Genomic DNA, 114,504 nt, shown 5'->3' with positions numbered 1-114,504 from the left:
CGGTCGACGCCGACGGGATGGCGCCGGACGAGGCCGACTGGCGCGTACACCCGCCGCGCCTGGTGATGGTCACGCCCTCGCACCAGTACCCCACCGGCCACGTCATGTCGCTCTCCCGCCGCCTCGCGCTGATCGAGCGTGCGCGCGCCGGCCGGGCATGGATCATCGAGGACGACTACGACAGCGAATTCCGCCGCGGTCCTGCCCTGCCCGCCCTCTATGGCCTGCAGGCCGGCGCTCCGGTGGTCTATGCCGGCACCTTCAGCAAGACGCTATATCCCGGCCTGCGCATCGGCTACCTGGTGCTGCCGGCGGCGGTGGCCGCGGACTTCGTGCGCGCCGCCGGGCAGGCCACGCGTCCGGGTCAGGGCATCGAGCAGGCTGCGCTGGCCGATTTCATCCGCCGCGGCCACTACACCGCCCACCTGCGGCGCATGCGCAAGCGCTACGCATCGCGCCAGGCTGCGCTACGCGCCGCCCTGGTGCGCGACCCCGGGGTGGAGCTCGCGATCAGCGGCGGCGCGGCCGGTCTGCATCTGGTGCTGTGGCTGCCGGCGGAGCTTCCCGACGTCGAGGTGGTGCAGCGTGCCAACGCGCTCGGGCTGGGCGCACGCGCGCTGTCGCACTACGCGCAGCCACCGGTGGCATGCAACGGCCTGGTGCTGGGCTACGGCAGTGTCGACGAGGCGAGTGTCGCCGGGGCGGTGCGGCGCTTGCGGATGGCGATGGCGCCCTAGGCGTGCGTTATGTACGTTATCGAACTGAAATGCCGCGGCGATGCGAACACCATCTGTGCGCACGGCGGTCGGCAACACGCCGGCGCTTCCAGCCACAACCCTCAGGAGAACACGATGAAACGCTCCGCATCAGCCGCCTGGCACGGTGGACTCAAGGAAGGCAAGGGCAGCATCTCGACCCAGAGCGGCATCCTCAACAATGCGCAATATGGCTTCAACACGCGCTTTGAAGACGGGCCGGGAACCAATCCCGAAGAGCTGATCGCGGCGGCCCATGCGGGTTGCTTCACGATGGCGCTGTCGGCGCAACTGGGCGAGGCCGGCATCACCCCCGAGCGCCTCGAGACCACGGCCACCGTGACGCTGGACAAGACCGGCGACGATTTCACCATCACCGCCGTCCATCTGGTGCTGGCCGCGACGATCTCCGGGACCGATCGTCAGACGTTCGAGGCGATTGCCGAAAAGGCCAAGACGGGTTGTCCGGTATCGAAGCTGCTCAATGCCCGGATCACGCTCGAGTCGACGCTGGACGGCTGAGTCATGGACGCCCGTTCACGCCTGGCCCGTGCCCGCCGGCGCGCGGACGAACTCGGCGGAAGCGTGCGCAGGCCGTGGCTGCTCGCCGGATTGGTCATGCTCGGCATCGCGGGCTGCGGCGAAATGGCGACCCTGCCCGAGGGCGCCGACTTCGGTTCGCAGCCGAAGCTGGCGGCGCCGAACCCGACCCTGATCCCGACCGTAAACGTCGCGCCGGCAACGGGATGGCCCGCCGGGCAGACGCCGGTGGCAGCGGCGGGGCTGGCGGTGCGCGCCCATGCGACCGGCCTCGACCACCCGCGCTGGCTGTATGTGCTACCCAATGGCGACGTGCTGGTCGCCGAGAGCAATGCGCCCGCGAACCGCGAAGCCCCGGGCGGGATCCGGCGCTGGATCATGAAGCGGCTGATGAAGACGGCCGGCGCCGCGGTGCCCAGCGCCGACCGCATCACGCTGTTGCGCGGCATCGATGCCAACGGGGTGGCCAGCACGCGGACGGTGTTTCTCCAGGGGCTGCACTCACCCTTCGGCATGGCCCTGGTCGGCAACGATCTCTATGTCGCCAATACCGATGCGATCGTCCGCTTTCCCTACAACACGGGCGACACGCAGATTACCGCGCCGGGGGAGGAGGTCGTCGCCCTGCCGGCGGGCAAGATCAACCACCACTGGACCAAGAGCCTGATTGCCAGTCGCGACGGCGCGCGTCTCTATGTGACCGTCGGCTCGAACAGCAACGTCGGCGAGAACGGCATGAACAACGAGACTGGCCGCGCCGCCATCCATGAGGTCGACATCGCCACCCGCCGCACCCGGGTGTTCGCCTCCGGCCTGCGCAATCCCAACGGACTTGGCTGGGAGCCGCACAGCGGTGCCCTGTGGACCACGGTCATGGAGCGCGACGAGATCGGCAGCGACCTCGTTCCGGACTACATGACCTCGGTGCGCGACGGCGGCTTCTACGGCTGGCCCTACAGCTACTTCGGCCAGCATGTCGACACCCGGGTCCGCCCGCCGCGACCCGATCTGGTGGCCGGCGCGATCGTCCCCGACTACGCGCTGGGTGCCCACACCGCTTCGATGGGACTGGCCTTCTATGAGGCGAAGTTGCTGCCGCAGCGCTACGCCGGAGGCGCATTCATCGCCCAGCACGGGTCATGGAACCGGAAGCCGCACAGCGGCTACAAGGTGGTCTTCGTTCAGTTTGCCGGGGGACGCCCCGCAGGCCCGCCGCAAGACGTGCTGACCGGTTTCCTCAGCGCAGAGGGCGAAGCGATGGGCCGGCCGGTGGGGGTGGCGGTGGACCGTGCCGGCGCCCTGCTGGTGGCGGACGACGTCGGCAACACGGTGTGGCGGGTCACGCCTGCGCCGCGCTGACGCAGCGGACCGGGTGCACGAGGCCGGTAGCGGACGGGGTGCGGCCTGCTGCCGCCATTTGCGCCTGTCGTCGATCGGCACGATCCGGGCGACCTGGCGTGAGTCGAACCCGGTAGCTGCGTGCCCAAAGCCGCGAGCTCGCGTGCCCGGGGCTTGTGACGCTCACCGTGTCAGGGCGCTGGCGGCGGTCGGTCCCGGAGCGCGTGCCCTGCTTCGGCACTGGTCGCGGGCATCACGTTTACTCTAAGCTCGGGCCTGGCGCGATCCGAATCGCAGTGTGCAACGCCCCCAACCTCGTCAGGACCTCCAGTTCATGATCACCCCCTTCCAGGCGCTGGCCTGCCCCCTGGACGGTGCCCCCTTGCACCGCACGGGGAGCGCATGGTGCTGCACCGCCGGTCACAGTTTCGACGTTGCCAGCCAGGGCTACACCCACTTGCTGCCGGTCCAGCAAAAGCGCTCGCGCGACCCGGGCGACAGCAAGGAGATGGTCGCGGCCCGCAGGCGCTTTCTCGATAGCGGTGCCTACCAGCCGATCGCCGCGGCGCTGAGCCGGGCGGTGCTGGCCGATCTGTCCCCCGGCGCAAGCGCCGCGTGCCTCGATGCCGGTTGCGGCGAGGGCTATTACCTGCGCCAGCTGGCGGCGGCGACCGGTGAGCGGCGAACGCTGGCACTGCTCGGGCTGGACATTTCCAAATGGGCGGTGCTCGCGGCCGCAAAACAGGACAAGCGGCCCAACTGGGTGGTGGGCAGCAACGCCAACCTGCCGGTGCTGGCGGGCACGCTCGATCGGGTGCTGTGCATGTTCGGCTTCCCGGTCTATGCCGAGTTCGCCCGTGTGCTCAGGACCGGTGGCCAGTTGCTGCAGGTCGACGCCGGGCCGGACCATCTGCGGGAATTGCGGGCGATCATCTATCCCGCGCTGAAGCCGGACCGGGTGGCCGACGTCCGGGCCCCGGCGGGATTCACCGAGCGGGTGACCGAGACCGTCCGCTACCGCCTGGAGCTCGCCGGCAGCGCGCAGATTGCCGATCTGCTGGCGATGACCCCGCATCTGTACCGCGCCAGCGCCGAGGGCCGGGCGAAGGCCGCGGCGCTGACCGCGCTGGCGGTCACTGTGGACGTGCGCCTGGCCCGGTTCGAGCGCAACGCCGGTCGCTGAGCATGCGGCCCTTGTCTGCCGACGACGGGGGTCGAGGCCACCGGATCGACACCGTCGACGCGGCGTGGCGCGCCGGCCGCGCTGCGCGCGGGGCCGGCGACGACTTACTTGCCCTTCACTTCCAGCAGTTCGACCTCGAATACCAGGGTCGCACCGGGCGGGATGACGTTGCCGGCGCCGCGCTCGCCGTAGGCGGTCTCGGGCGGGCAGGTCAGGCGCGCCTTGCCACCCACGTTCATCATCGCCACGCCATCGGTCCAGCACTTGATGACGCCGTCGAGCGGGAACTCGGCGGGTTCGTTGCGGCTGTAGGAACTGTCGAATTCGGTGCCGTCGGGCAGGGTGCCGCGGTAATGGACCTTGACCACGTCGCTCGCGACCGGACGCGCGCCGGTGCCTTCGGTGAGCGCACGATAGACGAAGCCGCCGGGAGTCTTGACGGCGCCCTTCTCGGCGGCGGCCGCGGCGAGCACTTCCTTGCCCTTGGCCATGCTCAGCTGGGTGGCGGCGGCCTGGCGCGCCTGGCCGAGTTCATTGACCTTGGGGCCGTACACGTCGAGGTCGACGGCGGTCTTTGCGCCCAGCGTGCCGTCACGCCAGCCTTGCTGGACGGCATCGAGTTCGGCGGGGGTGAGCTGGAAGACGGCGGTCTGGCGGGCTACGAGCTGGCCGAGGGCGTACAGCGTCTTCTGCTCTTCGGTCAGCTCGGCGGCGTGGGCGGCGGCGGTGGCGAGGGTGAGCGCGAGGCTCAGGGCGATCAGGGTCGGTCGGGTCATGTGAGGTGCTTGCGAGGTGAATGTGGGTGGCGGGGGCGCCCGATGGTTGCGGCGGCATCGGCTTGACGGGGCGCGAATGGACGGCAGCCGGGTGACCGCCGGTTCGCAGCGTACTGCTGTCCTCACCCGGTTGGCAATGGAGGCGGCGATGCGGGCCCGTGGTGCGCCCGGTCATGGGCAGGTCCGTGCGCCGGAGCGTAACGCATCTGCGGCTTCGCTTCGCGGTGGGCGGGGGCGTCTGCGGCCAGCCGGGAGCGCCTGCACGGGGGCACGGGATGCGATCGAGGCGCGCAGCTTGGCACGCAGATGAACGATAATTGCGGATGCCTCCCGCCACCCCGCTCCCGGCTCCGAACCCCCGACGCCTTTCCGCGCTGCGCGGCCTGCTACCCTTTGTGCGCCCCTACCGGGCGCGGCTGGCGCTCGCGTTCGCGCTGCTCTGCCTCGGCTCGGCGACCATCCTGGTGGTGCCGCTGGCGTTTCGCGACCTGATCGATTTCGGCTTCGGCTTCGGCGAACCCGCACGGACCCGTGACGGCCTGCTCGGCGCGCTCGGCCTGGACGGGCATTTCATCGCGCTGTTCGGCCTCGCCGCGTTGTGGGCGCTGGCGGTGGCGGCGCGCTATTACACGGTGTCGTGGGTGGGCGAACGGGTGACCGCTGATCTGCGCAGCGCGGTGTATGCGCGCGTCGTGGGGCAGTCGCCGCAGTTCTTCGAGACCCTGCAGACCGGCGAGGTGCTGTCGCGCCTGACCGGCGACACCACGCTGATCCAGACCGTGGTCGGCAGTTCGGTGTCGATGGGCCTGCGCAGCCTGTTCCAGTTCGTCGGCGGCATGGTGATGCTGGCGGTGACCAGCTTCCACCTGTTCGCGCTGAACCTGGGCCTGATGGCGGTGCTCACGCTGCCGATCATCGCCATCGGGCGCAAGGTGCGCAAACTGTCGCGCGAATCGCAGGACCGCATCGCCGACGCCTCGGCGCTCGCCGCCGAAATCCTCAACGCGATGCCCACGGTGCAGGCCTACACCCAGGAGCGACAGGAGGCGCGGCGTTTCGCCGATCGCACCGAGACCAGCTTCGTCACCGCGATCCGGCGCACCCGGGTGCGCGCCGCGCTGACCGCGCTGATCATCACTGCGGTGATGGGCACGATCATCTTCGTGCTGTGGATCGGCGCTCACCAGGTGCATGCCGGCACCCTGACCGGCGGCCAGCTCGCGTCCTTCGTGCTGTACGCGGCGCTGGTGGCGGGCGGGGTCGGGACCATGGCCGAAGTGTGGGGCGACGTGATGCGCGCCGGGGGTGCCACCGAGCGCCTGCTCGAGTTGCTGCATGCCGAGTCCGCGATTCGCGAGGCCGACCGCCCGCAGCCCCCGGTGCGCTCGGCACAGGCCGCGGTGCGCTTTGATCATGTCGGCTTTTCTTACCCTGCACGGCCGCAGACGCGGGCGCTGGACGACATCTGCCTGGAGATCGCGGCGGGCGAGAGCGTGGCCCTGGTGGGCCCGTCGGGCGCGGGCAAGACCAGCCTGTTCCAGGTCCTGCTGCGTTACTACGACGTGCCCGAAGGCTGCATTCGGATCAACGGCCAGGACATCCGCGAACTGAGCCTGCACGACCTGCGCAAGGACATCGCCATCGTGTCGCAGGACCCGGTGATCTTCTCCGCCAACGCGCTCGAGAACATCCGCTACGGCCGCATCGAGGCGAGCGACGAGGAGGTGGTGCAGGCGGCGCGGGCGGCGGTCGCCGATGAGTTCATCGACCGCCTGCCCGACGGCTACCAGACCTTTCTCGGCGAACGCGGCACGCGCTTGTCGGGCGGCCAGCGCCAGCGCATCGCGATCGCGCGTGCCATCCTCAAGGGTGCCCGCCTGCTGCTGCTCGACGAAGCCACCAGCGCGCTCGACGCGGAGTCCGAGATCCTGGTGCAGAAGGGCCTGAGCGCGGCGATGCGGGGGCGTACCACGCTGATCATCGCCCATCGCCTGGCCACGGTGCAGAAGGCCGACCGTATCGTGGTCATGGACCATGGGCGCATTGTCGAAACCGGCACTCCGGCCGACCTGCGCCAGCAAGGCGGACTCTACGCGCGCCTGGCCGCGCTGCAGCTAGACCTTTGAATCCCCGGGGGCGTGCCGATGCGCGTTCCCCCTTATGTGTCACCTACCGGAATCGATCATGAAACCTGTCATCAGAACCTTCTTCAGAACCCTGCGCCTCGTCCTCGGCCCGGTGCTGCTGGCGCGCGAGCGCTTCACCCGGCCGCAGGGCGTGGTGCGCGCGCCGGCCTTGCAGGCGCAGGTGGACAAGCAGTGCCGCGATCTCGTGCTGTACGAGTACCGGACCTGTCCGTTCTGCATCAAGGTCCGCCACGAGATGCATCGCCTGGCGCTGCCGATCGAGGGCCGCGATGCGCAACAGGAGGGCGCCAACCGTGCGGCACTGGTGCGCGGCGGCGGGCGCGCCAAGGTGCCCTGCCTGAAGGTCACCGATCGCTCGGGCAACAGCCGGTGGATGTACGAATCCGACGAGATCGTGGCCTTTCTGCGCGCACGTTTTGCCGGCGCGTGATTCCGTGCGGGCGCTGAGCCGGCGTCGGGCGCGGCCGCGAACGGCGCCGCCCGATCTTCGACTGGAGGGTGCCCGATGAGCGGACCACAGCCCAACAACCCCCTCCACGGCCTCACCCTGGAGGCCGTCGTCAACGCGCTGGTCAGCTACTACGGCTGGGACGAACTGGGGCGGCAGATCGACATCCGCTGCTTCACCCACGACCCGAGCGTGGCCTCGAGCCTGAAGTTTCTGCGCCGCACGCCGTGGGCGCGGGAGCGGGTGGAATCGCTATATCTGTCGACGCCGGCGATCCGCCGCGCCCGGGCTAGCCCTCCGCGCTGAGGCCCTTCGCGCGCAGCCATTCGGGATTGAACAGGCGCTTGAAGTACAGTCCGCCGCGGTCGCACAGCAGGGTGACGACCGTGTGTCCGGGTCCGAGTTGGCGGGCGACCGCGACCGCGGCCGCCACATTGATCCCGCTCGAACTGCCGACGAACAGGCCTTCTTCGCGCAGCAGGCGGTAGACCATGGCGACGCAGGTCTGATCGTCGACCCGTACCGCGTCGTCGATCGGCGTGCCTTCCAGGTTCGCCGTGACCCGGGTGGTGCCGATGCCTTCGGTGATCGAGCTGCCGTCGGCCTTCAATTCGCCGGTTTTCACCCAGTTGTAGAGCGCACTGCCCTGCGGGTCGGCGAGCACGATGCGCACCCCGGGTGCGCGCTCCTTGAGAAAGCGCGCGACCCCGGCCAGCGTACCGCCGGTCCCGGTGGCACAGACGAAGGCGTCGATCCGGCCGTCGGTATCGCGCCAGATTTCCGGCCCGGTGGTCGCAAAGTGCGCCTGGCGGTTGACGATGTTGTCGAACTGATTGGCCCAGATCGCATTGGGCAGGCTGGCGGCCAGCCGCCCCGCGATCTTCTGGTAGTTGTCGGGATCGACGTAGGGCTTGGGCGGCACCGGCCGCACTTCGGCACCGAGCACGCGCAGCAGGTCCATCTTTTCCGGCGACTGGTTGTCGGGAATGACGATGATGCAGCGATAGCCGCGTGCCGCGCAGATGTGGGCCAGCCCGATGCCGGTGTTGCCGGCGGTACCCTCGACCACGGTACCGCCGGCGGCAAGCAGGCCGCGCTGTTCGGCGTCGCGGATGATGAACAGCGCGGCCCTGTCCTTCACCGACCCGCCGGGGTTGAGGAACTCGGCCTTGGCGAGGAGCTCGCAGCCGGTCTCGGCGCTCAGCTTGTCCAGACGAATGAGCGGCGTGTTGCCGATCGTGCCGATGAAGCCCGTGCGAATGTCCATCGTGGTGGCCTCCGCCTCACCCAGGCAGCAATGCCGCGGCGGCCTACTTGGGTTGCGGCACGATGCGCAGATACGGCCGCGGCGCTTGCCAGCCCTGCGGATACTTCGCCCTCGCCTCGTCGTCGGACACCGACGGCACGATGATCACGTCCTCGCCCTGCTTCCAGTTCACCGGCGTCGCCACCTTGTGGCTGGCGGTCAGCTGGATCGAGTCGAGTACGCGCAACACCTCGTCGAAGTTGCGGCCGGTGCTCATCGGATAGGTGAGCATCAGCTTGATCTTCTTGTCCGGTCCGATCACGAACACCGAGCGGATGGTCGCATTGTCCTGCGCGCTGCGGCCCTTCGCCTCGCCGCTCGCGTTGGGATGGATCATGTCGTAGAGCTTGGCGACGGTGAGTTCGGGATCGCCGATCAGCGGGTAGTCGATCTTGCAGTTCTGGGTCTCCTCGATGTCGTTCATCCAGCGCTCGTGATCGCTCACCGGGTCGATCGATAGGCCGATGATCTTGGTGTTGCGTTTGTCGAACTCCGGTTTGAGCCTGGCCATGTACCCGAGCTCGGTGGTGCATACCGGCGTGAAGTCCTTGGGATGCGAAAACAGGATGGCCCAGCCGTCGCCGATCCACTGGTGGAAATTGATCTTTCCCTGAGTCGTCTCGGCCGTGAAGTCGGGCGCCTCGTCGCCTAAGCGTAGAGTCATGGCACACCTCGAACAATGTCTCGTCGATCAAAGTTCCGAGCCGAGACGCCTCCAGAATCATCTCTCTGGAGATGCGCACCGCCCGGGGGAATACTGCGCGGCGCTGCCGCCTGCAGTGTCAGTTAGAACGGTGACCCGGGGCTTGGTTCATGGATCGAAGCAGCTGCCATCCGCATGATGCCGTCGGCGATGCATTCTTCCTATCGCCACGGCCGGCCGGAGCGGCCGCGGGGTGCACACCGCGACATAAAGAAAACAGGGGCGACCGCTTGCGCCGTCGCCCCTGTCTTGTCGTCCGGACGGACGAAGGGAGAATCCGGTCAGAACTTGTAGCCGACACCCACCATGAACACCCACGGATCGACCTCGACGTCCACCTTGACCTTGTTCACGCCGCCGAGGCGCGCGCTGGCGGTGGTGTCGATGTCGATGTACCAGAGGGCGGCGTTGAGCATCAGCCTGTCCGTGATCATAACGTCCGAGCCCAGTTGCAGCGCGACCCCCCAGGAGTCGCTCAGGCTCAGGTCGGAGAAGCCGTTTGCCTTCTGTGCGCTGGTGAGGTCTTCGTCGAAGAAGGTCGTGTAATTGACCCCGACGCCGACGTAGGGCTGCCATTTCGACGTGGGTGCCAGGGGAAAATACTGGACGGTCACGGTGGGCGGCAGCTGCTTGACGTCGGCAAACTTGCCGTCGATGCCCGCGCCGACCCCCTTGATCCCGATCCGGTGCGAGAACGGCGTGGCCGCCAGCAGCTCGATGCCGACGTGGTCGGTCAGCATGTAGCTCAGGGTCAGGCCGAGCTGGGTGTTGTCATTGACTGTGGCTTCGGTGCCAGCCAGCTTGGTGCCATTGAGCTTGATCTCGGCGCTGTCGGTCTGCGCGTTGACGCTTGCGGCGCCGGCGCGGATCACGACGTCACCTGCCTTGTGGGCGAATGCCAGCGGGCTGGCGAGGGCGAGGGCGATTGCGGATGCAAGTATGGTGGTTGCTTTCATTGCTGTTCCCTGAGCGTGTCGTTATTAAAAAGTGCGCGCTCATCCTATGTCATATCAAATGGCCGAATTTGACCGAGATCAAGGACTTGCACCGGTCGGACTTGATCAGGATCAAGTCCGGATCAATATCACCGAAGTGGTATGGCCCGGCGTTCGCCCCGAGGCAGGACCGTGCACGCGGATCCGGGCACGGTGCGCGACCGTCGTCACGCGTCGTGGACGGTGAGCGCCGCATCATCGGCGCACCCGTGCGCAACCCTGGCACGGGTCGCGTTGTCGAAGTTGCGGTCGGCGGACCTGGCGTTCGCCCCCTCGATCGGCTTTTCCGACGCGGAGGAGTGTAATGAAACGCCCTGCCTTACTGCTGTTGAGCGCCGTTCTACCGTGGCTCGCCCACGGTGGCGGATCGAACTACGGCATCACCCCGGGTGCGCTGCCGGATCCGGCCGGTACCGTGCGCGAATGGCCGGTTCCCACCCCGCGCTTCGCGCGCGACCCGGCGATCGGACCGGACGGCAGCGTGTTCGTCGCGGTGATGAACGGCAACAAGGTCGCCCGCTTCGATCCACAGACCGAAACCTTCCGCGAGTGGGACTTGCCGCCGGGCCATCGGCCGCATGGCCTGCTCGTCGATCGCAAGGGCATCGTGTGGACCACCGGCAACGGCAACGGCACCATCGGCCGGCTCGATCCGGCCACCGGCGCGGTCGTCGAGCATCGCACGCCGTCCGGCGGGGGCGGGCCGCACACCCTGGTGATCAGCGACGATCAGCGCACGATCTGGTTCACCATGCAGGCGGGCAACAAGGTCGCCAGCCTCGACACTGGCAGCGGTGCGATCACCGAGTATCCGGTGCCGGGCGGACCCTACGGGCTGGCGCTCGACAAGGATGGCAACGTCTGGATCTGCCGCATGCGCGATCACAAGCTCGGCCGGCTCGATCCGCGCAGCGGCGAACTGAGTGAGGTCGACACCGGTCAGGGTTCACTGCCGCGCCGTATCGCCAGCAGCCCCGACGGCATGTTGTGGGTCACCTATTACGGCACCGGCAAGCTGGCCAAGCTCGACCCGGCGCAGCGCCGGATCGTCGGTGTGTATCCGCTGCCGGGCGGCGATGCCGGCCCTTACGCGGTCACCGTCGATGGCGGCGGCATCGTGTGGGCCAACGAGATCGAGCTGGACACCGTGGTGCGCTTCGATCCGCGCACCGAAGCGATGCGCGTGGTCAAGCTGCCTTCGAGCAATGTCGGGATCCGCAAGATGGTGACCGACCAGCGCGGCCGGCTGTGGTATATGGGCAGCCACAACGGCCGCCTCGGCGTGGTGGAGTGAGGCGCCGCCCGCGTGCGGCGGGGCGCCGGTGCGGTCACGACACTTGCGGCAATGCAGTCGTCAGCGGAAAAAGCGGCTGAACCAGCCGGTTCCCTGCTTCTTTTCCTTTTCCGCGATGATGCCGACCATGTTGGACTTTACCGCGGCGACATAGTCGGCGTCGTCGCGCCTGATGTGGTTGATGAGCCAGGTGCTCAGCAATTTGTGAAGCTCGGCGGTGATGTCCTCGCCCTGCCGGTAGCGCTCGACGTACTCGTTGATGCGGCGGATGAAGAGTTCGTGAACCTTCTTGTGCGGCTTGCAGTACGGGTAGGCCGCTTCCTCCTGCAGACTCTCCTCGAAGGCGAAGTGCGACAGGGTGTAGTCGACCAGTTCGTCTAGCGTGCGGCCCACGGCCGGGAGGTCGCGCCGGATGTTCGCTCCCTTGAGGTCGTTGATATAGTCCACGATGCGCCGGTGTTGCTGGTCGATCACATCGATTCCGGTGTCGAGGTCAGGTGTCCATGCGATGGGCAAGGGCGTGCTCCAGGAGGTGTGCGGAGAATGCGGTGCAGTGCCCGGGACACGGAGGGTTGCCGCGCATCGATCGGGCAGCGTACCTACCGCCGGAGGATGTTCGGCAGCCCGCTGCGAATGCGGGGTGCAGGGTCAGGCGCCGATGCCGCCGGAGACCCGGGCGCGATTCTACTTTTCCGTCATGACCGCCGATTTGCGCAATGTCAACCGGCGGGCACAAACGCGCGGCGGAATGTGGGGTGTCGATCGCATTCGTAGCGCACAAGAGTTGGCCGGGGTGGTCCTGGGAGTCCCCCGGCAACGGATGCAGGAGGCGGCTGGGGCGGTCTCAGGCCGCCTTCCGCACCCCGCCACTCGCGACTGCCGGCAGGCGGTTCACCCCGCTGACGATCGCGCGGATCGAGGCGGTGACGATGTTGCCGTCGATCCCGACCCCATACACGTCGCCGCTACCGCCGTCAGCCGGCATGAGTTCGAGGAAGGCGCAGGCGCGGGCGTTGCCGCCGTCTTCGCTGGGCGCGATCGAGCGCTCCTCGAAACTGCGCACCTGGACGTCGATGCCGGCCGTGCGCAGGGCATGCACCGCGGCGTCGATCGGGCCGTTACCCTCGCCGACGAGCAGGTGGCGGGTGCCGCCGAGCTCGACCACGAGACGGATGCCCTGCGCGGCGCCGTGCTCGAACAGGTGGTGCTCGCAGTAGCGCACCGGTTCGACGGTATCGAGATAGGTGCGGCCGAACAGCGCCCAGATCGCGGCCGCGCTCATCTCGCCGCCGGTGGCGTCGGTGACCTGCTGCACCTCGCGTGAGAACTCCACCTGCAGACGGCGCGGCATCACCACGCCGTACTCGGTCTCGAGCAGGTAGGCGATGCCGCCCTTGCCCGACTGGCTGTTGACCCGGATCACCGAATCGTAGCTGCGGCCGACGTCGGCGGGGTCGATCGGGAGATAGGGTACGTTCCACGGGGCGCCTGCCTCTTGAGCGGCGAATCCCTTCTTGATGGCGTCCTGGTGGGAGCCGGAGAAGGCCGTGAACACGAGATCTCCCACGTAGGGGTGGCGTGGGTGGATGGGGAGCTGGTTGCAGTACTCGACGGTGCGCGCGACCGCGTTGATGTCGGAGAAGTCGAGCCCGGGATTGACGCCCTGGGTGTAGAGGTTGAGCGCGAGGGTGACGATATCGACGTTGCCGGTGCGCTCGCCGTTGCCGAACAGACAGCCCTCGACCCGGTCGGCGCCGGCCATGATGCCGAGCTCTGCGGCGGCCACGCCGGTGCCGCGGTCGTTGTGCGGATGCAGGCTGAGGATCACGCTGTCGCGGCGGGCGACATGGCGGTGCACCCACTCGATCTGGTCGGCATAGATGTTGGGGGTGGCAACTTCCACCGTGGCCGGGAGGTTGAGGATGACCTTGTTGTCCGGCGTCGCTCCCCATTCGGCGGTGACCGCGTCGCACACCTCGACCGCGAACTCGACCTCGGTGGCGGAGAAGGTCTCGGGGCTGTACTGGAGCACGAACTCGGTGTCTGGCTGTTCGGCGGCAAGCTCCTTGATCAGACGCACCGCCGACACCGCGAGCGCGATCACCTCGGGCTTGCTCATGCCGAACACCACTTCGCGAAAGGTCGGCGAGGTCGCGTTATAGACGTGGATGATGGCCCGGCGCGCACCGCGCACCGATTCCATGGTGCGCCGGATCAGGTCCGGGCGCGCCTGGGTGAGTACCTCGATGGTGACGCCCTGCGGCACGTGGCCGCCCTCGACGAGCTGGCGCACGAAGTCGAAATCGGTCTGCGAGGCCGACGGGAATCCGACCTCGATCTCCTTGAAACCGATCTCGCACACGGTGCGGAACATGCGCATCTTGCGCTCGACGTTCATCGGCTCGAACAGTGCCTGGTTGCCGTCGCGCAGGTCGGTGCTCATCCAGATCGGCGCCTTGGCGATGACCCGGTTCGGCCACTGGCGGTCGGCGAGGGCGATCGGGGCGAAGGGTCGGTATTTGGCGGCAGGATTGGGCGACATCATGGTGCGGTCCTCGACAATGGCGTGTTCGGTGTATGGATTGAATCTTACCGAGTGCGATGCCGCAGACGATTGCAAGTTCGGGAGGGTGGAGCGTCGGATTCGGCAGGAGCGTGCATTGATTCATCAATTGATGCAATATTTCGTCAATCCATCGCTATGAAGGCACAGGCCATGCACCTCGACCGCTACGATCGCCAGATTCTCGTCCTGCTGCAGGCGGAGGGCCGGATCAGCAACCAGGATCTGGCCGACCGCATCAGCCTGTCGCCCTCCTCCTGCCTGCGCCGGGTGCGCACGCTGGAGGAGGCCGGCCTGATCACCGGCTACCGGGCCTTGCTCGACGCGAAAAAGCTCGGTCTGGCGCTGATGGCGTTGATCCACATCTCGATGGACCGCCATACGCCCGAGCGCTTCGCCCACTTCGACGCCGAAGTCGCCGGCATCCCCGAGGTGCTGGAGTGCCTGCTGATCACCGGCCAGGATGCCGACTACCAGCTCAAGGTGGTGGTGGCCGACATGGACGCCTACCAGGAGCTGCTGCTCAACCGGGTCACCCGGATCGCGGGCGTCACCGGGGTGCGATCGAGTTTCGTGTTGAGGCGGGTGATCGACAACACCGCGCTGCCGCTCCCGGGCTAGCCGCGGATCATGTGGATCGGAACCCTCTACGCCCTTGCCGCCGGGCTGATGTGGGGCCTGGTTTTCGTCGGCCCGCTGCTGCTGCCGGATTATCCGGCGACCCTGCAGTCGGTCGGACGCTACCTCGCCTTCGGCCTGATCGCACTGCCGCTCGCGTGGGCCGATCGCCGCGGCCTCGCGCGCCTCGCCCGCGCCGACTGGATCGAGGCGCTCAAGCTCGCCGCGATCGGCAACCTGCTGTACTACCTGTTCCTCGCCGGCGCCATCCAGCGCGCCGGGGGGCCGCTGCCGACGATGATCATCGGCACCCTGCCGGTGGTGATCGCGCTCTGCGCCAACGTGCGCGACGGCAATCGCGACGGGCGGCTGCCGTGGCGCCGGCTCGCGCCGTCGCTGGTCCTGATCGTCGCCGGCATCGCTTGTGTCAACCATGTCGAACTCGCCGCCCTGCGCGCCGACGCGGATGCCGACGGTGAACGCTATGCCATCGGCGCAGTGCTCGCGGTCGGGGCGGTGTTGTGCTGGACCTGGTACCCGCTGCGCAATGCCGACTGGCTGCGCGCGCATCCCGGACGCAGCCCGCGCGTGTGGGCGACGGCGCAGGGCGTGGCCACGCTGCCGCTGGCGCTGGCCGGATATGGATTGCTGTGGGGCGGCGTGGCACTCGGCGGCGATGGACCGGCGATGCCGTTCGGACCGCGGCCGGCGTTCTTCATCGGGCTGATGCTTGCCATCGGCCTCCTTGCCTCGTGGCTCGGTACCCTGTGCTGGAACCAGGCTAGCCAGCGCCTGCCGACCGCCGTGGCCGGTCAGCTCATCGTGTTCGAAACCCTGTCGGCGCTGGCCTACGCCTTCATCCTGCGCGGCACGGCGCCGCCTGCGCTGACCCTGGGCGGCATTGCCTTGCTGGTCGTCGGCGTGATCGCCGCCCTCCGGGTGCCGCGTCGGGCTGAGGCCGACACGAACTAGCGCGATCGTGCGCCGAGATCTCTCCGGTCGGCCCGGCCCGAGCGCGCCGTCCACGGGGTAGGGCGATTCCCAGTCCGGTGAGCGATCGCCCTACCGGCGATTCAGGTCTGCCTGATAGTGACCATAATGACAGGAGGGGGATACTTCGCCAGCCTGCCCGGTTTGCATGCGCGTTGGCTGTCGACCGTGGACCGCAGGCTGTCTTCTCGGGGAGGAAGAGCATGCGTAGCAATCAACCGGTGACCACAGTCGAAACCGTAGTGCCGGACGGGCGGTTCATCTACAGCCGGACCGACACCACGGGACGCATCGTTTCGGCCAATGATCTGTTCGTCGAGCTGTCCGGGTTCTCCCGCGACGAACTGATCGGCGAGCCGCACAACATCGTCCGTCATCCGGACATGCCGCCGGAGGCCTTCCACGATATGTGGCGGGCGCTCAAGGGGGAGCGCCCGTGGACCGGATACGTCAAGAACCGGCGCAAGGATGGAGGGTTCTACTGGGTCCATGCGTTCGCCTCGCCGGTGCGTGAGAACGGACGCATCGTCGGCTATGAATCGGTGCGCCGGAAGGCCGATCCGCACACGGTGGCGAAGGTGGCGAAGGCCTATGCCGGGCTGCGCAGCGGGGGCGGACGAACGGTGAAGGACGGCCGGGTGGTCCGCAAGGGGCTGCCAGGGGCGCTGTCGCAGTGGTCGCTCGGCGCGCGTTTCGGGGCCGGGCTGGGGGCCCTGGTCGCGATCATCCTGTTCCTCGGCACCACCCTGCTGGGGCGCGGGCTCGATGCCTCGCCCGCCGTCGTCGCCGCGCTGGCGGGGGCCGCGGGGCTTGCCGGGTGGCTCCAGTTCGGGCTCGTGCGCGCCTTGGTACGCGACCTTGGCCGGCTCGAACAGACGATCTCGGCCACCCAGCAGGATGGCGACCTGCGCCGCATCGCCCGTCTCGACCGCCACGACGAGCTGGGGCAGATCGGTGCGGCGTTCAACTCGATGATGGCCAATCTGCAGGCGATCCTGATCAACGTCGGCGTTGCCGCGCAGGACATCGTCGTCCAGTCCGACGCACTGGCCGGTTCCAGTCATGGGGTCGCGCGCGGGGCAACGGCCTCGAGTGAGGCCGCATCGTCGACCGCGGCCGCGGTTCAGGAGCTAACCGTGGCGATCAACGAAGTTGCCGAGAACGCCGGCGCTGCAGCCGGTGCCGCGCGCAAGACCCGGACCGATGCGGAGCAGGGGATGGTGACGGCAGACCGCGCGGTGCGCGAGATTGCCGAACTCGCGCGCGCGGTGAGCGCGACCACCGGAAACATGGAGCGGCTGGCGCGTTCCTCCAACGAGATCGGACGGATTGCAACGGTGATCAAGGAGATCGCCGACCAGACCAATCTGCTGGCGCTCAATGCCGCCATCGAAGCCGCCCGCGCCGGCGAGTCCGGACGGGGCTTCGCGGTCGTGGCCGACGAGGTCAGGAAGCTGGCGGAGCGGACGACCACCGCCACCGGCGAGATCTCGACGATCATCGGCGCGCTGTCCGAGGAAACCCGTCAGGCGGTGGCCAGCGTGGCCGCGGGCGACGTCCAGGCCCGTGCCAGCGTCGGTCTGATCGAGGATGCACAGGCGGCGCTCGGCGCCATCCAGGTTTCCGCCGAACACAACCTGCAACTGGTCGATGGCATCGAGATCGCAACCAGCGAGCAATCGGCCGCAGCCAATGCGATCGCCTCCAATGTCGAGCATATCGCTCAACAGGCCGAGAACGCGTCGACGGAAGTCGGGAGCATCGCCAGTGCGTCGAAGGGACTGGCCGGCGTTTCGGCGGCGCTCGGGGCGGCATTGGCCCGCGTGCAGGTCTAGGCCCACAGGGCACGCAATAGCAGTCGTTGCCCGCCCTTAGCCGGCCTCGCCTTCGAAAAGGCACAGGTCGGACGCGGGGGCGTGGAGGAGATCGTCAAAGTCGGCGTGCGGCATCGGACGCCCGAAGAGGTAACCCTGAACCAGACGGCAGCCGATGTCCCGCAGGAAGTCGGCCTGTTCCGGCTCTTCGACGCCCTCTGCGACCACGGTCATGCGCAGGCTCTGGGCCATCGACGCGATCGCCTTGACCAGCGCGGCACTCTCGGTCCTGGTCACCACGCCGGAGATGAACGAGCGGTCGATCTTCAGCGTGCGGATGGGGAAGCGGGTGAGGTAGGAGAGGGCCGAATAGCCGGTGCCGAAGTCGTCGATGGCAAGCGAGATGCCGAGCTTGTCCAGGGTGTCGAGGGTCGCGTGGATCTCCGGGTGGTCGTCGAGCAGCAGGCTTTCGGTGATCTCGAGTTCGATCCATTCCGGTCGGCAACCCGTCTCGGCAAGCACCGTGCGCACCTCGTCGGCGAGGCGGCCGCCGACGAACTGGCGGGCCGACAGGTTCACCGCGATTGGACAGGGGTGGGCGGAATACTCGTTCCAGCGCCGCGCCGCGCGACAGGCGGTGCGCAGTACCCACTCCCCGATCTCGGAGATCAGCCCGCTTTCCTCGGCGAGACGCATGAAGCTGCCCGGCGCGAGCATGCCGCGCTTCGGATGGCGCCAGCGCAACAAGGCCTCGGCACCCACCACCGTACCGGTGGCGAGGTCGACCTTGGGCTGATAATGGAGCGTGAAGGCGTCTTCGCTCAGCGCCTTGCGCAGATCGGCTTCCAGTCCCAGGCGTTGCAGCGCGGCATGGGTGAGGTCGGGGGTATAGCGACGGGCCTGGTTGCGGCCCTCGAGCTTGGCATGATGGAGCGCCATGGCGGCGCAGCGCAGGAGCTCCTCGGCGTCCACGCCATGTTCCGGGGCGCACGCGATGCCCAGGCTGGCGGTGAGGCGGATCTCCATGTTGCCGACCTGGAACGGCGCGGCCAGGGTTTCGAGAATCCGCGGGCCCGCATCATTGTCGGGGTGGGTGTCGCTGGTCCGCACCAGAACGGCAAACTCGTCGCCTTCGAGGCGGGCGAGGACGCACGAGTCGCCCAGCGATCGGTGCAGGCGCTCGCCGGTCGCCCGCAGCAGGGCGTCGCCGCAGAGCCGGCCGAAGGTGTCATTGACCGCCTTGAAACGGTCCAGGCCGAGCATGATCAGGGTCGCGGCCGGCCCCTTGCGGGCCTGCGCGAATGCCTCCTCGACGTGGTTCTTGAGCAATGCGCGATTGGGCAGACCGGTCAGGGCGTCGCTGTAGGCAAGGTCATGGAGCTTCTGCCGGTAGCCGACGACCCGGGTCATGTCGCGTCCGACCGCCAGCACCCGAAAGGGCCGGCCATGGCAGTCGTGTTCGGGCTCCATCCGCACATGGGTGTGGCGCGCCGCGCCCACGGCGTCGATCCACTCCAGTTCGAGTTCCTCGGTGCGGCCGCTGGCGAGGACCCTGAGCAGGGCGGCGTGGTAGCGTCGGGCCGCTTCGTCGCCCGGGAATTCGGTCGGGGTGAAGCCGAGCAGGCCGGCCTGGGCGATTCCGGCCGTGTGCGCGGCCTGAGGATTGGCGTAGATCAGCCGGCAGGCGGCGTCGTAGCGCGAGATCGCATCCGGCGACTGCTCCACCAGTGTGCGATATTCCCGCTCTCTTGCCTGCAGCAGCTCGGCCGCATGACGATGCTCGATCGCGACCGCGGCGAGGTGGCTCGCCTCCCGAATCAGGACCCGGTGAGCACGATCCGGCAGACCGGGCGTATCGCCGTAGCAGATGAAGCTGCCGCGCATTTTGCCGGTGGCGTCGCAGATCGGCACCGACCAGCAGCTGCGCAGGCCGTCGGCACGCGCCAGCGGACGGAACGCCACCCACTCCGGGTCGGCGAGCATGTCGGCGATCATGACCATTTCGCCACAACGGGCCGTGGACCCCAGGCAGGCGAGTCTGTCGCCCATCTCGAGGCCATCGATTGCGGCATGGTAGGCGGGCGGCAGGCTGGGCGCTGCGCCGATATGCAGATGGTGGCCGTCGGTATCGAGGAGCAGCACGCTGCAGCGCAGGGAGGGCGCGGTGGTCTCGACGTATTCGACCACCAGTTCAAGCAATTCACGCAGTGGCGACTCGCCCAGCAGCTGCTCGAACACGCACAGCCTGATGTCCTCGCGCTGCTCACGCGCGGCCCGTGCCCCGATGATGAAGCGATGAATGTAACGGCTTGCGACCAGCATGACGATCAGGTAAAGCCCGATCGCCGCCGCGAGCAGCACACTGAAGCGGTCGCCGAACTGCAGCAGCCGGATACAGTACGGCAGCAGCGCGGTCGCCAGGAAGGCCGCCGATGCACGCGGCACCGTCGCCTGCAGTGCGAAGGCGGCAGCGGTGACGCCGCCGACGATGGCGCACAGGAACAGCAGCGCCGGCTGATCGGGCGAGGAAATGAACAGGAAGGCGGTCGCCCCCCACAGTGCGCCGCTGGCCGCGCTGCCGATCGCGAAGCGGTTGCCATGACGGCCCTCACGGGCGAGGTTCGGAGCGGCGCGGAAGTAGCTCCATACGGCCCATCCACGCAGGGCGAGGACGGCCCAGACCGCGGCGATCCAGACCAGCAGCGTCGATCTGTCCACGTCGTTCCAGACGGCCACCGCGGCAAGCACCGACGCGACGACAGAGCCCAGGCCGGCAGTGCGGTAGCCGCGATGGAGCAGGTCGACCGGCGATGCCGTGACCAGCACCTCGTCCATCCCGGTGTCCCCGCGCCGCGTCGTGATGCCCGACGGGCGAGGCATGGCATCAGGTTTGCGCTCTGGCGTCATGGTGTTCTCGGTGAAGTGTGCATGCGATGTCGATCGGCCTTGCGGGTGTGGGGTGGATTGCGTGCTGCCTGATCCCCGACTCAAGCATGCCGCGGCGGCGCCACGCGAACCATCGGCTCATCCCGATTTGGCGGTAGGGAACGGGGGCGGTCCGGGTAGGAATGTTCCGATCCGCATGGGTGCTGGCGGAAGGGGGCCGGGGAGGCCGGCCGCCCCGGGTCGGGCTCGCGCCGCGCGGGCGCGGCGTGGGCGCCGCCGATCGTGCCGCGTGCAGCGCAAGTCTGCGTCCGCGGGCGCCTGGCAGGTATCGTGGAACGCGGCCCGCTGCGGGGTTCGGGCCGACTGCAGCCATCGGGACGGGCTGGCGCGGTTCAGTCGAGCATCGCGTGGCCGATGGCGTAGCGGACGATGTCGGCACTGGAGGTGAAGCCCATCTTTTCCATCATGTTCGCCTTGTGCGTACTGACCGTCTTGTTGCTGATCGCCAGTTCGGCAGCGATATGATTGCCGCTCAACCCGCGTGCGATCAGGCGCAGCACCTGCAGTTCGCGGTCGGTGAGGCAGTCATGGTGGGTCCGGTGGCCGAGGCCGCTGGCCTCGAGCGCCATCTGCTGGGCAAGGCGGGGATCGAGGAAGCGCTCGCCGGCGGCGACGCTGCGGATTGCGGCGAGCAGGCTCTCCGGGTCGCCGTCCTTGGTGAGATAGCCGCGGGCGCCGGCGCGCAGCGCACGCTGAACGACCTGCGTTTCGTTGTGCATGCTCAGCACGAGGACGGGAAGCCCGGGATACTCGCCGTGGATGCGGGCAATCAGGTCCTCGCCGCTGAGGCCGGGCATGCTCATGTCGAGCAGCAACAGGTCGATGTCGGCGGTGCGCAGGCGCTCGAGCACCTGGACGCCGTTTTCGGCTTCGCCGGCGACCCTGATATCCGGTGCCAGCGCGAACAGTTGCTTGAGCCCCTCGCGCATGATGGCGTGATCGTCGGCGACGAGCAGGTGGATGAGGCCGGACATGGGTTACCGTTCCAGAGAGAAAAGACACATTCCGCATCGCGCCACTTTGGTGGCCCGCGGCGGCCGGGCGATCTGCGCCCCGTCCCGCGGGGGCGGCCGGGCGGGGGACGAACCAATCTTGCGCCCTGCCTTTCGCGCAAGGCCATCGGCATGCGCTGATTCTGGGGTAGGGAGATCTTGATCCGGGGTAGGGCGAATCCGGCCCGCGGCGCCGCGACCCGCACCGCAGACGCGACCCGGATCAGTCGATGAGGGCGTGGTCCACGGCGTAACGGACGATGTCGGCATTGGACGCGAAGCCCAGCTTTTCCATCATGCGCGCCTTGTGGGTGCTGACCGTCTTGTTGCTGATCGCGAGCTCGGCGGCGATGTGATTGACGCTCATGCCGTGCGCAATCATGCGCAGCACCTGGAGTTCGCGGTCGGAGAGGCAGTCGTGGTGAGTGTGCGCGCCGAGGCCGCTCGCCTCGAGCGCCATCTGCTGGGCCAGGCTGGGGTCGATGAAGCGCTCGCCGGCGGCGACGCTGCGGATTGCGCCGAGCAGCGTCTCCGGATCGCGGTCCTTGGTGAGGTAGCCGCGGGCTCCGGCGCGCAGCGCGCGCTGGGCGATCTGCGTTTCGTTGTGCATGCTCAGCACGAGAATGGGCAGGGCGGCGTAATGGGCATGGATGCGGGTGATCAGGTCTTCGCCACTGATGCCGGGCATGCTCATGTCGAGCAACAGCAGATCGACGCCGCCGTGGCGCAGGCGTTCGAGCAACTGGGCGCCGTTTTCAGCCTCGCCGACCACGTCGAGGTCGGCGGTCAGGGCGAACAGCTGCTTGAGCCCTTCGCGCATGATGGTGTGGTCGTCGGCGATCAGCAGGCGGATCATTCGGCCTCCTCGGTATGGTGGGCGGGGATGCTCACGTTTATACACGTTCCCTTGCCCGGCGCGCTGGTGATGGCCACATCGCCACCGAGCATCAGGCCGCGCTCGTGGATGCCGAGCAGGCCGTAGGCGTTTTTCCGGCGCACCGCGGGATCGAAGCCCTTGCCGTTGTCACAGACTTCGAGCCGGTAGCCGTCGTCGCATCGCTCCAGCCGGATGTCGACCTGACTCGCTTCGGCATGACGGGCGGCGTTGGTCAGCGACTCCTGGACGATCCGGAACAGGGCCGTCGCGCGCTTGTCGTCGAGGACGATCTTTTCGTCCGGGAGTTCGAGGTGACAGATCAGTCCGGCATGTCGGCAAAATTCGTCCGCCAGCCACTCCAGTGCAGACGGCAGGCCCATGTTGAGAACGCCCGGGCGCAGGCTCGATGCCACATCGCGGACCACCTGGATGGCACGGTCGGCGAGCGCCATCAACGCCCCGACCCGCTCCACCAGCAGCGGATTGTCGGCCCCGAACTCCAGGCGGAGCACCGAGACTCCCATGCGCAGGGCGGTAAGGTGCTGGCCCAGTTCGTCGTGGATTTCGCGGGCGATGCGCTTGCGTTCCTCCTCGCGGGCACTCTCGCGCCGCCGCGTGAGGTCGCGCAACTGGGCGTTGGATTCTTCCAGACGGCGTTCGGCTTCCTTGAGCGCCGAGATGTCGCGTCCCACCGCGAGCACGCTCACGATTCGCCCGTCCGGGCCACGCTCCGGCACCAGACGGACCTGGTGCCATGCCGGGTCGGGGTGATGCGCCGGGTCGGACATGCAGTGATCGACTTCGGTGTCGGAAGGGGTGCCCGATTCGATCACTTCGCGGAGCTTCGGCTCGAGGTGCACGGCGCCGCCGGCGCGCGGCCCGAGTTCGGCGATGCTCTTGCCCATGAATGCCGCCAAGGGCATGTCGAGCATGCGCTCGAGCGCCGGGTTCGCGTACAGGAAGCGGCACTCGGTGTCGAAACGTCCGATCAGGTCGGGCGCGTTCTCCGCCAGCGCGCGGAATTCCTGCTCGCGCCGGTACAACAAGGTCTGCGCGCGCCTGCGCTCCGCGAACAGTGCGAGGTGGGTGGTGACGCGCGCGGCCAGTTCGTCGATCTGGAGCGGCTTGCTCACGTAGTCCACGGCGCCGGCCCTGAATCCGGCCACCTTCGCCTCGGGTTCGGCGAGGGAGGTCATGAAGATCACCGGGATGTCCCAGGTGGCGGCGTTTTCCTTCAGCCGCCGGCAGGTTTCGAGCCCGTCGATTCCGGGCATCATGACATCGAGCAGGATCAGGTCGGGCCTGACCAGGGCGGCACGCTGCAGGCCTTCCGGTCCGTCCTGGGCGATGAGGACGCGAAAGCCGAGTGCCTCCATGTATTCGACCGCCACCCGCAGACTGGTCGGCGTGTCATCGATGATCAGGATGGTCTGGCCACCGGTGGATACCGCCGAAGTCGTACTCATGTCAGTGATTCCCCGGCAATATGACGTTCGATGAACTGCAGCACGGCTTGCGACTGGAAGTCCTCGGCCAGGCGCCGAAGTTGTTCGGCAAACGACCGGTAGCGCGGGTCGAGCGCCGCGATGCGTCCGGCCTCACGGGCAATGTCGCGCATGTTGCCTTGCAAGGCAAGGCGATGCAGGTTCTCCATTTCGGTTCCCGGCGGCGCCACTGCCGGCACCATCATGTCGCTTGTGCCCGCATTGTCGCTCCGCGGCCCGGCGCGCAGCCAGACGATATCGAGAAGCTCGGACATTCGTGCGAGCAGCGCGCCGAGATCGATCGGCTTGGGCAGAAACCCATTCATGCTGCTCTCCAGGCACCGCGCGGCGTCGTCGTCCGAGGTACTGGCGGAGACCGCAATGACGGGAACGGTGCCGAGCCCCGGCAGACAACGCAGCCGGCGGGTGACTTCAAGCCCGTCCATTTCCTTCATGACGATGTCCATCAGGATCAGGTCCGGCCGCGTCGCCTGCACGCGCTCGAGCGCTTCGTGACCGCCTGCCGCTTCCTGGACGTCGAAGCCGAGCGGCGCCAGCATGTCGATCAGCACCCTGCGGTTCTCGGCGATGTCGTCGACCACCAGGATCGTCTTGCGCGGCCCCGCGTAGCCGGATACGACGAGCTCGTCGGGTGACGTCTCCGCATGGGCCGCCACCACCGGCAGTTCCAGTTCGAACGAGAACAGGCTGCCCGCTCCGGGACGACTCGTGACTGCGATGTCGCCGCCCATCATGCGGACGTACTGGCGGCTGATCGCCAGCCCGAGCCCGGCGCCGCCGCTCTGCTGCGACCGTTCGCCAGCCTGTTCGAAGGGCTGGAAGATGGCTTCGCAGCGGGCCGGGTCGATGCCGACGCCGGTGTCCTCGACCTCGAACCGGATGCGGCCCGGCGTGGTCGGCGTGATTCGCAGGCTGATCCGGCCGTGTTCAGTGAACTTGACCGCGTTGGCCAGCAGATTGAGCAATACCTGGCGAAGCCGCTTCTCGTCGGCGCGGATCCAGGCCGGGAGCTCGGGGGCCGGGTCGCAGACGAACGCGAGGAGTTTGCGCTCCGCCTTGACCCGGATGATGTCCACGATCATGCGCAGGAAAGTGTTCAGACGGATATCGGCGGGGTAGAGCTCGACCTTGCCGGCTTCGATCTTGGCGAGGTCCAGGATGTCGTTGATGAGGGTCAGCAAGTGTTCGCCGCTCTGGCGGATCACGTCGAGCCCGGCCAGTTGCTTCTCGTTCAGCGCGCTGTCCCGTTGCAGGATCTGGGCATAGCCGAGGATGCCGTTCAGTGGCGTGCGCAGTTCATGACTCATCTGGGCGATGAAGTCGCTGCGCAGCCGGGCCAGCCGCTGCGCTTCCGCGAGCGCGGCCTCGCGCGCACGCTCGACCGCCTTGCGGTCGCTGATGTCGCGGGCAAACCCCACCGTGCCCAGCACCGTGCCGTCGTCGTCCAGTACGGGCGCCTTGTAGGTTTCCATCCAGATGGTCTTGCCCTCGGCGACGAGTTGGGGCTCCTCCGTCGTCTTGCCGGAGCGCGTGTGCATGACCTCGAGGTCGTCGGCGCGGAACACCGCGGCGAGTTCGGCCGGCTGGATGTCGAAGTCCGACTTGCCCACCAGGTCGTCGGCGCGCAGGCCGCAGGTGATCGCGGCGGTCTGATTCACGGCCAGGTAGCGGCTCTCGGTGTCCTTGAGCCATACCCACCATGGCAGGGCATCGATGAGCGTGCGCAGGTAGTGGGTCTGCTGGCGCAGATCGGCCGTACGGGCGAGTACCCGCTGTTCGAGGCCGGCGTTGAGGCTGCGGATCTCGTCCTGGGTGCGCCGCAGCTGCGTGTTGGCGGTTTCGAGCCGGCGGTGGGACTGGCGCAGGCGCAGCTGGAACAGGGCGGTGCCGGCGAGGGCGATGATGCTGCCACCGAGGACGGTCCACAGCCAGCGCCGTTCGAGTGCGCGCCGCGCCAGTTCGGCGGTCTGCAGTTCGTTGCGGCGGGTCAGTTCGTCGATCTGGCGGCGTTTGGCCTCGGATTCGAAGCGCCGCGCAAGTTCGAGCATGCGCGCGCTGGTCTTGTCGCGCTCGGCCGCGGCGCGCAGTTCGGCCGCCTCGACCGCAAGCTGGTAGGCCCGCGCATGATCGCCGCCGGCGGCCGCGACCGCCGCAATGCGTTGCGCGCTGTCACTGCGGTAGAGCGGCAGGCCGATGTCCTGGGCGAGGGTGTAGCCGCGCTCGGCATCGGCCCGCGCCGCGGCCAGGTTGCCGACCGTCTGATGCGTCGTGCTGCGGGCATTGAGGGTGTACCACAGACCGATCCGGTTCGGATGACGGTCGTAGGTCGCGACCACTTCGTCGAACAGTGGCAGCGCTTCGCGCGGGCGGCCTTCCTTGTTGAGGTGAGTGGCCAGCGCGAACAGGCCATGATTGACATTGAACGGCGCGCCCACTTCGCGATAGAGCGCGATCGCTTCGCGGATGACGGCTTCGGCCCGCTTCGTGTTGCCCAGGCTGGCGAGTGTGGCGCCCAGGCCGCCGAGCGCATCGGCCTCGAGCAGTTTGAAGCCCGCCGCGCGGGCATGGATGCGCATCTGCTCGAAGTGATCGTGGGCCTCCGCGAAGCGGTGGCTCAGGTCGAACGAGATGCCCAGGCCCTGATGCGCATAGGCCAGAACGAGCGCGTTTTCGCTGCGCCGGGCGATCTCCATGGCCTGCACGCAGAGCGCGATCGACTGGTCGATCTGGCCCATGCGCCGGTACATCATGGCGGTTCTGAGCAGCGCTTCACCGAGCAGATCGGGCCGGTCCACGCCATCGAGGATCTCCAGGCTGTGGGTGGTGGCGTCGATCAGCGCATCGATGTCCCCTTCGTTGACCGAGGTCAGGGCGAGATTGAGATCCGCCTCCGCCTGGCCCACCCGATCGTCGTGGCGGGCGGCGAGATTGCGCGCGAGGCGGGCATGCTCGGCCGCCTCCGCGGTGCGCGCGAGGTAGAGCTCGACGCGGGCGAGCACGTTGAGCGCCCGCGCCCGGTCGGTGTCGTGTGCGTCGGCGGGGAGCATGGCCTGCAGGCGCAGCACTTCGTCGAGCGCGCGCCGGGTGTCGTTTTCGGCCAGTACACGGGTGCGGGCGATCGCGGCGCGCCAGGCATCGAGGGGGTCGGCGGCGTGTGCCGCGGCAGTGAGCCCGAGCGTGAACAGGACGACGAACAGCATCAGCCAGGCCGCGTGCGGGGCGGCCTTCGCCCGCCACTCGCCGGTTGCCGGGACGCCGGCAGATTCAGGACGCAAGAGCACGATCATCACTGCCGCTGCTGACTCCATGCACGGGATGGACCACGATGAACGATGAAACATATATCAGAAACGCACACTCGCGGAGACACTCAGCTGGGTGTCGTTGACCCAGGCGCTCTGGGGTCTGGTTCTGGTGTCGTAATAGGAGCGGCGTACGGTCCCGAGCAGGTTGCTGCCTTCGATCGCGACCGTGAGCTTGTCGCTGACGCGATAGATCACCGACGCGTCGAGCCAGCCATAGGCCTCGGTGTAGATCGGCAGGGCACCGACGCCGACGATGTTGGCGATGCCGGAGAGGTATTTGTCGCGCCAGTTGTAGGCGACGCGCGCCGACAGCTTGCCGAGTTCGTACATGGCGACCAGGTTGTAGCTGTGCGGCGAAAGATTCTGCAAGGGGACGCTCGCGCCCAGCAGGCTGCTCGGGGTCTTGCTGTCCACATACGTGTAGTTGGCCTGGATGCCGACGCCGCGCAGCCAGCCGGGCAGGAAGTCGAAGAACTGCTGATAGCCGAACTCGACGCCCTTGATGTCGGCGTCGTCGCTGTTGTGCGGCCGGCTCACCTGGTACAGGACGCCGTCGTGCAGTTCCGGGCTGCTCACCGTGGTGACGAAGCCATCGACCTTCTTGAGGAAGGCGGTGAGGTGGACCGAGGTGTTGCGGCTGAAGTAGCGCTCCAGCGCCAGATCCAGATTGCGGGAGCGCACCGGCTCGAGCGCCGGGTTGCCTGCGCTGCCCTGGTTCTGCGCCGGATTGATGGAGTTCACGGTGAGGATCAGCGACGGCGAGAGCTGGTCGAAGTTCGGCCGGGTGATGGACTTCGAGGCTGCCGCGCGCAGGTACAGGCCGTCGCTCAGTTCATAGCGCAGGTTCACGCTCGGCAGGTAGTCGGTATAGGCGCTGTCGATCGCAATGGGCAGCACGGGGCCGGCAACGGCCAGCCCGGTGCCCGGGTCGATGCTGTCGATGCGGCTCGACCCCGATACCGCGCTACGGGTGTGGACGATGCGCAGGCCGATGTTGCCGTCCACCGGCAGCCGGGTGGCGGCGAAGCCTGCCATCAGGTAGCCGGCCCGGGTGTCTTCGTCGATCTTCCAGATGCCGAGCGGACTCCCTGCGCGCGGAATCGGGGTGGTGATGCCGAAGGCCGCGCGCAATGCCTCCGGGTCACGCGCCAGATCGAGGTTGCCGACGAGAAAATGGTCGATGCTGGTCGAGCCTGCGCCTGTCAGGAAATCGCGGTCGGGACGGGGCATGACGAATTGCGGCAGGTCGGCCGCGCTCAGTCCGCTCACCCCGACATCGGCGACCACCAGCCCGGGAGCGTTGGTGGCGCCGCGCCGGGCATAGCGCCCGCCGGCCGTGATGGTGTGGACGAAGCTGCCCGCCAGGCGGTAATCGCCGTCCACCCGGGCCGCGGAGAGATCGCCCTCGAACGGGCGCGAGCGGTAGGCGATACCGCTGTAGCGCAGCCTGGCCGGATCGAGCAGATCGTTGCCGCTCACCGCCGTGTCGGGCACGCGCGACGACAGGTCGTGGGTGAAGCGCGCCGCGGTGCCGGCAAGAAACGGTCCCGAGAAGAAGAGATCGTTGTAGCTCTCGGTATAGCTCAGGTCTGCCTTCAGGGTGAGGGCGTCGGAAATCCATTTTCCGCCGATGGCCGCCTGTTTGGTCCGGTCCACGGTGTCGCGGGCGAAACTCAGGATCGACACCGGGGCATCGGTCCAGGTGATGCTTTTCAGGTCGTTGGTGCCGGCGAACAGCGTCTGGCTGCCGGCGACGAAGGTGGGCGAGGCGGAGACATTGATCTGATGCGAGTCCTGGATGGTGCGGAACTCGGCATAGCTGCCTTCGGCGTAGAGCTCGAGGGTCTCGTTCGGGCGCCATTGCAGCACCAGGCTGCCGGCGGAACGCTCGCGGTGACCCGTGCTGGTCGTCTCCGACGTGCTGCCGGGGGCGAACACGGTGCGACCGGGGATCAGATCGGTGCGCGCGACCGGATTGCCGGTACCCTTTTGATCTTCGCGCCAGGCGCGCTCCTGGTGGGCGACATTGAGCAGCACGCCGAATTCGCCGTTATCGGCCGTCGTCCATCGATTGCTGAGCAGGGTGGAGAACTGGGCCTTGGTCTTGTCCGCCAGGTCGCCATGGGCCAGCCGCGCCGAAGCGGTGACTTCGCTGCCGATGAAATCGAACGGCCGGCGGGTGCGCAGGTCGATCAGCCCGCCGATGCCGCCCTCGAGATGATGGGCCGATGAGCTCTTGTAGACGTCGATGCCGGCAATCAGCTCTGACGGGATGTCGGCGAAGTCGAGCGTGCGTCCGCTGCCCGCGGTGAAGATCTCGCGGCCGTTCAGCGTCGTCTCCACCTGGGTGAGGCCACGGATGGCGACCGCCGCCGCTTCCCCGCGGTCGCGGCCGATCTGGATGCCGGTGACGCGCTGCAGCGCCTCGCCGACGCTGAGGTCGGGAAGTTTGTCGATGTCGATGGCGACGATCGAATCGACGATCTCGATCTTGTCCTGTTTGATTTCCTGGCCGCTGGCAAGGCTGGCGCGCACGCCGGTGACGATGACCGGCGCGAGTTCGACGTCGGCATCGGCCGCATTCGGCAAGCTCGCCGCCTCGTCGTTCGCGAGGCCGGCCTGGGCGTGCGCCGCGCCGATAACGAACAGGGCCACGAGCGCGGACGGTGATCGGCGCCGGCGCGCGGAACGCGCATGGCCGACCGTGGCCTCCGTGTCCGGTCCGCACACGGCGTACACTTCCGCATTGGCGCTGCGGTTGCGCGGGCGAACGACTGGGGAGACGCGGGAGCGGTTCATCGGCGGTAAGCCTTGCGGAGTATCAGCATAGTATCGCCATCGCGCTCCGGGGGGATGTTTGCGCCCGACGCCGTGCACCCGGTCACGGCGCGGCGCGGCAAGCGCCGGAGGACGGCGTCCGGCCGGGTCGCCTGCGCGCGGGGATGCTCCGACGCGACCGGTTCGGTCTCATTGACTGCAGCCTCCACGAGTGTAGCCCGCACCCGGTGTTTACAGATAAACACATGTTTAATCGTGACTATTTCGTGGAACATCGATGCTATGCCCTAGGCGGGTGCGTTGCAAGGGCGTAGAATCCGGTCCCTTCCCCAAAGGTTTGCCGCGCGGAGCGCACCATGCTCTATCCCACCCGTTTCGATGTCATCGTAGTTGGCGGCGGTCATGCCGGAACCGAAGCCGCGCTTGCGGCCGCGCGCATGGGCGCGCAGACGCTGCTGCTCAGCCACAACATCGAGACCCTGGGGGCGATGAGTTGCAACCCGTCGATCGGCGGCATCGGCAAGGGCCATCTGGTCAAGGAAGTCGATGCGCTCGGCGGTGCGATGGCCGCCGCCACCGACGAGGGCGGCATCCAGTTCCGTATCCTCAACGCGTCCAAGGGCCCGGCGGTGCGCGCCACCCGCGCCCAGGCCGACCGCGTGCTGTACAAGGCGGCGATCCGCAGGCGGCTGGAGAACCAGCCCAATCTGTGGCTGTTCCAGCAGGCGGTGGACGACCTCACCGTGGTCGGCGACCGGGTCACCGGCGTCGTGACCCAGATCGGGTTGCGTTTCGAGGCGCCCGCGGTGGTGCTGACCGCCGGCACCTTCCTCAATGGCCTGATCCACGTCGGCATGCAGCACTATTCTGCCGGACGTGCGGGCGACCCGCCGGCGATCTCGCTCGGCCAGCGTCTGAAGGAACTCACGCTGCCGCAGGGCCGGCTCAAGACTGGTACCCCGCCGCGGCTCGATGCGCGCACCATCGACTTCTCGGTGATGACCGTGCAGCCCGGCGACGATCCGGTGCCGGTGTTCAGTTTCCTCGGTTCGGCCAGCCAGCACCCGGCGCAACTGCCGTGCTGGATGACCAGCACCAATACCCGCACCCACGACGTGATCCGTGCCAATCTCGATCGCTCACCGATGTATTCCGGCGTGATCGAGGGCGTGGGGCCGCGCTATTGCCCGTCGATCGAGGACAAGATCCACCGCTTCGCCGACAAGGACAGCCACAACATCTTCCTCGAGCCGGAAGGGCTGACCACCCACGAGATCTATCCGAACGGAATTTCCACCTCGCTGCCTTTCGACGTGCAGCTGCAGATCGTGCACAGCATTCGCGGCCTGGAGAACGCCCACATCCTGCGCCCCGGCTACGCCATCGAATACGACTACTTCGACCCGCGCAACCTGAAGTCCTCGCTGGAAACGAAGTCGATCGGCGGGCTGTTCTTCGCCGGCCAGATCAACGGCACCACCGGCTACGAGGAAGCCGCCGCGCAGGGCCTGCTCGCCGGCGCCAACGCCGCGCTGCAGGTGCAGGGGCGCGAGCCCTGGTGTCCGCGCCGCGACGAGGCCTACCTCGGTGTGCTGGTCGACGACCTGATCACCCGTGGCGTGTCCGAGCCCTACCGCATGTTCACCTCGCGTGCCGAATACCGCCTGCAGCTGCGCGAGGACAACGCCGACCTGCGCCTGACCGCGAAGGGACGCGAGCTCGGGCTGGTGGACGACCAGCGCTGGGCGGCGTTCTGTGCCAAGCGCGAGGCGATCGAGCGCGAGACCGGGCGCTTGAAGGCCGCGTGGGCGCGGCCGGAAGCGATCCCGGTCGAAGATCAGGAGCGCGTGCTCGGCAAGCCGCTGGAGCGCGAATACCGCTATTTCGAGCTGCTCCGTCGGCCCGAGGCGAGCTACGCAGCGCTGATGAGCCTGCCGGGCGCACCGGACATGCCGGAAGCCGATCCGCAGGTGGTCGAGCAACTCGAGATCGCGGCCAAGTACCAGGGCTATATCGATCGCCAGCAGGATGAAGTGGCGCGCCAGTTGCTGGCCGAATCCACCGCACTGCCGCCCGATCTCGACTATACCGAGGTGCGCGGCCTGTCCAAGGAAGTGCAGCAGCGCCTAAACCAGCACAAACCCGAAACCATCGGCCAGGCCGGGCGCATCCAGGGCATCACCCCGGCGGCGATCTCGCTGCTGCTGGTGTGGCTCAAGCGCCGTGACCTGGCGGCGCGGGCGGGCGCGGAGCGGCGGACGGCATGAGTGGTGCGCTGGCTTCCCATGCCGGTCGGCTCGCGGACGGCATCGCCGCGCTCGGCCTCGCGCTGCCGCAGGAAACGGTCGACCGCCTGCTCGCCTTCGGCGAGTTGCTGCTGAAGTGGAACCGGGTCTACAACCTGACCGCGATCCGCAATCCGCAGGAAGTCATCACCCATCACCTGCTCGATTCGCTGGCGGTGCTGCCGTGGGTGGACGAGCTGGACACGCTCGCCGACATCGGTTCGGGCGGCGGCCTGCCGGGGATTCCGCTGGCGATCGTGCGCAGCGGGCTGGTGGTGACGTCGGTGGAAACGGTCAACAAGAAGGCGAGCTTTCAGCAGCAGGCCAAGATCGAGCTCGGCCTGGGCAATTTCAGCGTGATCAATGCGCGGGTCGAACAGGTCCAGCCCGAGCGCCTGCCTGGCGGCGCGGCCGACGGCGTGATCTCGCGCGCTTTCTCCAGTCTCGCCGATTTCACCCGCCTGGCGGGCCATCTGGTGGCCGAGGGTGGCGCGTTGTATGCGATGAAGGGCGTACACCCGGCCGACGAGCTGGCTGCACTGCCGCCGGGCTGGGTACTGAGCGCAGTCCATCTGCTCGCGGTACCGGGGCTGGATGCCGAACGCCATCTGCTGGTGATCCGGCGCGGATAGGCCGGGCATGCGAATGAAATTGATCGCGGCCCGCGTGCTGCGCCGCCGCATTGAACTACACTTCCGGACGTGCGCGCCCCGCGTGCGTCCCGCAACCGGAATCCTCTGACCACGACCATGGCTCGTATCTTCTGTGTGGCCAACCAGAAAGGCGGGGTGGGCAAGACCACCACCTGCGTCAATCTCGCCGCTGCCCTGCACCAGGCCGGCCAGCGCACCCTGCTCGTCGACCTCGATCCGCAGGGCAATGCAACCATGGGCAGCGGGGTCGAAAAGCGCGGTCTCACGCAGTCGGTGTATCACCTGCTGGTGGGCCTGGCCGGGCTGGCCGAGGTGCGGCTCACGTCGTCCACTGGCGGCTATGACATCCTGCCGGCGAACCGCGATCTGGCCGGGGCCGAGATCGAGCTGGTCAACCTCGACAACCGCGAGAAGCGCCTGCGCACGGCGCTCAAGGCCTTCGACGCGGACTACGACTTCGTCCTGATCGATTGCCCGCCGTCGCTGTCGCTGCTCACCCTCAACGGCCTGTGCGCCTCGCACGGCGTGATCATCCCGATGCAGTGCGAGTACTACGCGCTGGAGGGGCTGTCCGACCTGGTCAGTTCGATCAAGAAGGTGCACGCCAACCTCAATCGCGAGCTCAAGATCATCGGCCTGCTGCGGGTGATGTTCGATCCGCGGGTCACCTTGCAGCAGCAGGTTTCGGCCCAGCTCGAGAGCCATTTCGGCGACAAGGTGTTCCGCGCCATCGTGCCGCGCAACGTGCGCCTCGCCGAGGCCCCCAGCCACGGCATGCCCGGCGTGGTGTTCGACAAGTCGGCCAAGGGCGCGCAGGCTTACATGGCCTTCGCCGCCGAGATGATCGAGCGGGTCAAGACCCTGTGATGTCCGTCATGACCCGGAGTGCCCCCTTGTTCCTCCTGCCGGAATCCCGTTCCGGTGCCACCGAACCGAAGACGGACGCATGAGCCCACCCAAACTCAAAGGACTCGGCCGCGGCCTGGACGCGCTGCTGGCTGCCAACCGCGACGACGATGCCGACAAGGGCGCGTTGCAGATGCTGTCTGCCGAGGCGCTGCAGCCCGGAAAATACCAGCCGCGCACGCGCATGGACCCGGGCTCGCTCGAGGAGCTGGCGGCCTCGATCAAGGCCCAGGGCGTGATGCAGCCCATCCTGGTGCGCCTGGTCGGCGACGACGAGTACGAGATCATCGCCGGCGAGCGGCGCTGGCGCGCGGCGCAGATCGCCGGGCTCGACGAGGTGCCGTGCCTGGTGCGCGAGATCCCCGACGAAGCTGCGCTGGCGATGTCGCTGATCGAGAACATCCAGCGCGAAGACCTCAATCCGCTCGAGGAGGCGGGCGGCATCCAGCGTCTGATCGACGAGTTCGCGATGACCCACCAGCAGGCCGCCGATGCGGTCGGCCGTTCGCGCCCGGCAGCCTCCAACCTGCTGCGCCTGCTCAACCTTGCGCGTCCGGTGCAGGAGTTGCTGATGGCCGGCGACATCGACATGGGCCATGCCCGCGCGCTGCTGCCGCTCGACGGCGCGAGCCAGATCCAGCTCGCCAACCTGGTGGCGGCGAAGCAGTTGTCGGTGCGCGACACCGAGCGCCTGGTGCAGCACACCCTGAATCCGCGGCAGAAAAAGGCGGCGCTCCCGCCCGACCGCGACATCGTCCGGCTCGAAGAGGAAATCGCCGATGCGATCGGCGCCACGGTGAAGATCAAGGCCAACAAGAAGGGCGCCGGCGAGGTCACGATCCGCTTCGGCAGCCTCGACCAGCTCGACGGTCTGCTCGGTCGTCTGCGCTGAAGGTGGCGGGCCGGCGCCTTTGGACGCCGGCCGTTGCCGATCCGGCAGCGCGCAGTGCTCGCTGAAACCCCGGCTACGCCCCCCGTGAAGGGGGAGGGACGAGGCGCCGACTGACTTCATGCCTTTAATTTCCAGGTCAATAACTCGCTTTGCCGGCCGGAACCGGCCCGTCGTCGATGCGCTTTGGCGGTAGCGGCGAAAAATAGCCCACGGTCAGCAACAGCAGGCCGGCGCCGATGAACGACACGATGCGCGCGAGCGCCCCGCTTGCCGCCATATCCACCACGAACAGCTTGAGCACCACCGCGCCCATCAGGCCGGCACCGGCGAGCCACATCATGCGGCTGGCGCGGCGGCCGGCGAGCAGCATCAGGCCGAGGCCGAGCACCGCCCAGCACAGTGACAAGGTCGCCTGGGTGGTGTCGGCGGCGAGCAGGTCGGACAGCGCCCAGGGGATGCCGGTCGCATGATGGACGGCGCGCAGCAACGCACCGTTGAAGGCGATGAAGGCCACCATGGCGAGCGCCGCCTGCAGGCGGACGAGGGGCCCGGTCGCCCGTTCCAGCGCGTCGCCAGCGCGTTGCAGCCACCACGTGATCGCGCCCAGCGCCAGCACCAGGGCGAGGTCGAGCGGGTTGAGCAGGGGCAGGTAGCGGAACGGGGCCGGATCGCCATTGCCCGCCGCCTGCACCCCGACCGACCATAAGGCCAATGCGCCGGCCACCGGGGCCGCGGCCCACAGCAGGTATGCAGCGCGCCACTGCGCGAGCGGCCACGAATCGCTGCGCGCAAGTCGTGCCAGTGCCGCGAGCAGCAGCGCCGGCGGCAGCGCGAACGCGGCCAGCTGCCAGCCGTCGCCGACCGCCAGGCTTGCCACCCGCTGGCCGACCTCCTGTGACAGCGCGAATGCCACCACCCACATCCCGGCAGCATGGGCGAGGGTGAGTGCGGCGCGATCGAACCGGCTGTGGTCGAGCGCCCGCAGGCAGCCGAAGTGCAGCGCCACCCCGAGCGGCCACGCCAGCCCGCCGCCGTGACCCGACGGGGGTACCCCGTAGGCGAAGGTCTGCGCCGCGGCCAGCGCCATGCCGGCCAACGGCAGCAGCCCCGCGCTGTACAGGGCCGGCCATTGCAGGCGCGGTGCCAGCCCGGTTGCCAGCGCTCCGCTCAGCGCGAACAGCAGCAGCACGGCCGCGGGCTGATAGCCGGTGGCGAGGTGGGCGTCGATCTCGGCCCAGGCGCCGCCCAGCCACCACAGCCAGGCCCAGCCGAGCAGCACATGACCGAGCATGGGAAGGCGGGCGCCGCCTTCGGTCTGACGAGGCGCGCACCAGGCGCTGAAGAAGGCCGCGCCGGCAATCAGCACGGTGCCGAGCAGCGCGCTGTTCATCAGCGCCGGGCTGCGCAGGCCCGGATGTTGTGCCAGATCGGCGGCGAACAGCACGGCCGCTCCGGCCTGCAGCAACAGCCCCGCGGCGGCGGCGAGGCGGCGCTGCTGGCGCAGTCCCACCCACCACAGCGCCGCGCCTTCCAGTGCCCATGCGGCGGCGCTCCAGCGGCCGTCGAAGGCGAGCGGCAGGGCCAGGGTGACGAAAGTGATGCCAAGGGCGATGAAGCTCGTCACGAGCAGCGCGAGTGCCGGCTTGCGCAGGCGGTGCAGGATGGCGGCGAGCGCAAGGTAGAACAGCCCGACCGCGGCGGCACTCCACGCCAGCGCATAGGGCATGCCGAACACCAGCGCCGCCTGCAGCCCGAAACCGACCACCGGGACGCCGAACACCAGGGTGCCGTCCACCGGATCGCGCAGTGCCGGCGCCCGTTTCCACGCATAGGCCACCGCGGCGGCGACGTACATCAGGAAGAACAGGATGAGGAAGGGCTCGGTGGTGGCGAAGTGCCATGGATCATAGAACCGCGCCCCCCAGGCCAGACCGATGGCGAAGGTAAACGCGAAGCCGGTGAGGTTGAGGCCGCGCCAGGCCTTGCGCCACGCCAGCACCAGTACCCCTGCATTGAGCACGGCGTAGTAGCCGAACAGCTGGACATGGCTGCCCGCCCCGGTCGACGCGAGGATCGGGGCCGCGAACCCGCCGGCGGTACCGATGATGGCCAGCGCCGGTGCGTTCTGGCGGATGGCGAGCAAGGCGGCGATGCCGACCAGCGCGAGCATCAGCGCGAAGGTGGTGCCCACCGGCAGGATGGCATACAGGCGCAGGGCGGCGAACGCGCTCAGGTACAGCACCGCGATGCCGCCGCCCTGCAGGGTCAGGCCGTAGCCACGCCGGCGCTTGCGCAGGCGCCAGCCGAGCGCGCCGAGCGCCACCCCGAACAGGGCAATGCCCGCCAGCCGGAGTTCGGGTGGCAGCATGGCGTGTTCGACCGCGTAGCGGGCCAGGAAGGCGAGACCGAAGAACAGCACCAGGATCCCGGCGCGGACCAGCGTGTTGCCCCCGAACAGCCAGTCCCGCGCGCGGGTGTAGAAGGCGTCGAGGTCGAAGCTGGCAGCCGTGGCGACGGTCCGGGCAGGACGCGCTCGCGGCGGCGATGCCTCGTTGCGCGCCGGCGCCGCGGTCCGGGCGGGTGCATCGAGATCGCGGATCGCGGCCGGATCCGTCGGCATGGCGGGAAAATCCAGATCGAGCACGAGTTCGGGCTCGGCGCGTCCGGCATCGGTGGCTGCGCGCTGCGCGAACGGTGCGGTCGCGCCGGTCGCGTCGCCTTCGGCCAGGCGTATGGTGAGGGCGGCAAGCTCGCGTTCGAGCGTGGCAATCCGGTTTTCGTGGTGGCTCAGGGTCCGCGTGCGCTCCGTGCGCAGGCTGGCGATCATGCCGCCGAGCACCGCACCGACGACCGCACCGCCCGCCCCCTCCATCAACCCGAGCACCGCGCCGGCCGCGATCCACAAGAACATGCTCACGATGTGTCGTCCTCTGTCATGCGCTCAGCGCCGGTCGCCGCGCAGTGCGGCAACCTGCTGCTGCAGGCGCTCGGGGGTGGCGTCGCTCGCCGCCAGCGGTGCCGCGACGGCGAGCTCGATGTGGCTGAACAGGCCGCGGCGCCACGGACGCGACATCGCCGGCCCGTCCTTGCGCGAGAAGAAACTGCCCCACAGGCCGCGCAGCGCGATCGGCACCACCGGCACCGGCGTACGGTCGACGATGCGGCGGATGCCGGGGCGGAAGGGGTAGAGCTCACCGCTGTCGGTGATCCGGCCTTCGGGAAAGATCGCCACCAGTTCGCCGGCGGCGAGTGCACGGGCGACCTCGTCGAAGGCGCGTTCCATCATCTGCGGGTTCGCCTTCGCCGACGCGATCGGGATCGCGCGCCCCTCGCGGAACACGAACGAGAGCAGCGGGGTCGCGAAGATGCGGTGATCCATCACGAAGCGCACCGGGCGACGGCACGCCGCCATGATCACCAGGGCATCGACGAAGCTGACGTGGTTGCATACCAGCACCGCAGGACCGCTGGCGGGGATGTGTTCGAGGCCGGTCACCCTCAGTCGATACACGCTGTGCACCAGCAGCCAGACCAGAAAGCGCAGCAGGAACTCGGGCACCAGCGTGTAGATGTACGCCGCCACCACCGCATTGAGCACCGCGGTGACGAGGAACAGCTGCGGTACGCTGAAGCCGGCCGCCAGCAGCGCGGCGCCCATGCCGGCGGCAACCACCATGAAGAAGGCGTTGAGGATGTTGTTGCCGGCGATGACGCGCGAGCGGTGGCCGGGTTCGCTGCGGCTCTGGATCAGCGCATACAGCGGTACGATGAAAAAGCCGCCGAAGACACCGATCGCCACCAGATCGGCCAAGACCCGCCAGGTGCCCGGCCGGACCAGCACCTCGCCGAGCGGCAGCGGGGTGCCCGCCACTGCCGGGGTCATCGGACTGCCCCACCACAGGTCGAGGGCGAACAGCGACAGGCCGATCGAACCGAAGGGCACCAGACCCAGCTCCACATGGCCCGCCGACAGCCGCTCGCACAGCAGCGAGCCGATCCCGATGCCGATCGAGAACACCGCCAGCAGCAGGACCACCGCATGCTCGTTGCCGCCGAGCACGTCCTTGGCATAGGCCGGGAACTGCGACAGGAACACCGCGCCGTAAAACCAGAACCACGACACGCCGAGGATGGACAGGAACACCGTGCGGTTGCGGCGGGTGAAGCTGAAGTTGCGCCAGGTTTCGGTGACCGGGTTCCAGTTGATCCGCAGCGTCGGCGAGGCCGCGGGTGCGACCGGAATGCCCCTGCTGGCAAGGTAGCCGAGGGCGGCAAGGAGCGCGACGACCACCGAGACCCAGGTCATGCCGGCGGGCAGGCTGATCAGCACGCCGCCGACCAGGGTGCCGATCAGGATGGCGACAAAGGTACCGGACTCGACCAGCGCATTGCCGCCGACGAGTTCATCCTGGTGCAGCTGTTGCGGCAGGATGGCGTACTTGACCGGGCCGAACAGCGAGGACTGGGCGCCCATCAGGAACAGACAGGTCAGCATCAGCGCGAGCGACTCGACGGCGAACGCAACCCCGGCGAGCAGCATGATGCCGATCTCGAGCAGCTTGGTGAAGCGGATCAGGCGGCTCTTCTCGTACTTGTCGGCGATCTGCCCCGCGGTGGCCGAGAACAGGAAAAAGGGCAGGATGAAGAGACCCGCGCACAGATTCACCAGCACACCGGGCGACATCGCAGTGTAGCGCATGGCCTGGAAGGCAAGCAGCACCACCAGGGCATTCTTGTACACGTTGTCGTTGAAGGCGCCGAGAAACTGGGTCAGGAAGAAGGGCAGGAAGCGGCGTTGCCGCATCAGGGCGAACTGGTGGCTCAAGCAGTCCTCCGCGGATCGGGGCATGGGGTGACAATGCGGGTATCCTACCTGTCGCCACCCGTGCGTGCGAGCACAGATGCATGACCACCCCGGCCGCGGTCGGGACGCCGCCGGCCGGGGTGGTCATCGTTCTTTTCAATGTCTTGATCAGCGTGTCTTATATAAGTCAGAGGACACCGGTTTTTCGAGCTTTTCCGGGCATGACCGTGCCCTGTTGCAATGCATCCATGGTTTGACTTTACTGCGGTTAACCCCTAGTATTGCCGGGATTTTGGCGGTCGCGGGTGTCTGTGATCTGCCAGTGAGGAAAGGATGCACAAGGCCGTTCTGCTGCAATTCGGCGCAACCCTTCTGGCAACGGCCATCGCGGCCGTTTTTTTCGGGCTGCGCGGGGCGGTGTCGGCGGCATCCGGCGGGCTGGCCTGCGTGCTGCCGAGCTGGTTCTTCGCTTGGCGGCTGATGCTGACGACGCGTCGTGAAGGCACCGCAACTGTTACCGCTTTTGTCGCAGGTGAGCTCATCAAGCTCGCCTCGATCGTGGGATTACTGGGGTTGGTAGTGGCCTTGTATCCGGACGTCCATTGGGGCGCCCTGTTGATCGGGCTGATACTGGCGCTGAAAGCGAATTTATTTGCACTTTTGGTAAAGACCTGACCATGGCTGGAAACGCTCCCACTGCATCCGAGTACGTCGTTCATCACCTGACGCACCTCAATAACACCGGTCACGCGCAAGAGAACATCGTCGACTGGAGTGTCATCAACCTCGATTCTATGTTCTATTCGATCTCGATCGGCCTGCTCACCATCTTCATATTGTGGTTAGCCGCGCGCAAGGCCACTTCGGGCGTACCCGGGCGGTTCCAGGGTTTCGTCGAAATGATGGTCGAGATGGTTGCCGATCAGGCGAAGGGCATCATTCATAGCGCCGAGTCGCGCAAGTTCGTCGCCCCGATGGCGCTGACCGTATTCGTCTGGATCTTCCTGATGAACGCGATGGACCTGCTGCCGGTCGATCTGCTTCCGCGCATTTGGGAGGGCGTCTATGCTTCCGGTGGCGGCGATCCGGCGCATGCCTACATGCGGGTGGTGGCGACCGCCGACCTGTCCGCGGCGCTCGGCATGTCCTGCGGCGTGCTGCTGCTGTGCCTTTGGTACAACGTCAAGATCAAGGGCCTGTCGGGCTGGGTGCACGAGCTCTTCACCGCGCCGTTCGGCAGCCATCCACTGCTCTATCCGGTGAACTTCCTGATGCAGGTCATCGAATTCGTCGCCAAGACCGTCTCGCACGGCATGCGACTGTTCGGCAACATGTATGCCGGCGAACTGATCTTCATCCTGATCGCCCTGCTCGGCGGTACCGCCACCATGTTCGGCTTTGTCGGCCATGTCGTGGCCGGCACGATCTGGGCGATCTTCCACATCCTGATCATCACGCTGCAGGCCTTCATCTTCATGATGCTGACCCTGGTGTACATCGGTCAGGCGCACGAAAGTCATTAACGGTTTTTGTCGTACCCACTTTTAAACTCACCGCTATTTTTAACTAAGGAGTCGTCATGGAAAACGTTCTGGGTTTTGTCGCGCTGGCCGCCGGTCTGATCATCGGTCTGGGTGCTATCGGTGCATGTATCGGTATCGGCATCATGGGTTCCAAGTACCTTGAAGCTTCGGCCCGTCAGCCCGAGCTGATGAACGCGCTGCAAACCAAGATGTTCCTGCTGGCCGGTCTGATCGACGCCGCGTTCCTGATCGGTGTCGGTATCGCGATGATGTTCGCTTTCGCCAACCCGTTCCAGCTCTGATCGGTTCGACTTCCTCTCAACATACCTGAGGGCCAAGAACTGTGAATTTGAACGCAACCCTGATAGCCCAGCTCGTTGTGTTCTTCATTCTGGGATGGTTCACGATGAAATTCGTGTGGCCGCCCATCATGAAGGCACTGGACGACCGCGCGCGGAAGATCGCCGACGGGCTGACAGCTGCGGATAAGGCCAAGTCCGATCTGGCGCTTGCCGAGAAGAAGGTCGTCGAGGAACTGCGCAAGGCTCGCGAATCCGCGGGTGATGTGCGCACCTCTGCTGAAAAGCAGGCGAGCCAACTGATCGACGAAGCCCGTACCGAAGCCAACCGCATCGTCGCCCAGGCCCGTGAAGCCGCAGAAGCCGAAGCCGGCGTTGCCGCCCAGCGCGCCAAGGAAGCCTTGCGCGACCAGGTCGCCCATCTGGCTGTTGCCGGTGCAGAGAAGATCCTGCGTCGCGAGATCAACACCCAGGTACACGCCGAATTGCTTGCCAACCTGAAACAGGAACTGCAATAAGTCATGGCCGAGAACGTCACCATCGCGCGTCCCTATGCCGATGCCGCCTTCGAGCTGGCTCGCGGGGCAGGTGCGCTGGGGCCTTGGTCGGTAGCACTGGACCGGCTTGCCTCCGTGGCCGCCGATCCCGACATGCTTGCCTGCATCACCAGCCCGAAACTTTCCGATGACCAGCTTGCGAAGCTGGCGCTGGAGGTGAGCGGTGATCTGTCTGTCGAGCAGCAGAACTTTGTCCGCGTTCTCGTGGATAACGAACGTCTGCAAGTGCTTCCGGAGATCCGTGACCTGTTCGTTGCACTGAAGAACGAACATGAGGGTGTCGTGGAGGCGCAAATCGCCTCTGCCTTCCCGCTCGACGATGCCACCCTGGCCTCGCTGAAAGCCGACCTCGAAGCTCGCTTCAAGACCGTGCTGAACGTGAGCGTCAGTATCGACCCCGAGCTCATCGGGGGGGTCCGCATCGCCATCGGCGACGAAGTCATCGACGCCTCGGTCCGCGGCAAGCTCGCGAACATGGCCGCTGCGCTTAAGAACTAGGAGCATAAATATATGCAACTCAACCCCTCTGAAATCAGTGACCTGATTAAGAGCCGGATCCAGAACCTGCAGCTCGCCGCGACGTCGCGCAACGAGGGTACGGTGGTCTCCGTCACTGACGGCATCACCCGTATTCACGGTCTCACCGACGTCATGCAAGGCGAAATGCTGGAATTCCCCGGCAATACCTTCGGCCTCGCGCTCAACCTCGAGCGTGATTCCGTCGGTGCCGTCGTGCTCGGCGAATACGAGCACATCACCGAAGGCGACACCGTCAAGGCCACCGGCCGCATTCTCGAAGTACCCGTCGGCCCCGAGCTGATCGGTCGCGTCGTGAACGCGCTGGGTCAGCCGATCGACGGCAAGGGCCCGATCAACGCCAAGCTCACCGACAAGATCGAAAAGGTCGCGCCGGGCGTCATCGCCCGTCAGTCCGTTTCGCAGCCGGTGCAGACCGGTCTGAAGTCGGTCGACTCCATGGTGCCGATCGGCCGTGGCCAGCGCGAGCTGATCATCGGCGACCGCCAGACCGGCAAGACCGCCGTTGCGGTTGATGCGATCATCAACCAGAAAGGCCAGAACATGTTCTGCGTCTACGTGGCGATCGGTCAGAAGGCTTCGACCGTGGCCAACGTGGTGCGCGCGCTCGAAGCGCGCGGCGCGATGGAATACACCATCGTGGTCGCCGCCACCGCATCCGAATCCGCCGCCATGCAGTACCTGTCGGCCTACTCCGGTTGCACCATGGGCGAGTATTTCCGTGACCGTGGCATGGACGCGATGATCGTTTATGACGATCTGACCAAGCAGGCATGGGCCTACCGTCAGGTCTCCCTGCTGCTGCGCCGTCCGCCGGGCCGTGAAGCCTATCCGGGCGACGTGTTCTACCTGCACTCCCGCCTGCTCGAGCGTGCCGCGCGTGTCAACGCCGACTACATCGAAAAGCTCACCAACGGTGAAGTCACGGGCAAGACCGGTTCGCTGACCGCGTTGCCGATCATCGAAACCCAGGCGGGCGACGTTTCCGCCTTCGTTCCGACCAACGTGATTTCGATCACCGACGGCCAGATCTTCCTCGAAACCGACCTGTTCAACGCCGGTATCCGTCCCGCGATCAACGCCGGTATCTCGGTGTCCCGCGTCGGTGGTGCAGCGCAGACCAAGGTCATCAAGAAGCTGTCCGGCGGCATCCGTACCGACCTCGCGCAGTACCGCGAGCTCGCCGCCTTCGCCCAGTTCGCGTCCGACCTGGACGATGCCACCCGCAAGCAGCTCGAGCGCGGCCGCCGCGTGACCGAACTGATGAAGCAGCCGCAGTACGCGCCGCTGTCGATTTCCGATCTGGCCATCACCCTGTATGCGGTGAACAACGGCTATTTCGACACCATCGACGTGCCGCGCCTGCTGGCCTTCGAATCCGGTCTGCAGCAGTACGTGAAGAGCACGCATCCTGAGCTCGTGAGCAAGATTGCCGACACCAAGGAACTCGACGCCGAAGGCGAGAAGACCCTTGTTGCCGCAATCACCGAGTTCAAGAAGAGCTGGGCTTAACACCGCGGACGGAGACGGAATATGGCTAGCGGTAAGGAAATCCGAACCAAGATCAAGAGCGTGCAAAACACGCGCAAGATCACCAAGGCCATGGAAATGGTGGCCGCATCCAAAATGCGCAAGGCGCAGGAAAGGATGCGTGGCGCCCGGCCCTACGCCGAAAAGATCCGCCGACTCGCCGCGAACCTGTCTCAGGCCACCGTTTCTGATTACAAGCATCCCTTCCTCGTCCGCAAGGGCGAGGTCAAGCGGGTGGGCTTGATTCTGGTCACGACCGACAAAGGTCTTTGCGGTGGCATGAACACCAACGTCCAGCGCGTAGCGGTGACGGCAATGAAGGAATGGGAAGCTGCCGGCGTGACCGACATCCGTTCCTGCTGCATCGGCAACAAGGGCTTCGGTTTCATGCAACGCATCGGTGGCAAGGTCTTGTCGCACGTTGTTCAGCTGGGTGACACGCCGCATCTCGAAAAACTCATCGGCCCGGTAAAAGTCGTGCTCGATGCGTTCCAGAATGGCGAACTCGACGCGGTTTATCTGGGCTATACCCGCTTCATCAACACGATGAAACAGGAGCCGGTGCTCGAGCAACTGCTGCCGCTGACCGGCGAAAAGCTGGGCACGCCCGACAGTTCGTGGGATTACCTCTACGAGCCCGATCCGCAGGTCGTGATTGACGAGATGCTGGTTCGATACGTCGAAGCACTGGTGTATCAGGCAGTGGCCGAGAACATGGCTTCCGAGCAGAGCGCGCGTATGGTGGCAATGAAGGCTGCTTCCGACAACGCGAAGACCGTGATCGGCGACCTGCAACTGGTCTACAACAAGACCCGCCAGGCCGCGATCACGAAGGAATTGTCGGAAATCGTCGCTGGTGCCGCCGCGGTCTAACGGATTATTGATTTAAGGAAAAACGATGAGTACTGGTACGATCGTTCAGTGCATCGGCGCGGTGGTGGACATTCAGTTCCCCCGCGAGGCGATGCCCAAGATTTACGAGGCCCTCAAGCTCGAAGACGTTGCCAACTCCTTTGCCGAAGCCAATCTGACCTTCGAGGTTCAGCAGCAGCTCGGTGACGGCGTGGTGCGTACGATTGCGATGGGTTCTTCCGATGGCCTGCGCCGCGGCATGAAAGTGGCCGCCACCGGCGCCGGCATTTCGGTGCCGGTCGGTCATGGCACCCTGGGCCGGATCATGGATGTGCTCGGTCGCCCGATCGACGACGCCGGCCCGATCGAGAGCGACGAACTGCGCCCGATCCACGCCAAGGCCCCGAAGTTCGACGAACTGTCGCCTTCGACCGACCTGCTCGAGACCGGGATCAAGGTTATCGATCTGGTATGCCCGTTCGCCAAGGGCGGCAAGGTCGGCCTGTTCGGCGGCGCCGGCGTGGGCAAGACGGTCAACATGATGGAACTCATCAACAACATCGCCAAGCAGCACTCGGGCCTGTCGGTGTTTGCCGGGGTGGGTGAGCGTACTCGCGAGGGTAACGACTTCTACCACGAGATGAAGGATTCCAACGTGCTGGACAAGGTTGCGATGGTGTTCGGTCAGATGAACGAACCCCCGGGCAACCGTCTCCGTGTGGCGCTGTCCGGTCTGACCATGGCCGAGCGTTTCCGTGATGAAGGCCGTGACATCCTGTTCTTCGTCGATAACATCTACCGCTACACCCTGGCCGGTACCGAAGTGTCCGCACTGCTCGGTCGTATGCCTTCCGCGGTGGGTTACCAGCCGACGCTGGCCGAGGAAATGGGTCGCCTGCAGGAGCGCATCACCTCCACCAAGGTCGGTTCGATCACCTCCATCCAGGCCGTGTATGTGCCTGCGGATGACTTGACCGACCCGTCTCCGGCAACGACCTTCCTCCACCTCGACTCCACCGTCGTGCTGTCGCGTGACATCGCCGCCCTGGGTATCTACCCGGCCGTCGATCCGCTCGACTCCACCAGCCGCCAGCTCGATCCGCTGGTCGTTGGCGAAGAGCACTACAACGTGGCCCGTCAGGTGCAGCAGACCCTGCAGAAGTACAAGGAACTGCGCGACATCATCGCGATTCTGGGTATGGACGAACTGTCGCCCGACGACAAGCTCGCCGTCGCCCGTGCGCGCAAGATCCAGCGTTTCCTGTCGCAGCCCTTCCACGTTGCCGAAGTGTTTACCGGTTCGCCGGGCAAGTACGTGACGCTCAAGGACACCATCGCCGGCTTCAAGGCGATCGTCACCGGCGAATACGATCACCTGCCGGAACAGGCTTTCTACATGGTCGGCAACATCGAAGAGGCCGTGGAAAAGGCGAAGAAGCTGCAGTAATACGCTCCACCCGCGCGGCGGCTTGCCGTTGCGCGGTTTTGAAGAGGACATACCATGGCTATGACGGTTCACGTGGACATCGTCAGTGCGGAAGAACAGATCTTCTCCGGGCTGGCGGAGTTCGTCGCGCTGCCTGGCGAGGCGGGTGAACTCGGCATCCTGCCCGGACACATGCCGCTGATGACCCGGATCAAACCGGGTGCGGTGCGGGTGAAGGTTCCGAATCAGGCGGAAGAAGAGCTGATTTTCGTGGCTGGCGGGATTCTGGAAGTGCAGCCCGGGCTGGTGACGGTGCTGGCCGATACCGCGATTCGCGGCCGGGATCTCGACGAAGCGAAGGCGCTGGATGCAAAGAGGAAGGCAGAAGAAGCGCTGTCCAATCAGAGCGGCCAACTCGACTACGCCAAGGCCCAGGCCGAACTGGCCGAGGCGATCGCCCAGATCGCCGCGATCCAGAAGCTGCGCAGACGTTCGTAAGGTTCATCGTGCCGCGGCTCATGCGGCGCGGGTGAAAAGGAAAAGGCAGCCGCGAGGCTGCCTTTTTCAATTCGGTTGGCGGGCCTTGGCGGCGCTCAGTTCGGCGTTGACCGCCCGAGCCGGTCGACGCGCTTCTCCAGGCGGGCGACCGCGTCGCGCAATGCGCTGACGTCGTCGCTGAAGCCCGTCACCATCGGATGGGTGGTCAGTACCGCCTGTTCCTCGGTCAGATATTCGACCACGTTGCCGGTGACGCTGGACACCATACGCTGACGCGCCTGCTCGAGGGCCGCGCCGGTACTCACCAGCCGGTGGGCGGCGATGTCGCCTACCACCCGCGACAGATCCTCCTCCAGATCCCAGCGCAGATGGCGGAACACGAATCCGAGTGCGTCGGCGAACTCGGCATTGCCGGCTATCCTGACGCGAGACATCAGGGCTTCGATGCCGCCGCCGAGCGCCCGTGGCGTTTCACTCAAGGGCAGCGTCAGGCTCACGTCGGGCTCATCCGTGCTGCTGCATGCCGCCAGGCGGCCGTCGGACGAGATCGAGAAGTCGATCGATAGCGGTGCGAGCTCAAGCCGCGCCCGCTTGCCGGCGTGGGGAAGCAGACGCGTCCGTGCCCACCCGGCCTGGGCGAGAAGATGATTGGTCGCGGAAAGGAACAAGCTGTCGATCATGTAAAAGCGGGGGCCGCAGCCCCCGTCAAGTTCCAGTGTCAGTTCTGCTGGATGCCGGCGATACGCCAGCCGGCGTCGCCGGTGAGCGGCTTGGTCAGATGCCAGATTTCATCGAAGGGTGCCGGCGCGGCACCCTCTTCCTCGCGCAACAGACCGTTGAAGTGCACGCTGACGATGTAGCGGTCCGCCTCTTCGACGACGTCGAACACCTCGGCGTTGAGCTCGATCACGTCGGTGCGTTGCGCGGCAGCGCCGCGTTCGCTGATCTGCATGCTGATCTCGGCATAGACCTCGGGTGTGGTGAACTCGCGGATGTCATCGAGGTTGGCCGTGTCGTTGGCCGCCTGCAGGCGGATGAAGTTGAGCTTGGCCTGGCGGGCAAAGCCGGCGGCATCGAAGCCGTCGGCAATTGCCGCGGCGACCGACGCGCTGGTTCCCGCACTGGAACCGGCGGCAGCGGGCGTGAACCCCGGATTGCCAGCCGCCACGCTGCCCGTATCCGCACCGGCGCCGGCGTATTGCATGGCGCGCGGGGCCGTCTGCGCATTGCCCCGGCGGAACAGGAGCTTGAACAGGATGACGGCACCGACCACCAGGAGCGCAAGCATCATGAAGGACGCGAGTTCCTCGCCCATGCCCAGGTGGGAGAACAGCGCGGCAAGACCCAGACCTGCGGCAAGGCCGGCGAGCGGTCCCATCCACGAGCGCTTGGGTTGCGCCGCCGTCCCGGCCGCGGGGGTCGTGTTCTGCGGGCGCGACAGGTTCTGCTGCGGTGCGGTGGCCGGCGGGGTGACGTTGCGCTTCATGCCGAAGCTGCTGCCACCGCCCAGGCGCTTGGCCTCGACTTCGGGCACGGCTACGCCGAAGGCGAAGAGGGTGACGATCAGGGTGAGAAAAAGCTGCTTCATTGTTCTTGAGTCTCCAGTGATCAAAGCTTGTAGCCACGGTGCAGTGCAACAACGCCCGCACTCAGGTTGAAGTAATCGACACGGCCGAGGCCGGATTGTTCCATCAGGGCCTTCAGTTCTTCCTGGCCGGGGTGCATCCGGATCGATTCGGCAAGATATCGGTAGCTCTCGGCATCGTTCGCAACCTTGCCTCCCATCCACGGCAGGAGCTTGAACGAGTAGAGATCATAGACCGGCGCCAGCGGCTTCCACACCTTGGAGAACTCCAGCACCAGCAGCCGACCGCCGGGACGCAGCACGCGCCGCATCTCGGCCAGGGCAGCGTCCTTGTGCGTCATGTTGCGCAGTCCGAAGGCCACCGTCACGCAGTCGAACCAGTCGTCGGGGAAGGGCAGCTTCTCGGCGTTGCACTGCGCGACCGGCAGGGTGAAGCCCTTGTCGATCACGCGGTCGCGGCCGCGCGACAGCATCGCATGGTTGATGTCGGTCAGCCAGACCTGGCCGCGCGCGCCGACCTTGCGTGCGAAGGCGAGCGAGAGATCGGCGGTGCCCCCGGCAACGTCGAGCACGCGGTCGCCCTCGCGTACACCGGAGATCTGGATGGTGAATGCCTTCCATAGCCGGTGCAGGCCGAAGGACATCAGGTCGTTCATTACGTCGTATTTCTGCGCCACCGAGGAGAACACCTCGGCGACCTTCTTCTGTTTGAGCTCTTCGGCAACGGTCTGGAAGCCGAAGTGAGTGGTCTTGTCGTTCATGGCAATGTCAGTGATGGTGACCGCAACCGCCCTTGGGTGCCGGCGGCGGGACGAGGGCGGGGTCGCGGGTCCCGCCTTGTTGCTCGATGCGCTCGAGATAGTCCTGCCACATCTCGACCTGGTTGCGGCCGAGCAGGTAGAGGTAATCCCACGAGTAGAGCCCGCTGTCGTGGCCGTCGGAGAAGGTCGGCTTGATCGCATAATTGCCGACCGGCTCCAGATTCACGATCTCCACGCCGCGCTTGCCCTGCTGCAGGGTTTCCTGCCCGGCGCCGTGGCCGCGGACCTCGGCCGAGGGCGAGTATACGCGCAGGAACTCGAAGGGCAGCTCGAAGCGGCTGTCGTCGTCGAACGCGATCTCCAGCATCCGCGACTTGCGGTGCAGGGTGATGCCGGTGGGCAGCGGGGTGTCCTTGTCGAGTCCGGCCATGGCTGGTGCCTCAATGTAGGGGATTTCAATCATACCCGATTCGTCGCCGGCCCAAGGCGCGGGCCGTGCGAGGGGCGAGGCCGGCGGCGCGCGAGTCGGCCCGGCCCGAGCGCAGGGCGGTGGCAGACGTGGATCGGAAGGGGGAGGGGTGCGCGGCGCAGCGGAACAGGGATTCGATCGGGCGCCGGCGGGGTGAAAAAGGGCGGGGACGCTTCCAGGGAAGGGCGGGCAAGAGGAGAGGGTGAGGATTTGCCGTCCCGGACGTTGCGCGCGTCCCCGCGAAAAGCTTGGCGCAGGCTCAGCCCGGGAGCGCGGCCATCAGGGCCGGGGCGACGCCGAACGCCGCTGCGGTCCGCGCCCGGACATCGTCGATCGAGGTGTCCGGCGCGAGGTCCACCAAGGTCAGACCGTCGGCGCCGACCTCGAATACACACAGGTCGGTGATGATCAGGTCGACCACCTTTGTGCCGGTCAGCGGCAAGGTGCATTCGGTGACGATTTTCGGTTCGTTGCGCGCGGTGTGTTCCATGATCACCACCACGCGCGGGACGCCCGCAACCAGGTCCATCGCACCGCCGATGCCCTTGACCATCCTGCCGGGCACGGCCCAGTTCGCCAGGTCGCCCTTCTCCGACACCTGCAGGGCGCCGAGCATCGACAGCTGGATGTGACCGCCGCGTATCATCGCGAACGAGGTCGCGCTGTCGAAGAAGCTCGTGGTCGGCAAGGTCGTGATGGTCTGCTTGCCGGCATTGATCAGGTCGGCGTCCTCCGCGCCGTCGACCGGGAACGGCCCCATGCCGAGCATGCCGTTCTCGCTCTGCAGCTGGATCGACATGCCCTTGGGGACGTAGTTCGCCACCAGCGTGGGGATACCGATCCCGAGGTTTACGTAATAGCCGTCACGCAGCTCGGCGGCGGCACGGGCGGCCATCTGTTCTCGACTCCAGGGCATGGTCTACTCCTCGAAAGCGGGGGTGCGCGGGCGCACGGTACGTTGCTCGATGTGTTTCACGACGCGTTCCGGCACCACCAGCCGATGGACGAAGATCCCCGGGGTCACGATATGGTCGGGATCGAACTCGCCCTGGCCCACAAGTTCCTCCACCTCGGCGACGGTGACGGTCGCGGCGGTGGCCATCAACGGGTTGAAGTTGCGCGCCGTCATCCGGTACTGCAGGTTGCCCTCGGGGTCGCTGCGCCAGGCGTGCACCAGGGCAAGGTCGGCGCGCAGGCCCCGTTCCAGCAGATAGCGTTCGCCGTCGAACTCGGCGACCGGCTTGCCCTCGGCGACCACGGTACCGACCCCGGTACGGGTGTAGAAGGCCGCGATGCCGGCGCCGCCGGCGCGGATGCGTTCGGCCAGGGTGCCCTGCGGATTGAACTCCACCTCCACTTCGCCTGCGAGGTACTGGCGCGCGAACGAGGCGTTCTCGCCGGCATAGGAACAGATCAGCTTGCGGACCTGGCCGGCCTCGAACAGCTTGCCCAGCCCATGGCCATCGGCCCCGGGGTTGTTGGAGATGATCGTGAGCTCGCGCACGCCCGAGTCCATGACGGTATCGATCAGCGCGGCCGGGATGCCGCACAGGCCGAAGCCGCCGGACATGATCGTCATCCCGTCATGCAGCAGATCCGCGAGTGCAGCGTGGGGTTTCTGGTAGAGCTTGTTCAGGGACACCCGTCTTTCTCCTGTTGATCGTGAGCCGGACCGCCGGGCCTGCGCCGAGGGCAGCCCGGCGATCCGGCGGCAAGGGGTTGGCGTTGTATTGCCCTCGGCATTTCAGCAAGAGCAGTGCCAGCCTCCCCCCGATGGGTCGCAAACCCTTACCGAACGGCGTGTCGGCGGGATCCGGGGATATGCCGGACGTGTCCGCGGCGTCCCAAGAGCGGACGGCGGCGGACGGCGGGCGTCCGAATATCGGGCAAGCGGGTCGGATGCGCCGGTCGCGGTCGATGCGACAACGGCGCCCGGTCGTCGCGCCCGGCCGCTGCGGCCGCGGTCCGGTGCGCGCGGGCGGTCCGGATGCGTCGATCGGCATGATCCTTGCCACCCGGATCCGCTCGGGCACGGCGGCCATTGCGGTCGTCGTGCGGGACTGGATCCTTGCAAGGAGATGCGAATGTGGATTGGCCGACGGCGCCTGGCGAACTGCCTGGCGGATTTTGCCGAATCGATGCGGCGGGGCGAGCCGGCGAAGCTGAAGCTCGGCCCCGGCGGGCTTGCGACCGCTTGTGGCCGCGTCAATGACGCGGTGGACGAAATCGTCGAACGCGTGCACCACGCCCAACGGGAAGCCGGCGCGGCACGCCAGTCCGCCGCTGCGCTGGGCGAGCGGTTGCGGTGCGTGGAGGCCGAGGTCGACAGCTTGCGGACCCGTTTCGAACTGGTCCGCCAGGCAACGAGCGACGGCTTGTGGGACATGGTCGTGGGCGACCGTCCCCCGACCATGGACCACGAGATCTGGTGGTCCGACCAGTTCCGCCGCCTGCTCGGCTTCGATCGCGCGGCGGAGTTTCCCGACGTCCTCGAGAGCTGGGCGAGCCGGCTGCATCCGCACGATCGTGAGCGCGCGTTGGCTGCCTTTGCGGCCCATCTCGACGACCGCTCGGGCTCCACGCCGTATGACGTCCGCTATCGGCTGGCGTGCCGGGATGGCAGCTACCGCTGGTTCCGGGCGCGCGGTGAGACGATCCGCGATGCCGACGGCAAACCCTTGCGGGTGGCGGGGTCGATGTCCGACATCACCGACGAGCTGGTCCGCGGCAAGGCGCTCGACACCGCCGTGGTGCGCTTCGAACTGGCGCTCGAGATGTTGAGCGACGGGCTGTGGGACATGGAGGTCGTGGCCGGCGACCCGGTGAATGCCCATAACGCGATCTGGTGGTCGCAGCAGCTGCGCCGCCTGCTCGGTTTCGAGGACGCCGAGGACTTTCCCGACCTGCTCGAGAGCTGGGCCAACTGCCTCCACCCCGAGGACAAGGGGCGCGTGGTCGAGGCCTTCACCCGTCATCTCACCGACCGCAGCGGGGCGACGCGCTACGACGTCGAGTCGCGCCTGCGCTGCAAGAACGGCGAGTATCGCTGGTTCCGTGCCAAGGGGCAGACCCGCCGTGGCGCGGACGGCACGCCGCTGCGGGTGGTCGGGGCGCTGACCGACATCCACGCGAGCAAGCTCGAGGAAGCGCTGCGGCACCAGGAAATGCGCTATCGCCGCCAGCTCGAGGAGCACCTCGACAAGGTCGCCGAGATCATGCAGACGATCAAGGACATCGCCAACCAGACCAATCTCCTCGCCCTCAATGCGGCGATCGAAGCCGCGCGCGCAGGCGAGACCGGACGCGGTTTCGCGGTGGTCGCCGACGAGGTGCGCCGACTCGCCGAGCGCACCCGCGAGGCCACCGAGTACGTCGCGAGGATGGCGCCGGCCGACGCCTGAACCCGGACCGCGCAGGCGCTGCCATGGCCGCGTCGGTGTGGTCCGGCGCGCGCAGTCCGGGTGTCCGATAGCGGGACGGTTGTCCGAAGGATATCCGGACGCGGAGGTTCTCCTTGCTGCTACGCAGCATTCGGTTCGTGTCAGGAAAACCACTATTAAACAATCGCTTGAATGCGTTCTTCGGGTTGGCATCCAAGTTGCTGACGGCTTGTATCGTCCCCTGTGCCGTACGGCCTGGCCGGGGGCGAATCGAACGGCGGGTTCATCCGCCGCAATCAGGGGCAGAGGCTGGAGACGGGAGTGGGAGTCGCAATGGTGAATGGAGCGAACAAGCCGGCAGGTCGGATACGGGCGGACGGTGCGCCGACGACGGTGACCGGGCGCGTCGGGCAGGACTGCGGAACAGCGGGTGGCCGTCATGCTTAGGGCGATCAATCGACTCGGCAGGGGCGTCCGCGCGCTGGTCGCGGTGGTGACCTCGGTGGCACCGATGCTGATCATCGGCGGCCTTTTGTATGCGGCCTTCTTCGTCAAGGCGGAGCCGATGGTCGGCAATCTTCGCGAGCGCCCGATCGAGCGCCGCGACGCCTTCTACGGGATCGCGGTGCCACGGCCGGACGTGGTGTGGGGCGCCGGCTCCTACGGCAAGGTCGTACGCAGCGAGGACCGCGGCCGCTCGTGGGCGGTCCAGCCCACGCCGGGAGACGCGCACCTGCAGGCGATCTCGGCCTGGGATGCGGAGCGTGCGGTGGCGGTGGGCAACCACGGGATCGTGATCGTGACCGCCGATGGCGGCGCGACCTGGCGCGAGGTCGAGGTGCCGCGTTCCGAAGTGGCGAACAAGCTGGTGCAGGTCAGGACCTACCCCGATGGTGTGGCCTGGGCGGTCGGCGAAGTGGGCGCAGTGTTGCGCACCCGCGACTACGGGGCGACCTGGCAGCGCGTACTGGCGGAGAAGGACCAGGCCTGGAACGACATCTTCTTCGTCGGCGCCGACGGATGGATGGTCGGCGAGTTCGGCCAGATGATGCGGACCCGCGATGGCGGCGACACCTGGCAGCAGATCGACAGTCCGCTCGAATCCAGCCTGATGTCGGTGCACTTTCGCGATGCGGCCAACGGGGTGGCGGTCGGCCTGGCCGGCGGCGTGCTGACGACGGCCGATGGCGGTGCCAGCTGGACGGAGGCGGCCCGCGTCACCCGCGAGCATCTCAATTGCGTGATCTGGGATGGCGGCCGCTGGGTCGCCGTGGGCGACAAGGGGGTCCGCGTCACCGGTGGCGCGGACGGCCGCGGCTGGAAGGGCGAGCGCATCTCGGAGCAGGACCTTTCGTGGCGGACCCAGATCGCACGCGCCGGTGACGGCTTCGTGCTGGCGGGCGCCAATCTCGCCCTGCTCGACAACGACCAGCTCCACATCATCGGACGCGACTGAACGGCAACCCGCCTGCGCGCAAACATCGGGAAAAGGAATTCGCAATGAAGAACGCAACATTCAGGACGCTCGGCCGCGTCATTGACTTGCTGTTGCGACATCGGGCGATCGTGGTCGCCGCGATCGCGGCGGCGACCTGCGCCATGGGCTATCTGGCGGCGCAGATCGAGATCAAGACCGTATTCAGCGATCTGTTGCCCAGGGACCATCCCTATGTCGAGGTGAACAACAAGTTCAAGCAGACCTTCGGCGGCTCCAACATGGTCAGCATCATGCTCGAGGTGGAGCAGGGCGACGTCTTCGACATGGCCGTGCTCGGGAAGGTCAGGAAGATCACCCAGGACCTGCAGAAGGTCGAAGGGGTCGATACCTACCAGATCGCCTCGCTCGCCTCCAAGAAGATGAAGGAGGTGCGCGCCTCGACCGAGGGCATCGAGTCGCGGCCGCTGATGTGGCCCAACCTGCCGCGCGACCAGGGCGAGATCACCGTGCTGCGCGAGGCGGTGCTCAACAATCCGCTGGTGTATGGCCCCTATGTGTCGATCGACATGAAGGCCACCCTGATCACCGCGGATTTCACCGACGGGACGGTCAACTATCTCAAGGCCTATCGCCAGATCGAAGCGATCGCCGACCAGGCCAGGGGCGACGGCGTGCTGGTGCGGGTGGTCGGCGAGCCGATCCTGTACGGCCTGGTGAACCACTACCTGACCGAAACCCTGTACATCTTCCTCGTCACCGTCGGTGCGCTGGTCCTGCTGCTGCTGCTGATCACCCGCACCTGGCACGGTACCCTGCTGCCGCTGACGACCGGCGCGGTGAGCGCGGTGTGGGCGCTCGGTGCGGCCAAGCTGATGGGCTTCCACCTCGATCCGCTGGTCATCGTGGTCGCCTTCCTGATCACCGCGCAGGCCATTTCCAACTCGGTGCAGCTGGTCTCGCGCTTCGACGACGAGATCGCCGCCGGCGCACCGAGCGCCCAGGCCGCCGCCAAGGCGAGCCTCTCCAACCTGTTCAAGCCGGGCATGCTGGCGATCGTCGCCGACGCCGGCTGCGTGCTGGTGGTGGCGCTGACGCCGATCCCGATGCTGGAGAAGATCTCCTACATCGGCACGGTGTGGATCCTGTCGATCATGTTCAGCGCCATGGTGCTCACCCCGGTGCTGCTGTCGTGGTGCGGGCTGAAGAAGCGCTACGCCCATCCGGTGGACATCATGCCGGCGCTGCGCTGGATCCTCAGCCTGTGCGCGGCCCTGGTGACCTCGCGCTTCCGCTACGCGCTGATCGGCGGTGCTGCGGTGCTGTTCGTGGTGTCCGGCCTGTATGCGTTCAACCTCAAGGTCGGCGATGCCAACCCGGGGTCGCCGATCCTGTGGCCGGATTCGACTTACAACCAGGATGCGGCCGCGATCAACGACAAGTTCCAGGGCTCCGACCGCATGTTCGTCGTCGTCGGCGGCAAGCACGAGGGCGCGCTCAAGGAGCCGGCGGTGCTGGAGAGCATGGAGCGCTTCCAGAAGTATATGGAGGCCCAGCCCGAGGTCGGCGGCAGCATCTCGCTCGCCGACATCCTGCCGGCGGTCAAGCGCGTGGTGCGCGAAGGCAATGCGCGCTACCAGGAGCTCGGCAACAGCGCCAACGAGAACGGCGAGCTGGTCTATATGTTCGTGTCCGGCGCCGATCCGGGCGACATGGACCGCTTCGCCGATCCGCAGGCGCTCAACGGTGCGGTGACCCTGTTCTTCCGCGACCACCAGGGCGAGACCATCCGCACCGCGATCGCGCGGGTCAAGGAATACGTCGCCAACAATCCGATGGCCGACGCCGAGTTCCTGCTCGCCGGCGGCCTGGTCGGGGTGCTCGCGGCGGTCAATGAGGTGATCTTCGCCGGCCAGATCGAGGCCATCGCCTTCGCGCTGCTGGTGCTGGTGGTGTGCTGCATGTTCACCTACCGCTCGTCGGTTGCCGGCATCTTCTTCATGGTGCCGGTGCTGCTGTCGAACACCCTGACCTTCAGCTACATGGCATGGAAGGGGATCGGCATGAACATCAACACCCTGCCGGTGGTCGCGCTCGGCATCGGACTCGGGGTCGATTACTCGTTCTACATCATCGACGGCATACGCGAGGAACTGCACCACCACCGCGACGTCGGGCGCGCCATCGCACGCTCGATCGCCACCGCCGGCAAGGGGGTGCTGATCACCGCGCTGACCCTGGTCACCAGCGTGGTGTTGTGGAGCTTCTCGTCGCTGCGTCTGCAGGCCGACATGGGCGTGCTGATCGCAATCTGGCTGTTCATCTCGGCGTGTTCGGCGCTGTTCCTGATGCCGGCCATGGTCTATGTGTTCCGTCCTGAATTCATCATCGGATCCAAACGTCATCCGGTCGAGCGGGCCCTCGCGGCCGAACCCGTTCCCGCCTCTTGACCCGTGCGCCACGGATGGCGGCCCCGGCGGCGATCCGTGGCGGGAGGGAAGTTGTGTCCACACCAAATGGAAATGAAGGGAGACTCATGAAAAACTCGAAACTCACGAAGGTCGCCGCATCCCTGGCCGTGCTGTTGGCCGCTTGCGGCACCGCGTACGGCGAGGATGGCGATTCGTCGAACTATTTCCGCATCGGCGGGTACGTGCGCGGTTGGGCGGCGTTCAACCTGCAGGACATCCCGGAGACCGAGGACAACGACCGCGGCAGGCTGTCGATGCTGCGCGGCTCGCTGCTGCTCGACGCGGATGCCGGGACCGGCCCGATCAAGTGGAAGGCGGTCGGGCGTCTCGATCGCGAATACAAGACCGAATACCTTCGCGACCTGGAACGCCTGCGTGCGACCAACGGCACCACCGGCGGCGATTCCTCGAGCATACTCGACAACTACAACGAGGCCGAGATCCGCGAGTTCTGGGGGGAATTCAAGGTCGGCGAGCGCACCGCCGTCCGCCTCGGCAAGCAGCAGATCGTATGGGGCGAGTCCGACTTCTTCCATGCGATGGACGTGGTGCACGGCTACGACCTGAGCTGGCGCCTGTTCCTCGAGGGCGAGAACGAGGAGTGGCGCAAGCCGCTGTGGCTGGCCAGCATCAAGATCGACGTGCCCGAGGCCGACGGCCAGTTGCACGCCTACGTCCGCCCCGGCCTGGATCGCTGCGAGGACATCGGCAACACCTACGATATCCAGGGCGGGCGCTGGTTCTTCCAGCCCTACCGCGGATTCGACCTGACCGCGCTGACCGAAAAGGACTGCGACCATCCGTCCGGCGACAAGGACGACGTGACCGGCGGCATCCGCTGGGCGGGGACGGCCGGTCCGGTCGACTATTCGCTGGCTTATATCAATACCTTCTCCGCCGATCCGGTCGCCAACTCGGTGTTCGCGCCGTACCGGAAGGCGCCCGAAGGTCCCTTGTTCGACCTCATTCACCCCCGGATCGATGTCCTCGGCGCCACCGTCAGCGGCTATTCGTCCGCCCTCGATGCGGTGATCAGCGCCGAGATCTCCTACACCTTCAACCAGCCCTACAACGTCGGTACCGGCGCGCTGACGGCGCCTTCGCGCGGGGCCGCGGCCGGCCTCGGGCTGGGCGGCATCCGCACCAAGGACGTCGTCACCACCATGCTGCGGGTCGACAAGAATCTGCGCTTCGAACGCCTGCTCGGTACCAACCGGCCGTCGTTCTCGTCGGTCCAGCTGTTCGACACCTGGGTGCAGAACTACCGCAAGTCCGACGACCTGGCACGCCTGTTCGCCTATGGCTCGCCGCTGTCCGAGCACAACACGATCCTCACCGCATTCTCGGTGTTGAACTACCGCGGCGACACGATCAACCCGGGCCTGGCCGTCGGTGTCGACCTGACCCACGGCGGGGGCTTCCTGATCCCCAGCATCGATCTGGCGCTGGGCGACGACTGGCGGGCCAAGATCGAAGCCGACCTGTTCTGGACCTCGGGCACGTCGCGGACCCTGTTCGATCCCGACCGCTCGGTCCAACTGTTCGGCTATTTCGCCAACAACAACCAGCTGACCTTCCGGCTGACCCGTCAGTTCTAATCAAAGGAGACAACCCATGAATCGAGCATTCACCTCGCGACGCCACCCGCTGCGTCTGGCTGGTCTGTGCGCACTGGCGCTGGGCCTCGGCCTGGGCCACGCCCACGCCGAGGAGCTGCAGGCCGGCTTCGTCATCACCAAGGACAACTACGATTCAATCAAGAGCAAGACCTTCGAAGGCAAGACCATCGCCAGCATGGTCCCCGAGCGGATGGAGCAGATGATCAAGAACGCCGGGTTGACGATGAAGATCGCCAATTCGAAGAAGATCGAGATGGACCCGAAGTATGTTGCGGCCAGCCGCGACAATGTCGGGACGGTAAGTTTCGATCCCGCGACCCGCACCATGAGCGGGTGGAAGGCGGGCATGCCCTTCCCGCCCGACACGATCAAGCTGGACGATCCCACTGCCGGCGACAAGGTGATCTGGAACCTCCGCGCGGCGACCTATGGCGCCACCATGGACCTGCGCGACATCTCCTTCGTGTTCATCAGCGGTGCCACCGGGGTCGAGCGTGTGCAGCGCTGGCAGTCGCGCCGTTACTATATGGAAGGTCGTCTCGACGGCGGCCCGGTCAGCGAAGGTGACGGCAGCATCTCGCAGAAGACCTTCCTGTTCGCCACCAGCCCGCAGGACATCCGCGGACTCGGTACCTTCTCGATCCGCTACAACGACCCGACCTCGGCCAAGCCGGACGACACCTGGGCCTACCTGAAGTCGGTGCGCCGCACCCGCCGCCTGTCGGGCGGGGCGTGGATGGATCCGATCGGCGGTACCGACCAGCTCTACGACGACTGGGACATCTGGGACGCTTTCCCGACCAAGTACCAGGCCAACAAGCTGGTCGGCAAGCGCTGGGTGTTCGCGATCGCCCACAGCCCGCTGGTCAGCGTGGACAACGACAAGCGCGACACCCCGGCCGAGTTTCCCTCGGTCGGGCTGACCGAGGCGCCCCATTACTTCCCCGCCAAGCACATCGAATGGGAGCCGCGCGAAGTGTATGTGGTCGAGGGCACGCCGCCGCCGGAGCACCCGTACAGCAAGAAGGTGGTGTACATGGAGGTCGATTTTCCGCGCCCCTACCTCGGCGAGATGTACGACCAGAAAGGCGAGTTCTGGAAATACATGATCTTCCAGAACCGGCCCGATATCGGCGATGACGGCTACAAGGCGGTGATGCCGGTGGTCGGCCACGTGATCGACGTCAAGCGCAATCACTCCACGACCTGGTCGTCCAACATGAAGGCCAATCCGAAGGGCGTCAAGGAGAGCGACGTGTCGCTGAGCAAGCTGGAGGAAGTGGCAACCGGCGGCCGCTGAGCGCGCTTGCCGGGTCCGCCCCGGGGCCTGCGGGTGGCGCGCTGCCGCCCGCAGGCCCCGTTTCGCGTGATCCTGGCGGGAGATGGCGACGCCCGCGCGCTGCGGCCGGGCCGCCCGTGGCCGAGCGCGGCCTGTCCGGATATCGGACGCCAGAACTGTCCGAAAATCGGTCGAACGAAAGTCGGTCGCTGCCGGCCCGTCCGCACCTTCCCCGGTGCGTCCGCCAACGGGCACCGCCCCGATCGGGCGCCATCCGGGGCCTGCAGCCGGATCGGCGTGGTCCGCCTGCCATCGGCGCCGGGGACCGGCGGGGTCGTGCGTTGCTGGTACGTTAGTTGCGAGATGCAGCACACCCCCGGAGCCCGGGGCCGGCTGCGCCGAGACACGCAGCCGGCCCGCGGCCGGGCCGCTGGGATGTCTGGGTGACAGGGAGCAAGTCGCCCACTCGCCGACCGGATCCGGACCGATGCGGACGGTGGCGGGGGGCGTATTCGTACACCACGGCGCACGACCGCGATCCCTTCCGATCGGCCGGCGTAGCGCGTGGGGAAAAAGGAGGAGTGAGATGGAAGTTGCCCATCCGAGCCAGATGTTCTCGCGGCCGGAAAACGACCGCCGGATCATGGCGACCTGGGAACGCTTTCTCAGCGGTGAAGAGAGCAGTTCCGACGCATTGCGGCGGCTGATCGACGATTCCTGGCGGCGCTGCTTCGATGCGAGCGTCGACCCCGGTCGCAGCCAGGCGCCCCCGCCCTTGCCCGAGCAATCCCTGCATTCGCTGCGCAACGAGCGCGGCGAACTGCTCAGCGCGAGCACGCCGGTGATGGCCCTGGCGCGCGAGTTCCTGTCCGAGACCGGGACGGTGATGGTGCTGGCCGACCAGGGCGGGACCATCCTCAACCTTGAAGGCGATCCGGCGACCCGCGGCGCGGCCGAGGACTTGCACCTGCTGGCGGGCGCGAACTGGAGCGAGATGGCCTGCGGCACCAACGCGATCGGTACCGCGCTCACCATCGGACAGCCGGTCCAGATCCACTCCGCCGAGCACTACTGCGCCGGCATCAAACTGTGGACCTGCTCGGCGACCGTGATCCGCGACCCGTACGACGGCGCGATCCTCGGCGTCATCGACGTCTCCGGCCTGAGCACCACCTACAACCGCCAGAGCCTGGCGCTGGTCGTGACCACCGCCGGGCGGATCGAGAACCGTCTCGCCAAGTTCGAGATGGACGTGCGCTATCGTCTGCTGGAGTACTGCATGCGGCGGCTGACCAGTTCCACCACGGACGGCATCATCGTGCTCGACCGCCGCGGCAATCCGATCAAGGCCAACGAACGGGCGGCCGCCGCACTGGCCGAACTGGGCGACAGTCGCTGGGACGGCAAGCGTGTCGATCTGGCCTCGCTGGCGCTCGGTGCCGCCGATGGCGACCAACTTCCCGACGGCCTGCCGGCCTCGATCCGTGCCGACTGGCTGGAGCCGATCATCCACGACGGCCAGCGCATCGGCACCCTGCTGACCGTGCCCCGGCGCCGGGCCGGGGTGACGATGGGGGCGGCGCTGGGGACGGCGGACGCTGCCGACCCGATGGGCGCCGCCGGCTTCGAGCGCATCATCGGCCGCGATCCGGGGCTTGCCCAGGCGGTGGTCCGCGCCCGGCAGCTGGCACGCTCCAGCGTGCCAGTGCTGCTGCTCGGCGAGACCGGGGTCGGCAAGGACGTGTTCGCGCGCTCCATCCACGATGCGGGCTCGGCCACAGGGGCGCCGTTCGTCGCCCTGAATTGCGGCGGGTTCTCGCGTGAGCTGCTGACCAGCGAGCTCTTCGGCTACACCGAGGGCTCGTTCACCGGGGCGCGCCGCGGCGGGATGATGGGCAAGGTCGAGGCCGCCGACGGCGGTACCCTGTTCCTCGACGAGATCGGCGAGATGCCGCTCGACCTGCAGCCCCATTTCCTGCGCGTGCTCGAGGAGGGTGAGGTGTACCGGCTGGGCGAGAACAAGCCGCGCAAGGTCAGGTTCCGCCTGATCGCGGCGACCAATCGGGACCTGCGCAAGGAGGTCGAGGAGGGACGCTTCCGGATGGATCTGTTCTATCGGGTCGCGGTCACCAGCATCCGGATTCCGGCCTTGCGCGACCGTGCCGACGACATCCCCTTGCTCGCCGACCACTACCTGGACAAGCTCGCTGACCAGCACGGCATCGAGCACGGGGTGCTGCTGCCGTGCGCGATCGAACGCCTCAAACGCTACCACTGGCCGGGCAATATCCGCGAGTTCCGCAACGTGATCGAAAGCATGTTGCTCACCGCGTCCGATCCGGTCCTGTCGGAAGATTGCCTGCCGGCCGAGGTCCGTGCCGCTCGGGTGCCCTCCGGCCCGCCACCGCTGCAGCCCGAGCCACGGAGCGCGGTCACCAGCCTCGAACATGCCGAACGCGAGACCATCCTGCGCGCGATCCGCAGCTGTCACGGCAACATGACCGCAGTGGCGCGCGAGCTGGGGATCGCGAAGAGCACCCTGTACCTGAAGCTCAAGCGTTTCGAACTCGATCCGCTGGTCGATAGCGTCCGCACCCGACGCCAATAACGGTGGGTGATTCAATTGGACGGCCCGGGCACTTCGCCCGGGCTTTTTTATTTTCAGAATTGATTTCGTCCACGTTTCGGAGTTCGCTCATCCGACATCCGGACGGTCATCCATTAATCGGACGGTAATGGATCGACTAATTCCGTTAAATTAGAAAAACTAGAATTAAAACAATAAGATAGTTAATGTTTTTGGTTGGCATGGCGATTGCTATAAGAGCTCACGGATGCCGTTCTCGATAACGGAGTGATTCGAGAGTTCATTCCGCACCGAGGAACCGCGAATGGCCCGGATAGTTCCGGTGCCATCCCCGGCCGCCCGATCAGGATTCAAACAGCAAATCGTCCGCAACCCGTCGGTAGGAGGAAACGCAGTATGTCGCTGCAAATAAACATCGATAACGGTGGAACGCTCACCGATATCTGCATCAACCAGGACGGCGTCGTCAGCAAGACCAAGGTGCTGACCACGCCGTACGACCTCAGCAAGTGTTTCTTCGAGGGCCTGCAGAAGGCATCGGGGGTGATCTACGGCGAACAGAACGTCGCCCGCCTGCTGGAAGAGGTCGATCTGATCCGCTACTCGACCACCCAGGGCACCAATGCCATCTGCGAGCGCAAGGGCCCTCGTCTGGGCCTGATCATCGACGCCGCCGCACGCGACCTGCCGGTGCGCCTGGCCGAGCACGACCCCGAGGTGTACGAGGCGCTGGTCGGCGACCGCGTGGTGTTCCTCGATACCACGGGCCTGGCCGCCAACGATGCCGACGTCGAGGTGGTGCGGGCGATCAACAGGCTGACCGCCGCCGGTGCCAACCGCCTGGTGGTCAGCTTCGATGGCGCGGGCTTCCTCGGGGTCGAGAGCCGGTTCAAGCAGGTGGTGCTGCGCAAGTACCCACGCCACCTGCTGGGCGCGGTTCCGGTCCTGTACGGCAGCGATCTGTCGACCGATCGCGACGTGGTCCGCCGCACCTGGACCGCGCTGATCAATTCCTTCCTTCATCCGGCGATGGAGGCCTTCCTGTTCAATGCCGAAAACCGGCTGCGCGCCTACCGTACCAAGAACCCGCTGCTGATCTTCCGCAACGACGGCGACGCCTCGCGGGTGGCGAAGACGGTGGCGATCAAGACCTACAGCTCCGGGCCGCGCGGCGGCATGGAGGGGATGAAATCGTTCGCCCGCCTGTACGGCCTCGCGGACGTGGTGGCGATCGACGTCGGCGGCACCACGACCGATATCGGCCAGTGCGTGAACGGCAAGGTCGCGGAGGTTCGCCGCGGCCATGTCGAAGGCATCAGCGTGTCCTTCCCGCTGTGCGAGATCATGAGTGCGGGGGCGGGCGGCAGCTCGATCTTCAAGGTCGTGAACAAGCGCATCGTGATCGGCCCCGAAAGCGTGGGCGCGGTGCCGGGGCCGGCCTGCTTCGGCCGTGGCGGCAAGGAAGCGACGATTACCGACGCCAGCCTGCTGTGCGGCCTGTTCGATCCGAAGTCCTTCTTCGGCGGCGGCATGGGACTCGATGCCGACCGGGCCGCCACCGCCGTCACCCTCGCCATCGCCCAGCCGCTCGGGTTGGGGCTCGATGACGCCCTGCTGCAGATGGAGCATGCCTACGAAGACAAGATCGCGGTCGAGCTGCATCGCTTCACCCGCATCTCCAAGGACACGGTGATGCTCGCGTTCGGCGGCGCCGGCCCCCTCAACGCCTGCGGCGTGGCCGAAAAGGCCGGCGTCGACCAGGTCGTGGTGCCGCAGCTGGCAGCGGTGTTCAGTGCCTACGGGATCGGCTCGTGCGACATCTCACAACGCTACGCGGTCGCCCTCGAGGCGCGCAGCGACAGCGGGCTGAATGCCGCGCTCGCGGCCCTGAAGCTCAAGGCGATGCGCGACATGTTCGCCGAAGGGGTCGCCGAGGGCGGATACACGGTCGAGGCCACGCTGGTCGCGGAGCGTGCCGGAGGCGAGGAAGTGGTGTGCCCGCTCGGCGCCGAGCCGTCCTTCCCCGCCGAGTTCGCCGATGCGGTGGCGGTCGAGCTGGAACTGCGCGCGGTCAAGCCGTTACGCCAGCAGGCCGCCACCACCGCCCGCTTCGTCGAAGGCGCGGCGGCCGTCGCCGACGGCACCCGCAACGTGCTGTCGCGCGGCGAGGGCCGGATCGACGTGCCGGTGTACCGGCTCGCCGCGCTCAAGGCCGGCGACCACGCGGCCGGGCCGGCGATTCTGGAAGAGGACTACTTTACCTGCCGGGTGCTCGATGGCTGGAGTTTCGTCATCAGCGACGCGGGCGACATCTTGCTGAAGAGGAAGGCTTGAAGACCATGAAAGTACTGATGACCGAATACCTCCGCATCGACCTCGACACGGAGCACTGGGAATGCCGGGTGTGCAACCACGACATCGGCCCCGCCAGCCACAGCTACAAGGAAGGGATGCTGGTGTACGACCGCGACCCGCGCGAGATCCATCCGCCGATCATCGATCCGGAGAAGTACCGCTTCACCTTCAGCCCCGATCCGGAGTGGGTGCGCATCCTGGAGTACTACTGCCCGCATTGCGGCACCCAGGTGGAGACCGAGTACGCCATTCCCGGCCACCCGCCGCTGCATGACATGGAGCCCGATCTGCCCGCGCTGAAGGCCCAGTGGGCGGCACGCGCGGAGGTTCCGGAGCCGGTGGTCGGACCGGCGGTGCTTGGCGGCCAGGGCCATAAGCACTGAGCCCACGGTTTTGCCGGTGGCTGCGCCCGTCGCAGGGTCGCGGCACGCCGCAACGAACGAATTGAGGAGATAGCATGAGGCGCGTTTCAGTCGATATCGGTGGCACGTTCACCGATTGTTTCGTGGTTTGGGATGGCAAGTACATCGAGGCCAAGGCCCTGACCACACATCACAACCTGGCCCTGGGCTTCAACGAAGCGCTCGGCAAGGCCTGCCACGTTCTCGAGCTGGAGCTCGAGGAGATCCTGTCCCAGGTCGATTCGGTGCGCTACGCGACCACCCTGGGGACCAACGCGCTGATCGAGCACAAGGGGCCGAAGATCGGCATGCTGGTCACCGCCGGGTTCGAGGCCACGGTGCCGCTGAGCCGGGCCCGCGGCTACGGCGAGGGCCTGGACAACCTCGGCCAGCAGGACATGCCCAACGCCCAGCGCCCCGATCCGCTGGTCCTGCCGCACATGATCTGCGGCGTGCGCGAGCGGGTGGACTTCCAGGGCAAGCTGGTGATGCCGCTGGACGAGGACGACGTCCGCACCCAGATCCGCACGCTGGTGGACAAGGGCGCCGAGATCATCGTGGTGGCGCTGGTGAACGCGGTGGTCAACCCGACCCACGAGCAGCGCATCGAGGAGATCCTGCTCGAGGAGTATCCGTCCCACCTGCTCGGCGCGATCCCGGTGATCCTGTCGCACCAGGTGGCCGGACGCAAGGGCGAGTACGTGCGCGCCACCTCGGCGATCGTCGACGGCTACCTGCACTCGACCATGTATTACGCGCTGTCCGCGCTCGAGCAGAACCTGCGCGCCCACCGCTACGAAAAACCGATGCTGGTGATCCACAACTCGGGCGGGATGGCGCAGCTCAACTCGACCGACGCGCTGCAGACCATCCACTCGGGCCCGGTATCGGGGATCGCCGCCTCCGAGCATCTGGCCATGCAGGCCGGCCTCGGCAACGTGGTGGCGACCGACATGGGCGGCACCAGCTACGACATCGGCATCGTGGTGGACGGCGGCATCAAGCACTACGACTTCAACCCGGTGATCGACCGCTGGCTGGTCTCGGTGCCGATGGTGCACCTGGTCACGCTGGGCGCGGGAGGGGGCTCGATCGCGAGCTTCGACCGCATGTACAACACGGTGAAGTGCGGGCCCGAATCGGCCGGTTCCGACCCCGGTCCGGCCTGCTACGACCGTGGCGGCATGCGCCCGACGGTGACCGATGCCGACCTGCTGCTGGGCTACCTCGACCCCAAGAACTACGCCGGCGGGTCGATCCCGCTCAACCCGCGGCGCGCTTCGGCCGCGATCGAGGACGCGCTGTGCGACGACCTCGATTGCTCGGTGATCGAAGCGGCGCTGCTGGTGCGCGCCAAGGTCGACGACAACATGGCCAACGGCCTGTTCACCGAACTGCGGGCGCGCGGCTACGACCCCAAGGAGTTCACCATGCTGGCGTACGGCGGCAACGGCCCGCTGCACTGCTGCGGGATCGCGCAGAACCTGAACATCGACAAGATCCTGGCACCCCCGCTCAGCTCGGTGTTCTCCGCGGTCGGCGCCGGCAACATGCACCAGCTCCACATCCACGAGCAGTCGCTGTACATGGTGCTGTACGACTCCAACAGCCGCCACATCTTCGACGACTACGACCGCTTCAACAGCATCGTCGCCGAGCTGAAGGAACAGGGGACGCAGGATCTGCTGCGCCAGGGCATCGCCAAGGAAGACATCTGCCACAACCTCGAGCTGGACATGCGTTACGGCAACCAGCTGGTACAGACCACGGCGGTCATTCCGAAGCACGAGGTCAGTGGCCCCGGCGATGTGCTGGCGCTGATCTCGCAGTTCTCCAACGACTACGGCAAGCGCTTCGGCGAAGGCTCGCAGGCACCGGAAGCGGGCATCCGCATCAACACCATCCGGGTGGCGGCCTTCGTCCGTCACGAAACCGTCCAGTTCGAGGACATCAAGCCGGTCGCGCCCGAACGGCGCACCGCCCCGCCGAAGCCGGCCAGCACCCGCAAGTGCCACTTCGTCGGCCACGAAGGCGCGTTCGAGACCCCGGTGTGGAGCCGGGCATCGATCGAGCCGGGGGTGCAGATCGCCGGACCCGCGATCATCGCCTCCGAAGTCACCACCTTCCTGGTCGACCCGGGCTGGAACTTCGTCGCCGCCAGGCAGGGCGCCTCGTGGTTCCTGCGTGCCTGAGCACGGCCCGAACCTCATCGACCTTTCACCAAATACAGGACCGAACATGAGCGATATGAATGTGCCGGCTGCGGCCAAGGTGCCCAGCCCCGAGGAAGTGGCGCTGATCAAGAAGTTCCTCAACGACACCACGCTGTTCCTGGGCCCCGATCCGGAGATCATGCAGAACCATGACCTGATGCCGCGGACCGGATTCGAGGACGAGTGCATCCACCAGGTCAGCGATGCCCACACCATCGCCAAGATCCGCGACCGCATCCAGGCCGGCTGCGACGAGGGCTACGAGATGGTCGAGCAGATGGGCGCGGCGCCGGGAGCCAAGTGGGGCGACGTCATCACCGGGGTGTATTCGGCCTCGGGCGACCTCGCCATCGCCAGCGCCGGCGGCGTGCTGATCTTCTCGGCGCTGGTGCACCATCCGATCAAATTCATCATCAAGAACTGGATCAACGACCCCACGGTGGGCGTGCGCGACGGTGACGGCTTCATCCACAACGACTCGCGCTACGGCAACGTGCACAATACCGACCAGAGCATGATCCTGCCGATCTTCCACGAAGGGAAGCTGGTGTGCTGGGTGGCGTCCACGGTGCACGAGGGCGAGAACGGCGCGATCGAGCCCGGCGGCATGCCGTCGATGGCCGAGAGTCCGAGCGACGAGGGGCTGAAGATGTCGCCGTTCAAGGTGGTCGAGAACTACCAGATCAAGCGCGACATCCTGACCTTCCTGCAGAACTCGGTGCGCGAACCCAAGCTCCAGTACGAGGACATGAAGGTCAAGCTGTTCGCCTGCCTGCGGATCAAGCAGCGGATCGAGGAGTCGCTCAAATCCGACGGTCCCGCGGCGCTGGTGTCCACGCTTCGTCTGACCATGGAGAACGTGCGCGCCGAGGTCAAGCGGCGGATCAGCCAGTGGCCGGACATGACGGTGCGCACCTACATCATCCAGGACTCGACCCTGCGCGAGAACTGCGTGGTGAAGATCAACTGCCGGCTGACCAAGACCGGCGACCGGCTGATCTTCGACTTCCGCGGCTCCAGCCCGGAATTCACCAACCGCGCGACCAACACCATCGTTGCCGGCCTCAAGGGCATGCTCGCCCAGGTCTTCCTGTGCTACGTGTGGCCCGACCTGCCGCGCGGCCAGGCGGCGTTCGCGCCGATCGAGGTGATCACCGATCCGCACTCGATCGTGAACTGCTCGTACGACGCGCCCAACTCGCAGAGCCTGATGTCGATCTTCACCGGCTTCACCGCCGGCCAGCACGCGGTGGCGAAGTTCCTCTACAGCTGCCCGGAGAAGTACACCAAGGTCCATGCGCCGACCTTCAACATGATCAACACCTTCATCTGGGGGGGCGTGAGCCAGCACGGCGAGACCCTCGGCAACCTGTGTGCCGACCTCAACGGCATGGGCGCGGGGGCGACCGTCGATCGCGACGGCGAGCACGCGCTCGCGCCGATCTTCGCCACCATGGCGGACATCGGCGAACAGGAGCTGAACGAGGAGGAAGTGCCCTTCCTGCAGCTGGTCTCCAAGAAGATGACACGCGACGCCGTCGCCCCCGGCAAGTACCGCGGCGGCCAGGGCTACACCATGATGGTGGCGACCAAGGACAGCGAGCAGTGGGGCTTCATGACCGTGTGCCAGGGCGCCAAGATCCCGCCCCTGCAGGGCCTGTTCGGCGGCTACGCCTGCGGCTGCTACCCGCTGAGCAAGGTCAAGGGGGTGGATGTCTACGACGTGCTGATGAACGAGCCGCACAAGTTCAAGCACTCGATCGAGGAGATCATGAACGAGCAGCCGTTCGAGGACGCGAGCTACACCACCCACCACATGGGCATGGGCTTCGAGATCTCCAAGCGCGGCGAACTGTTCATGATCTCGCAGGGCGCCGGCGCCGGTTACGGCGATCTGCTCGAGCGCGATCCCGCCGCGGTGATCCAGGACATCGAGGAAGGCCTGATGTCGGCGCCGGTGGCGGAGCGTCTGTACAAGGTCAAGTTCGACCCGGCGACCCTCGCCATCAACCATGAGGCGACCGCTGCCGCGCGCGACCAGGAGCGCCAGGCCCGGCTGGCGCGCGGGGTGCCGTTCAAGGACTTCGTGAAGACCTGGAGCAAGCCCCGGCCGCCCGCCTACCTGCAGTACTTCGGCTGCTGGGGCGACGACGTCGGCACCCTGTACGCGGGGAGTCCCGACCTCACCCGCGATGCCGACAAGCCGAGGCCCAACTACATGCGCCATCCCAAGGATGTCCGCATCGAGGAACTGGAAGCGCGGCTCGCGGCCCTGGGCGCACTGGCCGAGGAAAAGCAATGAGCCAGGGTCTCGCCGACCTGCTGCCCGGCAGCCAGGGCAGCGGGCGCATCCGGCTGTGGCTGAAATCCTCGGCCTACACCACCCGGCTGCTGCTCGGCGAGGCCGGTGACCCGTGGGGGAGCGCGGCGCAGTACCTCGCCTGCTTCTCCCAGGCTCACGGCCTGCTGCGCCCGGACGTCGCGGTGGTCGAGGTCGGCGAGCTCTACGATTCGTGGCTCGCCCGCCACCCCGAACTGCGCGCCGAACTGGGGGCCAAGCGCCGCCTTTCCTTCCCCTTGCGCAAGCTGCTCGAGCCGGTTGGAGCGCGCGAACTGCTGGCCGAGGTGCTGGAGGCGGTGGCCGCGCACCTGCGCGGGCAGGTGCCGCTGGTGCTGGCGATGCCGTCACCGCGTGCCTGGCTGTACCGCGCCAACCTGCTGGCGGGACGCGAAGGCTTCGAGCTGGAGCCGGAAGCGATCGAGGATGCGGCGATGTACGTGGCCGACGTGCTGCGCGCGGTGTCGCAGCAGCCGGTCGCCGGCCTGCTGTTCGAGGAGGACGGCGCTGCGGCGGTGCCCGAGCCGGTGGATGTCGAACGTTACCGGCCGCTGCTCAACGTCGCCCAGCACTACCGCTGGTCGCTCGCCCTGCGCCTGGGGCGCGAGCCCGTGCTGGCGTGGCCGGATGCGGGCGAGGTGCAGGCGGTCATCGGCGCCCCGGCGCTGATTGCCGGGGCCGCCTGCGCCACCGGGGTGGATGTCGGCGCCGGGCTGTGGGCGGGACAGACCATCCCGGCGCTCGGCGCCGGCCAGTTCTATTTTGCCGAGGTGCCGCGCGGTCATCAGCCGGAGCAGGTGCTCGAACAAGTCGCGCGCCTGCGTGCCCTCGGCGGCTGCCGGGCGTGAGCGACGATCGCCGGGCGCGCGGGTGCGCGGCCGGCGGCGCGGCGGGGCGGAGCCAGGGAGCGGAACAATGAACGACAGTGCAAGGGCGGAGCCGGTCCGGCCATCCGCAGCAATTGAGCGGATTCCGGTGACCCTGCTCACCGGTTTTCTCGGTGCGGGCAAGACCACGCTCCTGAACCATTTGCTGCAGCACCCCGGCATGGCCGGCGCGGCGGTGCTGATCAACGAGTTCGGCGAGGTCGGCATCGACCACCACCTGGTCGACCGGGTCGACGAGACGCTGGTGATCCTCGACTCGGGTTGCCTGTGCTGCAGCGTCCAGGGCGACCTGGTCAAGGCCCTCCGGCAACTCTCCGAGCGCAGTTCGCGGCGCGAGATCCCGCCGGTGTCGCGGGTGCTGATCGAGACCACCGGGCTCGCCGATCCGGTGCCGGTGATCTACACGCTGATGGAAGAGCGCTACATCTCCGCGCGCTATGTGTGCGACGGCGTGGTCACCGTGGTCGATGCCACCCACGCGGCGCGCCAGCTGGACGCCCACCGCGAGGCCGTGCGCCAGGTGGCGATGGCCGACCGGCTGGTGCTGACCAAATGCGACCTGGCCGAGCGCGACCGCCGTGCCGCGCTCGATGCGCGCCTGGCCGTCCTCAATCCGGGGGCGGCGCGGCTCGAGGCCCGCCATGGCCGGATCGAACCGGCGGTGCTGTTCGGCTCGGGCATCTACACCACCGACGGTAAGCTGGCCGACGTGGCCGCCTGGATGGGCGAAGAGCAACTGCGCAGCGCGATTGCGCACTCGTCCGCGGCGACCGTCGGCTGGCGGCGCAAGGCGGCGCCGGTGTTCGCCGCCCGCCACGACGACGGCGTCGGCAGCTTCGTGGTCGACTTCGCCCACCCCGTGCCCTGGCTCGGCTTCTGCGTGGCGATGGGGCGCGTCCTGCAGCGGCGCGGGGCGAACCTCCTGCGCGTCAAGGGACTGATCAACGTGGCCGGCGACCCGCTGCCCCGGGTGGTCCATTGCGTGCAGGACGTGGCCTATCCGCCGCTGCGGCTCCCCCGCTGGCCCACGCAGGGCGCGTTCGAGGACCGTTGCGGACGCCTGGTGTTCATCGTCCGCGACCTGGCGCCGGACGGCGAGGACGAGATCCGCGCGCTGCTCTCGTCCCTGCCCGGTGACGCCGCTGCGGCACGGGTGAGCGCAGGCGAGCCGTTCCTGCCGACGCGCTGCTGGCTGACCCAGCACCTGCCGGCCGCCGGACCGGGGGCGATCGAGGTCGATGGCTGGGTGGTGCAGGCCAGGCGCTTCGGGAGCCGGGTGGCGCGAGCCGGGTAAGCCGGGCCAGGACTGCCGGTGCAGCGCACGGAGGCCCGCCGTGCGAGCGGGCGACTCGTGGCCGGCGCGTGATGGCGCAGAACCGGCCCGGCGGCCGGCCCCCGGGGCGCGCCCGCGTCAGTCGAGCAGCTTGCGCAGCTCGGTCTTGAGCACCTTGCCGTAGTTGTTCTTGGGCAGGCTGTCGATGAAGCGGTATTGCTTGGGACGCTTGAAGCGGGCAATGCGGTCGAGGCAGAGCGCATCGAGTTCGGCGGCCTCGACCCCGTCGGCGACCACGAAGGCGATCACCACCTCGCCCCATTCGGGATCCTTGCGCCCGACCACCGACACCTCGCGCACCGCGGGATGCAGCAGCAGCACCTCCTCGATCTCGCGCGGATAGATGTTCGAGCCACCGGAGATGATCACGTCCTTGGAGCGGTCCTTCAGGGTCAGGAAGCCGGTGTCGTCCATGCTGCCCATGTCGCCGGTCCACAGCCAGCCGTCGCGCAGCGTCCTCGCGGTGGCGTCGGGATTGCGCCAGTAGCCCGCCATCACCGCGTCGCCGCGGACCAGGATCTCGCCGGTCTGGCCCGCCGGGAGGGCGAAACCGTCGCTGCCGGCCACCTTGATCTCGACCAGCGCCTGGGCGGTGCCGACCGAGCCGATCCGCGCCAGCCACTCTGGATGATCACGGTCGGCGAGCACCTCGCGCGCCAGCGCGGTGATGCTCATCGGGCATTCGCCCTGGCCGTAGATCTGCACGAAGCGGTTGCCCATGGTGTCGAGTGCGCGCCGGATGTCTTCCACGTACATCGGCCCGCCGCCGTAGACCACGGTCTTGAACCCCGCCGGGTCGGCGTCGCTGGCATCGACGTGGTCGACCACCCGCCGGACCATGGTCGGCGCGGCGAACAGCGACAGCCGGCCGAGGCGGCTGGCCAGCGTGCACAGTTCGGCGGCGTCGAAGCCGCCCGACTCCGGGATCACATGGCGTGCCGCCTTCAGCACATGGGCGAAGTTGTACATGCCCGCGCCGTGCGACATCGGCGCCGCGTAGGCGATGCAGTCCGCGGCCTCGACCGCGTCCACGTCGCTGAAGTAGCACGCCGTCATCGTCAGCAGGTTGCGGTGGGTCTGCATCACGCCCTTGGGGTGGCCGGTCGTGCCCGAGGTGTAGAAGATCCACGCGAGTTCGTTGCCGTCGCGGTGGGCGAGGGCGATCGGCGGCGCGGCGAGCAGGGCGGCATAGTCCGCCGAGCCGGTGACCACGGTCCGTTTCAGCGCGCTACCCCCGGCGGCCTCGGGCAGCGCGCCCGCAGCCAGGTCGGGGCTGATGAACAGGCAGGCCGCAGCGGCGTCCTCCACCGCGTAGGCGAGCTCGCGGGGATGCAGTTTGGCGTTCACCGGCACCACCACCAGCCCGGCCCACCAGGCGCCGTACAGGACCTCGAGGTACTCCGGGCAGTTGCTCATGAACAGGGCGATCCGCTCGCCCGCAACGAGCCCGAGGGTGTTCCGCAGGTAGCCGCCGATGCGGGCAGCGCGCCCGGCGAAGGTGGCGTAGTCGGCGACGAGGCGGGTGCCGTGCACGATCGCCGGACGGGTCGGGAAGGCGGTGGCGGTGCGCAGCAGCAGGCGGGCGATGTTCATCGTGCCGCCTCCAGGATGCTGACGTAGTTGGCGACCGCCGAGCCGCCCATGTTGAACACCCCGGCCAGGGTGGCGCCGGGCACCTGCATGGCGGCCGCTTCGCCGCATAGCTGCATGGCCGCGAGCACATGCATCGACACCCCGGTGGCACCGATCGGGTGGCCCTTGGCCTTGAGGCCGCCGGAACGGTTCACCGGCAGGCGCCCGCCGGCGTGGACGGTGCCGTCGTCGACGACGCGGGCGCCGGCGCCCGCCGGGGCCAGGCCCATGGCCTCGTAGCTGAGGAGTTCGGCGATGGTGAAGCAGTCGTGGACCTCGGCCAGCGACAGGTCGTCGACCGTGCACCGGGCCTTGGTGAGGGCGTCCTGCCAGGCCCGGCGCGGGCCTTCGAAGGCGAGCGGGTCGCGCCGCGACATCGGCAGGAAGTCGTTGACCTGGCTGCGCGCCCGGAAGCGCACGCCGCGGCGAAAGCGGGGCAGCAGGGCGTCGTCCGCGATGACCAGCGCGGCTGCGCCGTCGGAGACCAGCGAGCAGTCGGTCTTGCGCAGCGGCGGGGCGATCAGCGGGTTCTTGTCCGACACCGTGTTGCAGAACTCGAAGCCGAGGTCGCGCCGGATCTGCGCCCACGGGTTGTCGACGCCATTGGCGTGGTTCTTGGCGGCGATGCGCGCGAGCGTGGCCGAGTGGTCGCCGTGGCGGTCGAAGTAGGCTTGCGCGATGTGGCCGAAAATGCCGGGAAAGCTCAGTCCGCGCGCAGCCTCTTCGCTGACGTAGGAGGCCGAGCCGAGGATCCGGGTGACTTCCGCGCCGGTGACCGCGGTCATCTTCTCGGCGCCGACCACGAGGGCGATCCGGCACTGACCCGCCTCCACCGCGTTGACCGCCGAGAATACCGCCGCGGCGCCGGATGCGCAGGCGTTCTCGACCCGCGTCGCCGGTTTCCAGCGCAGACCGTCGTCGGCCTGCAGCGCCATCGACGAGCAGAATATTTCGGGGACGAAGCCGCCGTTCAGATGCCCGAGCCAGATCCCGTCGATGTCGTCGGCGCCGATGCCGGCGTCGGCGATGGCCGCGCGCGTAACGTTGCCGATCAGCGATTCGAGGTCGAGATTGTCCAGTTTGCCGAAGGGCGAATGCCCCCAGCCGACGATGCATGCCGCCATGTGATCTCCTTGTTGGGGACGGGTCTGGTTGTCCGTATGGCCGGTGCGGCGTTTCAGGCCGCGGGCTGGCCGATGCTGCCCGGGTGCGTGCGCCACAGCGGCAGGGACTTGTCGAGCGAGTATTTCTTCAGCTTCAGGTACAGCGTGCTCTTGGCGATCCCCAGCTCGCGCGCGGCAATGGTGGCATTGCCCGAGGCCTGGCGGAGCACGGTGCAGATCTGCTCGAACTCGCCGCGCTGCAGGCCGCGCAGCATGATCGGGCTGAACTCCGGCTCCGCCTCCGGCGCGGGCGTGCGGGCTGCGGGTGCGCCGATCTCGGGGGGAAGGTCGTCGGCGCCGATGATGCCCGCCGGGCTCGTCAGCACCAGGCTCTCGACCACGTTGCGCAGCTCGCGCACGTTGCCTGGCCAGGCGTGGCTTTCGAGCCGGGACAGGGCGCGCGGATCGAGGGCCTTGTGCGCCACGCCATGGCGCTCGCAGAACTGGCGCAGGAACCGCTGCACCAGGCCGGCGATATCGCCGCGGCGCTCGCGCAGTGCCGGGATCGCGATGCTGGTGACCGAGATCCGGTAGAACAGATCGGCGCGAAAGCGTCCCTCGTCTGCCTCCCGGCGCAGATCGCGGTTGGTGGCCGCGATCAGGCGGAAGCGCACCTGGCGCGGCGTGTGCTCGCCGATCCGGCACACCTGGCCGTCCTCGAGCACGCGCAGGAAGTGGGGCTGCAGCTCGAGCGGCATTTCGCCCAGCTCGTCGAGCAGCAGGGTGCCGCCGTGGGCAGCTTCGATCTTGCCGGGGCTTCCGCCGCGCTTGGCGCCGGTGAACGCGCCGTCCACATGGCCGAAGAGTTCGCTGGCCAGCAGCTCGCGGTTCAGTCCGCCGCAGTTGAGGGCGATGAACGGGCCGTCGCGGTGCGGACTGGCGGCGTGGATGCCGCGGGCAAAGACTTCCTTGCCGACCCCGGTCTCGCCCAGCAGCAGGACCGGGACCCGGGACGAGGCGAGCCGGGTGGCCTTGTCGACCGCCTGGCGAAGCGCCGGGCTCGATCCGGCGACCCCGGGAAAGGCGGTCGCTTCGTCTGCCGCCAAGCGGGTGTCGCGTCCGCCGTCGCTGCTGTCGAGCGGCGCGCCGTATCGGTTCGGATAGGCGCGCGCCACGGCTTCGATGCTCCTGTTCATCTCTTGTCTCCTCGGGCCTGTGGTGGCTTTTTTTGTCGCCGGCCCGGATCCAGCATACGGGTCGGCTCCTCGCCGGGTAAGCCTGCTTGCGGAACAAGCAGCCCTTGACGAGCCTGAGGCCTAAAGTAAGGAAATGCGGCCCGGGATGCACCCCCCAATCGGGTAGCCGGCGGCCCCGGATCGGGTAGCGTCTTGCTGCGCGGGGGTCGGGCGCGGGCGGCCAGCGCGGCGCGCGGCGGTCGCTGCCGGCTCAGTCGATCAGATGGAGGCGGCGCGCTTCGCAGATGGCCTGAGTGCGGCGGCCGACCCCCATCTTTCCGTAGATCGACTTCAGATACCACTTGACGGTATCCACCCCGATGCCGAGGCGGCGGGCGATTTCCTTGTTGGACATGCCTTCGCCCACCAGCCGCAGCACGTCGATCTCGCGGTCCTTCAGCGGTTCGGCCAGGTTGGCGACCGCAGGGGGCGGGGCTCGTCCTGCGCTCTCGGCGCCAGCCGGCGGCCGCTGCGCCAGCGGCTGGCGGCCGGCGTCCAGGATGCGCGCGATCTGGGCCTGCAGCGGGCGGGTCGGGGCTCCGGGCAGCCTGGCCCGGGCGTGGTCCTGGAGACGTTCGAGGATGGCGACGACGCGCAGGCCTTCGTCGAGGAAGGGGCGGACCGCCCGCGGTGCCTCGCAACAGTCGAGCGCGCCCAGCATGGCGTCCTCGGCGCCGCGCAGGTCGCCACCCTGCTCGCGTGCGAGCGCGCGCAGCACGAGGGCGCTGCGCATCACGCTGCGTTGCCCCTTGCGGGTCGTGTAGTCGAGCAGGGGCTCGAGCAGGGTATCGGCATCGCGGGCGCGGCCCTCGGCCAGCGTCCGCCGGATCCGGGCGATGCGCCCGGCCTCCCAGGCCTGCGCGGCGATGCCGTCGGAAAAGTCCGGAAAAGTGGGGCCTTCGCCCTGGTTCGCGGTGCCGCCGGGGGCAGGGGACAACACCTCACCGGGGGCCAGCAGGCGCATGCGCTCGGCGGCGACCGAGGCGGTCAGGCGTTGCTGCGCGAGCTGGTGGGCGGTGTTCCGGCCTTCGTCGAGAATGACGATCGCCCGCTCCTCGACCCCGCGCAGGGCGAGGAGGCGGCTGTAGTTGATGTAGCTGGCCAGCGAGAAGTCCGCGACCCCGCCTTCCACGCCCAGCGCGATGCTGTCCTCGAGCAGGGTCTCGGCGTCGGCGAGCTGGTTGCACTCGTAACACATCTTGCCGAGCATGGCGCCTGCCAGCCGTGCGGCATGGGAGTGGGCGCCGGCCTGTTCGCGGGCGACCGTCAGCGCTTCGCGGAAGTTCGCTTCCGCCATCGCATGCTGGCCCATCTCGTAGGCGGCCATGCCGGCGAAACAGATGCCGTAGATCTGGCTGAAAGGGCCCTGGGTACGGGCGTGGAAGGGCCTCATGATGCGCTGCAGCTCGATCGCTTCGCCATACTGGTGACTGTGCAGCAGCACGTAGGTCAGCACGTTGGCAGCCACGACGGCGACCCACGGATGCACCGCTTCGGGCCGCGCCATGACCGGACGCACCAGCGCTTCGACGCCGTCGATGCGGTCGGCGTAGATCTCGATGCAGGCCCGGATCACGCGCGCCTCGAGCGCGATCTCGTGCTCACCGGAAATGCCGTTGGCGAGCACGTGGTCCTCGATATGGGCGACTGCGGCCAGCGCCTGCGCGGAGCGGTGCACGAGGCAGTTGCTCCACGCGATCGCCGCCTGCAGCGCCGGCCGGTTGGCCAGGCGGGCGGGAGGAAGCCGGCTCACCAGGCCCAGCAGGGTGGCCATGTAGCTGCGCTCGACGAACCACATGGCGGTGGCCTCGACGATCCTGACCGCATACTCCTCGTCGCCCGCCGCGAGGGCATGGGACACCGCCTCCTCGGCAAACCCGTGCTGCTCGAACCACTCGGCGGCAGTGAAATGCAGCGCCCGGATGCGTTCGGGATGGTCGCGTTCGAGACGGCGCTGGAGGTGGCTGGCGAACAGGTGGTGGTAGCGGAACCATTCGCGCTCGTCGTCGAGCGGAATGATGAAGAGCTGGAGCTGTTCGACCCGCTCGAGGATCGAGAACCCGTTGCCCTGCCCGGTCATCGCGGTGCACAGTGCGCCGCAGAAACGGCCGAGGATGGAAGTCTGCAGCAGGAATTCGAGCAGTTCCGGCGGCAGGCTGTTGAGCACGCTCTCGGCGAGGTAATCGCCGATCGCGTGATGCTTGCCCGCAATCCAGCGCAACAGGCTGTCGCGGTCGCCGGTCGCGCGCAGCGAGATCAGGGCCAGTTGCAGGGCCGCGATCCAGCCTTCGGTGGTGTCGAGCAGCGCGCGCAGGTCGTCCGCGTCGATCTCGAGGTCGCTGAAAAAGTGTTCCGATTCGGTCAGGTCGAAACGGAGGTCGGCGGCCTGGATCTCGGTGACCTCGTTGCGCAGCGCCAGCTTGAAGATCGGCAGATTCGGCCGGCTCCGGCTGGTGATCACCAGATGGAGGTTGGCCGGCGCGTGCTCGAGGAGGAAGATGATGGCCTCTTCGCTGCGCCGGTCACGCACCAGATGCCAGTCGTCGAGGAACAGGTAGAAATCTTCGCCGTAGTCATGGAACTGGTTCACCAGCTCGGTGAGCAGGAAGTCGGCAATATGCGCGCTCTGCGACTCGAGCAGCGACAGCAGATCCGCGCACAGGCTGGGCTCCGCATGGCGGATGGCCTCGATCAGATAGGCGAGAAAGCGCAGCGACTCGGTGTCGTCCTTGTCCATGCTGAGCCACGCGACCGGCTTGCCTTCTTCCCGCAGGCGGGTGCGCCACTGCACCGCGAGGGTGGTCTTGCCGAACCCGGCGGGACCGTGGATCACGGTGAGCCGGCTTGCGCTCCCTTCCAGCAAGCGCTCCATCAGGCGCGGACGGGCGATGGTCCGCCCCGCCGCCGACGGCGCATTGAGCCGTGTCGCGATCAGCGGGCTGCGCCCCGTCGGCTGCACGGCAGCTTGCATCAGGTCTCCTTTGTGTGCCCCGGCTTGCTCCGGTCGGGCTCGTTTCCGGGCGGTGCGATGTTCTGGCGTGGCAGCCTATCGTTCATGCTGAGCGATCGGCCGAATCGCGTTGTCTGTTCTGCGAGCGACTGGATCTGACTTCCGGGATATCGGATGTGGAGGCTGTCCCGCCGCTGTTTCCATGAAGACCGTCCATCAGTCCTGCTGATGGACGGATTACATAATATCGAATCGACCCGGCCGATGCATCCGTCCATAGCCATATGGTCGTAGCCGTCGATGGTATTTGCCTCGTCGCCGGCGGCCATGCCTGGCGGCGCACGGGTGTTTCACCGCGATGACGTGTCATCAAATGTTCAAATTGGTGAAATACACTGCGCAGGGTCAAAGGGAGCGAACACTATGTCTGCAAATATTCTGCTGGTGGAAGACGAGCCGGCAATCCAGGAACTGATTGCAGCCAACCTCGCCCGCGCTGGCCACCACGTAGTGCGGGCGTCCGACGCGGAGACGGCGCAGCGCATCGTGCGTGAGGCCTTGCCGGATCTGGTGCTGCTCGACTGGATGCTGCCCGGGGCCTCGGGCATCGAGTTTGCCCGCCGCCTGCGGGCCGACGAGCGGACCCGCGCCATTCCGATCATCATGCTCACTGCGCGCGGTGAAGAGCAGGACAAGGTGACCGGACTCGAGACCGGTGCCGACGACTACATCACCAAGCCGTTCAGTCCGCGCGAGCTGGTGGCCCGGATCAAGGCGGTGCTGCGCCGGCGTGCGCCACAGACCACCGAGGATCCGGTCGAGCTGGGCGGCCTGCGGCTGGATCCGGAGACGCATCGGGTCAGCACCGGCGCGCTGGCATTGTCGCTCGGCCCCACCGAGTTCCGGCTGCTCCACTTCTTGATGACTCATCCCGAGCGGGTGCACTCGCGCGCCCAGCTGCTCGACCAGGTCTGGGGCGATCACGTGTTCGTCGAAGAGCGCACCGTCGATGTGCATATCCGCCGCCTGCGCTGTGCGCTGGAAGCGTCCGGGCACGACGCGCTGGTGCAGACCGTGAGGGGCAGTGGCTATCGCTTCTCGGCGCAGGCGGAGCTTCCGCCGGCCGTGCGATAATCCGCCGGCATCTGGCGGACAGGGGACTCCCATCATTCGATCCGTGCGTTATCTATGGACGAGTGCGCTCGTCGCGCTGGCGGTCCTGGCACTGCTCGCGGCTGCGGTGGGCGCGGTCGGGGGTTTGTCCGCGGCCTTGCTGGCCTACATTGCGGGGCTGCTGCTGCTGGGTGTCCATCACCTGCGCAAGCTCAGTCGCCTGGTGCTATGGACCCGTGAGCCGATCGGCACCCCGGTACCGCGTGCCGCGGGCAGCTGGGGCCTGGTGTTTGCCGAGCTGAACAGTCGCTCCAGGGTCGCCTACGATATGCGCGAGCGCCTGTCCTCGGCGCTCGAACGCTTTCACGACGCCAGTCAGGCCATGCCCGACGGGGTGGTCTATCTGTCCGACAGCGACACCATCGAATGGATCAACATCAAGGCCGAGCACCATTTCGGCCTCGACCGCAACCATGACCTCGGGGCGCCGGTGACCAATCTGATCCGCCAGCCCGAGTTCGTGCACTACCTCGCTTCGGACCACTACGACGAACCGCTGATCATGCATTCGGCGCGGCATGCCGGACTCACCCTGCAGGTGCAGGTCATTCCCTTCGGCGACGACCAGAAGATGGTGCTGTCGCGCGATATCTCGCAGATCGAGCGGCTCGAGACCATGCGGCGCGATTTCGTGGCCAACGTGTCTCACGAACTGCGCACGCCGCTGACCGTGGTGGGCGGTTTCCTCGAAACCCTGGTCGACGGTCTGGACGACTTCGAGCGCGACGACACGATCCGCTTTCTGCGCCTTGCGCTCGAGCAATCCACCCGCATGCGCCGCCTGATCGACGACCTATTGACGCTGTCGGCCCTCGAAACCGGCGCCCCGGCGCCGGCCGAGGAACGGATCGATGTCGATGCCTTGCTGCACGGGATACGCGACGATACCGAGTTGATCTCGGCAGGACGGCACACGGTCACGCTGGAGATGCACGGCAACGGCGTGTTGCTCGGCAGCGCCAAGGAGATCCACAGTGCCTTTGCCAATCTGGCCAGCAACGCGGTGCGCTACACCCCGGCCGGGGGCAGGATCGATCTGGTATGGCGCGCCGGCGATCAGGGCGCGGAGTTTTCGGTCCGGGATACCGGTATCGGCATCGACGCCGAGCATATTCCCAGGCTGACCGAACGCTTCTATCGGGTCGATCGCGGTCGCTCCCGGGAAACTGGCGGCACCGGCCTGGGCCTGGCGATTGTCAAGCACATTCTCACCCGTCACCAGGCGGACCTGAGGATCAGCAGCAAGCTCGGTGAAGGCAGCGTGTTTTCCGTTCGCCTGCCCAGGGCGCGCCTCATGGCCCTTCCGGGGCAAGCGTCTCGAAGCTGACCAGTTCGAAGTTGGCGCCCTTGGTCATCAGCTTGACCAGACGCAGTTGTGAGATCCGACCATTGTCGAACACCTCGATCACCCGGTTCGGCAGATGCCAGCCTGGCGGCAGCACCAGCGAGGCGTCGGTCTTGAGTGCACGGTTTGCCGGCATCAGGAAGGCCTGCTGGTAGGGCTCGCGCTGACCCGGGTGGGGCGCAAGCGGCCGCACCGCCACCACTTGGGGAACGCCCGCCAGGACATGGATGCCGGTTTCCAGCATGCCGTCGTCGCGATACATCAGCCAGCTGACCTGCCCGAGCAGAAAGTATTCGCCGTCGCGCGGCCTGAGGCCGACCAGTTGATGATGTTCGAGCCGCTCCGCATGAGGACGCTGTTCGAGGCGGAAGCCGCCCACCGACTGATCCAGCACGGTCCAGCGTTCGCACACCAGGCCCAGGCGATCGGCGTCCATCTGTCGATGCGCCACCGCTCGCAGTTTGCCGTTGCCTGCCGCGGGCGCACGCTCGCCGAAAGTGAGCAGGGAAATATCGCCGTTCAGGGTTCCGGCCATCGCGTAGCTGCGCGGTTGCTCGAACAGCCGCCCCTGGATGTGGAAGCCGATGGCCAGCCAGTCGCCGCACAGATCGACCGCCCCGTCGCTGCCCCGGCGCGGGAACTTCCGCCCGGCAGAGGCCAGTCCCCACGGACGGTAGAGCGAGACCAGCAGGCGCGCGCTGGCATCGAGCGGGCAGTCGTCACCCAGGCCGAGCGAGGCTGGGCCGACCCCCTGCTTGAACTGGGCGAACACCGCCTGGATCTGGCTTGCCAGCTTGCCGCCGTCGAAGCCGCGCAGCCCGGTGCTCTGGCGCAGCAAGCCGAGCGGGCGAAGGCCATGATCGGCGCCCAGGTCCAGGCCGTAGATGGTCGGCTTGCGTCCCGCGGGATCGGGTTCGAGGCTGCAGTAGGGCGCGAATCGTTGCGCCCAGCGACAGATCCACAGCAACTCCCGACCCGAGCGGCCGTAGGGATTGGCGAGGTCGACGAGCAGGATGGCGATATAGGCTTCCATCGCGCTCTGCGCTTTCCACAGCGGATTGAGCGGGTCGGCGACGCGGGTACGGACCAGGCCGGTGTTTTCCGCGGCGCCGAAGCTTTCGTGAATCTCGGTCCACAGCCCCGCCGGAAACGCACGATGCGCCCGGAAATACTCGAACAATATCTGCCCGTTGTAGTGAATCCGTCGTTGTGCGAGCAGGGCGCGCTGATCGTCGAGCGTGCCGGTCTGGGCATCGTGACGGGCAATCTGGGCATAGGAGCGTGCCAGGTTGTGCCACAGGGTCGTCACCCGGACCAGGGTGGCGTTTTCGTCGCTGTCGGGCGGCAGCGGATGGTCGGCATAGCGGCGTGCCAGCTCGGCCTGAAGCCGGGCGATCGTCGTGCGGGCCGCCTCGAGAACTTCCAGATGCTGATTCGGCGCCGGCAGGGCATCGAGCAGGGTGCCGACGATCGTCGACATCAGTGCATGGGTTTCGTCGACGTTCGCGGGCTTCAGGGTCTGCAGCAGGCTCAGACATTCGGCAGGATTGCGGTAGTCCATGAAGGCTCCGGATGCAGGTGTCGGCGAAACTCAGCAGTGGGAACGGGCGATCAGCGCACGTTCGATTTCGGCGGCCAGGGTCCTTGCGTCCGGTGCCGCGTGCACCACTCCCGGACGTTGTTCCCGGCCCCACACCGACTCCGGGAAATGGCGGTCGTCGGCAAAGCGCGGAATCACATGCCAGTGCAGATGCGGCACCATGTTGCCGAAACTGGCGAGATTGATCTTGTCGGGGTTCATCAGTGCCCGGAGCGCCGCTTCGGTCGCCATCACCACCTGCAGCAAATGGTGGCTGTCAGCGGCGGGCAGATCGGTCATTTCGGCGACGTGTTCGGTCCATACCACCCTGCAGAATCCGGCGTAGTCGGGATCGGCTACGCGGATGACGCGACAGCGGGCGTCGGACCAGACGAGCTCATCCCGATCGGTGCGACATAGCGGGCAATCCATGGAATCCTCGACCTGACGACGATATGTACAGCTGCGTACTCTAGCGCGTCCGCATGATGCCGGTAAGGAACATTTACGCAGTCTGCGTCAGCCCCCGGCCCACTGCGGCCGCAATCGTTGCGCTCTCGCCCAGGTCCTCGGGCGCACCGAGGTGGAAGGCCTGCAGCGTGCCGGGGGCGATCGCGTCCCAACGTTCGTTGTCGGTCAGCGGCGTCGTCGCGATCACGGCCACTCGGTCGTCGGGAGTGGCGAGGCGGTTGAAGTCGAGGGTGAGGTCCTCGTCCGCGAGGTGTGCCACCGGAAACGGCGACTGCCGGAGCACGTAGCACAGGCGCGACGAGCAGTGCGCGAACAGCCGTTCGCCGTCCGACAGCAGGAAATTAAACTCGCCCTTGCCGCCGATTTCGGTGGCCAGCGCGCGCACCGCGGCATGCAGGGTGCGCGGCGGCGGGGCGGCATCCGGAAAGTGGCGGGCGAGTTGGTCGAGGATGTGACAGAAGGCGAGTTCCGAGTCGGTCGACCCGACCGGCAGGAAGCGGCCCGACAGCGCGGGTTGGTAGTCGCGCAGATTGCCGTTGTGGGCAAAGATCCAGTAACGCCCCCACAGCTCGCGCTGGAACGGATGGGTATTCTCCAGCCGGACTTCGCCCTGGGTGGCCTTGCGGATGTGGGCGATGACATTGAGCGAGCGGATCGGATAGCGGTGCACCAGCTCGGCCACCGGAGAGTCGACACTGGCGCACGGGTCGAGGAACACGCGGGCGCCACGCCCCTCGAAAAAGGCGATTCCCCAGCCGTCGCGGTGATGATCGGTCAGTCCGCCGCGGGCGCGAAAACCGGCGAACGAAAAGCAGATGTCGGTCGGCACATTGCAGTTCATGCCGAGCAGCTGGCACATCGGAGTCTCTCCTGCCGTTGCGTGCGGAATGCCTGATTATAGCCAGACCCCCGCCCCGCAAGTCGACTCAGGGGCTGATCCCGGCGGCGGGCGCAGGGTGGGGGGCCAGCTTGCGGTCGATCAGCCAGTCGGTCAGGCTGGCGCCGGCCCACATCCCCGACAGCGTCACCCAGGCAGTGACTGCGAACACCGCCGCGCCCGATACGCCTGCCCCGACCGCACAGCCTCCGGCCAGCATCCCGCCGAAACCCATCAGCACCGCTCCCACAATGTAGCGGCGCATTGCGTGGCCGCCCTGGAAACCTTCCAGTTTCAGCTCGCGCGCGGCCAGGGCGGCGAGAAAGGAACCGAGAAACACCCCCGGCACCATGCCGAGGTCGAAGTTGAGCAGCTGTCCCGGCGGTGACAGCACCAGCATCAGCATGTCGGCCGAAGGGCCGGTGAAGGACAGGCTCTTGACCGGGGTCGGATCGAAAGTGCGCGCCGACATCTCGAAGGTGAACCACCATGCCAGCGCCACCATCACCCCGGTGCCGAGCCCGCCGATCCAGCCCCAGCCGCCGATGCGGTGACGTCCTGCAAACCAGGCCCCGGCCACCAGCCAGACCAGGCCGAAGACGAGGCCGCCGCCGTGCCCGATGCCGATCAGTGCCAGCAGATCCCGTGCGGTGCCGCCATCGATCGTCCACCAGGCGCCGATCGCCTCCCGCGCCGGCGACAGCACGCCGTTCATCGATGCCTGTGCTGCGACCGCGAAGATCAGCCCGGACAACAGTGCCCGCAGGTTGCCATTGGCCGCCAGCACCAGCAGCCGGCTGGAGCAACCGCGCGCCAGGATCATGCCGGCACCGAACATCAGGCCGCCCACCAGCGCCCCCGACAGGCTGCCCTGGCTGGACAGTTGGCGCACGTTGGCGGTGTCGAACTTCCCGCTCAGGTGCAGCAGCTGGGTAACGATGATCGCGGCCGAGAACGCCAGCAGCCAGATCGCAAGCTTGCTGCCCCAATGGCCGCGGGCCACTTCGATCACCGCGGCGCGCAGGCAGAACCGCGATCGTTGCGCGAACGCACCGAACAGGGCGCCGATCAGCAGTCCGCCGAGGGCGAGGCTGCGGTCCTCGCCCAGCCATTCGATGAGTGCGATCAGATCCGGCATCGGTGTCTCCGTCCCGCAAGGTCCGGCCGTAGTCGCCGGTTTCGTCAGTATTGAAGAATATAAGAATGTGACGAAAAACAGATTTGCGCGTTGACGCGGCTCAAGCGGGCGTCGGGTACAAGGGAAAGGCCGAAGCGGTGAGTCGTGTCGCGACCGGCACCGGGGATGTCGCAAGTGCCGCTATGGGAGCCGGGCACCGGTAGCTGTGTAGATACTGTTATCCGAATCAAGCACCCTTCCCGGGCGCAGCCGCAAGGGCGGACTTCAGTCCGCCGCAGGATGTGGTTCGGGCGCCGACGGCAGGCCCGGGCAGCAGTGGCCGACTGATTTCGGCCCTACGAAGATCGGCAACTTGCTACGCCGATTGGTCAGCCGCCGTAGATACTGTTATCCGGGTCAAGAGGCATGTAGGGCGGGATGCGCATCTTCAGGCGCCGAGCTTCCTGCGCAGCAGCTCGTTCACCTGAGCCGGGCTGGCCTTGCCCTTGCTGGCCTTCATCACCTGGCCGACGAGCGCGTTGAAGGCCTTGTCCTTGCCGGCGCGGAATTCGTCGACCGACTTCTGGTTGGCGGCGAGCACCTCGTCGATCAGCGCCTCGATCGCGCCGCTGTCGGTGACTTGCCGCAGGCCCTGGCGGTCGATGATCTCGTCCGCGCTCGCGCCTTCGCCGGTCCACAGCGCCTCGAACACCTTCTTCGCGATCGCGTTGGAGATGGTGTTGTCGGCGATGCGTGCGACCAGGCCGGCGAGCTGCACCGGCGTTACCGGCGCCGCGGCGATATCGAGTTCGGCCTTGTTGAGCCGTGCGGCGAGGTCGCCCATCACCCAGTTGGCGCAGACTTTCGCCACCTGGGGCGGGCTCGCCGCACCGACCGCATCGACCGTGGCCTGGTAATAGGCGGCCATTTCCTTGGAGGCGGTCAGCGTGGTGGCATCATAGGCCGAGAGCCCGAGCTCGGCGATGAAGCGGGCCTTCATCGCCACCGGCAGTTCGGGCATCTCGCTGCGCACGCGGTTGATCCAGTCTTCCGCGATCACCAGCGGCAGCAGGTCGGGGTCGGGGAAGTAGCGGTAGTCGTGGGCGTCTTCCTTGGAGCGCATCATCCGCGTCTCGCCGGTATCCGGATCGAACAGCACGGTCGCCTGATGGATGCTGCCGCCGTCCTCGAGGGTGTCGATCTGCCACTGCACCTCGTAGTCGATCGCCTGCTGCAGGAAGCGGAAGGAGTTCAGGTTCTTGATCTCGCGCCGGGTGCCGAACTGCTCGGCACCCCAGCGCCGCACCGACACGTTGGCGTCGCAGCGGAACGAGCCCTCCTGCATGTTGCCGTCGCAGATGTCGATCCAGCGCACCAGCGCGTGCAGTGCGCGGGCATAGGCCACGGCCTCGGCCGAAGAGCGCATGTCGGGCTCGGACACGATCTCCAGCAGCGGGGTGCCGGCGCGGTTGAGATCGATCCCGGTCATGCCGTGGAAGTCCTCGTGCAGGCTCTTGCCGGCGTCTTCCTCGAGGTGGGCGCGGGTCAGGCGGACGGTCTTCTCGTAGGCCTTGTCGCCGTCGCCGACCAGGATGGTCAGCGTCCCGCCCTGCACCACGGGGATCTCGAACTGGCTGATCTGGTAGCCCTTGGGAAGATCCGGGTAGAAGTAGTTCTTGCGCGCGAACACGCTCTTGGGCGCGATGTGGGCGCCGAGCGCGAGGCCCAGGCGGATGGCGCGCTCGACCACGCCGCGGTTGAGCACCGGCAACACGCCGGGCAGGGCGATATCGACCGCGCTCGCCTGCACGTTGGGCTCGGCGCCGAACGCGGTGCTGCTGCCCGAGAATATCTTCGAGGCGGTGTTGAGCTGCGCATGCACTTCCAGCCCGATGACGACTTCCCAATCCGATCTGCTCATGTTCGTATCCGTTGTTGCGTGCGGTCAGTTGCAGCGACCGCTCGGCCGGTCCACCAGGATCGGCCAGACATAATCGAAAGTGCCGCGATCGCAGTTGCCGGCGCACTGGGCGAAGGCGACGGTGACCTGATCGCCCTGCTCCCACAGCCGCACCACGCAGCCGTCACGGGCACGCAGTTCGACGTGGGGCTCGCGGCGTACCTGCTTGAAGTCGGCGAGGTCGAAGCGGCAACTGCCGCGTCGCGGCACATCCACGGTGGCGGCAAAGCTGCGCACCTCGGAATAGCTGACGTCGAGCCGGGCGCTGGCACTGTAGCCGACCTCATCCTTGAACCGGCAGTCGGCCTGCACGTTGAGCGGGCGCACCGGCATCGGCTTGAGCCGGCCCCGCGCCTGCGACGGCCGTTCGGTGACCGCCGGCGGCGGCATCGGGGCCGCCTCGGGTGGCGGTGGCGGCGGCGTTGCGCAGGCGGCGATCAACACCGCCACGACCGCACAGCCCAGGCCGTGATGGCGGGTGCGACGGGTGCGCGTCATTGCCCGCTCATGCCCCGGCCGGCCGGCGCTGATGCCAGTCGGTGGCTTGCTGGTAGCGGTGCGCGGTGGCCAGCAGCCGGCCTTCGGCGAAGTAATTGCCGATCAGCTGCAGGCCGATCGGCAGGTTGCCGGCACCGAAGCCGCAGGGGTGCGACAGACCGGGCAGGCCGGCCAGGTTGACCGCGATCGTGTAGATGTCGGCGAGATACATCTGCACCGGGTCGTCGCCCATCGCCCCGAGCGCCCAGGCCGTGGTCGGGGTGGTGGGGCCGGCGATCACGTCGCACTCGCCGAGCGCACGGCGGAAGTCCTCGGCGATCAGGCGGCGCAGCTTCTGCGCCTGCAGGTAGTAGGCATCGTAGTAGCCGTGCGACAGCACGTAGGTGCCGACCAGGATGCGGCGCTTGACCTCGGCGCCGAAGCCTTCGGCGCGGCTCTTGCAGTACATGTCGTTGAGGTCGCCGTAGTCGGCCGCGCGATGGCCGTAGCGCACGCCGTCGAAGCGGGACAGGTTGCTCGATGCTTCGGCGGGGGCGATCACGTAGTAGGCCGGGATCGCCAGTTTCGCGTTGGGCAGGCTGACCTCGACCGTGGTCGCACCGAGTGCGCGGTACTGGTCGAGCGCGGCCTCCACCGCCGCACGGATTTCGTCGCTCATGCCCTCGGCGAAGAACTCGCGCGGCAGGCCGATGCGCAGGCCGGCCAGCGGTTTCGTGCCGGGAGCGGACGAAGACGAGGGGGCGAGGGCGGCGGCGTAATTCTCGACCGGGCGCTCGAGGCTGGTCGAGTCGCGCGGATCGAAACCGGTCATCGCGCCCAGCAGCAGCGCGCAATCCTCGGCCGAAGCGCCAAAGGCGCCGCCCTGGTCGAGCGAGGACGCGTAGGCGATCATGCCGTAGCGGCTGACCACGCCGTAGGTCGGCTTGATGCCGGTGACGCCGGTGAAGGCGGCAGGCTGACGGACCGAGCCGCCGGTGTCGGTGCCGGTGGCGACCGGCACCAGACGCGCGGCCACCGCGGCGGCCGAGCCGCCGGACGAGCCACCGGGCACATGGTCGATGTTCCACGGATTGCGTGCCGGGCCGAAATGGGAGTTCTCGTTCGACGAGCCCATCGCGAACTCGTCCATGTTGGTCTTGCCCAGGCTGACCGCGCCCGCCGCCTTGAGCAGGGCCACCACGTGGGCGTCGTAGGGGCTGACGAAGTTGGCGAGGATCTTCGAGCCACAGGTGGTAAGTACACCTTCGGTGCAGAACACGTCCTTGTGTGCGAGCGGAATGCCGGTCAGCGGGCCGGCGTCGCCGCGGGCGATGCGCGCATCGGCGTCGTGTGCGGCCGCCAGCGCGCCGTCGCGGTCGATGGTGATGAAGGCATTGAGCGCCGGGTTGCGGGCCTCGATGCGGTCGAGAAAGAGCGCGGCGAGTTCGACGCTGGAAATCTGCCGGTCGTCGAGCGCGCGGCGCAGGGCGGTGAGGGACGCATTGATCATGTGGTGACTGCTTGAGATAGGGAAAGCAGGGCCGCGCGCCGCCAGGGCACGCCGGGCGCCGGGCGCGATCGGTGAAAGTTCATTCGATGACCTTGGGGACGAGGTACAGTCCGCCCTCGGTCTGGGGCGCGACCGCCTGGAACGCGGCGCGGCGGTCGGTTTCGGTGACGACGTCCGCGCGCAGCCGGGTGGCCAGCTCCTGCGGATGGCTCATCGGCTCGATGCCGCCGGTGTCGACTGCCTGCATCTGTTCGATCAGGGCGAAAATGCCGTCGAGCTTGGTTCGGGTGGCATCGATCTCGGATTCCGAAATCGCCAGGCGGGCGAGGCGGGCGATACGCCCGACTTGTTCATTGGAAAGCGACATGGCGAAACAAAACCTGCTGAATCCACAAAGGTTTGTAGGTTATCATAATCGTCTTTGGCCCTGCTCAGGGCCGGCCCCCTGCGGCGCATCTTCTCACCGGTTTCGGAATCCCTCATGTTCGGTTTTCTGCGTTCCTATTTTTCCAGCGATCTCGCGATCGACCTTGGCACCGCCAACACGCTGATCTACGTCCGCGGCAAGGGCATCGTCCTCGATGAACCCTCCGTGGTGGCGATCCGCACCGAAGGCGGGCCCAATGCCAAGCGCACCATCCAGGCCGTGGGCCATGCGGCCAAGCAGATGCTCGGCAAGACGCCGGGCAACATCACTGCCATCCGGCCGATGAAGGACGGCGTGATCGCCGACTTCGTCGTCACCGAGCAGATGATCAAGCAGTTCATCAAGAAGGTGCACGACTCGCGGCTGCTGTCGCCCAGTCCGCGCATCATCATCTGCGTGCCCTGCGGGTCGACCCAGGTCGAGCGCCGCGCGATCCGCGACGCCGCCCTGGCCGCGGGCGCCTCGCAGGTGTATCTGATCGAGGAGCCGATGGCGGCTGCGATCGGCGCCGGTCTCCCGGTTTCGGATGCACTCGGTTCGATGGTGGTCGACATCGGCGGCGGCACCACCGAAGTCGGCGTGATCTCGCTCGGCGGCATGGTCTATGCCGGCAGCGTGCGGGTCGGGGGCGACAAGTTCGACGATTCGATCGTCAACTACATCCGCCGCAACTACGGCATGCTGATCGGCGATACCACGGCGGAGAACATCAAGAAGAACATCGGCTCGGCCTTCCCCGGATCCGAAGTGCGCGAGATGGAAGTCAAGGGCCGCAACCTGGCCGAGGGCATTCCGCGCAGCTTCACCATCTCCTCCAACGAAATCCTCGAGGCGCTCACCGAGCCGCTCAACCAGATCGTGTCCGCGGTCAAGATCGCGCTCGAACAGACCCCGCCCGAACTCGGCGCCGACATCGCCGACCGCGGCATGGTGCTGACCGGCGGCGGCGCCCTGTTGCGCGACCTCGACCGTCTGCTGATGGAGGAGACCGGCCTGCCGGTGATCGTTGCCGAGGAGCCGCTCACCTGCGTCGCCCGCGGTTGCGGGATGGCGCTCGACAAGATGGACAAGCTCGGCTCCATCTTCACGTCGGACTGAGCGGGCGGTCCGGATGGCGATGCCGCCTGTCCGTTGCTGACGCTGGATACGCTGGATGTCCCCGGTCGGTCACCAAACGCCCCCGATCTTCAATCGCGGACCGGCGCCGCTGGTCCGTTTGCTGCTGTTCGTCTCGCTCTGCCTGGTGATGCTGGTGGCCGACCTGCGGTTCCGCTATCTCGAGGTCCTGCGCCAGGGCTTGTCGGTGGCGACCTATCCGCTGCAGATGGCGGCGGCGACCCCGGCCGATTTCGTGCGCAATGCGTCGGTCTACTTCGCCACCCTGGTCCAGGTGCAGCTCGAGAACGCCGATCTTCGGCGCCGGCAGCTCGGTGCCGGCGATCGGCTGCTGCGTTTCGAGCAGCTCGAGCAGGAGAACGCGCAGTTGCGCGGCCTGCTCGAAATGTCGCAACGCACCGGCGTGCGTAGCGTGGCCGCAGACATCCTCTACGATGCACCCGATCCGTTCGCGCGCAAGGTCATCCTCGATCGGGGGGCGCAGCAGGGACTGGAAACCGGGCTTGCCGTGGTCGATGCCAACGGCGTCCTCGGGCAGGTGACCCGGGTGTATCCGATCCAGTCCGAAGTCACCCTGCTGACCGACCGCAACCAGGCCGTTCCCGTCCAGGTGCTGCGCAACGGCCTGCGCGGCGTGCTGTTCGGCGCCGGCCAGGGGCGGCTCGAGGTGCGCTTCGTGCTTGCCAATGCCGACATCCTGCCCGGCGACCGGCTGGTGACGTCGGGGCTGGACGGGGTGTTTCTGCCCGGCCTGCCGGTTGCCGAGGTGGAGTCGGTCGACCGCGAGACGGACGCGTTTGCCCACATCGTGTGCACGCCGCTGGCTGGCGTGGAGCGCAGCACCCAGGTGCTGGTGCTCGGGCGCGAGACCCTGCCGCCGCCACCGCCCGAGCCGGAGCCCGAACCGGCCGTGACCAAGTCCCGGGCGAGGCGCTGATCATGCAGCCAAGCAATCGCTCGAGTCGTATCCTGCTGCCGGTCCGGTCGTGGTTCATCCACTTCAGCCTGCTCGTCGCCCTCGGCCTCGCCTATGTGCCGACCGGCCGTTTTCCCGGGGTGCCGGACTGGGTGGCGTTGGTGCTGGCGTTCTGGTGCATCCGCGAGCCCTTGCGGATCGGCCTCGGCGTCGGTTTCCTGTTCGGCTTGCTGGTCGATATCGGCCAGGGTGCGGCGATGGGTCAGCATGCCCTGGCCTACGTGGTGCTCGCCTATCTCGCCAACGGCCTGGCGCGACGGCTGATGTGGTTTCCGGTTCTGCAGCAGGCCCTGCATGTGCTGCCGATTCTGCTGGTCGCGCAGGTGCTGATGGTGGTGATCCGCCTGCTCGCGGGCGCGGAGTTTCCCGGCTGGTGGTATTTCCTGTCCAGCTTCACCGGCGTGCTGCTGTGGCTGCCGCTGACCTACCTGCTTCTGCTGCCTCAGTATCAGCCGGTCGAGCGTGACGACAACCGGCCCATATGATGCTCCGGTGACATGATCTCGTTCCACGCACCCGGGCAGGAGTCCTCGCGCTTTCGCGGCCGCGTGCTGGTGGCAGGCGGCTTCGCGCTGGTCTGTTTCCTGCTGCTGGGGGCGCGGTTCTACTTTCTGCAGGTGGTGAAGCACGACTACTTTCACACCCGCGCCGAGGACAACCGGATTGCCCTGCTGCCGATCGTGCCCAACCGCGGCACCATCGTCGATCGCAACGGCATCGTGCTGGCGCGCAACTATGCGGCCTACACGCTGGAGATCACCCCCTCGCGGACCAAGGGGCTGGAGGAAACGATCGACGCGCTGGCCGAGTTCATCACCATCGACGTGCGCGACCGCCGGCGCTTCCGCAAGATACTCGAGGAAAGCCGCAGTTTCGAGAGTGTCGCGATCCGTACCCGGCTGAGTGACGAAGAGGTCGCCCGCTTCATTGCCCAGCGTTACCGCTTTCCCGGGGTCGAGGTCCAGGCACGCCTGTTCCGCGACTATCCTCAAGGCGCGAGCGCCACTCATGTGGTGGGCTACATCGGCCGGATCAACGATCGCGACATCGAGCGCATCGAGGAGCGCGGTGTCACCGCCAACTACCGCGGCTCGGACTATATCGGCAAGAGCGGGCTGGAGATGTCCTACGAGGCCGAGCTGCACGGAACGACCGGTTTCGAGCAGGTCGAGGTCAATGCCGGCGGACGCGCGGTGCGACGCCTGTCGAGTACGCCGGCGGTGGCCGGCAGCGATCTGGAGTTGACCCTCGACATGGAGTTGCAGCGGATTGCCGAGACCGCCTTCGGTGAACGGCGCGGCGCCCTGGTGGCGATCGAGCCGAGCACAGGCGGCATCCTGGCGCTGGTGTCGGCGCCCACCTTCGACCCCAATCTGTTCGTCGACGGCATTTCGACCCAGGACTGGAAGGCGCTCAACGACTCGCCCGACCATCCGCTGCTCCACCGTGCGATCTACAGCGCCTATCCGCCAGGCTCCACGTTCAAGCCCTTCATGGCGCTGGCCGGCCTGAGCAGTGGCAAGCGCACGCCCGGGCAGGCCATCTCCGATCTGGGCTATTTCAGTTTTGGTGGCCATCGCTTCATGGATGACAAGGTCGGCGGCCACGGCATGGTCGACCTGCACAAGTCCATCGTGGTCTCATGCAACACCTATTACTACCAGCTCGCCAACGATCTCGGCATCGAAGGCATCGCCACTGCAATGGCGCCCTTCGGACTCGGTGCCCGCACCGGCATCGACTTGCCCGGCGAGGCCGAGGGGGTGTTGCCGTCACCGGCGTGGAAGAGAAAGCGCTTTCGCAAGCCCGAGCAGCAGCGCTGGTACGGCGGCGAAACGATTTCGGTGGGCATCGGCCAGGGTTACAACGCCTACACCCCCCTGCAGATGGCCAATGCGGTGGCGGCGATGGTCAATGACGGCAAGGTGTTCCGCCCGCATGTCGTGCGCCACGTCATCGACAGCCGCAGCGGCGAGAAGCGGGTGATCGAGCCCGAGCCGATTCGCCGCGTCGCGGTCAAGCCGGAGCACCTCGCCGCCGTGCGCCAGGCCATGGTGGAGGTGAACAAATCCGGGACCGGCAGACGTGCCTTTGCCGGCGCGCCGTACGAGTCCGGTGGCAAGACCGGTACCGCGCAGGTCTATTCGCTCAAGGGCGGCCGCTACGTCGAGGGCCAGGTACGCGAGCGCTTGCGCGACCACTCCTGGTTCATCGCCTATGCGCCTGCCGACAAGCCCAGGATCGCACTCGCGGTGCTGGTGGAGAACGGCGGTTTCGGCGCCCAGTCGGCGGCTCCGATCGCACGCCAGGTGATCGATTATCACCTGCTCGGCAAGCGCCCCAACCAACCGGCGCCGGAAGACGTCGAAGCCGTGGAGAGCGCCGAATGAGTGAAAACCGCTTTCATCCGCTGCGCCTGCTACGGGCCCTCGTTCGTCCGGTCGATCCGGTGCTCGCCGTGATCATGGCCGGCCTGTTCGGCTACGCCTTCGTACTGATGTCGAGTGCCTCGCCCGAGCGGCTCGACTCCCAGCTCACCCACATGGCGGTTGCGGTCGGGGTGATGTGGTGCGCGGCCTGGCTGCCGGGCCAGCGTCTGCTGTCGTTTGCCTTCCCGCTATATTTGCTTGGGGTCGTGCTGTTGGTCGGTGTGGCGCTGTTCGGCGAGGTCTCCAAGGGCGCGCAGCGCTGGCTCGATATCGGCGTGACCCGGATCCAGCCTTCCGAACTGATGAAAATCGCCATGCCGCTGATGCTGGCCTGGTTCTTCCAGCAGCGCGAAGGCCACATCGGCTGGCGTGAATTCGTGATTGCCGCCCTATTGCTGGCCGTGCCGGTCGGCCTCATCGTCAGGCAGCCCGATCTCGGGACCAGCCTGCTGGTCGCTGCCGCCGGCTTCTACGTGATCTACTTTGCCGGCCTGAGCTGGAAGCTGATCGTCCCGGTGGCGGTGGTCGGCATCGTCGGCATCGGCTCCATCGTGGCCTTCGGCGACACCCTGTGCCAGCCTGGTGTCGAATGGGTCGGCATGCGCGAATACCAGAAGCACCGGGTATGCACCCTGCTCGATCCCACCCAGGATCCGCTCGGCAAGGGCTTTCACATCATCCAGTCCACGATCGCGATCGGCTCCGGCGGCCTGACCGGCAAGGGCTGGATGGACGGCACCCAGACCCATCTGTCCTTCCTGCCCGAGCGCCACACCGATTTCATCTTTGCGGTGCTCGCCGAGGAGTTCGGACTGGCTGGCGCGCTGGTTTTGCTGGCACTTTACCTGGCATTGTTCGCGCGCGGTTTCGTGATCGCCGCGAGGGCGTCGACACTGGGCACGCGCCTGCTCGCCGGTGCGGTGACCATGATCTTTTTCACCTACGCTTTCGTAAACATGGGGATGGTGACCGGCATCCTGCCGGTGGTGGGTGTACCCTTGCCTTTCATCAGCTATGGGGGAACCGCACTGGTCACCCTGTGTCTGGGGGTGGGTATCCTGATGAGCGTCCAGCGTAGCAAACTGGCGAACAAGCACTGAGGTCAAGGTTTGATGACTCCGATCCGCGCGACCGTCCGTCCCGCACTGCCGCATTACCTGGCCACCAGGACGCTGGTGATTGCCGCCGCCGCGCTGGTGCTGTCGGCGTGTGGCACCGCGCCGGTACGGACTCCCGACGGCGGGGCGCAGGCGCCCGACGCAGGCTCGCCGACGGCGGGACAAGGCGTGCGCCGTGGCGGCGGCTACTACAAGGACGACGGCCCGGACGACACGCCGCCGGACAATCTCGATGCAATTCCCGATGCCGAGCCGCGGCTCGAGCCCCTGCATCGCTTTGCCAACCGGCCCTACAACGTCTTCGGCCAGGCCTACGTGCCGGTGACCCGGCTCGCCCCGCACCGCGAGCGTGGGCTGGCGAGCTGGTATGGCCGCCGCTTTCACGGCAAGCCCACATCGAGCGGCGAACCCTACGACATGTATGCGATGACGGCGGCACATCCGACCCTGCCGATCCCGAGCTATGCGCGGGTGACGCATGTCGGCAACGGGCGTACGGTGGTGGTACGGATCAACGACCGTGGCCCCTTCCACAAGGGTCGCATCATGGATCTGTCTTACACCGCGGCCTACAAGCTCGGCTATGTGAACGCGGGTCGCGCCGAGGTCGAGGTCGAACAGATTCTGCCCGACGAGTTGCCGATGGTGACTGGCACCGACCCGGTTCCGCCCTTGCGCGGGCGCACGGTGGCGCCGCCGGTGCTCGAACCGGCGGTTGCGGTGGCGCCACCACCGGCAGCACCGGTGCCGCCACTGGCAGCGGCCAGCCGGGGCGTGTTCCTGCAACTGGGCGCGTTCGGCTCGCTCGACAACGCGGAAGGCTTCCGCACCACGGTCGCGCACCAGATCGCCGCATTCGCCGAGCGTCTCGAACTGTTTGCCGACGGCAGCCAGTTTCGCCTCCACGCCGGCCCCTACGCCTCGGTGGACGACGCGCGTGACGCGGCCGAGCGGATCGCGACCGTATTGAAAACCCAGCCCTTTGTCGTCGTGCGCTGAATTTGCACCCAGGTTGAAACAATCCCTGTCGGTTTTGGTCAGTCCTTCGGCGGCGGCCTATAATTTTGCCCCGCCTGTCTTTCACTTTTCCGGGTCCCTCCTGATGCGTTTTATTGTTGCCGTCCTGTTTTCGCTGTTTTCCCTCACTGCGCTCGCCCAGGCGATTCCCGCCCCGGCGCTGGCCGCCAAGGCCTGGGTACTGGTCGACCATGGCACAGGTCACGTGCTGGCGGCCAGCGATGCGGACGCCCGGATCGAGCCCGCGTCCCTGACCAAGCTGATGACCGCCTACCTGACCTTCGCTGCATTGAAGGCCGGCACCATTACGCCTGAGCAGGCGGTACCGGTGTCGGAGAAAGCCTGGCGGATGGAAGGCTCGCGCATGTTCATCGAGCCGCTCAAGCCGGTTACCGTGCAGGAGTTGATCCAGGGCGTGATCGTGCAGTCCGGCAACGACGCCTGCGTCGCACTGGCCGAACTCATCGCCGGCAGCGAAGAAGCCTTTGCCGCGCTGATGAACCGTGAGGCCAAGCGCCTCGGCATGACCAACACCAGCTTCACCAACTCCACCGGCCTGCCCGATCCGCAGCTGTACACCACTGCACGCGATCTCGCGTTGCTGGCATCGGCGATCATCCGCGACTTTCCCGAGTACTACACCCTGTACTCGATGAAGGATTACACCTACAACGGCATCAAGCAGCCCAACCGCAACCGCCTGCTGTGGCTCGACAGCACCGTCGACGGCATGAAGACCGGTCACACCAACGCCGCGGGCTATTGCCTGGTGTCGACCGCCGAGCGTGGCCCGCGCCGGCTGATTTCGGTGGTGCTCGGCACCGCCTCGGACAACGTGCGCGCGCAGGAGTCGCTCAAGCTGCTCAACTTCGGCTTCCAGTTCTTCGACACGGTCAAACTCTATTCCGCCGATCAGGCCCTGTCGCAGTTCCGGGTGTGGAAGGGCGAGGTCAATGAAGTGTCCGCCGGTTTCACCCGCGACTTCGTGATGTCCCTGCCCAAGGGCCAGGCAGACAAGGTCGAGGCCACGCTGGAGAGTCTGCAACCGGTGCTCGCGCCGCTGCAGAAGGGACAGCAGATCGGCACCCTCAAGCTCAACCTCGACGGCAAGCTGCTCGGCGAATATCCTGTGGTGGCGCTGCAGGACGTCCCGGTGGCCGGCTTCTTCGGCCGCCTGTGGGACGCCCTGATGTTGTGGATCAAGAGCCTCTGAGCGGAGTGGAGTCGAGCATGAGCCTGTGTTACCTCAACGGACGCTACCTGCCGCTCGGCGAAGCGAGCATCTCGCCGATGGACCGTGGCTTCCTGTTTGGCGACGGCGCCTACGAGGTGATTCCGGTCTATTCGCGCCGCCCTTTCCGCCTGCACGAGCATATCGCCCGCCTGGGCAACACCCTGGAAGCCCTGCGCCTGCCCGATCCGCACAGCGCGGACGAATGGGCGGCGATCATCCGCGAGGTGGTCGACCGCAACCCGTGGCAGGACCAGTCGGTGTATTTGCAGGTCACCCGCGGTGCCGATGAGAAGCGCAACCACGCCTTCCCGAAGGTGACCCGGCCCACCGTGTTCCTGATGAGCGAGGCGCTGGTGACGCCGCCCGACGAGCAGCGCGAGGCCGGCGTGGCCTGCGTCAGCGCGGCCGATTTCCGCTGGTTGCGCTGCGACCTCAAAACCGTGGCGCTGCTCGCCAACTGCCTGCTGCGCCAGCATGCGGCGGACCAGGGTTGCATGGAAACCATCCTGTTCCGCGACGGGTTCCTGACCGAAGGCTCGGCGTCGAACATCTTCGTGGTCAAGGACGGGGTGATGCTGACCCCGCCCAAGAGCCATCTGATGCTGCCCGGCATCACCTATGACGTGGTGCTCGAAGTGGCGGCGCAGCACGGTCTGCCGCACGAGGTGCGGGAAATCCTCGAGGACGAGGTGCGCCTCGCCGACGAGCTGTGGATGACCTCGTCAACCAAGGAAGTGCTGCCGATCACCACGCTCGATGGCCGCCCGGTGGGTGGCGGTCGACCCGGCCCGGTGGCGCGGCAGATGCATGCCTGGTATCAGGAATTCAAGACTACGGTGATGCGCGGTGGCTGATCAGACCAACGAATCCCGGCAGACCCTGCTCGAATTTCCGTGCGAGTTCCCGATCAAGATCATGGGCGCACGGGTGGATGGCTTCGCCCAGGCGGTGCTCGAGGTGGTGCTGCGCCACGCCCCGGACTACGATCCCGCGTCGACGCAGATGCGGCCGTCGAGCAAGGGCAACTACCTGGCAATCACCTGTACCTTCCGCGCGGTATCGCAGGAGCAGGTCGATTCGATGTACCGCGAGCTGACCGCGCACCCGATGGTCAAGGTGGTGCTGTGATCGTGAGTCGCACCGGCTTCGCGGCCGATGCGTCCTCGCCGCCGCCGGGAAGCGCGTGCGCGCACGATGCCGGGGGCGCCGATACGCGGCTCATGGTCAAGCGTCTCGGCCGGGTGGACTACGAGCCGGCACTCGAGGCCATGCGCCTGTTTACCGCCGAACGCACCCGGGACACACCGGACGAGATCTGGTTGCTCGAGCATCCGCCGGTCTACACCCTCGGCCAGGCCGGTCGCCCCGAGCACCTGCTGAACAACGACGCCGGCATCCCGCTGGTCAGGATCGACCGCGGCGGCCAGATCACTTACCACGGCCCCGGCCAGCTGGTGGTCTATCTGCTGCTCGACCTGCCACGACGCCGGCTCAAGGTGCGCGAACTGGTCCATCTGATGGAGCAGGCGATCATCGACACGCTCGCCGAGTACGGCCTCGCAGCGCAACGCAAGGACGGTGCGCCCGGCGTGTACATCGACGGGGCCAAGATCGCCGCGCTCGGCCTGCGGGTCAGGAACGGCTGCAGCTACCATGGCCTGTGCCTCAACGTGGATGCGGACCTGACCCCCTTCCTGTCGATCAATCCGTGCGGCTATGAAGGGCTCAAGACCATCCGCATGTGCGACTTCGGCATCACCGAAACCGTGCCCGGCGCGGGCGAGCGCCTGCTGTCGCACCTGCAGCGCCTGCTGCCCCCGATCGTGCCCCCGCTTGCGGATGCCCCCACTACCGGTGCCGCGCTCTGACAGGCACAATCACGCTCTACTCCCCGACAATCAACCCCCTATAACAGAGACAGCCCCCATGGAAACCCCCGTTCGCAAGCAGCGCGGTGCCGACAAGACCGCACGTATCCCGATCAAGATCGTGCCCGCCGAGCGCCTCAAGAAGCCCGACTGGATCCGGATCAAGCTCGGCGCCGGGGTCGAGGCCGAGCGTTTCAACGAGATCAAGGACACGCTGCGCGAACACAAGCTGCACACCGTGTGCGAAGAGGCCTCCTGCCCCAACATCCACGAGTGTTTCGGCAAGGGCACCGCCACCTTCATGATCATGGGCGACATCTGCACCCGGCGCTGCCCGTTCTGCGACGTCGGCCACGGCCGTCCGGACCCGCTCAATGTCAATGAGCCGGTCGACCTGGCCAAGACCATTGCCGCGATGCGCCTGAACTATGTGGTGATCACCTCGGTGGACCGCGACGACCTGCGTGACGGCGGCGCCCAGCATTTCGTCGAGTGCATCCGCGAAACCCGCGGTGCCGCGCCCAAGACCACCATCGAAGTGCTGGTGCCCGACTTCCGCGGCCGCATGGACATCGCGCTCGACATCTTCGATCAGGCCCCGCCCGACGTCATGAACCACAACCTCGAAACCGTGCCGCGTCTGTACAAGCAGGCCCGTCCCGGTTCCGACTACGCCTACTCGCTCGAGCTGCTCAAGCAGTTCAAGGCGCGCCACCCCGATGTCCTGACCAAGTCCGGGCTGATGGTCGGCCTCGGCGAGACCGACGACGAGATCCTCGAGGTCCTGCGCGACCTGCGCGCCCACGACGTCGACATGCTCACCATCGGCCAGTACCTGCAACCGTCCGGCGGCCACCTGCCGGTGCTGCGCTACGTGCATCCGGACGTCTTCAAAATGTACGAGACCGAGGCGCTCAAGATGGGTTTCAAGAACGCCGCCTGCGGCCCGATGGTGCGCTCGAGCTACTGGGCCGACCAGCAGGCCCATGGCGCCGGGGTGGCCTGAACGCGGTCGCATGTCGGGGATCCGAATCGGTGGGTTCCCGGCCTTGCTGCTCGCGGGCGCCACCCTCGGTCCGCTCAAGAACCCCAATCAGGGCGTGATCCGTGTGCTCGACGGCGACGGCAGCGACATGGACAGCGCCGGCACCATCCGCAAGCGTCTGCGGGTGGTCAGTACCTTCGAGTTCGCGCTGAACTAGCGCTGCCGACCGATCTCAGTCGGGGCAGCCGATGCAGCCCGCGGTCTGGGTGTTCAGAAAGATGGCCTGATCCAGATTGGCCCCGGTCAGGTCGGCATTCACCAGCGAAGCGCGGTTGAAGTTCACGCCCTGCAGGTCGGCGCCGGTGAGCGAGGCCCCGGTCAGGTTGGCTGCACGCAGGTTGGCACGCTGCATGTCCACATTCTGCAGTTTTGCGCCGCCAAGCCGGGCGTTGGTCAGGTCGGCTCCCGCAAGCACGGCGTCGGTCAGATCGGCCTCGCTCAGATCGGCATTCTGCAAGATCGCATTGCGCAGGTTGGTACCGACGAGCTTCGCCGCGTTCAGGCGTGCGCCGCGCAGATTTGTCCGGACCATCGAGGCCTTGCCCAGCTCGGCGCCACGCAGATCGGTACTGGAAAGATTGGCTTCGTCCAGGATCGCCTCGCCCAGATTGGCGCCCGACAGGTTGGAGCGGGTGAACTGGGAGTTGCTCAGATTGACGCCGGCCAGGTCGGCGCCGTTCAGATTCTTGTTGGTGCACAGCGTGCCGCGCCGGATATCGCAGCCACCGACGTTGCGCGTGCCTTGCGCGTGGGCCGCGTTGACGAACACGAGCGCGAGGAGCAGCGGACTGATTGCTTTCAGCATGGATGGGAGCCAGGGAGGGAGTCGGTTCGAGAGGTGGAGGCGGGCGGCCGCAACGGGCCATGCTCCGGTGCCATGGGTCAGACGGATTCGGCCAGCAGACGTTCCAGCGCGGCGTGCAGCGCGTCGACGTCGGGCTCGCCCAGGTATTTGTGGATGATCCGTCCGCGCCGGTCGATCAGGAAGGTGGTGGGGGTCAGGCGTACGCCATCGAAGCCGCGGGCGAGCTCGCCACTGACATCGAGCGCTACCTTGAACGGCAATCCCTTACCTTCGACGTAGGCCTTCACCCGTGTCGGTTGATCGTAGGCCATCGCCACCGCAATGGTTTCCAGCCCACGGCCGGTGAACCTGGCGTGGGTCCGCGCCAGCATCGGCATCTCCTTGATGCAGCTGACGCAGGTCGTGGCCCAGAAATTCACCAGCACCACCTTGCCGCGCAGATCCGCGGTGCGGAACCGTTCGCCCTGCAGCGTGGAGAATGCGACATCGGGTGCCGGCGTCTGCCGGGAGTGGACAAAGAACCCGGCAATGCCGAGGATGACGACTGCAAGCGCGGCGAAGAGGCGGGCTTTCATGCTGCGTTGATCAACCATCTGGAGAATGTCATGCGTTCCATTCTGCGAGCTTTCGCCTTCCTTGTCATCAGCGCATCGGTATGCGCGGCAGGCGGACTGGCCGGCCTCAGCGACCGCGAGGCCTCTGGCGGCCTGAAGGAGGCCCTGACCCAGGGCGCGGGGCGCGCGGTCGAGCTGCTCGGACGCGATGGCGGTTTTCTGAACAACCCGAAGGTGAAGATTCCGCTGCCCGACGCGCTTGCCCGGGCCGAACCGCTGATCCGCATGGCTGGCCGCGGCGACGATCTGGACGCGCTGGTGACGACGATGAACCGGGCCGCCGAGGCGGCCGTTCCGGCGGCCAGGAGCCTGCTCGTCACCGCGGTGCAGAGGATGAGCGTGACCGATGCCAAGAACATCCTCACCGGTGGCGACGACTCGGTCACCCAGTACTTCCGCGACAAGACCCAGGCCCAGCTCAGCAAACTGTTTCTGCCCGCGGTCAAGAAAAGCACCGACAAGCTGGCGCTCGCCGGCCAGTACAACAAGCTCGCCGGCCAGGCTGCAGGCCTCGGCCTGGTCAAGGGCGACGACGCGCAGATCGAGAACTACGTGACGCGCAAGGCGCTCGATGGCCTCTACCTGATGATCGCCGAGGAAGAGCGCGCGATCCGCAAGAATCCGGTGGAGGCCGTGGGCAGCCTGGCCAAGAAGGTGTTCGGCGCGCTGTAGGCCGCGCCGGTGCCCGTCGCCGCCCGGTGCGACCGGCGGCGGCGACATGGCGCCGAGGGATCGGGTACACTCCTGCCATGCCGCCTGTCCGGGCGGCTTTGCTTTTCTCGGTAGCCCAGCCCCATGTCCGCCCTGCTCAACGCCCCGCAACGCGAAGCGATCCGCTATCTGGATGGCCCCTGCCTGGTGCTGGCCGGTGCCGGTAGCGGCAAGACCCGGGTGATCACGCAGAAAATCGCCTACCTGATCAACGAATGCGGGATCAGCGCCAACAACATCGCGGCCATCACCTTCACCAACAAGGCGGCGAAGGAGATGCAGGAGCGCGTGGCCCACATCATGGGCGGGCGGGCACCGGGCGGGCTCACGGTGTGTACCTTCCATGCGCTCGGGGTGCGCATCATCCGCCAGGAGGCGAAGCATTGCGGGCTGAAGCCGCAGTTTTCCATCCTCGATGCGTCCGATACGGTGCAGATCGTCACCGACGTGGCCGGCGACAACGACAAGGGCATCGCCAAGCAGATGCAGTGGCAGATCTCGTCGTGGAAGAACGCGATGATCACCCCCGAAGAGGCCGCACAACTGGCCGACAACGAGATCGCCTCGGCCGCCGCGGTGCTGTACAAGGAATACGAGCGCACCCTGCGCGCCTACCAGGCGGTGGATTTCGACGACCTGATCTCGCTCCCGGTGCGTCTGTTCGAGGAGAACCCGGAGGTGTGCGAGCGCTGGCAGAACAAGCTGCGCTACCTGCTGGTCGATGAATACCAGGACACCAACCGCGCCCAGTACCGGCTGCTGCGCCAGCTCTCGGGCGTGCGCGGCGCGTTCACCGCGGTGGGCGACGACGACCAGGCGATCTACGCCTGGCGCGGGGCCGACGTCGAGAACCTGAAGCTGCTGCAGGTCGACTACCCCAGGCTGAAGGTGATCAAGCTCGAGCAGAACTACCGCTCCTCGCGCCGCATCCTGGAAGCGGCCAACACCGTGATCGCCAACAACGAGAAGCTGTTCGACAAACGCCTGTGGTCCGAGCACGGCATCGGCGACCAGATCGTGGTCACCAATTGCGCGGATGCCGATGCCGAGGCGGAAACGGTAGCGATGAAGATCACCGCGCACAAGTTCGAGAACCGCACCCGGTTCAAGGACTACGCGGTGCTGTATCGCGGCAACCACCAGGCCCGAATCATCGAGAAGCAGCTGCGCAACCAGCGCATTCCCTACGTCCTGTCGGGCGGGCAGAGCTTTTTCGACAAGGCCGAGATCCGCGACCTGATCTCCTATCTTCGGCTGCTGATGAACGAGGACGACGACCTCGCCTTCATCCGCGCCATCACCATCCCGCGTCGCGGAATCGGGCCGAGCACCATCGAGGCGCTCGGGCGCTACGCCGGCCACCGCCACATCAGCCTGTTTGCCGCGGTGTTCGAGGAAGGGGTGAGCCAGCACCTGACGCCCAAGCAGCTCGAAGGGGTGCAACAGTTCGCCGGCTTCATCAACCGCATGCAGTACCGTGCCCCGCGCGAACCGGCGGCGCAGCTGCTCGAAGACCTGCTCACCGCGATCCGCTACGAGGCCTGGCTGTTCGAACACTTCGACACCCGCGAGGCGGAGTCCAAGTGGAGCAATGTGCGCGATTTTGTGGACTGGCTCGGGCGCAAGGGTACGGAGGATGGCAAGAATCTGATCGAACTGACCCAGACCATCGCGCTGATCTCCATGCTGGACAAGGAAGACCCGGACTTCGACGGGGTCCAGCTCGCTACCCTGCACGCCTCCAAGGGGCTTGAGTTTCCCCATGTATTCCTGATCGGAGTCGAGGAGGGCGTGTTGCCGCACCAGAGCAGCATCGACGAGGACAAGGTCGACGAAGAGCGCCGGCTGATGTACGTCGGTATCACCCGTGCCCAGCGCAGCCTCAACATCACCTGGTGCGAGCGCCGCAAGTCGGGCAAGGAGTCGCGCGTGTGCGAGCCGTCGCGCTTCATCGCCGAGATGGGCGGCGACATCCGCATCAACGACCGCAAGAACAGCGCCCCGGTGTCGAAGGAAGACGGCCGCGCGCGCGCGGCCAGCCTGATGGCCATGCTCGAGGGGCGTAAGACCCCGGGCATCTGAGCCGGCGCCGACTGGCCGGGAATCGGCGTGGTCAACGAAAAAGGGCAGCGCGGGGCTGCCCTTGCGAAGCGAATTCTTGCCGGCTTACTGTTCGATCGGCGGCTCGGTGAAGTCGGCACCGGCCTTGTTGGCCAGGAAGGCAACGGCACGCTTGACTTCGGTATCGGTCAGGTCGCTGCCGCCACCGCGCGGCGGCATCGAGCCCTTGCCGGCGACGGCCGACTTGGTCAGGCCGTCGAAGCCCAGCGCCAGGCGCGGACCCCAGGCGGCGGCATCGCCCGTCTTCGGCGCGGCCAGTGCACCGGAATCGTGACAGCTGGCGCAGATGGCCTTGTAGATCTGCTCGCCGGTGCGGCTGCCCGGTGCAACCTTGGAAACCTTGAGTTCGATCCTGGCCACCGGCTGAATCAGCGAGGCGGACAGCTCCTCATCAAGCGTGCTCTGCTTGCCACAGCCCGACAGCAGCACGGCGGCTGCAGCCGCGGCGAGGACCGGGAAGGCGAGGCGGGAGGGCCGCTGGGCGGCGTTGTGGGCGCGATGTTCCGACATGCTGGATCCTTTGACTGGCGCGAGGCAAAGCAAAAAGGGTGGAAATGATTTCCTGATCATAAAAAAACCGCCTGGCAAGCGGTTCTGCTCGAGTGGGCCACCGTGCGGTGTCGAGACCGCAGCGCCGTCCGCTCATCCGACAAAAGCCGCCCAAAGCGGGGTTCGGTCGGGTATCAGGGCAGCAATGCCCTTGAAGTGGCAGGCATTTTATCACCCCGGGGCAGGCGAGGCCATAGCGTTGGGCGACGGGGTCGGCGGCGGGACGAAGATGCGCGTGTGCCGTCGACGACGAACCCGGTCCGTTGCGCCGGGCGACGCGTCACTCGTCGGGTTCGCAGTGCATCGCGACCACGCGGTTGCGACCGCGGCGCTTCGCCTCGTAGATGCCCTCGTCCGCCCGGCGCATCAGGCTCCGGGCTGGTTCCGGAGCCCGGTACTGCGCTACGCCGACGCTGATCGTGCAGCGGATGGTGATGTTCGACGACAGACGCAAAGGGGTGCCGGAAAACGCCGCACACAGACGTTCGGCGAGCAGAGCGGCGGCATCGAGCGCGGTTCCGGGCAGCAGTACGGCAAACTCCTCGCCGCCGTAGCGGAATGCGGCATCCGAACTGCGGATGCAGCTCTGCATGACGTGGGCCAGCGCCTGCAACACGTTGTCGCCTTCGAGGTGGCCGTGGGTGTCGTTGAGCTGCTTGAAATTGTCGGCATCGAGCAGCATCAGCGACAGGGGCTGGTCGTAACGTGCCGCACGGTCACATTCGGCCTCGAGGCGAGCGAAGAAATGACGGGAGTTGAACAGTCCGGTCAGGCCATCGGTGATGCTCATCAGCCGGTAGCGTTCTTCGCTTTCGCGCAGCGCCTGATCCGCCCGCTTCTGCTCGGTGACGTCCTGCAGGGTTTCGATGGCGCCGACCATCTGGCCGGTGGCATCGCGCAGCGGCGCTGCGGTAAAGAACAGCCAGCGTCCGCCGTCACCGATCTCGGGAAAGTAGTCCTCGGCCTCGAAGGCACCGTCGATGAGCTGCGAACGTCTGAACTTGCCGTGATAAAAGCGATCGACATCGCCCTCCAGCGCCCCGTCCAGAATGAGATCGGCCAGGGTTGGACGAGGGCTCGGGTAAAACGCTTGCCACTGCAGCCGGCTGCCGATCATGTGTCCCGCGGTCTGGCCCGACAGTGCCGCCAGGGCGCGATTCCAGTGCGCAATCACATGCTGGCGATCGAGAACGAAGATGGGGATCGGGCAGCAGTCCACGCCTTCTGCCAGCATGAAACCCGCAGCAAGCCCCGCTCCCCCCTCGGAGCGAAAGAGCGGGGGTGCACTTTCGCCCGGATTGTTCTGCCCGCGATCACTGAACATCGATTTTTGTTTTCGCCCAAAGTGGGCCTTACTATCCTCTGCCGCCCAGGTGATTGCAAGGGTCTGGTCGGACGCTCCGAACGCGCGCCATGCGGCGCAAATTCACCGCGACAGGCCGCGCTTCAGCTCTTGCCGGCGAGGCCGTCCGCAGCGCTGTGCGCAAGCGGTGGCTGATGGCGCGAGGTGCGATAGAAGGCCATGATGCGACGTACATATTCCTGGGTTTCGGCATACGGCGGCACGCCGCTGAAGCGCGCGACGGCACCCTCGCCGGCGTTGTATGCCGCCGCTGCGAGCACGACGTCGCCGTCGAAGCGCTCGAGCAGCCAGTGCAGGTAGGCGAGGCCGCCGCGCACATTCTGTTCGGGGTCCATGGCATCGCGCACGCCGAAGCGGGCGGCGGTCTCCGGAATGAGCTGCATCAGTCCCTGCGCGTTCTTCGGCGAGCGTGCGGCGGCGTTGAAGTTCGATTCGGTGCGCGCGATCGCCAGCGCCAGGCGCGGGTCAACGCGGAAGCGCGGGGCCAGGCGCTGGATCAGCCGGGCGTGGCTGCGCCGGTCGCCGGCAAGCGATTCGACGAAGCGGTCCACCACGTCGTGCGGCACCACCGATTCGGCATCGGCGAGCGCGGTTTCGTCGTCGGACAGCAGGCAGTCGGGCAGGGTGTCGGTCATGCCGCCGCCGTGTTGGGCGAGCAGGGCGCCTGCCCGTTCGTGGCCCTGGCGTGCGGCGAGCGCCAGCACGGAATGTGCACTGGCGCGGCGGTGGGCCATGCCGGGGTTCTGCAGTAGCAAACGGCCCAGCCGGTATTGGCCCTCGACGCTGCCGCTGCGCGCCGCCGTACAGTAGCGCGCGGCGGCCTGTTGCGGCTGGCGCCGGCTTTCTGCCCGATAGCCTTCCTCGAGCAGGCGCGCGAGCACAGGCGCTTCATCCGACCACGTCGGTGCGTTGCCGTCTGCCGGCGTGCCGGCACCGGCAGAAGCGTGTACCGTGCATGCCAGCATCACACTCGCGAGGAAGAGGCGGATGAGGCGATGGCATGCGGTGAAGGGCATCGGGATGGCCAAAGGCGAAAAGGTCGTGCGCCGACTGTAGCCCGAAGCCGGTTTCGCGACCGTGACGGTTTTCCGTACGGGTGCGGTCCGGACCCGGCGCAGCGGCCGGCGAGTATCGCCCACCGTGTCCGCGGTCACGGAACGAAGCAAACGCCGATGCAGTCCACCCAGTGCCGTTCCACTACCGGACCGCCATCATGAGCACCTCACCCGAAGCGCGGAAGTTCAAGATCTACGTGGACGAGCTCAAGCTTGCCCACACCCGCCACTGGGACCTCGATTACCTCAGCCGGGCCGACCTCGATGCGTTGATGACGCAAAAGGACCCGCTGGGGCGGACGCCGGACACGGCTCGCGAAAAACCGGAGCCGAAACCATGAGCGCGGCCAATCCGGCGCATCACCACTTGACGCATTACCACTCCGACGGAGCGATCGCATGAACATGACCAGGATCCTGGCACCGCTGCTGGTGCTCTGCGTGTACGGCAGTCTGTCTACGGCGGCGCGGTCGCAGGAAACGACCGCCGCCCCACCGCCGGCGACGACTGCCATTGCCACCGCGATCTTCGCCGGGGGCTGCTTCTGGTGCACCGAGGCCGATTTCGAGAAACTGCCCGGCGTGCTCGCGGCCGAGTCGGGCTACACCGCAGGCAAGACGCCCAAGCCCACCTACGAGCAGGTCAGCGCCGGCAATACCGGCCATACCGAAGCGGTTCGGGTGAGCTACGACCCGGCCCGGGTCAGCTATGCCCAGCTGGTCGAGTATTTCTGGAAGACCATCGACCCCACGGTCGAGAACCGCCAGTTCTGCGACATCGGCTCGCAATACCGTTCCGGCATCTACTGGCAGAGCGAAGACGAGCGCAAGGTGGCCGAAGCCAGCCGCGACGCCCTGCTCAAGAGCGGCAAGGTCGAGCGCATCCACACCGAAATCGTCCCGGCGTCGGTGTTCTACCCCGCCGAGGAGTATCACCAGGACTACTACAAGAAGAACCCGCTGCGCTACGCCTACTACCGCCGCGGTTGCGGGCGCGATGCGCGCCTGGAGAGCATCTGGGGCAGCCGCTGAGCGCGTGCCCGACGGCATGGTCCGCAACTGAAGGTCATGCCGTCCATTGCTGCTGTCATCAGACGGACAGCCTTCCGGCGGATGCGCTACCCTTGCCCCTGCAGCGCATAACCACACTCACGGAGGACACATCATGTTCAAGGGCATCCTGATCGAGAAGGACGACGCCGGCTACCGCGCCGGCCTTGAAGAGCTCGACGACGAGCAATTGCCGGAAGGCGACGTCACGGTGAAGGTGCAGTACAGCACCCTCAACTACAAGGATGGCCTCGCCATCACCGGCAAGGGCCCGGTGGTGCGCCGCTTTCCGATGGTGCCGGGCATCGACCTTGCCGGCACCGTGGAGGCGAGCACCCACGAGGGCGTCGCAGTCGGTGCCAGCGTGGTGCTCAACGGCTGGGGCGTGGGCGAGAACCACTGGGGCGGGCTGGCCCAGAAGGCGCGGCTCAACGGCGAATGGCTGGTGCCGCTGCCGGACGCGTTCACGCCGCGCCAGGCGATGTCCATCGGCACCGCCGGGTACACCGCCATGTTGTGCGTAATGGCGCTCGAACGCCATGGCGTCACCCCGGATCACGGCGAGGTGCTGGTGACCGGTGCCAACGGCGGAGTGGGCAGCGTGGCCATCGCGCTGCTGGCCAGGCTCGGCTTCACCGTGGTCGCCTCCACCGGCCGCGCGGCGGAGGCCGGCTACCTGAAGACGCTCGGGGCCGCGGAGATCATCGACCGCGCACAGTTCACCGAGCCTGGCCGCGTGCTGGCGAAGGAGCGCTGGGCGGGCGCGATCGACACGGTCGGCAGCCACACCCTGGCCAATGTCTGCGCCAGCACCCGCTATCGTGGCACCGTGGCCGCCTGCGGTCTGGCCCAGGGCATGGATTTTCCGTCCTCGGTGGCGCCCTTCATCCTGCGCGGCGTGACCCTGGTCGGGGTGGATAGCGTGATGTGCCCGCGTGCCGAGCGCCTCGAAGCGTGGACCAGGCTGGGCCGCGACCTCGACATCGCCAAGCTCGACCTCATCACCCACGAGATTACGCTCGCAGAAGCGATACCGGCAGCGGCCGACCTGCTCGCCGGTCGCATCCGGGGCCGCGTGGTGGTCGATGTAAACCGCTGAAAAAAACAAGACCGTCAAAGAGGGAGGAGACCCATCATGTCCGACAGCATCATCAGCCGCTTTCCCGTACCCGAGCTCGTCGACCTGCCCGAGGACATTCGCGAACGCATCCTCGCCGTGCAGGAAAAGGCCGGCTTCATTCCCAACGTGTTCCTGATGCTGGCCCACCGGCCGGCGGAGTTCCGTGCCTTCTTCGACTATCACGATGCGCTGATGGAAAAGGATGTCGGCCTCAGCAAGGCCGAGCGCGAGATGATCGTGGTTGCCACCTCGGCCGCCGCCGACTGCCTGTACTGCGTGATCGCGCACGGCGCGGTACTGCGCATCCGGGCCAGGAACCCGCGGGTCGCCGACCAGCTCGCCGGCAACTACCGCAAGGCCGAGATCACCCCGCGCCAGCGTGCGATGCTCGACTTTGCGCTCAAGCTGTCCACCCGCGGCGGCACGATCGAGGACGCCGACCTCGAACCCCTCCTTGCCCACGGTTTCGACCAGGAGGCGATCTGGGACATCGGTGCGATCACCGCCTTCTTCAGCATGAGCAACCGCCTGGTGCACCTGGCCGCCACGCCGCCCAACGAGGAGTTCTACCTGATGGGGCGGGTGCCGAAGGGCTGAATGAAGGGCCGGACTACGCGCGCCGAAACACCAGGCTGAGGTTGTTCGCCGGCATCTCGATCACCTCGTCGAGACGCAGCCCGCACGCGGTCGCCTCGGCTTCCACCGCCTCCATATCGCGCACCCCGAAGTGCGGGTTGCGGCGCTTGAGCCAGGCGTCGAATTCCTCGTTGCTCGGTGCGGTGTGGCAGCCGCCGCGGCGGTAGGGACCATAGCAATACAGCACGCCGCCCGGGGGCAACACCCGCGCCGCGCCGGCGAGCAGGGCCGGGGTGTTTGGCCATGGCGAGTAGTGGATCACGTTGATGCATACCAGCGCATCGGCCCGCATCAGCGGCCAGTGCGGTGCGCTCGCGTCGAGCACCAGCGGCGGGGCCACGTTGGGCACCCCGGCATGGTCGATCCAGGCCTGGATGGAGGCCAGCGCCGCCTCGTCGGCCTCGCTCGGCTGCCAGGTCAGCGTACGCAGCGCACCGGCGAAGAACACCGCATGCTCGCCGGTGCCGCTGCCGATCTCCAGCACGGTGCCGGCCGGCGGCAGCACGCGCTGCAGGATGGGCAGAATGACGTGACGATTGCGTTCGGTGGCGGGGGCAAACTGGCGCAGGTCGGGATTCATGGCGCCATTATCGATCGGACCGGCGAATGTTTGAATACGTCCGCGCGGTCGCATCGGCGCAGCGCTCACCGGCCATGCCGGTGCTGCGCCGCGCGCCCTACTCGGTCCAGCGCATCGTCGCCTTTGCGCCGCCGCCCGGCTTGAGGTCGAACCACTGCGTCCGCTTTTCGCCGCCGAATTCCGTGCTGACCCGGTAGCGCCCCGCCGTTTCCACGTCGACCTGTCCGATCGGCCCGCATTCGGCTTCTGCGGCACGGTCGTTCAGGGGGTCGTCGACCCGGGTCCGCACGCCGGCCAGATAGGCCCCGTCGGCGGTGGTGAACAGGAGCGTCAGCGCGTGTTTGCCGGCATCGGCGCGCAGCTGTGCCGACTCATCGACGCCGATCCCGCCACAGGTCAGGCGAATGCCGTCCGCTGCGGCCGCGGTGGCGGGCAAGGCGAATGCGCCTGCGCAACACAGGGCAGCGAGGGTTGTTCTTAGTCTGGTTGCCATCGGTCTCTCCATGGTCGGGTTGTGACTGTGGGCGGTGCCTGTCATGCCGGTTGGCATCACGCCGCCATCGTGAACACCGTCAGCACGCCGGTGTAGCCGTACAGCCGGTCGCGGGCAATCTCGCCGCCGGCAAAAAAACCCGCCAGCGGCATCTCGCCCAGTACATCGCGGATCGCCTCCAGTTCGGCGTTGGGGCTGCCGAAGTGAGGGCCGCCGCGGCCGACGCAGCTCACGTAGATGGCCCCGGCCACGCGCTGGCCGTGAATTGCGAGGTCGTCCCGGATCTCGGTGGCGATCCGCTTCACATCGGCCAGCGCAGCGTCCGGGTCGCGACGACAGAAGGCGAGCCTCGTGCCGGCTTCGACCTCCTCGGCGACCGCGAGCACCCGGCTGCGGGGGTCGAGTCCCACGATGTGACGCACCAGGGTGTCGGAACCGAAGCGGCCCGGGGTGTTCTCCTCGTAGCCGGTGCTGCGGCGCAGCCCGACCAGGGTCGAGGCCAGCGCGTGTGCCATCTCGTCGGTCGGCAGGTCGTTGCTCAGGCCGAGGTCCTGCAGCGCACAGGCCAGCGCCGGTTGCCCGTCGAGGGTAATCACCACGTTGTTCTCGGCCCGGGTCACCGCACGCTGCGGCCCCAAGGGCTGGCAGCCCTGGGTTACCCGCGAGATGATCCCCACCTCGTCGCTGAAGGCCACGCCCGAGAGCCCGCCGGTCAGCACCGCATCGGCTATCTGCAGCGTGCGGGTGCGGGACGAGGACAGGCCGCCAAACAGATAACCGGTTGCGGTGCGTTCGGCCAGTTCCGGCAACAAGTCCTGCAGGTCGGGCGCGCTGCCATCGGCATGCACCAGCGCGGTGTGCGCCGCAAAGTCGTCCGGCCGCAGTGGCTGGCGCCCGGAGAACAGCCGGAACGCGGTGCGCGGCAAGGGGGCGAGCATCAACACCAGCGCCGGTTCGTCGATATATTCGGCTCCGTTCGCGGCCACCCCCAGCCCCACCGTGCCGGTCCAGCTCACGCCCGGCAGACGGTGCTGCAGTTCGGCCAGCATGTCCTCCGCATCGGCGGCGAAATGGTCGGTCAGATAGCACCAGCCCAGGTTGAACTCCACCGGATCGTCGCGGGTCACCACGGCTTTCAGTTCGTGCTCCAGCCGAACGAGGCAGCGCCCGAGCGCGGTGTGCCAGTCCGGGTCGGTCGCATCGGCAGCGATAAAGGGCGATCGGAACATGGTCGGCTACTCCGCATGGGCAAGGTGAAGTTTCGACACCGATCGTCGCGCTGCGTTTGCGGTGACGTGTCGATGATTACCAGCCGTTACCGCTGCATGGCCAAACCGGGGGCGTCATCGCTTGCGGATCAGGCCCACCACGACGAGCAGCACGATCGCACCAAGGATCGAGCCGATGAAGCCCGCGCCCTGGCCCGCGTGATACAGCCCCATCGCCTGGCCGCCATAGGTTGCGAGCAGCGAGCCGCCGATACCGAGCAGGATGGTCAGGATCCACCCCATCTGGTCGTTGCCCGGCTTGAGCAGACGCGCGATGAGGCCGACGATCAGGCCGATGAAAATGGTCGAGATGATGCCCATATGCATACTCCGGGAACGGTTTGAAGGGGGCGTTCAGATGCTGAAGCAATTCGGGAGCGGGCCGGCGACTGCATATGCATTGTAGGCGTCATTCAGCAATGTGCGGCCGAGCCGGCGGGCGAAGAAGCGCAGAGAAGCGTTGCCAGATGCAACAGGCTATTCCGTTCGACTCCGGCAATGGTCGCCGACAGGCAATTCATCCTTGATTCGAACGAATCCGATTGTCATAATTCGAATCTCTTGTCATCAGGCATCGAGGTGCAGACATGGCTCCGAATGACGTGGCAGCGGCCGAGCCCCATGCAGCGCCCAAGCCGACCCCCACCCCCGTCCACCGCCACGCCACCCGCCGCATCGCCCTGCAGTTCGACGACGACGGCAACCCCATGTTCGCCTCGGTGTGCAGCCCGGAGAGCTTCAAGGTGCGGGCACTGGCGGTGGCGCCCCGACGCCACGTAATCCCGGTGATCTTCGTGCCCGGCATCATGGGCACCAACCTGCGTGCGACCAGGGCGCTTGACGACGACCAGGCGCCGGCGTGGCGACCGCCCAACGGCCTGTGGGCCGGCCTCGATGAGTGGAAAGCACGGCGTCGCCAGGAGAACAAAGACCGCCAGAAGCAACTGACCCCGGCGCACTGCGAAGTGGACTCGAGGGGCCCGATTTCTCTCCCCCGCAGCACCTACACGCTGACCGAAGACGAAGCCCGCCGCCGGGGCTGGGGCGAAATCCATTGGGACAGCTACGGCACCGTGCTCACCGAACTCGAACGTCTGCTCAACGACCAGTACGCCGACTGCGGCCAGCGCAGCGCCCGGATCATGGACGAATGGAAAGTCGCGATGACCCTGAAGAAGGCCGGCTCGGGCCCCGGCGGCGGCACCGTGGACGACCGCTGGCCGCAACCCGAGCCGGTCGACTCCGACATCCTCGCCGACTGGCGGCCGGTGAAAGGGGTGTGCGAGAAGCTCGACGAGGCCGAGTTCGCCCGTCTGGACGACTACTACTATCCGGTGTGGGCCTGTGGCTACAACTGGCTCGAGAGCAACGAGCGCGGAGCCGAGCGGCTGGTGGCCCGCATCCGCGACATCCTGGCGTGGTACGCCCGCCCGGCGTGCAAGTTCATCCCCGAGGGGCGGGTGATCCTGGTCACCCACTCGATGGGCGGTCTGGTCGCGCGGCGCGCGGCGCAACTCGCCGGCGAGCTCGTGCTCGGCGTCGTGCACGGCGTGCAGCCGGTGGGCGGCGCGCCGGTGGTGTATCGGCGCTTTCGTGCCGGCACCGAAACCGGGGGCTTCTGGGACATCGAGGGCGGGATCGTGGCGCGCATCATTGGCGCCGACGCGGCGGCGATCACCTGCGTGATGGCCAACGCCCCGGGGCCGCTCGAACTGCTGCCGACCAAGCACTA

The 114,504-nt window shown here is 67.1% G+C and carries 97 protein-coding genes and 2 pseudogenes (1 of these 99 only partly in view); 58 read left to right on the top strand and 41 right to left on the bottom strand.

Translation table 11 applies throughout. The features are described 5' to 3' along the window. From pdxR to AC3A35_RS20125, 4 genes are all read left to right on the top strand, one after another. Nucleotides 1–737: the 3' portion of a MocR-like pyridoxine biosynthesis transcription factor PdxR gene (gene pdxR / locus AC3A35_RS20140; RefSeq protein ID WP_487438087.1), read on the top strand. Its footprint begins 694 nt before the window's first position; the window shows 737 of its 1,431 coding nt (coding positions 695–1,431); its start codon lies beyond the left edge, outside the window; it ends in the stop codon at nt 735–737. Nucleotides 738–851: 114 nt separating this feature from the next. Continuing rightward, the gene (locus AC3A35_RS20135; RefSeq protein WP_487438086.1) at nt 852–1,277 is read left to right on the top strand and encodes an OsmC family protein; all 426 of its coding nucleotides are present in this window, start codon (nt 852–854) and stop codon (nt 1,275–1,277) included. 3 nt (nt 1,278–1,280) lie between these two features. Continuing rightward, nucleotides 1,281–2,654: a PQQ-dependent sugar dehydrogenase gene (locus tag AC3A35_RS20130; RefSeq protein ID WP_487438085.1), complete on the top strand. Its 1,374-nt coding sequence runs from the start codon at nt 1,281–1,283 to the stop codon at nt 2,652–2,654. A gap of 313 nt (nt 2,655–2,967) precedes the next feature. Then, the gene (locus AC3A35_RS20125) at nt 2,968–3,816 is read left to right on the top strand and encodes a putative RNA methyltransferase (protein WP_487438084.1); all 849 of its coding nucleotides are present in this window, start codon (nt 2,968–2,970) and stop codon (nt 3,814–3,816) included. Nucleotides 3,817–3,920: 104 nt separating this feature from the next. Here the strand turns inward: AC3A35_RS20125 and AC3A35_RS20120 are convergent, their stop codons facing one another. Next, complete coding sequence (locus tag AC3A35_RS20120; RefSeq protein WP_487438082.1) at nt 3,921–4,592, bottom strand: FKBP-type peptidyl-prolyl cis-trans isomerase; 672 nt, start codon at nt 4,590–4,592, stop codon at nt 3,921–3,923. A gap of 323 nt (nt 4,593–4,915) precedes the next feature. On the opposite strand from AC3A35_RS20120, the gene AC3A35_RS20115 reads away from it, so the two are divergent. The 3 genes from AC3A35_RS20115 (at nt 4,916) to AC3A35_RS20105 (ending at nt 7,493) form a co-directional block, all read left to right on the top strand. Continuing rightward, nucleotides 4,916–6,718, top strand: coding sequence for an ABC transporter transmembrane domain-containing protein (locus AC3A35_RS20115; RefSeq protein WP_487438080.1), 1,803 nt, complete (start codon nt 4,916–4,918; stop codon nt 6,716–6,718). A gap of 58 nt (nt 6,719–6,776) precedes the next feature. After that, on the top strand, nt 6,777–7,169 hold the full coding sequence (locus AC3A35_RS20110) for a glutathione S-transferase N-terminal domain-containing protein (RefSeq protein ID WP_487438079.1): 393 nt from the start codon (nt 6,777–6,779) through the stop codon (nt 7,167–7,169). A 75-nt stretch (nt 7,170–7,244) separates the two neighbouring features. Continuing rightward, complete coding sequence (locus tag AC3A35_RS20105) at nt 7,245–7,493, top strand: VF530 family protein (RefSeq protein ID WP_487438078.1); 249 nt, start codon at nt 7,245–7,247, stop codon at nt 7,491–7,493. Here AC3A35_RS20105 and AC3A35_RS20100 read toward each other — a convergent pair. The 3 genes from AC3A35_RS20100 to AC3A35_RS20090 form a co-directional block, all read right to left on the bottom strand. Beyond that, a complete protein-coding gene (locus tag AC3A35_RS20100; RefSeq protein ID WP_487438077.1) occupies nt 7,477–8,454 on the bottom strand; it encodes a cysteine synthase A in 978 nt (325 codons plus the stop codon). The genes AC3A35_RS20105 and AC3A35_RS20100 overlap by 17 nt on opposite strands. A 43-nt stretch (nt 8,455–8,497) precedes the next feature. Beyond that, nucleotides 8,498–9,157: a peroxiredoxin gene (locus tag AC3A35_RS20095; protein WP_487438076.1), complete on the bottom strand. Its 660-nt coding sequence runs from the start codon at nt 9,155–9,157 to the stop codon at nt 8,498–8,500. A 320-nt stretch (nt 9,158–9,477) separates the two neighbouring features. Next, nucleotides 9,478–10,152 (bottom strand): OmpW/AlkL family protein, encoded by a 675-nt coding sequence (locus tag AC3A35_RS20090; protein ID WP_487438074.1) that lies wholly within the window; start codon nt 10,150–10,152, stop codon nt 9,478–9,480. A 343-nt stretch (nt 10,153–10,495) separates the two neighbouring features. Between AC3A35_RS20090 and AC3A35_RS20085 the strand changes: the two genes are divergently transcribed. Beyond that, the gene (locus AC3A35_RS20085) at nt 10,496–11,485 is read left to right on the top strand and encodes a Vgb family protein (RefSeq protein WP_487438073.1); all 990 of its coding nucleotides are present in this window, start codon (nt 10,496–10,498) and stop codon (nt 11,483–11,485) included. Nucleotides 11,486–11,545: 60 nt separating this feature from the next. Here the strand turns inward: AC3A35_RS20085 and AC3A35_RS20080 are convergent, their stop codons facing one another. Continuing rightward, the gene (locus AC3A35_RS20080) at nt 11,546–12,001 is read right to left on the bottom strand and encodes a bacteriohemerythrin (protein ID WP_487438072.1); all 456 of its coding nucleotides are present in this window, start codon (nt 11,999–12,001) and stop codon (nt 11,546–11,548) included. A gap of 328 nt (nt 12,002–12,329) precedes the next feature. Further along, nucleotides 12,330–14,030 (bottom strand): 2-isopropylmalate synthase, encoded by a 1,701-nt coding sequence (gene leuA / locus AC3A35_RS20075; RefSeq protein WP_487438071.1) that lies wholly within the window; start codon nt 14,028–14,030, stop codon nt 12,330–12,332. Between the two features lie 171 nt (nt 14,031–14,201). Between leuA and AC3A35_RS20070 the strand changes: the two genes are divergently transcribed. The 3 genes from AC3A35_RS20070 to AC3A35_RS20060 all read left to right on the top strand — a co-directional run bounded on the left by AC3A35_RS20070 (nt 14,202) and on the right by AC3A35_RS20060 (nt 17,491). Continuing rightward, nucleotides 14,202–14,669: an Lrp/AsnC family transcriptional regulator gene (locus AC3A35_RS20070; protein ID WP_487438070.1), complete on the top strand. Its 468-nt coding sequence runs from the start codon at nt 14,202–14,204 to the stop codon at nt 14,667–14,669. A 9-nt stretch (nt 14,670–14,678) separates the two neighbouring features. Further along, nucleotides 14,679–15,638, top strand: a complete 960-nt coding sequence (locus tag AC3A35_RS20065) for a DMT family transporter (protein ID WP_487438069.1) — start codon at nt 14,679–14,681, stop codon at nt 15,636–15,638. A 221-nt stretch (nt 15,639–15,859) separates the two neighbouring features. Beyond that, nucleotides 15,860–17,491 (top strand): methyl-accepting chemotaxis protein, encoded by a 1,632-nt coding sequence (locus AC3A35_RS20060; protein ID WP_487438068.1) that lies wholly within the window; start codon nt 15,860–15,862, stop codon nt 17,489–17,491. Nucleotides 17,492–17,527: 36 nt separating this feature from the next. Here AC3A35_RS20060 and AC3A35_RS20055 read toward each other — a convergent pair whose 3' ends face one another. From AC3A35_RS20055 to AC3A35_RS20030, 6 genes are all read right to left on the bottom strand, one after another. Then, on the bottom strand, nt 17,528–20,377 hold the full coding sequence (locus AC3A35_RS20055) for a putative bifunctional diguanylate cyclase/phosphodiesterase (protein WP_487438067.1): 2,850 nt from the start codon (nt 20,375–20,377) through the stop codon (nt 17,528–17,530). 371 nt (nt 20,378–20,748) lie between these two features. Then, nucleotides 20,749–21,390 (bottom strand): response regulator, encoded by a 642-nt coding sequence (locus tag AC3A35_RS20050; protein WP_487438066.1) that lies wholly within the window; start codon nt 21,388–21,390, stop codon nt 20,749–20,751. A gap of 241 nt (nt 21,391–21,631) precedes the next feature. After that, nucleotides 21,632–22,264: a response regulator gene (locus tag AC3A35_RS20045; RefSeq protein WP_487438065.1), complete on the bottom strand. Its 633-nt coding sequence runs from the start codon at nt 22,262–22,264 to the stop codon at nt 21,632–21,634. Continuing rightward, nucleotides 22,261–23,751: a hybrid sensor histidine kinase/response regulator gene (locus tag AC3A35_RS20040; RefSeq protein WP_487438064.1), complete on the bottom strand. Its 1,491-nt coding sequence runs from the start codon at nt 23,749–23,751 to the stop codon at nt 22,261–22,263. The genes AC3A35_RS20045 and AC3A35_RS20040 overlap by 4 nt, the downstream gene beginning before the upstream one ends. Beyond that, nucleotides 23,748–27,077, bottom strand: coding sequence for an ATP-binding protein (locus AC3A35_RS20035; protein ID WP_487438164.1), 3,330 nt, complete (start codon nt 27,075–27,077; stop codon nt 23,748–23,750). The genes AC3A35_RS20040 and AC3A35_RS20035 overlap by 4 nt, the downstream gene beginning before the upstream one ends. Nucleotides 27,078–27,134: 57 nt before the next feature. Then, the gene (locus tag AC3A35_RS20030) at nt 27,135–29,894 is read right to left on the bottom strand and encodes a TonB-dependent receptor (protein WP_487438063.1); all 2,760 of its coding nucleotides are present in this window, start codon (nt 29,892–29,894) and stop codon (nt 27,135–27,137) included. Nucleotides 29,895–30,229: 335 nt separating this feature from the next. On the opposite strand from AC3A35_RS20030, the gene mnmG reads away from it, so the two are divergent. The 4 genes from mnmG (at nt 30,230) to AC3A35_RS20010 (ending at nt 34,609) form a co-directional block, all read left to right on the top strand. Continuing rightward, on the top strand, nt 30,230–32,140 hold the full coding sequence (gene mnmG, locus AC3A35_RS20025) for a tRNA uridine-5-carboxymethylaminomethyl(34) synthesis enzyme MnmG (protein WP_487438062.1): 1,911 nt from the start codon (nt 30,230–30,232) through the stop codon (nt 32,138–32,140). Next, entirely contained in the window at nt 32,137–32,790 is a 654-nt protein-coding gene (rsmG, locus tag AC3A35_RS20020; protein WP_487438061.1) for a 16S rRNA (guanine(527)-N(7))-methyltransferase RsmG, read from the top strand. Before mnmG ends, rsmG begins: the two co-directional genes overlap by 4 nt. 117 nt (nt 32,791–32,907) lie before the next feature. Next, nucleotides 32,908–33,678, top strand: a complete 771-nt coding sequence (locus tag AC3A35_RS20015) for a ParA family protein (RefSeq protein ID WP_487438059.1) — start codon at nt 32,908–32,910, stop codon at nt 33,676–33,678. Nucleotides 33,679–33,757: 79 nt separating this feature from the next. Next, the gene (locus AC3A35_RS20010; protein WP_487438058.1) at nt 33,758–34,609 is read left to right on the top strand and encodes a ParB/RepB/Spo0J family partition protein; all 852 of its coding nucleotides are present in this window, start codon (nt 33,758–33,760) and stop codon (nt 34,607–34,609) included. A gap of 136 nt (nt 34,610–34,745) precedes the next feature. On the opposite strand, the gene AC3A35_RS20005 is transcribed toward AC3A35_RS20010, so the two are convergent. After that, a complete protein-coding gene (locus AC3A35_RS20005) occupies nt 34,746–37,520 on the bottom strand; it encodes a DUF2339 domain-containing protein (RefSeq protein ID WP_487438162.1) in 2,775 nt (924 codons plus the stop codon). A 30-nt stretch (nt 37,521–37,550) separates the two neighbouring features. Next, complete coding sequence (locus tag AC3A35_RS20000) at nt 37,551–39,434, bottom strand: MFS transporter (protein WP_487438057.1); 1,884 nt, start codon at nt 39,432–39,434, stop codon at nt 37,551–37,553. A gap of 312 nt (nt 39,435–39,746) precedes the next feature. Here AC3A35_RS20000 and AC3A35_RS19995 point away from each other — a divergent pair, with 312 nt between their 5' ends. From AC3A35_RS19995 to AC3A35_RS19955, 9 genes are read left to right on the top strand one after another with little or no spacing between them, the layout of a single operon-like run. Further along, nucleotides 39,747–40,088, top strand: coding sequence for an ATP synthase subunit I (locus tag AC3A35_RS19995; protein WP_487438056.1), 342 nt, complete (start codon nt 39,747–39,749; stop codon nt 40,086–40,088). A gap of 2 nt (nt 40,089–40,090) precedes the next feature. Next, entirely contained in the window at nt 40,091–40,936 is an 846-nt protein-coding gene (atpB, locus tag AC3A35_RS19990; protein WP_487438055.1) for a F0F1 ATP synthase subunit A, read from the top strand. Nucleotides 40,937–40,992: 56 nt separating this feature from the next. Next, nucleotides 40,993–41,238, top strand: a complete 246-nt coding sequence (gene atpE / locus AC3A35_RS19985; protein ID WP_002925444.1) for a F0F1 ATP synthase subunit C — start codon at nt 40,993–40,995, stop codon at nt 41,236–41,238. 41 nt (nt 41,239–41,279) lie between these two features. After that, nucleotides 41,280–41,753 (top strand): F0F1 ATP synthase subunit B, encoded by a 474-nt coding sequence (locus AC3A35_RS19980; protein WP_487438054.1) that lies wholly within the window; start codon nt 41,280–41,282, stop codon nt 41,751–41,753. Between the two features lie 3 nt (nt 41,754–41,756). Further along, the gene (locus tag AC3A35_RS19975) at nt 41,757–42,290 is read left to right on the top strand and encodes a F0F1 ATP synthase subunit delta (protein ID WP_487438053.1); all 534 of its coding nucleotides are present in this window, start codon (nt 41,757–41,759) and stop codon (nt 42,288–42,290) included. A gap of 12 nt (nt 42,291–42,302) precedes the next feature. Beyond that, entirely contained in the window at nt 42,303–43,841 is a 1,539-nt protein-coding gene (gene atpA, locus AC3A35_RS19970; protein ID WP_487438052.1) for a F0F1 ATP synthase subunit alpha, read from the top strand. A 21-nt stretch (nt 43,842–43,862) separates the two neighbouring features. Next, nucleotides 43,863–44,732, top strand: coding sequence for a F0F1 ATP synthase subunit gamma (gene atpG, locus AC3A35_RS19965; RefSeq protein ID WP_487438050.1), 870 nt, complete (start codon nt 43,863–43,865; stop codon nt 44,730–44,732). 25 nt (nt 44,733–44,757) lie between these two features. Further along, nucleotides 44,758–46,158, top strand: a complete 1,401-nt coding sequence (atpD, locus tag AC3A35_RS19960) for a F0F1 ATP synthase subunit beta (RefSeq protein ID WP_487438049.1) — start codon at nt 44,758–44,760, stop codon at nt 46,156–46,158. Between the two features lie 54 nt (nt 46,159–46,212). Further along, nucleotides 46,213–46,635, top strand: coding sequence for a F0F1 ATP synthase subunit epsilon (locus AC3A35_RS19955; protein ID WP_487438048.1), 423 nt, complete (start codon nt 46,213–46,215; stop codon nt 46,633–46,635). A gap of 95 nt (nt 46,636–46,730) precedes the next feature. On the opposite strand, the gene AC3A35_RS19950 is transcribed toward AC3A35_RS19955, so the two are convergent. The 6 genes from AC3A35_RS19950 to AC3A35_RS19925 form a co-directional block, all read right to left on the bottom strand. Further along, entirely contained in the window at nt 46,731–47,315 is a 585-nt protein-coding gene (locus AC3A35_RS19950) for a ubiquinone biosynthesis accessory factor UbiJ (RefSeq protein ID WP_487438047.1), read from the bottom strand. 38 nt (nt 47,316–47,353) lie between these two features. Continuing rightward, nucleotides 47,354–48,223: a Tim44 domain-containing protein gene (locus AC3A35_RS19945; RefSeq protein ID WP_487438046.1), complete on the bottom strand. Its 870-nt coding sequence runs from the start codon at nt 48,221–48,223 to the stop codon at nt 47,354–47,356. A gap of 20 nt (nt 48,224–48,243) precedes the next feature. Further along, the gene (gene ubiE, locus AC3A35_RS19940; RefSeq protein ID WP_487438044.1) at nt 48,244–48,981 is read right to left on the bottom strand and encodes a bifunctional demethylmenaquinone methyltransferase/2-methoxy-6-polyprenyl-1,4-benzoquinol methylase UbiE; all 738 of its coding nucleotides are present in this window, start codon (nt 48,979–48,981) and stop codon (nt 48,244–48,246) included. A gap of 7 nt (nt 48,982–48,988) precedes the next feature. After that, entirely contained in the window at nt 48,989–49,411 is a 423-nt protein-coding gene (locus AC3A35_RS19935; RefSeq protein WP_487438161.1) for a gamma-butyrobetaine hydroxylase family protein, read from the bottom strand. A 298-nt stretch (nt 49,412–49,709) separates the two neighbouring features. Then, nucleotides 49,710–50,366, bottom strand: coding sequence for a 3-oxoacid CoA-transferase subunit B (locus tag AC3A35_RS19930; protein ID WP_487438042.1), 657 nt, complete (start codon nt 50,364–50,366; stop codon nt 49,710–49,712). Between the two features lie 3 nt (nt 50,367–50,369). Beyond that, nucleotides 50,370–51,092, bottom strand: coding sequence for a CoA transferase subunit A (locus tag AC3A35_RS19925; protein WP_487438040.1), 723 nt, complete (start codon nt 51,090–51,092; stop codon nt 50,370–50,372). Nucleotides 51,093–51,528: 436 nt separating this feature from the next. Here AC3A35_RS19925 and AC3A35_RS19920 point away from each other — a divergent pair. The 13 genes and pseudogenes from AC3A35_RS19920 to AC3A35_RS19860 all read left to right on the top strand — a co-directional run. Next, nucleotides 51,529–52,584, top strand: a pseudogene (locus AC3A35_RS19920) (PAS domain-containing protein); the annotation flags it as partial. Beyond that, nucleotides 52,564–52,833, top strand: a pseudogene (locus AC3A35_RS19915) (methyl-accepting chemotaxis protein); the annotation flags it as partial. The pseudogenes AC3A35_RS19920 and AC3A35_RS19915, both read left to right, overlap by 21 nt. A 436-nt stretch (nt 52,834–53,269) precedes the next feature. Continuing rightward, a complete protein-coding gene (locus tag AC3A35_RS19910) occupies nt 53,270–54,286 on the top strand; it encodes a WD40/YVTN/BNR-like repeat-containing protein (protein ID WP_487438159.1) in 1,017 nt (338 codons plus the stop codon). Nucleotides 54,287–54,330: 44 nt separating this feature from the next. After that, entirely contained in the window at nt 54,331–56,715 is a 2,385-nt protein-coding gene (locus AC3A35_RS19905) for an efflux RND transporter permease subunit (protein ID WP_487438038.1), read from the top strand. Between the two features lie 86 nt (nt 56,716–56,801). Then, complete coding sequence (locus AC3A35_RS19900) at nt 56,802–58,334, top strand: DUF1302 family protein (protein ID WP_487438036.1); 1,533 nt, start codon at nt 56,802–56,804, stop codon at nt 58,332–58,334. 16 nt (nt 58,335–58,350) lie between these two features. Continuing rightward, nucleotides 58,351–59,655 carry a DUF1329 domain-containing protein gene (locus AC3A35_RS19895; RefSeq protein ID WP_487438035.1) on the top strand — a complete coding sequence of 435 codons (1,305 nt, stop codon included), beginning with the start codon at nt 58,351–58,353 and terminating at the stop codon, nt 59,653–59,655. Between the two features lie 565 nt (nt 59,656–60,220). Then, nucleotides 60,221–62,242, top strand: a complete 2,022-nt coding sequence (locus tag AC3A35_RS19890) for a sigma-54-dependent Fis family transcriptional regulator (protein ID WP_487438034.1) — start codon at nt 60,221–60,223, stop codon at nt 62,240–62,242. A 375-nt stretch (nt 62,243–62,617) separates the two neighbouring features. Beyond that, nucleotides 62,618–64,555, top strand: coding sequence for a hydantoinase/oxoprolinase family protein (locus AC3A35_RS19885; RefSeq protein ID WP_487438033.1), 1,938 nt, complete (start codon nt 62,618–62,620; stop codon nt 64,553–64,555). A gap of 5 nt (nt 64,556–64,560) precedes the next feature. Next, nucleotides 64,561–64,959, top strand: coding sequence for an acetone carboxylase subunit gamma (locus AC3A35_RS19880; RefSeq protein WP_487438031.1), 399 nt, complete (start codon nt 64,561–64,563; stop codon nt 64,957–64,959). A gap of 74 nt (nt 64,960–65,033) precedes the next feature. Then, entirely contained in the window at nt 65,034–67,169 is a 2,136-nt protein-coding gene (locus AC3A35_RS19875) for a hydantoinase/oxoprolinase family protein (protein ID WP_487438029.1), read from the top strand. Nucleotides 67,170–67,215: 46 nt separating this feature from the next. Continuing rightward, on the top strand, nt 67,216–69,492 hold the full coding sequence (locus AC3A35_RS19870) for a hydantoinase B/oxoprolinase family protein (protein WP_487438027.1): 2,277 nt from the start codon (nt 67,216–67,218) through the stop codon (nt 69,490–69,492). Next, a complete protein-coding gene (locus AC3A35_RS19865; RefSeq protein WP_487438026.1) occupies nt 69,489–70,376 on the top strand; it encodes a hypothetical protein in 888 nt (295 codons plus the stop codon). The genes AC3A35_RS19870 and AC3A35_RS19865 overlap by 4 nt, the downstream gene beginning before the upstream one ends. Before the next feature lie 67 nt (nt 70,377–70,443). Beyond that, complete coding sequence (locus AC3A35_RS19860) at nt 70,444–71,709, top strand: CobW family GTP-binding protein (protein ID WP_487438025.1); 1,266 nt, start codon at nt 70,444–70,446, stop codon at nt 71,707–71,709. 117 nt (nt 71,710–71,826) lie between these two features. On the opposite strand, the gene AC3A35_RS19855 is transcribed toward AC3A35_RS19860, so the two are convergent. The 4 genes from AC3A35_RS19855 to AC3A35_RS19840 all read right to left on the bottom strand — a co-directional run bounded on the left by AC3A35_RS19855 (nt 71,827) and on the right by AC3A35_RS19840 (nt 78,689). Then, nucleotides 71,827–73,341: a class I adenylate-forming enzyme family protein gene (locus AC3A35_RS19855; protein WP_487438024.1), complete on the bottom strand. Its 1,515-nt coding sequence runs from the start codon at nt 73,339–73,341 to the stop codon at nt 71,827–71,829. Continuing rightward, complete coding sequence (locus AC3A35_RS19850) at nt 73,338–74,504, bottom strand: acetyl-CoA acetyltransferase (RefSeq protein WP_487438023.1); 1,167 nt, start codon at nt 74,502–74,504, stop codon at nt 73,338–73,340. The genes AC3A35_RS19855 and AC3A35_RS19850 overlap by 4 nt, the downstream gene beginning before the upstream one ends. Before the next feature lie 53 nt (nt 74,505–74,557). Beyond that, nucleotides 74,558–75,679, bottom strand: a complete 1,122-nt coding sequence (locus AC3A35_RS19845; protein WP_487438022.1) for a sigma-54 interaction domain-containing protein — start codon at nt 75,677–75,679, stop codon at nt 74,558–74,560. A gap of 250 nt (nt 75,680–75,929) precedes the next feature. Next, nucleotides 75,930–78,689 carry a winged helix-turn-helix domain-containing protein gene (locus AC3A35_RS19840; protein ID WP_487438021.1) on the bottom strand — a complete coding sequence of 920 codons (2,760 nt, stop codon included), beginning with the start codon at nt 78,687–78,689 and terminating at the stop codon, nt 75,930–75,932. Nucleotides 78,690–79,091: 402 nt separating this feature from the next. Here AC3A35_RS19840 and phoB point away from each other — a divergent pair, with 402 nt between their 5' ends. Together phoB and phoR are read left to right on the top strand one after the other, a co-directional pair. Beyond that, a complete protein-coding gene (gene phoB / locus AC3A35_RS19835; protein ID WP_487438019.1) occupies nt 79,092–79,802 on the top strand; it encodes a phosphate regulon transcriptional regulator PhoB in 711 nt (236 codons plus the stop codon). A 43-nt stretch (nt 79,803–79,845) separates the two neighbouring features. Then, nucleotides 79,846–81,168 carry a phosphate regulon sensor histidine kinase PhoR gene (phoR, locus tag AC3A35_RS19830; RefSeq protein ID WP_487438018.1) on the top strand — a complete coding sequence of 441 codons (1,323 nt, stop codon included), beginning with the start codon at nt 79,846–79,848 and terminating at the stop codon, nt 81,166–81,168. Here phoR and AC3A35_RS19825 read toward each other — a convergent pair. The 8 genes from AC3A35_RS19825 to gatC form a co-directional block, all read right to left on the bottom strand. After that, a complete protein-coding gene (locus AC3A35_RS19825; protein WP_487438017.1) occupies nt 81,134–82,747 on the bottom strand; it encodes a hypothetical protein in 1,614 nt (537 codons plus the stop codon). The two genes, phoR and AC3A35_RS19825, sit on opposite strands and share 35 nt — an antisense overlap. A 30-nt stretch (nt 82,748–82,777) precedes the next feature. Continuing rightward, entirely contained in the window at nt 82,778–83,197 is a 420-nt protein-coding gene (locus tag AC3A35_RS19820) for an HIT family protein (RefSeq protein WP_487438015.1), read from the bottom strand. Between the two features lie 73 nt (nt 83,198–83,270). Continuing rightward, complete coding sequence (locus AC3A35_RS19815) at nt 83,271–84,095, bottom strand: class II glutamine amidotransferase (protein WP_487438014.1); 825 nt, start codon at nt 84,093–84,095, stop codon at nt 83,271–83,273. 67 nt (nt 84,096–84,162) lie between these two features. Then, nucleotides 84,163–85,251: a YeeE/YedE family protein gene (locus AC3A35_RS19810; protein WP_487438013.1), complete on the bottom strand. Its 1,089-nt coding sequence runs from the start codon at nt 85,249–85,251 to the stop codon at nt 84,163–84,165. Between the two features lie 427 nt (nt 85,252–85,678). Next, nucleotides 85,679–87,151 (bottom strand): Asp-tRNA(Asn)/Glu-tRNA(Gln) amidotransferase subunit GatB, encoded by a 1,473-nt coding sequence (gene gatB / locus AC3A35_RS19805; RefSeq protein ID WP_487438012.1) that lies wholly within the window; start codon nt 87,149–87,151, stop codon nt 85,679–85,681. A 24-nt stretch (nt 87,152–87,175) separates the two neighbouring features. After that, complete coding sequence (locus AC3A35_RS19800) at nt 87,176–87,688, bottom strand: hypothetical protein (protein ID WP_487438011.1); 513 nt, start codon at nt 87,686–87,688, stop codon at nt 87,176–87,178. A 7-nt stretch (nt 87,689–87,695) separates the two neighbouring features. Beyond that, a complete protein-coding gene (gatA, locus tag AC3A35_RS19795) occupies nt 87,696–89,177 on the bottom strand; it encodes an Asp-tRNA(Asn)/Glu-tRNA(Gln) amidotransferase subunit GatA (RefSeq protein ID WP_487438010.1) in 1,482 nt (493 codons plus the stop codon). A 79-nt stretch (nt 89,178–89,256) separates the two neighbouring features. Next, nucleotides 89,257–89,544, bottom strand: a complete 288-nt coding sequence (gatC, locus tag AC3A35_RS19790) for an Asp-tRNA(Asn)/Glu-tRNA(Gln) amidotransferase subunit GatC (RefSeq protein WP_487438009.1) — start codon at nt 89,542–89,544, stop codon at nt 89,257–89,259. A gap of 114 nt (nt 89,545–89,658) precedes the next feature. Here gatC and AC3A35_RS19785 point away from each other — a divergent pair, with 114 nt between their 5' ends. The 12 genes from AC3A35_RS19785 to AC3A35_RS19730 all read left to right on the top strand — a co-directional run bounded on the left by AC3A35_RS19785 (nt 89,659) and on the right by AC3A35_RS19730 (nt 100,564). Then, nucleotides 89,659–90,702 (top strand): rod shape-determining protein, encoded by a 1,044-nt coding sequence (locus tag AC3A35_RS19785; RefSeq protein ID WP_487438008.1) that lies wholly within the window; start codon nt 89,659–89,661, stop codon nt 90,700–90,702. Between the two features lie 55 nt (nt 90,703–90,757). Continuing rightward, nucleotides 90,758–91,657: a rod shape-determining protein MreC gene (gene mreC, locus AC3A35_RS19780; RefSeq protein ID WP_487438007.1), complete on the top strand. Its 900-nt coding sequence runs from the start codon at nt 90,758–90,760 to the stop codon at nt 91,655–91,657. A gap of 2 nt (nt 91,658–91,659) precedes the next feature. Further along, nucleotides 91,660–92,181, top strand: coding sequence for a rod shape-determining protein MreD (gene mreD / locus AC3A35_RS19775; RefSeq protein ID WP_487438006.1), 522 nt, complete (start codon nt 91,660–91,662; stop codon nt 92,179–92,181). 12 nt (nt 92,182–92,193) lie between these two features. Next, nucleotides 92,194–94,086 carry a penicillin-binding protein 2 gene (gene mrdA / locus AC3A35_RS19770; RefSeq protein ID WP_487438004.1) on the top strand — a complete coding sequence of 631 codons (1,893 nt, stop codon included), beginning with the start codon at nt 92,194–92,196 and terminating at the stop codon, nt 94,084–94,086. Then, nucleotides 94,083–95,225, top strand: a complete 1,143-nt coding sequence (gene rodA, locus AC3A35_RS19765) for a rod shape-determining protein RodA (protein ID WP_487438003.1) — start codon at nt 94,083–94,085, stop codon at nt 95,223–95,225. The genes mrdA and rodA overlap by 4 nt, the downstream gene beginning before the upstream one ends. A gap of 12 nt (nt 95,226–95,237) precedes the next feature. Continuing rightward, on the top strand, nt 95,238–96,242 hold the full coding sequence (locus AC3A35_RS19760; protein WP_487438002.1) for a septal ring lytic transglycosylase RlpA family protein: 1,005 nt from the start codon (nt 95,238–95,240) through the stop codon (nt 96,240–96,242). Nucleotides 96,243–96,345: 103 nt separating this feature from the next. Next, nucleotides 96,346–97,473 carry a D-alanyl-D-alanine carboxypeptidase family protein gene (locus AC3A35_RS19755; RefSeq protein ID WP_487438000.1) on the top strand — a complete coding sequence of 376 codons (1,128 nt, stop codon included), beginning with the start codon at nt 96,346–96,348 and terminating at the stop codon, nt 97,471–97,473. A 17-nt stretch (nt 97,474–97,490) separates the two neighbouring features. Beyond that, on the top strand, nt 97,491–98,348 hold the full coding sequence (locus tag AC3A35_RS19750) for a D-amino acid aminotransferase (protein ID WP_487437999.1): 858 nt from the start codon (nt 97,491–97,493) through the stop codon (nt 98,346–98,348). Then, complete coding sequence (locus AC3A35_RS19745; protein ID WP_487437997.1) at nt 98,341–98,622, top strand: YbeD family protein; 282 nt, start codon at nt 98,341–98,343, stop codon at nt 98,620–98,622. The genes AC3A35_RS19750 and AC3A35_RS19745 overlap by 8 nt, the downstream gene beginning before the upstream one ends. A 2-nt stretch (nt 98,623–98,624) precedes the next feature. Further along, complete coding sequence (gene lipB / locus AC3A35_RS19740) at nt 98,625–99,362, top strand: lipoyl(octanoyl) transferase LipB (protein ID WP_487437996.1); 738 nt, start codon at nt 98,625–98,627, stop codon at nt 99,360–99,362. 58 nt (nt 99,363–99,420) lie between these two features. Further along, the gene (gene lipA / locus AC3A35_RS19735) at nt 99,421–100,368 is read left to right on the top strand and encodes a lipoyl synthase (protein ID WP_487437995.1); all 948 of its coding nucleotides are present in this window, start codon (nt 99,421–99,423) and stop codon (nt 100,366–100,368) included. A gap of 10 nt (nt 100,369–100,378) precedes the next feature. Further along, nucleotides 100,379–100,564: a hypothetical protein gene (locus AC3A35_RS19730; RefSeq protein ID WP_487437993.1), complete on the top strand. Its 186-nt coding sequence runs from the start codon at nt 100,379–100,381 to the stop codon at nt 100,562–100,564. 15 nt (nt 100,565–100,579) lie between these two features. Here AC3A35_RS19730 and AC3A35_RS19725 read toward each other — a convergent pair whose 3' ends face one another. Together AC3A35_RS19725 and AC3A35_RS19720 are read right to left on the bottom strand one after the other, a co-directional pair. Beyond that, nucleotides 100,580–101,212 carry a pentapeptide repeat-containing protein gene (locus AC3A35_RS19725; RefSeq protein ID WP_487437992.1) on the bottom strand — a complete coding sequence of 211 codons (633 nt, stop codon included), beginning with the start codon at nt 101,210–101,212 and terminating at the stop codon, nt 100,580–100,582. A gap of 77 nt (nt 101,213–101,289) precedes the next feature. Then, nucleotides 101,290–101,787, bottom strand: a complete 498-nt coding sequence (locus AC3A35_RS19720) for a TlpA family protein disulfide reductase (RefSeq protein WP_487437991.1) — start codon at nt 101,785–101,787, stop codon at nt 101,290–101,292. Between the two features lie 30 nt (nt 101,788–101,817). Here AC3A35_RS19720 and AC3A35_RS19715 point away from each other — a divergent pair, with 30 nt between their 5' ends. Together AC3A35_RS19715 and AC3A35_RS19710 are read left to right on the top strand one after the other, a co-directional pair. After that, nucleotides 101,818–102,498, top strand: coding sequence for a DUF4197 domain-containing protein (locus tag AC3A35_RS19715; RefSeq protein WP_487437990.1), 681 nt, complete (start codon nt 101,818–101,820; stop codon nt 102,496–102,498). Nucleotides 102,499–102,621: 123 nt separating this feature from the next. Beyond that, nucleotides 102,622–104,619 carry a UvrD-helicase domain-containing protein gene (locus AC3A35_RS19710; RefSeq protein ID WP_487437989.1) on the top strand — a complete coding sequence of 666 codons (1,998 nt, stop codon included), beginning with the start codon at nt 102,622–102,624 and terminating at the stop codon, nt 104,617–104,619. Nucleotides 104,620–104,703: 84 nt separating this feature from the next. Here AC3A35_RS19710 and AC3A35_RS19705 read toward each other — a convergent pair whose 3' ends face one another. The 3 genes from AC3A35_RS19705 to AC3A35_RS19695 all read right to left on the bottom strand — a co-directional run bounded on the left by AC3A35_RS19705 (nt 104,704) and on the right by AC3A35_RS19695 (nt 107,586). Further along, nucleotides 104,704–105,168 (bottom strand): c-type cytochrome, encoded by a 465-nt coding sequence (locus tag AC3A35_RS19705; RefSeq protein ID WP_487437988.1) that lies wholly within the window; start codon nt 105,166–105,168, stop codon nt 104,704–104,706. Nucleotides 105,169–105,487: 319 nt separating this feature from the next. After that, nucleotides 105,488–106,441, bottom strand: coding sequence for a GGDEF domain-containing protein (locus tag AC3A35_RS19700; RefSeq protein ID WP_487437987.1), 954 nt, complete (start codon nt 106,439–106,441; stop codon nt 105,488–105,490). 212 nt (nt 106,442–106,653) lie between these two features. Beyond that, nucleotides 106,654–107,586, bottom strand: a complete 933-nt coding sequence (locus tag AC3A35_RS19695; protein WP_487437986.1) for a lytic transglycosylase domain-containing protein — start codon at nt 107,584–107,586, stop codon at nt 106,654–106,656. Between the two features lie 197 nt (nt 107,587–107,783). Between AC3A35_RS19695 and AC3A35_RS19690 the strand changes: the two genes are divergently transcribed. The 4 genes from AC3A35_RS19690 (at nt 107,784) to AC3A35_RS19675 (ending at nt 110,392) form a co-directional block, all read left to right on the top strand. Continuing rightward, the gene (locus tag AC3A35_RS19690; protein ID WP_487437985.1) at nt 107,784–107,966 is read left to right on the top strand and encodes a hypothetical protein; all 183 of its coding nucleotides are present in this window, start codon (nt 107,784–107,786) and stop codon (nt 107,964–107,966) included. 58 nt (nt 107,967–108,024) lie between these two features. After that, nucleotides 108,025–108,657: a peptide-methionine (S)-S-oxide reductase MsrA gene (msrA, locus tag AC3A35_RS19685; RefSeq protein ID WP_487437984.1), complete on the top strand. Its 633-nt coding sequence runs from the start codon at nt 108,025–108,027 to the stop codon at nt 108,655–108,657. Nucleotides 108,658–108,790: 133 nt separating this feature from the next. Then, on the top strand, nt 108,791–109,774 hold the full coding sequence (acuI, locus tag AC3A35_RS19680) for an acrylyl-CoA reductase (NADPH) (RefSeq protein ID WP_487437983.1): 984 nt from the start codon (nt 108,791–108,793) through the stop codon (nt 109,772–109,774). Nucleotides 109,775–109,810: 36 nt separating this feature from the next. Beyond that, entirely contained in the window at nt 109,811–110,392 is a 582-nt protein-coding gene (locus tag AC3A35_RS19675) for a peroxidase-related enzyme (RefSeq protein ID WP_487437982.1), read from the top strand. Between the two features lie 13 nt (nt 110,393–110,405). Here the strand turns inward: AC3A35_RS19675 and AC3A35_RS19670 are convergent, their stop codons facing one another. The 4 genes from AC3A35_RS19670 to AC3A35_RS19655 form a co-directional block, all read right to left on the bottom strand. Continuing rightward, nucleotides 110,406–111,011 carry a DUF938 domain-containing protein gene (locus AC3A35_RS19670; protein ID WP_487437981.1) on the bottom strand — a complete coding sequence of 202 codons (606 nt, stop codon included), beginning with the start codon at nt 111,009–111,011 and terminating at the stop codon, nt 110,406–110,408. Nucleotides 111,012–111,108: 97 nt separating this feature from the next. Then, nucleotides 111,109–111,504: a hypothetical protein gene (locus AC3A35_RS19665; protein ID WP_487437980.1), complete on the bottom strand. Its 396-nt coding sequence runs from the start codon at nt 111,502–111,504 to the stop codon at nt 111,109–111,111. A 56-nt stretch (nt 111,505–111,560) separates the two neighbouring features. Then, nucleotides 111,561–112,733: an FIST signal transduction protein gene (locus tag AC3A35_RS19660; protein WP_487437979.1), complete on the bottom strand. Its 1,173-nt coding sequence runs from the start codon at nt 112,731–112,733 to the stop codon at nt 111,561–111,563. A gap of 114 nt (nt 112,734–112,847) precedes the next feature. After that, nucleotides 112,848–113,093 carry a GlsB/YeaQ/YmgE family stress response membrane protein gene (locus AC3A35_RS19655; protein WP_487437978.1) on the bottom strand — a complete coding sequence of 82 codons (246 nt, stop codon included), beginning with the start codon at nt 113,091–113,093 and terminating at the stop codon, nt 112,848–112,850. A 266-nt stretch (nt 113,094–113,359) separates the two neighbouring features. Here AC3A35_RS19655 and AC3A35_RS19650 point away from each other — a divergent pair. Further along, the coding region (locus tag AC3A35_RS19650) for a hypothetical protein (RefSeq protein WP_487437977.1) at nt 113,360–114,504 on the top strand (1,145 nt) is incomplete at its 3' end.

The sequence above is a fragment of the Azoarcus sp. Soil_N_20 genome (genome assembly GCF_057656155.1).
The sequence above is the reverse complement of the archived record's forward strand: the minus strand, read 5'-3'. Positions and strand labels throughout refer to the sequence as shown.

What these genes read in the sequence shown, in the direction of transcription:
- AC3A35_RS19705 (WP_487437988.1), bottom strand. Translation starts at nt 105,168, where the DNA reads ATGTCGGAACATCGCGCCCACAACGCCGCCCAGCGGCCCTCCCGCCTC.
- AC3A35_RS19840 (WP_487438021.1), bottom strand. Translation starts at nt 78,689, where the DNA reads ATGCAAGCTGCCGTGCAGCCGACGGGGCGCAGCCCGCTGATCGCGACA.
- AC3A35_RS19905 (WP_487438038.1), top strand. Translation starts at nt 54,331, where the DNA reads ATGAAGAACGCAACATTCAGGACGCTCGGCCGCGTCATTGACTTGCTG.
- AC3A35_RS19785 (WP_487438008.1), top strand. Translation starts at nt 89,659, where the DNA reads ATGTTCGGTTTTCTGCGTTCCTATTTTTCCAGCGATCTCGCGATCGAC.
- AC3A35_RS19900 (WP_487438036.1), top strand. Translation starts at nt 56,802, where the DNA reads ATGAAAAACTCGAAACTCACGAAGGTCGCCGCATCCCTGGCCGTGCTG.
- AC3A35_RS20050 (WP_487438066.1), bottom strand. Translation starts at nt 21,390, where the DNA reads ATGTCCGGCCTCATCCACCTGCTCGTCGCCGACGATCACGCCATCATG.
- AC3A35_RS20110 (WP_487438079.1), top strand. Translation starts at nt 6,777, where the DNA reads ATGAAACCTGTCATCAGAACCTTCTTCAGAACCCTGCGCCTCGTCCTC.
- AC3A35_RS20115 (WP_487438080.1), top strand. Translation starts at nt 4,916, where the DNA reads ATGCCTCCCGCCACCCCGCTCCCGGCTCCGAACCCCCGACGCCTTTCC.
- AC3A35_RS20005 (WP_487438162.1), bottom strand. Translation starts at nt 37,520, where the DNA reads ATGTTCTTGTGGATCGCGGCCGGCGCGGTGCTCGGGTTGATGGAGGGG.
- msrA (WP_487437984.1), top strand. Translation starts at nt 108,025, where the DNA reads ATGAACATGACCAGGATCCTGGCACCGCTGCTGGTGCTCTGCGTGTAC.
- AC3A35_RS19760 (WP_487438002.1), top strand. Translation starts at nt 95,238, where the DNA reads ATGACTCCGATCCGCGCGACCGTCCGTCCCGCACTGCCGCATTACCTG.
- gatB (WP_487438012.1), bottom strand. Translation starts at nt 87,151, where the DNA reads ATGAGCAGATCGGATTGGGAAGTCGTCATCGGGCTGGAAGTGCATGCG.
- AC3A35_RS20100 (WP_487438077.1), bottom strand. Translation starts at nt 8,454, where the DNA reads ATGGACATTCGCACGGGCTTCATCGGCACGATCGGCAACACGCCGCTC.
- AC3A35_RS19880 (WP_487438031.1), top strand. Translation starts at nt 64,561, where the DNA reads ATGAAAGTACTGATGACCGAATACCTCCGCATCGACCTCGACACGGAG.
- mrdA (WP_487438004.1), top strand. Translation starts at nt 92,194, where the DNA reads ATGATCTCGTTCCACGCACCCGGGCAGGAGTCCTCGCGCTTTCGCGGC.
- AC3A35_RS19670 (WP_487437981.1), bottom strand. Translation starts at nt 111,011, where the DNA reads ATGAATCCCGACCTGCGCCAGTTTGCCCCCGCCACCGAACGCAATCGT.
- AC3A35_RS19935 (WP_487438161.1), bottom strand. Translation starts at nt 49,411, where the DNA reads ATGGCCGGACTCGACAAGGACACCCCGCTGCCCACCGGCATCACCCTG.
- AC3A35_RS19910 (WP_487438159.1), top strand. Translation starts at nt 53,270, where the DNA reads ATGCTTAGGGCGATCAATCGACTCGGCAGGGGCGTCCGCGCGCTGGTC.
- AC3A35_RS19815 (WP_487438014.1), bottom strand. Translation starts at nt 84,095, where the DNA reads ATGTGCCAGCTGCTCGGCATGAACTGCAATGTGCCGACCGACATCTGC.
- AC3A35_RS19655 (WP_487437978.1), bottom strand. Translation starts at nt 113,093, where the DNA reads ATGGGCATCATCTCGACCATTTTCATCGGCCTGATCGTCGGCCTCATC.
- AC3A35_RS20060 (WP_487438068.1), top strand. Translation starts at nt 15,860, where the DNA reads ATGCGTAGCAATCAACCGGTGACCACAGTCGAAACCGTAGTGCCGGAC.
- atpE (WP_002925444.1), top strand. Translation starts at nt 40,993, where the DNA reads ATGGAAAACGTTCTGGGTTTTGTCGCGCTGGCCGCCGGTCTGATCATC.
- AC3A35_RS20045 (WP_487438065.1), bottom strand. Translation starts at nt 22,264, where the DNA reads ATGATCCGCCTGCTGATCGCCGACGACCACACCATCATGCGCGAAGGG.
- AC3A35_RS19930 (WP_487438042.1), bottom strand. Translation starts at nt 50,366, where the DNA reads ATGCCCTGGAGTCGAGAACAGATGGCCGCCCGTGCCGCCGCCGAGCTG.
- AC3A35_RS19665 (WP_487437980.1), bottom strand. Translation starts at nt 111,504, where the DNA reads ATGGCAACCAGACTAAGAACAACCCTCGCTGCCCTGTGTTGCGCAGGC.
- AC3A35_RS19660 (WP_487437979.1), bottom strand. Translation starts at nt 112,733, where the DNA reads ATGTTCCGATCGCCCTTTATCGCTGCCGATGCGACCGACCCGGACTGG.
- atpG (WP_487438050.1), top strand. Translation starts at nt 43,863, where the DNA reads ATGGCTAGCGGTAAGGAAATCCGAACCAAGATCAAGAGCGTGCAAAAC.
- mreC (WP_487438007.1), top strand. Translation starts at nt 90,758, where the DNA reads ATGTCCCCGGTCGGTCACCAAACGCCCCCGATCTTCAATCGCGGACCG.
- AC3A35_RS20085 (WP_487438073.1), top strand. Translation starts at nt 10,496, where the DNA reads ATGAAACGCCCTGCCTTACTGCTGTTGAGCGCCGTTCTACCGTGGCTC.
- AC3A35_RS19895 (WP_487438035.1), top strand. Translation starts at nt 58,351, where the DNA reads ATGAATCGAGCATTCACCTCGCGACGCCACCCGCTGCGTCTGGCTGGT.
- atpD (WP_487438049.1), top strand. Translation starts at nt 44,758, where the DNA reads ATGAGTACTGGTACGATCGTTCAGTGCATCGGCGCGGTGGTGGACATT.
- mreD (WP_487438006.1), top strand. Translation starts at nt 91,660, where the DNA reads ATGCAGCCAAGCAATCGCTCGAGTCGTATCCTGCTGCCGGTCCGGTCG.
- AC3A35_RS20055 (WP_487438067.1), bottom strand. Translation starts at nt 20,377, where the DNA reads ATGACGCCAGAGCGCAAACCTGATGCCATGCCTCGCCCGTCGGGCATC.
- AC3A35_RS20040 (WP_487438064.1), bottom strand. Translation starts at nt 23,751, where the DNA reads ATGAGTACGACTTCGGCGGTATCCACCGGTGGCCAGACCATCCTGATC.
- AC3A35_RS19885 (WP_487438033.1), top strand. Translation starts at nt 62,618, where the DNA reads ATGTCGCTGCAAATAAACATCGATAACGGTGGAACGCTCACCGATATC.
- AC3A35_RS19945 (WP_487438046.1), bottom strand. Translation starts at nt 48,223, where the DNA reads ATGAAGCAGCTTTTTCTCACCCTGATCGTCACCCTCTTCGCCTTCGGC.
- AC3A35_RS19750 (WP_487437999.1), top strand. Translation starts at nt 97,491, where the DNA reads ATGAGCCTGTGTTACCTCAACGGACGCTACCTGCCGCTCGGCGAAGCG.
- AC3A35_RS19755 (WP_487438000.1), top strand. Translation starts at nt 96,346, where the DNA reads ATGCGTTTTATTGTTGCCGTCCTGTTTTCGCTGTTTTCCCTCACTGCG.
- AC3A35_RS20095 (WP_487438076.1), bottom strand. Translation starts at nt 9,157, where the DNA reads ATGACTCTACGCTTAGGCGACGAGGCGCCCGACTTCACGGCCGAGACG.
- AC3A35_RS20030 (WP_487438063.1), bottom strand. Translation starts at nt 29,894, where the DNA reads ATGAACCGCTCCCGCGTCTCCCCAGTCGTTCGCCCGCGCAACCGCAGC.
- AC3A35_RS19820 (WP_487438015.1), bottom strand. Translation starts at nt 83,197, where the DNA reads ATGGATTGCCCGCTATGTCGCACCGATCGGGATGAGCTCGTCTGGTCC.
- AC3A35_RS19995 (WP_487438056.1), top strand. Translation starts at nt 39,747, where the DNA reads ATGCACAAGGCCGTTCTGCTGCAATTCGGCGCAACCCTTCTGGCAACG.
- AC3A35_RS19950 (WP_487438047.1), bottom strand. Translation starts at nt 47,315, where the DNA reads ATGATCGACAGCTTGTTCCTTTCCGCGACCAATCATCTTCTCGCCCAG.
- AC3A35_RS19825 (WP_487438017.1), bottom strand. Translation starts at nt 82,747, where the DNA reads ATGGACTACCGCAATCCTGCCGAATGTCTGAGCCTGCTGCAGACCCTG.
- AC3A35_RS20130 (WP_487438085.1), top strand. Translation starts at nt 1,281, where the DNA reads ATGGACGCCCGTTCACGCCTGGCCCGTGCCCGCCGGCGCGCGGACGAA.
- AC3A35_RS20090 (WP_487438074.1), bottom strand. Translation starts at nt 10,152, where the DNA reads ATGAAAGCAACCACCATACTTGCATCCGCAATCGCCCTCGCCCTCGCC.
- AC3A35_RS19715 (WP_487437990.1), top strand. Translation starts at nt 101,818, where the DNA reads ATGCGTTCCATTCTGCGAGCTTTCGCCTTCCTTGTCATCAGCGCATCG.
- rodA (WP_487438003.1), top strand. Translation starts at nt 94,083, where the DNA reads ATGAGTGAAAACCGCTTTCATCCGCTGCGCCTGCTACGGGCCCTCGTT.
- atpA (WP_487438052.1), top strand. Translation starts at nt 42,303, where the DNA reads ATGCAACTCAACCCCTCTGAAATCAGTGACCTGATTAAGAGCCGGATC.
- AC3A35_RS19860 (WP_487438025.1), top strand. Translation starts at nt 70,444, where the DNA reads ATGAACGACAGTGCAAGGGCGGAGCCGGTCCGGCCATCCGCAGCAATT.
- AC3A35_RS19700 (WP_487437987.1), bottom strand. Translation starts at nt 106,441, where the DNA reads ATGCTGGCAGAAGGCGTGGACTGCTGCCCGATCCCCATCTTCGTTCTC.
- AC3A35_RS20015 (WP_487438059.1), top strand. Translation starts at nt 32,908, where the DNA reads ATGGCTCGTATCTTCTGTGTGGCCAACCAGAAAGGCGGGGTGGGCAAG.
- leuA (WP_487438071.1), bottom strand. Translation starts at nt 14,030, where the DNA reads ATGATGTCGCCCAATCCTGCCGCCAAATACCGACCCTTCGCCCCGATC.
- AC3A35_RS19975 (WP_487438053.1), top strand. Translation starts at nt 41,757, where the DNA reads ATGGCCGAGAACGTCACCATCGCGCGTCCCTATGCCGATGCCGCCTTC.
- AC3A35_RS20105 (WP_487438078.1), top strand. Translation starts at nt 7,245, where the DNA reads ATGAGCGGACCACAGCCCAACAACCCCCTCCACGGCCTCACCCTGGAG.
- AC3A35_RS19855 (WP_487438024.1), bottom strand. Translation starts at nt 73,341, where the DNA reads ATGAACATCGCCCGCCTGCTGCTGCGCACCGCCACCGCCTTCCCGACC.
- AC3A35_RS20120 (WP_487438082.1), bottom strand. Translation starts at nt 4,592, where the DNA reads ATGACCCGACCGACCCTGATCGCCCTGAGCCTCGCGCTCACCCTCGCC.
- AC3A35_RS19730 (WP_487437993.1), top strand. Translation starts at nt 100,379, where the DNA reads ATGTCGGGGATCCGAATCGGTGGGTTCCCGGCCTTGCTGCTCGCGGGC.
- AC3A35_RS19675 (WP_487437982.1), top strand. Translation starts at nt 109,811, where the DNA reads ATGTCCGACAGCATCATCAGCCGCTTTCCCGTACCCGAGCTCGTCGAC.
- rsmG (WP_487438061.1), top strand. Translation starts at nt 32,137, where the DNA reads ATGAGTGGTGCGCTGGCTTCCCATGCCGGTCGGCTCGCGGACGGCATC.
- lipA (WP_487437995.1), top strand. Translation starts at nt 99,421, where the DNA reads ATGGAAACCCCCGTTCGCAAGCAGCGCGGTGCCGACAAGACCGCACGT.
- AC3A35_RS19725 (WP_487437992.1), bottom strand. Translation starts at nt 101,212, where the DNA reads ATGCTGAAAGCAATCAGTCCGCTGCTCCTCGCGCTCGTGTTCGTCAAC.
- AC3A35_RS19800 (WP_487438011.1), bottom strand. Translation starts at nt 87,688, where the DNA reads ATGACGCGCACCCGTCGCACCCGCCATCACGGCCTGGGCTGTGCGGTC.
- AC3A35_RS19690 (WP_487437985.1), top strand. Translation starts at nt 107,784, where the DNA reads ATGAGCACCTCACCCGAAGCGCGGAAGTTCAAGATCTACGTGGACGAG.
- AC3A35_RS19810 (WP_487438013.1), bottom strand. Translation starts at nt 85,251, where the DNA reads ATGCCGGATCTGATCGCACTCATCGAATGGCTGGGCGAGGACCGCAGC.
- atpB (WP_487438055.1), top strand. Translation starts at nt 40,091, where the DNA reads ATGGCTGGAAACGCTCCCACTGCATCCGAGTACGTCGTTCATCACCTG.
- phoB (WP_487438019.1), top strand. Translation starts at nt 79,092, where the DNA reads ATGTCTGCAAATATTCTGCTGGTGGAAGACGAGCCGGCAATCCAGGAA.
- AC3A35_RS20125 (WP_487438084.1), top strand. Translation starts at nt 2,968, where the DNA reads ATGATCACCCCCTTCCAGGCGCTGGCCTGCCCCCTGGACGGTGCCCCC.
- AC3A35_RS19845 (WP_487438022.1), bottom strand. Translation starts at nt 75,679, where the DNA reads ATGAACAGGAGCATCGAAGCCGTGGCGCGCGCCTATCCGAACCGATAC.
- AC3A35_RS19865 (WP_487438026.1), top strand. Translation starts at nt 69,489, where the DNA reads ATGAGCCAGGGTCTCGCCGACCTGCTGCCCGGCAGCCAGGGCAGCGGG.
- AC3A35_RS19890 (WP_487438034.1), top strand. Translation starts at nt 60,221, where the DNA reads ATGGAAGTTGCCCATCCGAGCCAGATGTTCTCGCGGCCGGAAAACGAC.
- AC3A35_RS19720 (WP_487437991.1), bottom strand. Translation starts at nt 101,787, where the DNA reads ATGAAAGCCCGCCTCTTCGCCGCGCTTGCAGTCGTCATCCTCGGCATT.
- AC3A35_RS20035 (WP_487438164.1), bottom strand. Translation starts at nt 27,077, where the DNA reads ATGATCGTGCTCTTGCGTCCTGAATCTGCCGGCGTCCCGGCAACCGGC.
- gatA (WP_487438010.1), bottom strand. Translation starts at nt 89,177, where the DNA reads ATGATCAATGCGTCCCTCACCGCCCTGCGCCGCGCGCTCGACGACCGG.
- AC3A35_RS19955 (WP_487438048.1), top strand. Translation starts at nt 46,213, where the DNA reads ATGGCTATGACGGTTCACGTGGACATCGTCAGTGCGGAAGAACAGATC.
- gatC (WP_487438009.1), bottom strand. Translation starts at nt 89,544, where the DNA reads ATGTCGCTTTCCAATGAACAAGTCGGGCGTATCGCCCGCCTCGCCCGC.
- AC3A35_RS20010 (WP_487438058.1), top strand. Translation starts at nt 33,758, where the DNA reads ATGAGCCCACCCAAACTCAAAGGACTCGGCCGCGGCCTGGACGCGCTG.
- acuI (WP_487437983.1), top strand. Translation starts at nt 108,791, where the DNA reads ATGTTCAAGGGCATCCTGATCGAGAAGGACGACGCCGGCTACCGCGCC.
- AC3A35_RS19710 (WP_487437989.1), top strand. Translation starts at nt 102,622, where the DNA reads ATGTCCGCCCTGCTCAACGCCCCGCAACGCGAAGCGATCCGCTATCTG.
- AC3A35_RS19870 (WP_487438027.1), top strand. Translation starts at nt 67,216, where the DNA reads ATGAGCGATATGAATGTGCCGGCTGCGGCCAAGGTGCCCAGCCCCGAG.
- AC3A35_RS19850 (WP_487438023.1), bottom strand. Translation starts at nt 74,504, where the DNA reads ATGGCGGCATGCATCGTCGGCTGGGGGCATTCGCCCTTCGGCAAACTG.
- mnmG (WP_487438062.1), top strand. Translation starts at nt 30,230, where the DNA reads ATGCTCTATCCCACCCGTTTCGATGTCATCGTAGTTGGCGGCGGTCAT.
- AC3A35_RS20135 (WP_487438086.1), top strand. Translation starts at nt 852, where the DNA reads ATGAAACGCTCCGCATCAGCCGCCTGGCACGGTGGACTCAAGGAAGGC.
- AC3A35_RS20065 (WP_487438069.1), top strand. Translation starts at nt 14,679, where the DNA reads ATGTGGATCGGAACCCTCTACGCCCTTGCCGCCGGGCTGATGTGGGGC.
- AC3A35_RS20070 (WP_487438070.1), top strand. Translation starts at nt 14,202, where the DNA reads ATGCACCTCGACCGCTACGATCGCCAGATTCTCGTCCTGCTGCAGGCG.
- AC3A35_RS19695 (WP_487437986.1), bottom strand. Translation starts at nt 107,586, where the DNA reads ATGCCCTTCACCGCATGCCATCGCCTCATCCGCCTCTTCCTCGCGAGT.
- ubiE (WP_487438044.1), bottom strand. Translation starts at nt 48,981, where the DNA reads ATGAACGACAAGACCACTCACTTCGGCTTCCAGACCGTTGCCGAAGAG.
- AC3A35_RS19875 (WP_487438029.1), top strand. Translation starts at nt 65,034, where the DNA reads ATGAGGCGCGTTTCAGTCGATATCGGTGGCACGTTCACCGATTGTTTC.